The sequence below is a fragment of the Achromobacter aegrifaciens genome (assembly GCF_902859735.1).
In the GTDB taxonomy this organism is placed as follows: Bacteria; Pseudomonadota; Gammaproteobacteria; order Burkholderiales; family Burkholderiaceae_B; genus Achromobacter; species Achromobacter aegrifaciens.
On sequence record NZ_CADIJY010000001.1, the window covers coordinates 55,075 to 170,417 of the forward strand.

94 protein-coding genes (2 of these 94 only partly in view) are annotated in these 115,343 nt (G+C 65.0%); 62 read left to right on the forward strand and 32 right to left on the reverse strand.

Annotation, left to right across the window (positions count from 1 at the left end; all coding sequences use genetic code 11):
* Together HV766_RS00300 and HV766_RS00305 are read right to left on the reverse strand one after the other, a co-directional pair.
* Positions 1-3,634: the 5' portion of a glutamate synthase-related protein gene (locus tag HV766_RS00300; protein WP_054455466.1), read on the reverse strand. It extends 1,106 nt beyond the left edge of the window; 3,634 of the gene's 4,740 nt are visible here — the first part of the coding sequence; the start codon lies at positions 3,632-3,634; its stop codon lies off the left edge, out of view.
* Positions 3,635-4,000: 366 nt separating this feature from the next.
* Complete coding sequence (locus HV766_RS00305; RefSeq protein ID WP_175180351.1) at positions 4,001-4,762, reverse strand: hypothetical protein; 762 nt, start codon at positions 4,760-4,762, stop codon at positions 4,001-4,003.
* A gap of 235 nt (positions 4,763-4,997) precedes the next feature.
* Between HV766_RS00305 and fghA the strand changes: the two genes are divergently transcribed.
* The 3 genes from fghA to rpoH all read left to right on the forward strand — a co-directional run bounded on the left by fghA (position 4,998) and on the right by rpoH (position 7,745).
* Complete coding sequence (gene fghA, locus HV766_RS00310) at positions 4,998-5,864, forward strand: S-formylglutathione hydrolase (RefSeq protein WP_054455461.1); 867 nt, start codon at positions 4,998-5,000, stop codon at positions 5,862-5,864.
* A gap of 93 nt (positions 5,865-5,957) precedes the next feature.
* Positions 5,958-6,647: a hypothetical protein gene (locus tag HV766_RS00315; RefSeq protein WP_175180352.1), complete on the forward strand. Its 690-nt coding sequence runs from the start codon at positions 5,958-5,960 to the stop codon at positions 6,645-6,647.
* Positions 6,648-6,860: 213 nt separating this feature from the next.
* Positions 6,861-7,745 carry an RNA polymerase sigma factor RpoH gene (gene rpoH / locus HV766_RS00320; RefSeq protein ID WP_054455457.1) on the forward strand — a complete coding sequence of 295 codons (885 nt, stop codon included), beginning with the start codon at positions 6,861-6,863 and terminating at the stop codon, positions 7,743-7,745.
* Positions 7,746-8,088: 343 nt separating this feature from the next.
* Here the strand turns inward: rpoH and cpdA are convergent, their stop codons facing one another.
* A complete protein-coding gene (gene cpdA, locus HV766_RS00325; RefSeq protein WP_054455455.1) occupies positions 8,089-8,928 on the reverse strand; it encodes a 3',5'-cyclic-AMP phosphodiesterase in 840 nt (279 codons plus the stop codon).
* Between the two features lie 184 nt (positions 8,929-9,112).
* On the opposite strand from cpdA, the gene HV766_RS00330 reads away from it, so the two are divergent.
* Complete coding sequence (locus tag HV766_RS00330) at positions 9,113-11,827, forward strand: cation:proton antiporter (protein ID WP_054455453.1); 2,715 nt, start codon at positions 9,113-9,115, stop codon at positions 11,825-11,827.
* A gap of 42 nt (positions 11,828-11,869) precedes the next feature.
* Here HV766_RS00330 and HV766_RS00335 read toward each other — a convergent pair whose 3' ends face one another.
* Complete coding sequence (locus tag HV766_RS00335; protein ID WP_054455451.1) at positions 11,870-12,682, reverse strand: NUDIX hydrolase; 813 nt, start codon at positions 12,680-12,682, stop codon at positions 11,870-11,872.
* A gap of 288 nt (positions 12,683-12,970) precedes the next feature.
* Between HV766_RS00335 and coxB the strand changes: the two genes are divergently transcribed.
* The 5 genes from coxB (at position 12,971) to HV766_RS00355 (ending at position 17,145) form a co-directional block, all read left to right on the forward strand.
* Positions 12,971-14,128: a cytochrome c oxidase subunit II gene (gene coxB, locus HV766_RS00340; protein ID WP_054455449.1), complete on the forward strand. Its 1,158-nt coding sequence runs from the start codon at positions 12,971-12,973 to the stop codon at positions 14,126-14,128.
* A 104-nt stretch (positions 14,129-14,232) separates the two neighbouring features.
* On the forward strand, positions 14,233-15,840 hold the full coding sequence (ctaD, locus tag HV766_RS00345) for a cytochrome c oxidase subunit I (RefSeq protein WP_175180353.1): 1,608 nt from the start codon (positions 14,233-14,235) through the stop codon (positions 15,838-15,840).
* A gap of 31 nt (positions 15,841-15,871) precedes the next feature.
* On the forward strand, positions 15,872-15,997 hold the full coding sequence (locus tag HV766_RS30140) for a cytochrome oxidase small assembly protein (RefSeq protein WP_013390977.1): 126 nt from the start codon (positions 15,872-15,874) through the stop codon (positions 15,995-15,997).
* A gap of 9 nt (positions 15,998-16,006) precedes the next feature.
* A complete protein-coding gene (locus tag HV766_RS00350) occupies positions 16,007-16,231 on the forward strand; it encodes a DUF2970 domain-containing protein (protein ID WP_013390978.1) in 225 nt (74 codons plus the stop codon).
* A 38-nt stretch (positions 16,232-16,269) separates the two neighbouring features.
* Positions 16,270-17,145, forward strand: a complete 876-nt coding sequence (locus tag HV766_RS00355; protein ID WP_042795688.1) for a cytochrome c oxidase subunit 3 — start codon at positions 16,270-16,272, stop codon at positions 17,143-17,145.
* Between the two features lie 101 nt (positions 17,146-17,246).
* On the opposite strand, the gene HV766_RS00360 is transcribed toward HV766_RS00355, so the two are convergent.
* Complete coding sequence (locus tag HV766_RS00360) at positions 17,247-17,447, reverse strand: twin transmembrane helix small protein (protein ID WP_006224570.1); 201 nt, start codon at positions 17,445-17,447, stop codon at positions 17,247-17,249.
* A 39-nt stretch (positions 17,448-17,486) separates the two neighbouring features.
* Here HV766_RS00360 and HV766_RS00365 point away from each other — a divergent pair, with 39 nt between their 5' ends.
* The 5 genes from HV766_RS00365 to HV766_RS00385 all read left to right on the forward strand — a co-directional run bounded on the left by HV766_RS00365 (position 17,487) and on the right by HV766_RS00385 (position 21,601).
* Positions 17,487-18,293, forward strand: a complete 807-nt coding sequence (locus tag HV766_RS00365) for an SURF1 family protein (protein ID WP_175180354.1) — start codon at positions 17,487-17,489, stop codon at positions 18,291-18,293.
* 90 nt (positions 18,294-18,383) lie between these two features.
* Positions 18,384-18,965 (forward strand): SCO family protein, encoded by a 582-nt coding sequence (locus tag HV766_RS00370; protein WP_054455444.1) that lies wholly within the window; start codon positions 18,384-18,386, stop codon positions 18,963-18,965.
* Between the two features lie 71 nt (positions 18,966-19,036).
* Complete coding sequence (locus HV766_RS00375; protein ID WP_054455925.1) at positions 19,037-20,071, forward strand: COX15/CtaA family protein; 1,035 nt, start codon at positions 19,037-19,039, stop codon at positions 20,069-20,071.
* A gap of 13 nt (positions 20,072-20,084) precedes the next feature.
* Entirely contained in the window at positions 20,085-20,978 is an 894-nt protein-coding gene (cyoE, locus tag HV766_RS00380; RefSeq protein WP_054455442.1) for a heme o synthase, read from the forward strand.
* Between the two features lie 17 nt (positions 20,979-20,995).
* The gene (locus HV766_RS00385) at positions 20,996-21,601 is read left to right on the forward strand and encodes an SCO family protein (RefSeq protein WP_175161974.1); all 606 of its coding nucleotides are present in this window, start codon (positions 20,996-20,998) and stop codon (positions 21,599-21,601) included.
* An 18-nt stretch (positions 21,602-21,619) separates the two neighbouring features.
* Here the strand turns inward: HV766_RS00385 and HV766_RS00390 are convergent, their stop codons facing one another.
* Positions 21,620-21,838, reverse strand: coding sequence for a DUF3717 domain-containing protein (locus HV766_RS00390; RefSeq protein WP_175180355.1), 219 nt, complete (start codon positions 21,836-21,838; stop codon positions 21,620-21,622).
* A 131-nt stretch (positions 21,839-21,969) separates the two neighbouring features.
* On the opposite strand from HV766_RS00390, the gene HV766_RS00395 reads away from it, so the two are divergent.
* The 6 genes from HV766_RS00395 to HV766_RS00420 all read left to right on the forward strand — a co-directional run bounded on the left by HV766_RS00395 (position 21,970) and on the right by HV766_RS00420 (position 28,786).
* The gene (locus HV766_RS00395; RefSeq protein WP_119449870.1) at positions 21,970-22,647 is read left to right on the forward strand and encodes a glycine zipper 2TM domain-containing protein; all 678 of its coding nucleotides are present in this window, start codon (positions 21,970-21,972) and stop codon (positions 22,645-22,647) included.
* A 40-nt stretch (positions 22,648-22,687) separates the two neighbouring features.
* Positions 22,688-23,449: a PhaM family polyhydroxyalkanoate granule multifunctional regulatory protein gene (locus tag HV766_RS00400; protein WP_175180356.1), complete on the forward strand. Its 762-nt coding sequence runs from the start codon at positions 22,688-22,690 to the stop codon at positions 23,447-23,449.
* Between the two features lie 75 nt (positions 23,450-23,524).
* A complete protein-coding gene (glmU, locus tag HV766_RS00405) occupies positions 23,525-24,898 on the forward strand; it encodes a bifunctional UDP-N-acetylglucosamine diphosphorylase/glucosamine-1-phosphate N-acetyltransferase GlmU (RefSeq protein WP_054455432.1) in 1,374 nt (457 codons plus the stop codon).
* Positions 24,871-26,283, forward strand: coding sequence for an MFS transporter (locus HV766_RS00410; protein WP_175180357.1), 1,413 nt, complete (start codon positions 24,871-24,873; stop codon positions 26,281-26,283). Before glmU ends, HV766_RS00410 begins: the two co-directional genes overlap by 28 nt.
* A 125-nt stretch (positions 26,284-26,408) precedes the next feature.
* Positions 26,409-27,731: a UDP-glucose dehydrogenase family protein gene (locus HV766_RS00415; RefSeq protein ID WP_054455429.1), complete on the forward strand. Its 1,323-nt coding sequence runs from the start codon at positions 26,409-26,411 to the stop codon at positions 27,729-27,731.
* On the forward strand, positions 27,728-28,786 hold the full coding sequence (locus HV766_RS00420; protein WP_175180358.1) for a glycosyltransferase family 4 protein: 1,059 nt from the start codon (positions 27,728-27,730) through the stop codon (positions 28,784-28,786). The genes HV766_RS00415 and HV766_RS00420 overlap by 4 nt, the downstream gene beginning before the upstream one ends.
* A gap of 11 nt (positions 28,787-28,797) precedes the next feature.
* Here HV766_RS00420 and HV766_RS00425 read toward each other — a convergent pair whose 3' ends face one another.
* Entirely contained in the window at positions 28,798-29,286 is a 489-nt protein-coding gene (locus tag HV766_RS00425) for an Lrp/AsnC family transcriptional regulator (protein WP_119449873.1), read from the reverse strand.
* Positions 29,287-29,438: 152 nt separating this feature from the next.
* On the opposite strand from HV766_RS00425, the gene glmS reads away from it, so the two are divergent.
* The 20 genes from glmS (at position 29,439) to HV766_RS00525 (ending at position 61,686) form a co-directional block, all read left to right on the forward strand.
* Positions 29,439-31,271, forward strand: a complete 1,833-nt coding sequence (gene glmS, locus HV766_RS00430; RefSeq protein WP_054455423.1) for a glutamine--fructose-6-phosphate transaminase (isomerizing) — start codon at positions 29,439-29,441, stop codon at positions 31,269-31,271.
* Between the two features lie 167 nt (positions 31,272-31,438).
* The gene (locus HV766_RS00435; RefSeq protein WP_175180359.1) at positions 31,439-32,167 is read left to right on the forward strand and encodes a hypothetical protein; all 729 of its coding nucleotides are present in this window, start codon (positions 31,439-31,441) and stop codon (positions 32,165-32,167) included.
* 206 nt (positions 32,168-32,373) lie between these two features.
* The gene (locus HV766_RS00440; protein ID WP_175180360.1) at positions 32,374-33,399 is read left to right on the forward strand and encodes a helix-turn-helix transcriptional regulator; all 1,026 of its coding nucleotides are present in this window, start codon (positions 32,374-32,376) and stop codon (positions 33,397-33,399) included.
* 100 nt (positions 33,400-33,499) lie between these two features.
* Positions 33,500-33,664, forward strand: a complete 165-nt coding sequence (locus HV766_RS00445) for a hypothetical protein (RefSeq protein WP_175180361.1) — start codon at positions 33,500-33,502, stop codon at positions 33,662-33,664.
* Between the two features lie 524 nt (positions 33,665-34,188).
* Entirely contained in the window at positions 34,189-35,844 is a 1,656-nt protein-coding gene (locus HV766_RS00450; RefSeq protein WP_175180362.1) for an ATP-binding domain-containing protein, read from the forward strand.
* Between the two features lie 69 nt (positions 35,845-35,913).
* A complete protein-coding gene (locus tag HV766_RS00455; protein ID WP_175180363.1) occupies positions 35,914-38,607 on the forward strand; it encodes a PD-(D/E)XK nuclease family protein in 2,694 nt (897 codons plus the stop codon).
* Positions 38,608-38,609: 2 nt separating this feature from the next.
* Entirely contained in the window at positions 38,610-41,807 is a 3,198-nt protein-coding gene (locus HV766_RS00460) for a UvrD-helicase domain-containing protein (RefSeq protein ID WP_175180364.1), read from the forward strand.
* Between the two features lie 173 nt (positions 41,808-41,980).
* The gene (locus HV766_RS00465; protein WP_175180365.1) at positions 41,981-44,179 is read left to right on the forward strand and encodes a GTPase; all 2,199 of its coding nucleotides are present in this window, start codon (positions 41,981-41,983) and stop codon (positions 44,177-44,179) included.
* Positions 44,179-45,882, forward strand: coding sequence for a LeoA/HP0731 family dynamin-like GTPase (locus HV766_RS00470; RefSeq protein ID WP_175180366.1), 1,704 nt, complete (start codon positions 44,179-44,181; stop codon positions 45,880-45,882). Before HV766_RS00465 ends, HV766_RS00470 begins: the two co-directional genes overlap by 1 nt.
* A 617-nt stretch (positions 45,883-46,499) precedes the next feature.
* On the forward strand, positions 46,500-47,759 hold the full coding sequence (locus tag HV766_RS00475; protein WP_119449874.1) for a nucleotide sugar dehydrogenase: 1,260 nt from the start codon (positions 46,500-46,502) through the stop codon (positions 47,757-47,759).
* A gap of 39 nt (positions 47,760-47,798) precedes the next feature.
* Entirely contained in the window at positions 47,799-50,279 is a 2,481-nt protein-coding gene (locus HV766_RS00480; RefSeq protein ID WP_175161982.1) for a hypothetical protein, read from the forward strand.
* Positions 50,276-52,330, forward strand: coding sequence for a glycosyltransferase (locus tag HV766_RS00485; protein WP_119449876.1), 2,055 nt, complete (start codon positions 50,276-50,278; stop codon positions 52,328-52,330). Before HV766_RS00480 ends, HV766_RS00485 begins: the two co-directional genes overlap by 4 nt.
* Positions 52,331-52,371: 41 nt before the next feature.
* The gene (locus tag HV766_RS00490; RefSeq protein ID WP_054455416.1) at positions 52,372-53,526 is read left to right on the forward strand and encodes a polysaccharide biosynthesis/export family protein; all 1,155 of its coding nucleotides are present in this window, start codon (positions 52,372-52,374) and stop codon (positions 53,524-53,526) included.
* 7 nt (positions 53,527-53,533) lie between these two features.
* Positions 53,534-54,874: an ABC transporter permease gene (locus HV766_RS00495; RefSeq protein WP_054455414.1), complete on the forward strand. Its 1,341-nt coding sequence runs from the start codon at positions 53,534-53,536 to the stop codon at positions 54,872-54,874.
* Positions 54,875-54,883: 9 nt separating this feature from the next.
* Complete coding sequence (locus HV766_RS00500) at positions 54,884-55,600, forward strand: P-loop NTPase family protein (protein WP_054455412.1); 717 nt, start codon at positions 54,884-54,886, stop codon at positions 55,598-55,600.
* Entirely contained in the window at positions 55,578-56,753 is a 1,176-nt protein-coding gene (locus HV766_RS00505; RefSeq protein ID WP_119449878.1) for a KpsE/RkpR family capsule polysaccharide export protein, read from the forward strand. Before HV766_RS00500 ends, HV766_RS00505 begins: the two co-directional genes overlap by 23 nt.
* On the forward strand, positions 56,746-58,650 hold the full coding sequence (locus HV766_RS00510; protein WP_175180367.1) for a Vi polysaccharide transport protein VexE: 1,905 nt from the start codon (positions 56,746-56,748) through the stop codon (positions 58,648-58,650). The genes HV766_RS00505 and HV766_RS00510 overlap by 8 nt, the downstream gene beginning before the upstream one ends.
* A gap of 12 nt (positions 58,651-58,662) precedes the next feature.
* A complete protein-coding gene (locus HV766_RS00515) occupies positions 58,663-59,883 on the forward strand; it encodes a pectate lyase family protein (RefSeq protein ID WP_054455409.1) in 1,221 nt (406 codons plus the stop codon).
* A gap of 185 nt (positions 59,884-60,068) precedes the next feature.
* On the forward strand, positions 60,069-60,329 hold the full coding sequence (locus HV766_RS00520) for a helix-turn-helix domain-containing protein (protein WP_054455917.1): 261 nt from the start codon (positions 60,069-60,071) through the stop codon (positions 60,327-60,329).
* A gap of 4 nt (positions 60,330-60,333) precedes the next feature.
* Positions 60,334-61,686, forward strand: a complete 1,353-nt coding sequence (locus HV766_RS00525; RefSeq protein ID WP_175180368.1) for a type II toxin-antitoxin system HipA family toxin — start codon at positions 60,334-60,336, stop codon at positions 61,684-61,686.
* 30 nt (positions 61,687-61,716) lie between these two features.
* Here HV766_RS00525 and HV766_RS00530 read toward each other — a convergent pair whose 3' ends face one another.
* On the reverse strand, positions 61,717-62,484 hold the full coding sequence (locus HV766_RS00530; RefSeq protein ID WP_175180369.1) for an AraC family transcriptional regulator: 768 nt from the start codon (positions 62,482-62,484) through the stop codon (positions 61,717-61,719).
* Positions 62,485-62,576: 92 nt separating this feature from the next.
* Here HV766_RS00530 and HV766_RS00535 point away from each other — a divergent pair, with 92 nt between their 5' ends.
* A complete protein-coding gene (locus HV766_RS00535) occupies positions 62,577-63,716 on the forward strand; it encodes an MFS transporter (protein ID WP_175180370.1) in 1,140 nt (379 codons plus the stop codon).
* Between the two features lie 54 nt (positions 63,717-63,770).
* On the opposite strand, the gene HV766_RS00540 is transcribed toward HV766_RS00535, so the two are convergent.
* Complete coding sequence (locus tag HV766_RS00540) at positions 63,771-64,265, reverse strand: Ohr family peroxiredoxin (protein ID WP_054455400.1); 495 nt, start codon at positions 64,263-64,265, stop codon at positions 63,771-63,773.
* A gap of 129 nt (positions 64,266-64,394) precedes the next feature.
* Positions 64,395-65,144 (reverse strand): Crp/Fnr family transcriptional regulator, encoded by a 750-nt coding sequence (locus HV766_RS00545; protein WP_225588860.1) that lies wholly within the window; start codon positions 65,142-65,144, stop codon positions 64,395-64,397.
* Positions 65,145-65,284: 140 nt separating this feature from the next.
* Here HV766_RS00545 and HV766_RS00550 point away from each other — a divergent pair, with 140 nt between their 5' ends.
* The 3 genes from HV766_RS00550 to HV766_RS00560 are packed head-to-tail and all read left to right on the forward strand — an operon-like array spanning position 65,285 to position 68,217.
* The gene (locus HV766_RS00550) at positions 65,285-66,508 is read left to right on the forward strand and encodes an ABC transporter substrate-binding protein (protein ID WP_370126395.1); all 1,224 of its coding nucleotides are present in this window, start codon (positions 65,285-65,287) and stop codon (positions 66,506-66,508) included.
* A 5-nt stretch (positions 66,509-66,513) separates the two neighbouring features.
* Positions 66,514-67,428 (forward strand): beta-keto acid cleavage family enzyme, encoded by a 915-nt coding sequence (locus HV766_RS00555; protein WP_119449882.1) that lies wholly within the window; start codon positions 66,514-66,516, stop codon positions 67,426-67,428.
* A gap of 12 nt (positions 67,429-67,440) precedes the next feature.
* Positions 67,441-68,217, forward strand: coding sequence for an SDR family oxidoreductase (locus HV766_RS00560; protein WP_175162003.1), 777 nt, complete (start codon positions 67,441-67,443; stop codon positions 68,215-68,217).
* A 47-nt stretch (positions 68,218-68,264) separates the two neighbouring features.
* Here HV766_RS00560 and HV766_RS00565 read toward each other — a convergent pair whose 3' ends face one another.
* A complete protein-coding gene (locus tag HV766_RS00565) occupies positions 68,265-69,713 on the reverse strand; it encodes a DUF1254 domain-containing protein (RefSeq protein WP_175180371.1) in 1,449 nt (482 codons plus the stop codon).
* 67 nt (positions 69,714-69,780) lie between these two features.
* The gene (locus HV766_RS00570; protein WP_175180372.1) at positions 69,781-71,304 is read right to left on the reverse strand and encodes a DUF1254 domain-containing protein; all 1,524 of its coding nucleotides are present in this window, start codon (positions 71,302-71,304) and stop codon (positions 69,781-69,783) included.
* A gap of 351 nt (positions 71,305-71,655) precedes the next feature.
* On the opposite strand from HV766_RS00570, the gene HV766_RS00575 reads away from it, so the two are divergent.
* Both HV766_RS00575 and HV766_RS00580 read left to right on the forward strand, forming a co-directional pair.
* Positions 71,656-72,639 (forward strand): TerC family protein, encoded by a 984-nt coding sequence (locus HV766_RS00575; protein WP_054455394.1) that lies wholly within the window; start codon positions 71,656-71,658, stop codon positions 72,637-72,639.
* Positions 72,640-72,662: 23 nt separating this feature from the next.
* Positions 72,663-73,082, forward strand: a complete 420-nt coding sequence (locus HV766_RS00580) for a universal stress protein (protein ID WP_054455392.1) — start codon at positions 72,663-72,665, stop codon at positions 73,080-73,082.
* Between the two features lie 18 nt (positions 73,083-73,100).
* On the opposite strand, the gene HV766_RS30145 is transcribed toward HV766_RS00580, so the two are convergent.
* Positions 73,101-74,156 carry a DnaJ domain-containing protein gene (locus HV766_RS30145; protein WP_217472138.1) on the reverse strand — a complete coding sequence of 352 codons (1,056 nt, stop codon included), beginning with the start codon at positions 74,154-74,156 and terminating at the stop codon, positions 73,101-73,103.
* Positions 74,157-74,316: 160 nt separating this feature from the next.
* Between HV766_RS30145 and HV766_RS00595 the strand changes: the two genes are divergently transcribed.
* The gene (locus HV766_RS00595) at positions 74,317-75,096 is read left to right on the forward strand and encodes a fused MFS/spermidine synthase (RefSeq protein ID WP_175180373.1); all 780 of its coding nucleotides are present in this window, start codon (positions 74,317-74,319) and stop codon (positions 75,094-75,096) included.
* 15 nt (positions 75,097-75,111) lie between these two features.
* On the opposite strand, the gene HV766_RS00600 is transcribed toward HV766_RS00595, so the two are convergent.
* From HV766_RS00600 to dkgB, 5 genes are all read right to left on the reverse strand, one after another.
* Positions 75,112-76,449, reverse strand: a complete 1,338-nt coding sequence (locus HV766_RS00600) for a hypothetical protein (RefSeq protein ID WP_175180374.1) — start codon at positions 76,447-76,449, stop codon at positions 75,112-75,114.
* 24 nt (positions 76,450-76,473) lie between these two features.
* Positions 76,474-78,102, reverse strand: a complete 1,629-nt coding sequence (locus HV766_RS00605; protein ID WP_175180375.1) for a CHAT domain-containing protein — start codon at positions 78,100-78,102, stop codon at positions 76,474-76,476.
* Between the two features lie 11 nt (positions 78,103-78,113).
* Positions 78,114-80,933 carry a PAS domain-containing protein gene (locus HV766_RS00610; protein WP_175180376.1) on the reverse strand — a complete coding sequence of 940 codons (2,820 nt, stop codon included), beginning with the start codon at positions 80,931-80,933 and terminating at the stop codon, positions 78,114-78,116.
* 51 nt (positions 80,934-80,984) lie between these two features.
* On the reverse strand, positions 80,985-83,009 hold the full coding sequence (locus HV766_RS00615) for a C1 family peptidase (protein ID WP_175180377.1): 2,025 nt from the start codon (positions 83,007-83,009) through the stop codon (positions 80,985-80,987).
* A 178-nt stretch (positions 83,010-83,187) separates the two neighbouring features.
* Positions 83,188-83,991 carry a 2,5-didehydrogluconate reductase DkgB gene (gene dkgB / locus HV766_RS00620; RefSeq protein ID WP_054455383.1) on the reverse strand — a complete coding sequence of 268 codons (804 nt, stop codon included), beginning with the start codon at positions 83,989-83,991 and terminating at the stop codon, positions 83,188-83,190.
* Positions 83,992-84,113: 122 nt separating this feature from the next.
* On the opposite strand from dkgB, the gene HV766_RS00625 reads away from it, so the two are divergent.
* Positions 84,114-85,013, forward strand: a complete 900-nt coding sequence (locus tag HV766_RS00625; RefSeq protein ID WP_125470605.1) for a LysR substrate-binding domain-containing protein — start codon at positions 84,114-84,116, stop codon at positions 85,011-85,013.
* 19 nt (positions 85,014-85,032) lie between these two features.
* Here the strand turns inward: HV766_RS00625 and lhpI are convergent, their stop codons facing one another.
* The 3 genes from lhpI to HV766_RS00640 form a co-directional block, all read right to left on the reverse strand.
* Complete coding sequence (gene lhpI, locus HV766_RS00630; RefSeq protein WP_054455379.1) at positions 85,033-85,977, reverse strand: bifunctional Delta(1)-pyrroline-2-carboxylate/Delta(1)-piperideine-2-carboxylate reductase; 945 nt, start codon at positions 85,975-85,977, stop codon at positions 85,033-85,035.
* 90 nt (positions 85,978-86,067) lie between these two features.
* Entirely contained in the window at positions 86,068-87,000 is a 933-nt protein-coding gene (locus tag HV766_RS00635; protein WP_175180754.1) for an N-carbamoyl-D-amino-acid hydrolase, read from the reverse strand.
* A gap of 254 nt (positions 87,001-87,254) precedes the next feature.
* Complete coding sequence (locus HV766_RS00640) at positions 87,255-87,680, reverse strand: Lrp/AsnC family transcriptional regulator (protein WP_119449891.1); 426 nt, start codon at positions 87,678-87,680, stop codon at positions 87,255-87,257.
* Between the two features lie 124 nt (positions 87,681-87,804).
* On the opposite strand from HV766_RS00640, the gene ocd reads away from it, so the two are divergent.
* Entirely contained in the window at positions 87,805-88,845 is a 1,041-nt protein-coding gene (gene ocd / locus HV766_RS00645; protein ID WP_125470603.1) for an ornithine cyclodeaminase, read from the forward strand.
* Between the two features lie 106 nt (positions 88,846-88,951).
* On the opposite strand, the gene HV766_RS00650 is transcribed toward ocd, so the two are convergent.
* The 3 genes from HV766_RS00650 to panB form a co-directional block, all read right to left on the reverse strand.
* Positions 88,952-89,164: a DUF1059 domain-containing protein gene (locus tag HV766_RS00650; protein WP_054455373.1), complete on the reverse strand. Its 213-nt coding sequence runs from the start codon at positions 89,162-89,164 to the stop codon at positions 88,952-88,954.
* A 195-nt stretch (positions 89,165-89,359) separates the two neighbouring features.
* A complete protein-coding gene (locus HV766_RS00655) occupies positions 89,360-90,469 on the reverse strand; it encodes a YcjF family protein (protein WP_175180378.1) in 1,110 nt (369 codons plus the stop codon).
* 56 nt (positions 90,470-90,525) lie between these two features.
* Positions 90,526-91,371 carry a 3-methyl-2-oxobutanoate hydroxymethyltransferase gene (gene panB, locus HV766_RS00660; RefSeq protein WP_119449894.1) on the reverse strand — a complete coding sequence of 282 codons (846 nt, stop codon included), beginning with the start codon at positions 91,369-91,371 and terminating at the stop codon, positions 90,526-90,528.
* 321 nt (positions 91,372-91,692) lie between these two features.
* Here panB and HV766_RS00665 point away from each other — a divergent pair, with 321 nt between their 5' ends.
* Positions 91,693-92,685, forward strand: coding sequence for a WaaZ-like lipopolysaccharide core biosynthesis protein (locus HV766_RS00665; protein ID WP_054455366.1), 993 nt, complete (start codon positions 91,693-91,695; stop codon positions 92,683-92,685).
* Positions 92,682-93,806 carry a glycosyltransferase family 4 protein gene (locus tag HV766_RS00670; protein WP_175162010.1) on the forward strand — a complete coding sequence of 375 codons (1,125 nt, stop codon included), beginning with the start codon at positions 92,682-92,684 and terminating at the stop codon, positions 93,804-93,806. The genes HV766_RS00665 and HV766_RS00670 overlap by 4 nt, the downstream gene beginning before the upstream one ends.
* A gap of 21 nt (positions 93,807-93,827) precedes the next feature.
* Here HV766_RS00670 and HV766_RS00675 read toward each other — a convergent pair whose 3' ends face one another.
* The 3 genes from HV766_RS00675 to HV766_RS00685 form a co-directional block, all read right to left on the reverse strand.
* A complete protein-coding gene (locus HV766_RS00675) occupies positions 93,828-95,747 on the reverse strand; it encodes a bifunctional metallophosphatase/5'-nucleotidase (protein ID WP_175180379.1) in 1,920 nt (639 codons plus the stop codon).
* Between the two features lie 169 nt (positions 95,748-95,916).
* Positions 95,917-97,026: an S-(hydroxymethyl)glutathione dehydrogenase/class III alcohol dehydrogenase gene (locus HV766_RS00680; RefSeq protein ID WP_054455360.1), complete on the reverse strand. Its 1,110-nt coding sequence runs from the start codon at positions 97,024-97,026 to the stop codon at positions 95,917-95,919.
* Positions 97,027-97,055: 29 nt separating this feature from the next.
* Positions 97,056-97,346 (reverse strand): metal-sensing transcriptional repressor, encoded by a 291-nt coding sequence (locus tag HV766_RS00685; protein ID WP_054455908.1) that lies wholly within the window; start codon positions 97,344-97,346, stop codon positions 97,056-97,058.
* Positions 97,347-97,555: 209 nt separating this feature from the next.
* Here HV766_RS00685 and hutC point away from each other — a divergent pair, with 209 nt between their 5' ends.
* The 7 genes from hutC to HV766_RS00720 all read left to right on the forward strand — a co-directional run bounded on the left by hutC (position 97,556) and on the right by HV766_RS00720 (position 105,960).
* On the forward strand, positions 97,556-98,299 hold the full coding sequence (gene hutC, locus HV766_RS00690) for a histidine utilization transcriptional repressor HutC (RefSeq protein ID WP_054455358.1): 744 nt from the start codon (positions 97,556-97,558) through the stop codon (positions 98,297-98,299).
* Positions 98,296-98,898 carry a HutD/Ves family protein gene (locus HV766_RS00695; protein WP_119449897.1) on the forward strand — a complete coding sequence of 201 codons (603 nt, stop codon included), beginning with the start codon at positions 98,296-98,298 and terminating at the stop codon, positions 98,896-98,898. Before hutC ends, HV766_RS00695 begins: the two co-directional genes overlap by 4 nt.
* Positions 98,899-99,095: 197 nt before the next feature.
* A complete protein-coding gene (gene hutU / locus HV766_RS00700) occupies positions 99,096-100,775 on the forward strand; it encodes a urocanate hydratase (protein ID WP_054455354.1) in 1,680 nt (559 codons plus the stop codon).
* A 66-nt stretch (positions 100,776-100,841) separates the two neighbouring features.
* Complete coding sequence (locus tag HV766_RS00705; RefSeq protein WP_119449898.1) at positions 100,842-102,260, forward strand: purine-cytosine permease family protein; 1,419 nt, start codon at positions 100,842-100,844, stop codon at positions 102,258-102,260.
* Positions 102,261-102,287: 27 nt separating this feature from the next.
* On the forward strand, positions 102,288-103,817 hold the full coding sequence (gene hutH / locus HV766_RS00710) for a histidine ammonia-lyase (RefSeq protein WP_175180380.1): 1,530 nt from the start codon (positions 102,288-102,290) through the stop codon (positions 103,815-103,817).
* A gap of 26 nt (positions 103,818-103,843) precedes the next feature.
* Positions 103,844-105,061 (forward strand): imidazolonepropionase, encoded by a 1,218-nt coding sequence (gene hutI, locus HV766_RS00715; protein ID WP_175180381.1) that lies wholly within the window; start codon positions 103,844-103,846, stop codon positions 105,059-105,061.
* A 146-nt stretch (positions 105,062-105,207) separates the two neighbouring features.
* Positions 105,208-105,960, forward strand: a complete 753-nt coding sequence (locus HV766_RS00720; RefSeq protein WP_254593258.1) for a carbon-nitrogen hydrolase family protein — start codon at positions 105,208-105,210, stop codon at positions 105,958-105,960.
* A gap of 7 nt (positions 105,961-105,967) precedes the next feature.
* Here HV766_RS00720 and HV766_RS00725 read toward each other — a convergent pair whose 3' ends face one another.
* The gene (locus HV766_RS00725) at positions 105,968-107,377 is read right to left on the reverse strand and encodes an MFS transporter (protein WP_175162023.1); all 1,410 of its coding nucleotides are present in this window, start codon (positions 107,375-107,377) and stop codon (positions 105,968-105,970) included.
* Between the two features lie 182 nt (positions 107,378-107,559).
* Here HV766_RS00725 and HV766_RS00730 point away from each other — a divergent pair, with 182 nt between their 5' ends.
* Positions 107,560-108,537: a tripartite tricarboxylate transporter substrate-binding protein gene (locus HV766_RS00730; RefSeq protein ID WP_175180382.1), complete on the forward strand. Its 978-nt coding sequence runs from the start codon at positions 107,560-107,562 to the stop codon at positions 108,535-108,537.
* Between the two features lie 18 nt (positions 108,538-108,555).
* On the opposite strand, the gene HV766_RS00735 is transcribed toward HV766_RS00730, so the two are convergent.
* Positions 108,556-109,506: a LysR family transcriptional regulator gene (locus tag HV766_RS00735; protein ID WP_175180383.1), complete on the reverse strand. Its 951-nt coding sequence runs from the start codon at positions 109,504-109,506 to the stop codon at positions 108,556-108,558.
* A 129-nt stretch (positions 109,507-109,635) separates the two neighbouring features.
* Here HV766_RS00735 and HV766_RS00740 point away from each other — a divergent pair, with 129 nt between their 5' ends.
* Genes HV766_RS00740 through HV766_RS00750 form a run of 3 tightly spaced genes read left to right on the forward strand, consistent with a single transcriptional unit; the run spans position 109,636 to position 112,593 of the window.
* On the forward strand, positions 109,636-110,616 hold the full coding sequence (locus tag HV766_RS00740) for a Bug family tripartite tricarboxylate transporter substrate binding protein (RefSeq protein WP_054455341.1): 981 nt from the start codon (positions 109,636-109,638) through the stop codon (positions 110,614-110,616).
* Between the two features lie 27 nt (positions 110,617-110,643).
* On the forward strand, positions 110,644-111,828 hold the full coding sequence (locus tag HV766_RS00745; RefSeq protein WP_119449905.1) for a M20 aminoacylase family protein: 1,185 nt from the start codon (positions 110,644-110,646) through the stop codon (positions 111,826-111,828).
* Positions 111,829-111,855: 27 nt separating this feature from the next.
* Positions 111,856-112,593 (forward strand): phosphoribosyltransferase, encoded by a 738-nt coding sequence (locus tag HV766_RS00750; RefSeq protein WP_119449906.1) that lies wholly within the window; start codon positions 111,856-111,858, stop codon positions 112,591-112,593.
* 27 nt (positions 112,594-112,620) lie between these two features.
* Here the strand turns inward: HV766_RS00750 and HV766_RS00755 are convergent, their stop codons facing one another.
* From HV766_RS00755 to sorA, 3 genes are all read right to left on the reverse strand, one after another.
* Positions 112,621-114,312, reverse strand: coding sequence for an MFS transporter (locus HV766_RS00755; protein WP_119449907.1), 1,692 nt, complete (start codon positions 114,310-114,312; stop codon positions 112,621-112,623).
* Positions 114,313-114,458: 146 nt separating this feature from the next.
* Entirely contained in the window at positions 114,459-114,803 is a 345-nt protein-coding gene (gene sorB, locus HV766_RS00760; protein ID WP_054455334.1) for a SorB family sulfite dehydrogenase c-type cytochrome subunit, read from the reverse strand.
* Positions 114,804-114,813: 10 nt separating this feature from the next.
* Positions 114,814-115,343, reverse strand: partial view of a SorA family sulfite dehydrogenase catalytic subunit gene (gene sorA / locus HV766_RS00765; RefSeq protein WP_175180384.1) — the final stretch only. The gene runs 706 nt beyond the window's last position; the window shows 530 of its 1,236 coding nt (coding positions 707-1,236); its start codon lies off the right edge, out of view — the gene reads right to left on this strand; it ends in the stop codon at positions 114,814-114,816.

Below are 115,343 nucleotides of genomic sequence, written 5' to 3' on the forward strand. Positions count from 1 at the left end.
CGTGTTCGGGCTTGCCCTGGAATTTCTTGCGCAGGACCGGGTCTTGCGTGGCCACGCCCACCGGGCAGGTGTTCAGGTGGCACTTGCGCATCATGATGCAGCCTTCCACGACCAGCGGCGCGGTCGCGAAGCCGAATTCGTCGGCGCCCAGCAGCGCGCCGATGACGACGTCGCGGCCGGTCTTCATCTGGCCGTCGGCCTGCACGCGGATGCGGCTGCGCAGGCGGTTGAGCACCAGCGTCTGCTGCGTTTCGGCCAGGCCCAGTTCCCAGGGCGTGCCCACGTGCTTGATGGACGACACCGGGGATGCGCCCGTGCCGCCGTCATGGCCGGCGATCACGACGTGATCGGCCTTGGCCTTGGCGACGCCCGCGGCCACCGTGCCCACGCCCACTTCGGACACCAGCTTGACCGACACCGAAGCCTTGGAATTCACGTTCTTCAGGTCGTGGATCAGCTGGGCCAGGTCTTCGATCGAGTAGATGTCGTGGTGCGGCGGGGGCGAGATCAGGCCCACGCCCGGCACCGAGTAGCGCAGCTTGGCGATGTATTCCGACACCTTGTGGCCGGGCAGCTGGCCGCCTTCGCCGGGCTTGGCGCCTTGGGCCATCTTGATCTGGATCTGGTCGGCCGACGACAGGTATTCGGCGGTCACGCCGAAACGGCCCGAGGCCACCTGCTTGATCTTGGAGCGCAGCGAGTCGCCCTTCTTCAGTTCGACGTCCGCTTCGATGCGGTCCGAGCCCAGCACCGAGGCCAGCGTATCGCCGTCCTTGATGGTGCTCTTGCCTTCGCGCATTTCGGCGCGGTAGCGCAGTTCGTCCTCGCCGCCTTCGCCGGTGTTGGACTTGCCGCCGATGCGGTTCATGGCCACGGCCAGCACCGAGTGTGCCTCGGTGGAGATCGAGCCCAGCGACATGGCGCCGGTGGCGAAGCGCTTGACGATTTCCTTGGCGGATTCGACGTCGTCCAGCGGAATCGCGCGCGACGGATCGAAGCGGAACTCGAACAGCCCGCGCAGCGTCATGTGGCGGCGGCTCTGGTCGTTGATGATCTGCGCGTACTCCTTGTACGTGCGGTAGTTGTTGGCGCGCGAAGCGTGCTGCAGCTTGGCGATGGAATCCGGCGTCCACATGTGCTCTTCGCCGCGCACGCGATAGGCGTATTCGCCGCCCGCGTCCAGGTCGTTGGCCAGCACCGGATCGGTGCTGAAGGCGGCGCGGTGCTGGCGCAGCGCTTCCTCGGCCACCTGGAAGATGCCGATGCCTTCGATGTTGGAGGCGGTGCCGGTGAAGTACTTGTTCACCAGCGCGGTCTGCAGGCCCACGGCTTCGAAGATCTGCGCGCCGGTGTAGGACATGTACGTGGAAATGCCCATCTTGGACATGACCTTGTTCAGGCCCTTGCCGATCGCCTTGATGAAGTTCTTGACCGCCTTTTCGGGGTCGTTCATCTTGCCCAGCGATTCCAGCGCCAGGTAGGGGTGGATGGCTTCGGCGCCGTAGCCGCCCAGCAGCGCGAAGTGGTGCACTTCGCGCGCCGAGCCGGTTTCCACGACCAGACCGGTGTTGGTGCGCAGGCCGGCGCGGATCAGGTGCTGGTGGACCGCGGAGGTCGCCAGCAGCGCGGGGATGGCCACGCGCTCGCTGTCGACCAGGCGGTCGGACACGATCAGGATGTTGTAGCCGCTGCGCACCGCGTCCACGGCGCGCGCGCACAGCGCGGCCACGCGGGCTTCGATGCCTTCGGGACCCCAGGCGGCGGGATAGGTGATGTCCAGCTCAAAGCTGCGGAACTTCTTGCCCGTGACCTGCTCGATGTCGCGGATCTGCGCCATGGCGGCGAAATCCAGCACCGGCTGCGACACTTCCAGGCGCAGCGGCGGGTTGACGTTGTTGATGTCCAGCAGGTTCGGCTTGGGGCCGATGAAGGACACCAGCGACATCACCAGCTGTTCGCGGATGGGGTCGATCGGCGGGTTCGTGACCTGCGCGAACAATTGGCGGAAGTAGTTGTAGAACGGCTTGGCGCGGTCGGACAGCACGGCCAGCGGGGCGTCGTTGCCCATCGAGCCGATGACTTCTTCGCCGGTCGTGGCCATGGGTTCCAGGATGAACTTGTAGTCTTCCTGGGTCCAGCCGAAAGCCTGCTGGCGATCCAGCAGCGACACGGACGACTGCGTGGCGACGGCGGCCTGGCGCGGCGCCGGCAGCGATTCCAGCTTGATCTGCAGGCGTTCGATCCACTGGCGGTACGGCCGGCTGTTGGCGAGCTGCAGCTTGATCTCGGCGTCGTCGATGATGCGGCCCTGTTCCAGGTCGATCAGGAACATCTTGCCCGGTTGCAGGCGCCACTTCTTGACGATGCGGTTTTCGGGGATGGACAGCGTGCCGGCCTCCGAAGCCAGGATGACCATATCGTCATCGGTGACCAGGTAGCGGGCCGGGCGCAGGCCGTTGCGGTCCAGCGTGGCGCCGATCTGGCGGCCATCGGTGAACGCGACCGCGGCGGGGCCGTCCCACGGTTCCATCATGGCCGCGTGGTACTCGTAGAAAGCGCGGCGGCTTTCGTCCATTTGCGTGTGCTGTTCCCAGGCCTCCGGGATCATCATCATCATGGCGTGGGCCAGCGAGTAGCCCGAGTTCACCAGCAGTTCCAGGCAGTTGTCGAACGTGGCGGTGTCCGACTGGCCTTCGTAGACGATGGGGTACAGCTTCTTCAGGTCCTCGCCCAGCACGGCCGACTGCATCATGCCTTCGCGGGCGCGCAGCCAGTTGAAGTTGCCCTTGACCGTGTTGATTTCGCCGTTGTGGGCAATCATGCGGTACGGGTGGGCCAGCGGCCAGGCGGGGAACGTGTTGGTCGAGAAGCGTTGGTGCACCAGCGCCAGGGCCGACACCGTGCGCGGATCGGCCAGGTCGCGGTAGTAGCGGCCGACCTGGTCGGCCAGCAGCAGGCCCTTGTAGACCACGGTGCGCACCGAGGCCGAGGGCACGAAGTATTCCTTGCCGTGCGCCAGATGCATGTTCTGGATGGCGTGGCTGGCGGTCTTGCGGATCACGTACAGCTTGCGCTCCAGCGCGTCCGGCACCATCACGTCGGCGCCGCGGCCGATGAACAGCTGGCGGATCACGGGTTCGCAGGCGCGCACGGCAGGCGACATGGGCATGTCGACGTCCACCGGCACGTCGCGCCAGCCCAGGACCACCTGGCCTTCGGCGCGCACGGAACGTTCCAGTTCCTGTTCGCAGGCCAGACGCGAGGCCGTTTCCTTCGGCAGGAACACCATGGCTACGCCGTACTCGCCGGGAGGCGGCAGCGTGATGCCTTGATGGCCGAGCTCGTCGCGGTAGAGCGTGTCGGGGATCTGGATCAGGATGCCGGCGCCGTCGCCCATCAGCTTGTCCGCGCCGACCGCGCCGCGGTGGTCCAGGTTTTCCAGGATCTTCAGACCCTGCTGGATGATGGCGTGGCTTTTCTTGCCCTTGATGTGGGCGACGAAACCGACGCCGCAGGCGTCATGCTCGTTCTTCGGGTTGTACAGGCCCTGGGCAGACGGCAGTCCGATGCGGCTGGCATCGATGGGGGTCGCCTTGGGCGGGGGACAGGAGTCGATCGGGGTGATTTGGGGCATGGCGCGCTCCGCAGTGGGCCTGCGTCGTAATGTTGCAGTGCAGGAGACGGACAATACCCCCGACATGAGTAGGGTGCAATAGGAATAAATAGGGTGTGTCCCTTATTTTTGATGTTACCCGTCATCGGTCTTTAATTCGGTGACGCATCAAGAGTCGCACGAAATGGGCCTCCCCAGGGGGGTATGCACCAGCAGGGTGCGTGCGCGCCCGATAAAACGCGGTTTTTCTTATTATATGTCCCTAATTATTTGGCGATTTTCAGCAGCCTGAGCCTGAGTCGACGTTGCGGAAACGCAAATGCGCAGGCCGGCCCGAACGGCGTGGCCCGCAAAAGTGAAGAACCCGCCGTTCAGGCGGGTTCGTAATCAGGAAGAGGTCGACGTGGGCGTCGTGGTGGGCGGCGCAGAACTGGGTTCGGCATCGGACGACGCTGCGGCTGGCTTCTTGCGCGGACGTCCGCGCTGGCCGGGAGCAACCCGGCGGCTGGCAGTATGGGCCAGACTGGCAATGAAAGCGGGACCGCCCAGCGCCCATTGTCCGGAGACCGCCTGGTCGATGCGCTGGGTTTCCTCGCGCGACAGGCCGTCCTGCAAGCGCTTGCGGTAATTGGCCTGGCGGTCGAACGGGGTATTGCCACAGGCCCAGTAGTCCGCGTGGTCCGACTGCCACTGCGCTGGCGCGGCGGTGGTGTTGCCGGTATGGCTGGAAGCGGAGGACCACGGCCAGGAATCGGGATCCTGCGAGGCGCCGCTGCGCACCGGATAGGTTTCGAGCCAGACCAGCGATGGCAGCACCCAGGCGCCCGGTTCCAGCAAGGCGGATCGGTAGCGACCGGCGAAGACCCGGCCGCCGCGCAAGCGCGCCGCCAGGTTGCGGCCCAGCGTCTGCATCAGGCGCGGCAGGCCTTCCTCGTCGGCGGGCGTGGCCAGCAGCAGGATGCGGTCGTTGGCAAGCAGCCAGCCGTGAACCGAGACTCGGTGGCGTTGGGCGGATTCGCCCAGCCACGTGGCCAGTTGATTCAGTATCTCGGCCGGCGCGGGTTGCGACGGCGCCGCCAGCGGCTGGATGAAGTTGGCCTGCACCAGTTGGGGCAGCCCAGGGGCGTACAGACGGGGCAGACGGGCCATAGTGTCAGGACTTGCGTATTTGGAAGAACGGGTTGTCTTCGCTCACGGTATATAAATAGTGCCACGGTGGGCGCTGGTCAAGTCCCGTGATCATGGTCAGGGCAGGAAATCGCTTTTTTTCTGTCGTTCGTACCCTGTAAAGCCCAGGTTAACATTCGGCGACGGAACGTCGTACCGTGGATATCCCCTAATCCGCGGGACGTTTTTTTCGCATCATTCCGATCGGAGGAAAGCAATGGCAGTCGCCCTGGAACTCATTTCGCAGCATCGCTGCTTCGGCGGCTGGCAGCGCTATTACCGCCACGAGTCCGCGGAGATCGGCCTGCCCATGCGCTTCTCCGTCTACATTCCGCCGCAGGCCGAAGACGGTCCGGTCCCGGTGCTGTTTTATCTGGCCGGCCTGACCTGCACGGAAGAGACCTTCATGATCAAGGCGGGCGCCCAGCGGCTGGCTGCGGAACTCGGTGTCATGCTGGTCGCCCCGGATACCAGCCCGCGCGGCGCCAACGTGGCTGGCGAGGACGAAAGCTGGGACCTGGGCACGGGCGCGGGCTTCTACCTGGACGCCACCACCCCGGCCTGGCGGGACCACTATCGCATGTACAGCTACGTGACGCAGGAACTGCACGGCATCGTCACGGGCGAGGCCCTGCCCGGCGACGCGTCGCGCACCGGCATCTTCGGCCATTCCATGGGCGGCCATGGCGCGCTGGTGCTTGCGCTGCGCAACCCCGGCAAGTTCCGCTCGGTGTCGGCATTTGCGCCCATCGCCGCGCCCAGCCAATGCCCCTGGGGCAAGAAGGCGTTCGGCGCCTATCTGGGCGACAAGACAGAGGACTGGGCCGCTTACGACGCGTCCGCGCTGATGCGCGGCGCCACCAACCCGTTTCCCGCCGGCATCCTGATCGACCAGGGCGAGTCGGACCAATTCCTGGCCGAACAGTTGTATCCCGAGGTATTCGAGGCCGCCTGCGCCGCTGCGGGCCAGCCGCTGGACCTGCGGCGCCACCCGGGCTATGACCACGGCTACTACTTCATCTCGACGTTCATCGAGGATCACATCCGGTTTCACGTCGAGCGGCTTGGAAAACCGGCGCCCTGAGGGCGCGCTTCTATACTGGCGGGCCTGCCGCGGCAGGCTGCTTGCGCGCCCCGGCGCGCCGCCTGCGGTCTGTGCTCAATAGGAACGCCTGATTTGATCAACGGAATCGCTCCCTTCGTCTGGATACTGCTGGGCGCCGTCGTCGTCCTGCTGCCGGGCATCGTCATGCTGCTGGGCCGCGGCGGCCCGCGCGACGAGCGCGGCCGCAGGGTGTTCCAGTTCCGGCCGGTGCGCCGCCTGTTCGGCCTGATGCTGGTGCTGCTGGGATGCGTGTCGGGCCTGCTGGCCCTTTCGCTGGTGCAATTCTTCCGCCTGACGGCCGACGAGCCGGTGGCGCATGTTGAAGTGCGCCAGGTGGCCGACGGCCAGTTCCAGGTCAGCGCCAGCGCGCCTGGCACGGGCACCAGGCAGTATGTCCTCTATGGGGACCAGTGGCAGATCGATGCCCGGGTCGTGCGCTGGCGGTTGCCGGCGCTGATGGCCGGCGTGCCGCCGCTATACCGGCTGGAGCGCCTGTCGGGCCGTTATAGCGATGCCGCGCGCGAGGCCTCCGCCACGCGCTCGGTCCACGCGCTGGATGACTGGCCGGCGCCGGACCTGGCATCGTTGAAGAAGAATTTCCCGAACTGGTTCCCGTTCGTCGATGTCCAATTTGGCAGCGCTGCGTACATGCCGCTGTTCGACGGCGCCCGCTACCAGGTGCTGATGGATCCGCGCGGGGCGCTGTTCGTGCGGCCCGATGGCGAGGCTACTGCCGAAGGCTTGAAGCGCCTGGGTTGGTAGGGCAAGCCGCGGCCGCGCCCGGATTCAGGGGCTGGCCATCTGCCGCCAGCGCTCGGTTGCCCACGGCGGCGCCCCACTCTAAAAAAATAAATGGGGACATAATGCGACGAATGAAACTTTGACGCGCCGCAATAGTCGAATTAGCACTCCCAATACTAGAGTGCTAACATCGAATCCATGTCGTTATCCCTTCGCCATCCGGAGACCCCCGCTATGAAGCAACCCAGTACCTCGTTGGCCGCTTCCGGCAACGCCCTGGCGTTGGCCATTGCCAATCCGGGCGCACTTGGCACGATCGACGCTTATATTTCCTCGGTCAACCGCCTGCCGGTCCTGTCCGCGGAACGTGAAACCGAGCTTGGCCGCCGCCTGCGCGACCAGGAAGACCTGGGCGCCGCGCGCGAACTGATTCTGTCGCACCTGCGCCTGGTGGTGTCGGTGGCGCGCCAGTACCTGGGCTATGGATTGCCGCATGCCGACCTCATCCAGGAAGGCAACGTCGGCCTGATGAAGGCCGTCAAGCGTTTCGATCCCGAGCGCGGCGTGCGCTTGGTGTCATTCGCCGTGCACTGGATCAAGGCTGAAATCCACGAATACATCATCCGCAACTGGCGCCTGGTGAAGGTCGCGACCACCAAGGCCCAGCGCAAGCTGTTCTTCAACCTGCGCAGCATGCGCCCCGACGGCCAGACGCTGGATCCGGAACAGGTCGACCACATCGCGCGCGAACTGAACGTGCGCCGCGAAGACGTGAGCGAAATGGAAGTGCGCCTGTCCGGCCGCGACATGTCGCTTGAAAACCAGGACGATGACGACGACAGCTACGCGCCCATCGCCTACCTGTCCGACGAGGGCCGCCAGGAACCCACCCGGGTGCTGGAACGCGCCGCCCGCGACCAGTTGCAAAGCGCTGGCCTGACCGACGCGCTGCAAGCGCTGGATCCGCGTTCGCGCCGCATCGTCGAAGCCCGCTGGCTGCAGGACGACGGCGGCGCCACGCTGCACGAACTGGCCCAGGAGTTCGGCGTGTCGGCCGAACGCATCCGCCAGATCGAAGCGGCCGCCCTGAAGAAGATGCGCGGCAATCTTGCCTCTTGAGGCGGTTGCCGAACCATGCGAAGGGCCGCGATCAGCGGCCCTTTTGCTTTTCTGGTGGGCCGCGGCCGCACATGAATAAATTGATACAAATTTGGGCTGAAATTTTGCGCGGCGCGAGAAACTTAATGAGGATCGCACCGCCTAACTTCATGTAGACCGCGAACTTCGGTTAGCAGTCTTGTCATCCGTCTCGGCTTCTCCTCTTTCCCCTCCCCTATGAGACGGATGCTTGCGGGGCACCATGCATATCTGGTGCCCCGTTTTTTATGCGCGTCCGGTTCGCGCTTGCAGTCGACTCAAGCGGCAAACGCCGTGCGCTGACGAAGCAAGAGGCGCGGCCTGGCTAGGCCGCCTGGGCGTTGTCCGCGGCGGTCCTGGCGCCATGCCACAGGGCGTCCTGCACGCGCCGCACGCCCGTTGCCATCGAACCGTCCTGGTACAGCTTGATCCAGCGGTAGCCGGGCGCCATGTTGTCCACCACATGCTTGCCGTCGCGGATGCTGAACTGGAAGCAGGTCGAGGGCGTGGCCAGCATGCGCAGATTGTGGCGGCGGCGGTCGAACTCGTGGTGCACATGGCCCCACAGCAGCACGCGGACCTGCGGCCAGCGCGTCAACAGCTTGAACAGGGCCTGGGGGTTGTCGATCATCATCGAATCGTGCCAGTGGCTGTCGATCTGCATGGGGTTGTGATGCATGGCGATCAGCGTGTGGCGGCCCGGAGCTTCGGCCAGCGCGGCCTCCAGCAGATCGAGCTGGCTCGCGGGCAGATGGCCGGCGTTGGAACCGGGCACGGTGGTGTCCAGCGCGACCACGCGCCAGGCGCCCACGTCCGTCACCGGAACCGACCATTGCGGCAGTTCCTGGCGCATCACGGCCGGCAGGTCATGGTTGCCTGGCAGGCAGCGGATGCTGGCCTGCGCCAGGGCGGGCGCCTCGGACAGGACGCGCGCCAGCCGGCGATAGGCCGCGGCCTCGCCGTCCTGGGACATGTCGCCGGTCGCCAGCAGCAGATCGGGGTGCTTGCCGTCCGCCTCGATCTGGCGCAGCACGGCGCGCAGGCTGGCGTCCGTGTTGACGCCCAGCATCGAGGTTTCAGGTTCGCCAAACAGATGGCTGTCGGTCAGCTGGACCAGCATGGCGGGCGCATCGTCGCGCCGGGTCAGGGAATGGATCCGGGCCAAGTGCCGCTCCTGCAAAGTTTGTGCGATTCCACATTACCCAAAAAACATGGCGCGACGCGTATCGCTTGTCCGCATTGGGGTAACGAAACGTGCATTCTCCTCGATTCCTGGCAGTTCCTGCGCCGGTCCCGGAGGAAAAAGCCGCTATTCTTGTGGAACTTCACATAAGCTCCGCCCACAGAACATGGATGTAGGTTTTCTCGTATTCGGCCTGGCAGGTCTGCTGACGCTGGTCTGCTTCATGCCGCCCCTGGCCGGCCGCCTCAAGCTGCCCTATTCGGTGCTGCTGGCCATTGTCGGCTGTCTGCTCGGCATCATCGTGCACGTTCACGGCTGGGCGCCCAGCTGGATCGGCGACTTCCTGGATTCGCTGGAACGCTTCGAGATTTCGTCCGAAACCTTCCTGATGGTGTTCCTGCCGGTGCTCCTGTTCGAGACCGCATTATCCATGAACGTGCGGCGCCTGATGGACGACATCGGCCCTATCCTCATGATGGCGATCGTGGCCGTGGTCGTCTGCACCGTGGTGGTCGGGGTCACGCTGGATGCCATTTCGCCCTACGGGTTGGTGGTCTGCCTGCTGCTGGGCGCCATCGTCGCCACCACCGACCCCGTGGCGGTGGTGGGCATCTTCCGCGAAGTGGGCGCGCCCAAGCGCCTGACCACGCTGGTCGAAGGCGAAAGCCTCTTCAACGACGCGGCCTCCATTGCCTTGTACTCCGTGCTGTTGGCCGTGCTGGGCGGCCATGGCGAACTCACCGCCAGCGGCATCTTCAACGACTTCATCGTGCACTTCATCGGCGGCGGCGTGGCGGGTTTCGCCATGGGCCGGCTGGCTTGCTTCCTGTTCGCCTGGCTGCGCGGCTTTCCCACCGCGGAAATCACGCTGACACTGACGCTGGCCTATCTGTCCTTCTTCATTTCCGAGCACTACCTGAACGTGTCGGGCGTGGTCGCCACCGTGATCGCCGGCCTGGTGGTGGGCTCCACCGGCCGCACGCGCATGTCGCCCACCACGTTCGAATACTTGTCCAGCGCCTGGGAGCAGTTCGGCTTCTGGGCCAACTCGCTGATCTTCCTGTTCGCGGCCATGCTGATTCCCAAGCTGATGGCGGCCGCCGACTGGCAGGAACTGGCGCTGGTGGCGGTGGTGTTCGTTGCCACGCTGGTGGCGCGCGCAATTGTGGTCTTCGGCCTGCTGCCCTTGCTGGGGCTGACCCGGCTGGGGACCAAGGTCAGCAATCCTTATAAGGTCGTCATGCTGTGGGGCGGCCTGCGCGGCGCCGTCTCGCTGGCGCTGGCGCTGGCCGTGACGGAGCAGACCGGGGTGGCCGAAGAGGCGCGCCAGTTCATCGCGGTGGCCACCACCAGCTACGTGCTGCTGACCTTGTTCATCAACGGCATCAGCCTGCGGCCGCTGATCCGCATGCTGGGCCTGAACCAGTTGTCCCCGGTGGAGCGCACCATCCGCAACCAGGCCCTGGCCGTGGCGCTGGAAGATCTGCAGGGCAAGACCGAAGAGGTCGCCAAGACCGAGCATATCGGCACCGAGGTCCGCGACCGCATCCGCGCCGTGTTCGACGCCAGCCTGACCAGCGTGCACGACGGCCAGGTCAGCCAGATGACGGACGACCAGCGTGTGGCGGTGGGACTGGCCATCGTGGCGCAGCGCGAAGAGGAAATGTTCTTCGACATCCTGAAGGCGCAGATCGTGGACTGGCGCATGGCCGAAACCCTGCTGGCGCGGGCCGAACGGCTGGAGGACGCGATCCGGCTGGGGGGCATTCCGGGCTTTGAGCGCGCCATCGTCGCCGACGTGCGCTATTCCACCGGTTTCCGGCTGGCCTTGCGCCTGCATTACCTGTTCGGCTTCCAGGGCTGGCTGGCGCGCGAACTGGGCCAGCGCTTCGCCAACCTGATGAGCAAGCGGTCGGTCGCGCAGCGCCTGATTGCCTTCGCGCGCGAACAGATCACCCCCCTGCTGGGCGAGGAAGCCACGCAGCGCATCGTGTCCCTGCACCAGCGCCGCTTGGACCTGATCGAAAACGCCATGCAGGCTCTGAACCTGCAATATCCGTCCTACGCCCAGTGGCTGCAGGAAAGCTACCTGGGCCGCGTGGCCCGCGAAATGGAGCGCATCCGTTACCGCGACATGCTTGAGCAGTTCCTGATCAGCGGCGAGGTCTACGCCGACCTGATGGCGCAGTTGAAGAGCCGCTGGGCCCACATCGACAAGCACCCGCCGCTGGACATCGAAATGAGCGCGGCCGACCTGATCAAACGCGTGCCGCTGTTCGAAGGCCTGTCCGCCGATTCCTTGCGGGCCATCAGCAAGCTGCTCAAGCCGCGACTGGCGTTGCCGGACCAGCGCGTGCTGACCAAGGGCCGCCATGGCGAAGAGATGTGTTTCGTGGCCTCGGGCGCCGTGGCAGTGCATCTGCCGGACAACACCATGATCGAACTGGGCAGCGGCGAATTCTTCGGCGAACTTGGCCTGCTCGGTGAAGAGCAGCTGATGCCCGAGGTGACGTCGCTGGGCTACAGCAAGCTGCTGATGCTGTCCTCGCGCGATTTCCACGCCCTGCTGGCGCGCGACGAGCATCTGCGCGAACGCATCCAGGTCGTCGCCAAGCAACGCCTGCGCGCGATCGAAGTGTGGAAGCAGTTTTCGCAGGCCAATGCCGCGCCCGCTCCGGTCCCCGCGCCGGCGTCGGCGCCCAGCCCGGCGCAGGCCGCCGAAGCCGCGGAAGCGGCGGGCGCGGCGTCCGGCACTGATACCCAAGCGGCGCGCGAGGCCGCGGGGGCGGATGCGCCGCCTGCAAGCGACCTCCCCGGGAATCTCGCCGGCAACGTCACGGACAACCCGGCGTTGGGCGAGCCGGGCATCGTTCCACGTTGATTCAGGGGTCGGGGCTGCCTGCGCAGCCCCGGACCGCGAGGCTCAGGCCGGGATCTCGCCGGCCGCGCGGCGCTGCATGATGTCTTCGACGATCACCAGCGCTGCTTCAAGCGTGAATTCGCCTTCCGCCACCTGGCGCACGGCCGTGGCCGCGTCGATGGTGGCGATCTCCATCACCTCGCCGTCCCGGTTGGCGGGGCGCACGTCAGCCGCAAGCACGCAGGTGCTGGTCAGGACATCCTCGACCTGATAGCCCTCGGGCAGGCGGCGATGGATGCGCAGAATGGTGCGCAGGGGCGAACGCTGCGTCAGGTCGGGCGCGTCCAGCCCCGCCTCTTCGCCGCATTCGCGCACCAGCGCCAGTTCCAGGTCCTCGCGGCTGCCGGCCAGGCCGCCGACCAAGGTGTCCCACATACCGGGATCGGTGGATTTGCTGAGCGCGCGGCGCGCTACCCACAGGCGGCCGTCCGGCGTCCACGCATTCAGATGCACGGCCTTGGTGAGCAGGCCCAGCGGCCGCACCGCCGCGCGTTCGATCACGCCCAGCGGCTCGTCGCCGTCCAGAACATCCAGCAATTCGTCGCGCCAGCCGCGTAGGCAGTTGGCTTGGCGCAACAGTTGCGCGGCCTGTTCAAGCACGCCGTTCAGGTTTGCGCCGGGCTGCAGGTCCGCGCCGATGCGCAGGCTCGCGCCGTCCGTTGCGATGCCGGGCGCATCGCGCAATGCATCGCACGCCGCATGCGTGGCCCAGCCGCAGCGACGCCCCGCTATATATAAAGCGCGCGCGCCTTCCGGGGCGGGCTCTTGCGCGCGGGCGCGCAGGTCGGCGTACAAGTCGGACAACTGCTTGGGCATCGTGAAACCGTGGTGATGATGTTGCCGACGATTTTATGCCACCCTGTTTACGGCGCGTGGTCAAGGGGCGCGGCCAGATGGGGGCGGGCCGGATGAATTCAAGGGCACTAACTTACATCTGTTTGCGCGTCCGCTATAATCCGCCAGTTTCTTTGTGATTTCGAGTGGGAACGACAGGGGCCGCTCTATCTCCCCGTCACGCCCTACCATCTAATAATTGCGCGTTGCCCGGTTCCGGCGACTTCCGCCACTAGCGAACGGACCTTCGCGCCGTGTTTCGAGGTAAGCATGAAGAAGTGGAGAGGGATACTGGGGGCTTGTGCGATGCTGATTGGCAGCGTGGCAGGTGCTCAGGTGCAAGACATGCCCGGCGGCCCGAAGGTCAATCAGCTCAACCTGCATGAAGGTGTCACGGCAATTTCGCGCGACATCATGTGGTTGCATTGGATGCTGCTCACGATCTGTATCGTGATCTTCATCGGCGTCTTCGGAGTGATGTTCTACTCCATCTGGGCGCACCGCAAATCGCGTGGCCACAAGGCCGCGACCTTCCATGAACATCTGGGCGTGGAAGTCGCCTGGACCGTCATCCCGTTCATCATCGTCATCGCCATGGCGCTGCCGGCCACCAAGACGGTGGTTGCGATGAAAGACACTTCCAGCGCCGACCTCACCGTGAAGGTCACCGGCTACCAATGGAAGTGGGGCTACGAGTACCTCGACGGCTCGGCCACCGGCATCAAGTTCCTCTCCACGCTCTCGACCCCGCGCGCTCAGATCGAGAACCGCGAACCCAAGGGCGAGTTCTACCTGATGGAAGTGGACAATCATCTGGTCGTCCCGGCGAACAAGAAGGTCCGCATCGTGCTGACCGCAGCCGACGTCATCCACTCGTGGATGATTCCGGACTTCGGCGTGAAGCAGGACGCCATCCCCGGCTTCCTGCGCGACACCTGGTTCAACGCCGACAAGCCCGGTATCTACCGCGGCCAGTGCGCGGAACTGTGCGGCAAGGATCACGCGTTCATGCCCATCGTCGTGGAAGTCATGGCGCAGGCCGACTACGACAAGTGGGTTGAAGACCAAAAGAAGAAGATGGCGGCAAACGCCGACGATCCCAATAAAGAGTGGACGGAAGCCGAACTGGTTGCCCGCGGCGAAAAGGTTTTCGCGGCGAATTGCGTTGCCTGTCACCAGGCCAACGGCAAGGGCATCCCGGGCAGTTTCCCCCCGCTCGACGGAGACAAGGTTGTTCTGGGCCCGAAGGCCGAACAGATCAACACCGTGCTGAAGGGCAAGCCCGGCACCGCGATGGCGGCATTCGGCGGGCAGCTCAACGATGTCGAAATCGCAGCGGTCATCAGCTATACGCGCCATGCCTGGAGCAATGCAGGCAAGGGGCAGGACCCGACGGTTCTACCGAAGGACGTGCAGGCTGCGCGCTGATTGCGCGCGCCTCGCCACGCCCTCGCAGAACCGGTTCCGTTTAGTTAGAGATACCCTGCCGGCCCCGTCGATCGGGCCCGGCACTCAGCAGGAAGGAGTCCATCATGAGCAGCGTCACTGTAGACCACGTGTCGCCGGGCCACGGCCACGGTCACGATGACCACCACCACGCCATCCCCACCGGCTGGCGCCGCTGGCTTTTCGCCACGAACCACAAAGACATCGGGACGATGTATCTCATCTTCTCGTTTGTCATGCTGCTGGAAGGCGGCACGCTGGCACTGCTGCTGCGCACCGAGCTCTTCGAGCCGGGCCTGCAGTTCTTCCGCCCCGAACTCTTCAACCAGTTCACCACCATGCACGGCCTCGTCATGGTGTTCGGCGCGGTCATGCCGGCCTTCGTGGGCTTCGCCAACTGGATGATCCCGATGCAGATCGGCGCCTCCGACATGGCGTTCGCCCGCATGAACAACTTCAGCTTCTGGCTGCTGCCGGTGGCCGCGATCATGCTGACCGCGTCGTTCTTCGTGCCCGGCGGCGCCACCGCGGCCGGCTGGACGCTGTACGCGCCGCTGTCGCTGCAGATGGGCCCCGGCATGGACCTGGCGATCTTCGCGCTGCACATCATGGGCGTCTCGTCCATCATGGGCGCGATCAACATCATCGTCACCATCCTGAACATGCGCGCGCCCGGCCTGACGCTGATGAAGATGCCGCTGTTCTGCTGGACCTGGCTGATCACCGCCTTCCTGCTGCTGGCCGTGATGCCGGTGCTGGCCGCTGCCATCACCATGGTGCTGACCGACCGTCATTTCGGCACGGGCTTCTTCAACGCGGCCGCTGGCGGCGACCCGGTGCTGTACCAGCACGTGTTCTGGTTCTTCGGGCACCCCGAGGTCTACATCATGATCTTGCCGGCGTTCGGTATCGTGTCGGCCATCGTGCCCGCGTTCGCCCGCAAGAAGCTGTTCGGCTACGCCTCGATGGTTTACGCGACGGCTTCCATCGCCGTGCTGTCCTTCATCGTGTGGGCGCACCACATGTTCACCACTGGCATGCCGGTCACGGGTCAGCTCTACTTCATGTACGCCACCATGCTCATCTCCATCCCGACCGGGGTGAAGGTGTTCAACTGGGTCGCCACCATGTGGCGCGGCTCCATGACGTTCGAGACCCCCATGCTGTTCTCGATCGGCTTCATCTTCGTGTTCACCATGGGCGGTTTCACCGGCCTGATCCTGTCGGTGGCCCCGATCGACATCCAGGTCCACGACACCTACTACGTGGTCGCGCACTTCCACTACGTGCTGGTGGCGGGCTCGTTGTTTGCTCTCTTCGCCGGCGCCTACTACTGGGTGCCCAAGTGGACGGGCCGCATGTACAGCGAAAAGCTGGGCAAGCTGCACTTCTGGTCGACGCTGATCTCGTTCAACGTCACTTTCTTCCCGATGCACTTCCTGGGCCTGGCAGGCATGCCGCGCCGCTACGCCGACTACGCCGGTCAGTTCACGACGTTCCACCAGATGGCCACCATCGGCGCATTCTGGTTCGGCCTGTCGCAGCTGATCTTCCTGTGGGCGATGGTGCGTTGCTACATGGGCAAGGGCGAACCCGCCGCGGCCAAGCCGTGGGAAGGCGCCGAAGGCCTGGAATGGACCGTGCCGTCGCCGGCGCCGTTCCATACGTTCGAAACTCCGCCCGAAGTGAAGTAAGGCAGCCTTTCATGTTTCAGGTAGCACAGCAATGACACCCGAGCAGCGCCGCCGCAACAAGATCGCAGGTCTGGTCCTGCTGGCATTCGTCATTGCCGTGTTTGCCTGGACCGTGCTGCGCGGCTCGGCCCTGCTGTCGGGCGTCGCTGTCAGTTAGGCGCGGGCCATGAGCGACGACCTGCGCGAAACCTCCCAGCGCAAGCTGAGTTTCCTTCAGACGATGAAGGCGGTGGCGTGGGGGTTCTTCGGCGTGCGCAAGGGGGCGGGCCATCGGGAAGACGTCGCCAAGCTCAACCCGGTCCATGTGATCGTGGCGGGGCTGCTGGCAGCGGCTATCTTCGTTACTGTGCTGGTATTAATTGTGCGTTGGGCCGTTTCCAGCCTGACTTGAATCACTTAATTCTATAAATCTGTACCAGGGAGAAAGCCATGAGTGCAAGCCACTCGGTTCAAGGTAAAGAGGCACCGTATTACTTCGTGCCCGCCGACTCGGGTCATCCCGTGCGTACGGCTGTGGCGCTGCTGTTCATGGGCCTGAGCGCCGCGGCCTGGATCAACGGCGTCAGCTGGGCCAAGTGGACCCTGCTGGCGGGCTTCATCGGTTTGATCGTGGTGTTGTACTACTGGTTTGGCGACGCCATCCACGAATCCGAGATCGGCCTGAACAGCAAGCGCATCGACGGTTCCTACCGTTGGGGCATGAGCTGGTTCATCTTCTCGGAAGTCATGTTCTTCGCGGCGTTCTTCGGCGCCCTCTGGTACACGCGCACCATCACCACGCCGTGGCTGGGCGACATGGACCACCGCCTGATGCTGTGGCCCGACTTCCAGGCCGTGTGGCCGAACTTCGGTCCTGCGGGCGTGGTCGAGCACTTCCAGACCGTCGGTCCGTTCTGGCTGCCCACCATCAACACGGCGCTGCTGCTGAGCTCCGGCGTCACGCTGACCATTGCCCACCATGCGCTGCGCGAAAACCATCGCGGCAAGACCATCTTCTGGCTGCTGGCCACCGTGGTCCTGGGCTTCGTCTTCGTGGCCTGTCAGGCTTACGAATACCACCACGCCTATACCGAGCTGAACCTGAAGTTCAATTCGGGCGCCTACGGGTCGCTGTTCTACATGCTGACGGGCTTCCACGGCTTCCACGTGCTGCTGGGCGCCACCATGCTGACGGTCATTCTGATCCGCCTGATCCGCGGGCATTTCACGGCCGACCATCACTTCGGTTTCGAAGGCGCCGCCTGGTACTGGCACTTCGTGGACGTGGTGTGGCTGGGCCTGTACCTGTTCGTGTACTGGTTCTGATCGTTACGCGGAACCAATGAAGCGCGCCAGTTCTTGTGCGAGAACTGGCGCGTTTTACTCATCTGCGATCGTGCACTTGCGGGAACCCGCGGCCCGTATGCCTATCTAAGGCCTGTGCTTTCGATCCAGCCCATGTGATGGGCGAACAGCACGAACAGGAACAGGGCCACCGATAATCCGATGCGCACCGTCAGCGCGTTGACCGTTCGGCTGGTGGTTCCCTTGTCCCGCATCAGGTAGACCAGGGCCGATGCCAGGCTGGCCAGAATCCCGATAAAGGCCAGGACGACGAAAACGCGCATGGTGGTCTCCGGACGAATCAGAGTAGTTATTGTAGAAATATGGCCCGACCGCATTCAACCCGATACACGGTAGCCGCCTTGCTGTTGCTGGGTGCCGCCGTGGTCATCCTGGCATCGCTGGGGCAATGGCAATTGCGCCGCGGCGATGAGCGACGCGCCATTCTGGCCGCTATCGAAGCGGGCCGCAAGCAAGCGCCGCTGCCCTTGAGCCCGGCTACCGACCCCGCCGATATGACTGCCTGGCGTTCGGCCCAGGCTACCGGGGTCTGGCTGCCGCAATTCAGTGTACTGCTGGACAACCGCAACCATGACGGCAAGCCCGGCTATTGGCTGGCCACGCCGCTGCTGCTGGACGCCGATGCGCGCCGCGCCGTACTGGTGCTGCGCGGCTGGATTCCGCGCGTCATGGGGGTTCAGGGCCAGGGCCCCTCGCAGCCGCCGCTGCCCGTCACGCCCGAAGGGCCGCAGACGGTGGCGGGCGAGCTGTCGCCTCGCGTGCCGCGTCTGTTCGAGATCTGGTCGCTGGGAGGGTCGGAGCAGTCCGCCTTGCCGGCCTCGCTGCCCGTGGCGGGCGGCGTCTTGCCGCAGGTGCAGAACCTGCCGCTGGACGCATACGCCAAATCCACCGGCCTGGCCCTGCTGCCCACGGTGCTGTCGCAGGCCGCGGGCAACGCGGACGATGGCCTGGTGCGCGACTGGCCGCAGCCGTCCGTGGACTTTCAGCAGAACACGTCCTATGCCGTACAGTGGTTTGCTTTTGCCTCGATTGCCGCCGTCGCATGGCTGGTGGTGCTGGGGGGCGCCATCCGGCGCATGCGGCGCGCGCAGAACGCGCCCGGCGCCTGACCGGGACGCCGACTCTTAACCCGCAAGACGACAGGATACAAAGTGGCTCGCGACCTTTCCTCTACCAAGCCCGCACGCAAGCGCTCCCTGATGCCGATGCTGCTGGTGTTCCTGTGCTCGCTCGCACCCATCGTCGCGGCGGTCGTGGTCTACATGAATCCGCAATGGTGGCCCGATGAGTCCAGCAATTACGGCGCGCTCCTGAATCCGCAGCGGCCCATGCCCGCGGCCGCGGAGTTGCGCCTGACCACGCTGGACGGCCAGCCCTTCGACCTGCAGAGCCTGAAGGGCAAATGGTTGCTGGTGGCCGCCGATGGCGGCGCCTGCCCGGAAAGCTGCGCCCGCAAGCTCTTCATCGCGCGCAACAGCCATGCCAGCCAGGGCAAGAACGTCGACCGGCTGGCGCGCGTCTGGTTCATCACCGACGATGCGCCCGTGCCGGACAAGGTGCTGGAAGCCTACAAGGGCACGGTCATGGTGCGCGCCAATCCAGACCAATTGGCGCGGTTCCTGCTGGCGCGCGATACTGCGGCGGGCCAGCCCGGGCTGGAGGCGCCGATCTGGGTGATCGACCCGCTGGGTAACCTGATGATGCAGTACCCTGCCGAGGCCGATGGCGTGAAGGTGCGCAAGGACATCAGCAAGCTGGTCTACAGCTCGAGAATAGGCTGAGCCTCGGGCTGGCATGGTTTCAATGCGTCGCGCGCATCGCGCGCGGCGTTGCAGATTGGATGTTTATGGAAATCGAACGCATCAAAGCGCGTTATCGCAAGCTTGTTTTCTTTACCTGGTTCCTGACGCTGGACCTCATCATGTTCGGCGCTTTCGTGCGGTTGACGGATTCCGGCCTGGGTTGCCCCGATTGGCCCGGCTGCTACGGCAGCGTGACGCCGCTGGGCGCGATGGGCGACATCCACGAGGCATCGCAGGCCATGCCTTTCGGCCCGGTCACCTTGTCCAAGGCCTGGATCGAAATGATCCACCGCTATGTCGGCACCATCCTGGGCATGCTGATCATCGGCATCGTCTACATGGCGTGGCGTTACCGCGGCCAGCTGGGCCGTTCGCCCAAGTTGGCCGTCGTGACGCTGATTGCGGTTTGCGTGCAGGGCGCGTTCGGCGCCTGGACCGTGACCCACAAGCTGATGCCCGTCGTCGTGACCGCGCACCTGGTGTTCGGCCTGTCGGTGCTGGCGCTGATGACCTGGCTGTCGGCGCGCGAGCGTCCGCACCTGGCCGTGGCGGCTGCGGCCGCACGCTGGAAACCCTGGGTGGCCGGGGGGTTTGCGCTGCTGCTGGTGCAGGTGACCCTGGGCGGTTGGGTCAGCACCAATTACGCCGCGCTGGCCTGCATGGATTTCCCCATGTGCCACGGAGCCTGGGTGCCGGAAATGGATTTCCATGGCGGCTATTCGATCATCCGGGCCTTGGGCGAATTGCCATCGGGCGAGATGATTTCCCAGCCGGCGCTGACCGCGATCCACTGGGTCCACCGCAATTTTGCCTTCGTGGTGTTCCTGTACCTGGGCATACTGGCCTGGCGCCTGCGCGCCGAGCCCGGGCTGCGCGGACCGGCCACGCTGATGCTGGCGCTGCTGGGCGCGCAGCTGCTGACCGGCTTGACCACGATCTTTTTCCAGTGGCCGCTGTTGATCGCGGTGCTGCACAATGGAGGCGCCGCCGGCCTGACCCTGGCCGCGGTGGTGTTGATGGTGCGTTTGTCCACAGCTGGACGTGCGCCCGCCGGGGGCTACGGCCCCAATTCGGTGCGCGTTTAAAATAGGGCCCACTATGACCAGTATTGCCGCTCCCCAGCCCGGATTGTTCCGCCAGTATTTCGTCCTCACCAAGCCGCGTGTGACGCAGTTGGCGGTGTTTTGCGCCGTGATCGGCATGTTCCTGGCGGCGCCCGGCATTCCGGACATGCGCCGCGTGCTGTTCGGCACCCTGGGCATCTGGCTGCTGGCCGCGGCCGCGTTCGCCATCAATTGCCTGATCGAACAGGAAATCGACGCCCGCATGCTGCGTACCGCGCGCCGCGGCACGGCGCGCGGCACGATTTCGGCTTTCCAGGTGCTGAGCATGTCCGGCCTGCTGGGCGGCGCCGGCATGTTCGTGCTGTATCACCTGGTCAACCCGCTGACCATGTGGCTGACCTTCGCCACCTTCGTGGGTTACGCCGTCATCTATACCGTCATCCTGAAGCCGCGTACGCCGCAGAACATCGTCATCGGCGGCCTGTCGGGCGCCATGCCGCCCGCGCTCGGTTGGGCGACCGTGGCGGATTCGGTGCCGGCCGAGGCCTGGATCCTGGTGCTGATCATCTTCATCTGGACGCCGCCGCACTTCTGGGCGCTGGCGCTTTACCGCAACCACGATTACGCCAAGGCCGGGCTGCCGATGCTGCCGGTCACGCACGGCAACCAGTTCACGCGCCTGCACATCCTCTTGTACAGCGTTGCGCTGGTCGCCACCACGCTGTTGCCCTATGCCATCCGCATGAGCGGCGAACTCTACCTGGTGTCCGCGCTGGTGCTGGGCGGCATGTTCGTTTCCTATGCATGGCGGCTCTATCGCGCCTACAGCGACGAGCTGGCGCGCAGCATGTTCCGTTTTTCCATACTCTACCTGGCGCTGCTGTTCGGCGCCCTGCTGGTGGACCACTGGGTCGGCCTGCTGCGCTGATCCCCTGGAGGTTGTCGATGTCCGTGTTTTCCACCAGCCGCCGGCTGGTCCTGCGCCTGGGCGCAGCCGCTGCTTTCACCGTCGCCCTGGCCGCCTGCGGCGACAGCGCGCCCGTATTCAAGGGCAGCGACATCAGCGGCACCCAATTGGGTCGCGGCATGGAGCTGGTCGATTACAACGGCAAGACGCGCCAGCTGTCCGATTTCGCCGGCAAGGTGGTGGTCGTGTTCTTTGGCTTCACGCAGTGTCCGGACGTGTGCCCGACCTCGCTGGCCGAGCTGACCGAAGTCATGAAGAAGCTGGGGCCGGACGCCGACCGCGTCCAGGTGCTGCTGATTTCGGTGGATCCCGAGCGCGATACGCCCGAGGTCCTCAAACAGTACGTCACCGCCTTCGATCCGCGCTTCCTGGGGCTGACCGGCACGCCGGACCAGGTAAAGAAGGCCGCCGCATCCTTCAAGGCCTATTACGCCAAGGCGCCGACCAAGGACGGCAGCTACACCATGGACCACACGGCCGCGTTCTACCTGCTGGACGGCAAGGGCGAATCGCGCGTGCTGGCCAACAACAACATCGGGGTGGAAGCCCTGACGCAGGATATCAAGGCCCTGCTCAAGGGCTGATCAGGCGGCCGTGCCGGCTTACTTGCCGGCGGCGGCCCAGCCGGCAAGCGCGGCGCGGGCCGGCTCGCTCAGTTCTGCGGCAGGGACCTCGCGCCGGTGCGCCATGATCATGAGCGCGTAAGGGGTGGCCAGCGCGGCAGCCTCGGGACACAGGCGGGATTCGTCGCCCACCGACGGCGAAATATTGCGCCAGTAGTTGATGGCCTGTTCGAGCTGGGGCAGGGTAATGGGATCCATCCGCCTATTGTCCACGAATGGGAATGGCTGTCCACCGGCCCGCGTCCTGCAAAGAAGCGTCACCATCGCAACACGCCGAAACCGTGCCTGGGTGCTATACCACTGCCGGTTAGTAACGATGGAGCATCGTCATGAATACATCCGCCAAAATTGAATCTGCGCGCCGCGCCATCCATCCCCTGGTCGCTGCCGCGGCGATCGCCGTCATCGTCATGTGTACGGTGGGCGTGGCCGCCGTGATGGGCTGGCTGCCCTCGCCTTCGGCCAACCCGCATGCCGACGAACCCGTGGCCGAGGCCGGTCCCGAAGACGCCAACCTGGCGCCCGCGCCGCAGGCCGCCGTGCCGCCCGCGCCCGCGCAAGGGGCGCAGGCGTCCGCTGCGCCGCGTCCCCAGGCTCAGGCCCAGGCGCCGGCTCCCGCCCAGCGCCCCGCGCCCCAATCGCCAGCGCCGCAAGCCTGCGCCACCTGCGGCGTGGTGGAATCGGTCCGACAAGTGCAGGTACCCGTCAAGGACAATAGCGACCACCTCATCGGCACCATCGGCGGCGGCGTGGTCGGCGGCGTCGTGGGCAACCAGTTCGGCGGCGGCAGCGGCAAGACGGCCCTGACCGTGCTGGGCGCGGTGGGCGGCGCTTTGGCAGGCCGTGAAGTTGAGCGTAATATCAGACAGCAACAAACGGTGACGCACTATGAACTCACGGTGCGCATGAATGACGGCAGCACGCGCCAATTCCGCAGCGCGCAGCCGTTCGCTTTTGCGTCGGGCGATCATGTGCGCGTGGAGAACAATCAGCTGCTGCGCGGATGATCCCGCCTGCCGGCGACATCTGTCTTAGGGGAGACCAGGAATGAGCGACCAACACACGAACCCGTTCGTTCTGCCCGGCATGGGCCAGCATTCCGACCTGTCGGGCAACCCGCTCCTGGCCAGCATGGAAATGATGCGCCAGGCCTGGGCGGGCCTGACCGGACCTGGAGGCCTGGCCAGCAGCCTGCCCATGGCTCCCCCGATGAACCTGGAAGACCTGGACCGCCGCATCGCGGAACTCCGCTCCGTGGAAAACTGGCTGCGCATGAACCTGTCCATGCTGTCCAGCACGATCCAGGGCATGGAAGTCCAGCGCTCCACCATCAGCACGCTGCGCGCCTTCGTGGACAGCGCCGCCAATCTGGACATGGGGGCCTTCCAGGACAGCGGCGCGGCTTCGCCGCTGGAAGTCGTGCTGGGCTTGAAGCCCGGCCCCAAGTCCGCGGCCAAGGTGACGGCCTCCAGCCCTGCCGCCGAAAGCGGCAAGGCCAAGGGCGAAGAGCCCGCAGGGCAGCAGCAATCCGCCGCGCCGGGCATGAGCGAACAAATGGGCGCCGCGGCGCAATCCGCTTCCAAGGCCTGGTGGGACCTGCTGCAGCAGCAGTTCAACCAGATCGCCGCTGCCACTGCGGCTTCCATGCCGGCGGCACCTGCAGCTCCTGGCGCCGATGCCGCGGCCAAACCCAAGCCGGGCGAATCCAAGGCCGCGGCCGCGCCCGCAGCCAAGGCGTCCAAACCGGCGGCCCGCAAGTCCGCCGCGCCCCGCAAGGCCGCCAAGAAAACCGGACCGGACGCCAACTAGCGTCGGTCCTCTCCTTAAATCGTCGGGCGAGACGGCCGCAAGGCCTCTCGACCGCCACTCAACATACTGGAACCTATGCTTAACGTAGTAATTCTTGCCGCCGGACTGGGTAAACGCATGCAGTCCGATCTCCCCAAAGTTCTGCACACGCTGGCTGGCAAGCCGATGCTGGGCCACGTGCTGGACAGCGCGCGCCAACTGAAGCCGGCGCGCATCATCGTTGTGGTCGGCCACGGTGCGGACCGCGTCAAACAGGCCTACGAAGGCCAGGCGGACCTGCACTTCGTGTTGCAGCAGCCGCAGCAAGGCACCGGCCACGCCGTGCAGCAGGCCGTGCCGCTGCTGCTTGAAGGCGATGGCAAGGACGATGTGACCCTGGTGCTGTACGGCGACGTGCCGCTGGTGCAGCCCGAGACCCTGCAGCGCCTGTTGGACGCGCGCGGCACTGGCGCCGCCGTGCTGACCGAGGTGCTGGCGGATTCCACCGGCTACGGCCGCATCGTGCGCGACGCCAGCGGCAACGTGTGCCGCATCGTTGAACACAAGGACGCCTCGGACGCCGAGCGCGAGATCAAGGAAGTGAACACCGGCATCCTCAGCGCGCCGACCGCGAAGCTGAAGGACTGGCTGTCCCGCATCGACAACAACAACGCCCAGGGCGAGTACTACCTGACCGACGTGGTCGGCCTGGCGGTGGTCGACGGCGTGCCGGTGGGCGCGGCCCAGCCCGGTGCGTCCTGGGAAACGCTGGGCGTGAACAGCCGCGTGCAGCAGGCCGAACTGGAGCGCCGCTGGCAGGCCGAGCAGGCTCGCCGCCAGCTGGAAGCCGGCGTCACGCTGGCCGACCCGGCGCGCTTTGACGTGCGCGGCTCGCTCACCTGCGGACGCGACGTGTTCATCGACGTGGGCTGCGTGTTCGAAGGCCAGGTGTCGCTGGCCGACGGCGTGCGCGTGGGCCCGCATTGCGTGCTGCGCGACGTCAGCGTTGGCCCGGGCACGCACATCGAGGCCTATAGCCATCTGCAGCAGGCGCAGGTCGGCCGCGATGCGCGCGTCGGCCCCTACGCCCGTCTGCGTCCGGGCGCCGAACTCGGCGACCGCAGCCACGTCGGCAACTTCGTCGAGATCAAGAAGAGCGTGCTGGGCGAGGACAGCAAGGCCAACCACCTGGCCTACATCGGCGACGCCGACATCGGCGCGCGCGTGAACGTGGGCGCGGGCACCATCACCTGCAACTATGACGGCGTGAACAAGCACCGCACCGTCATCGAGGACGACGCCTTCATCGGCTCGGACACGCAACTGGTGGCGCCGGTGCGCGTCGGCCGCGGCGCCACGCTGGGCGCAGGCACCACCCTGACCCGCGACGCGCCGGCCGAGAAACTGACGGTCTCGCGCGCCAAGCAGGTCACCGTCGACGGATGGCAGCGCCCGGTCAAGAAATCGTGACGGGGCAGAGCGGAGAGGCGCCGGCCAACGGCGCCAAGCCCGCGCCGCCCGACGGCCTGCCGACGCCGCGCCGTTACTGGGCGGCGGCCACCGTGATGACAGGCATCAGCCTGTCGGTTCTGGACACCACCATCGCCAACGTGGCGCTGCCCACGATCGCCGTCGACCTCAACGCGTCGCCGGCCCAGGCGGTCTGGATCGTGAACGCCTACAACCTGGCGGTGGTGATGATGCTGCTGCCCTTGTCGGCGCTGGCCGAGCGCATCGGCTTTCGCCGCATGTTCACCTTCGGCCTGATGCTGTTCACCCTGGCCTCGCTGGGCTGCGCCCTGGCCGGCACGCTGTGGCAGCTGACCGCGGCGCGGGTGTTCCAGGGCATAGGCGCGGCGTCGCTCATGTGCATGTTCGGCGGACTGGTGCGCAACATCTACCCGTTGAAGCTGCTGGGGCGCGGGATCAGCATCAACGCCACCACCGTGGCCATCATGTCGGTGCTGGGACCGACCATCGGTTCGGCCATCCTGTCGGTGGCGCCCTGGCCCTGGATCTTCGCCGTCAACCTGCCGATCTGCGCGCTGACGATGCTGGGCCTGCGGCATCTGCCGGAAGTGCCGCGCAACAACGTGAAGCTGGACTGGATCAGCGCGCTGCTGTGCATGCTGACCCTGGGCGTCTTCATTTCGGGCGTGGACATGATGGGCATGGACCTGCTGCGCGGCATCGGCCTGGTGGCGATCGCCACGGTCATCGGCCTGGTTCTGGTGCGGCGCGTGGGCAAGCAGCCAGCGCCGCTGGTGCCGGTGGATCTGCTGCGCATCCGTCCGCTGGCCTTTGCGGTAGGCGCCTCGGCCTGCACCTTCGCCGCGCAGATGGCGTCCTACGTGTCCCTGCCGTTCTATTTCCAGCAGGTGCTGGGGCGGCCGTATCTGGAGGTGGGCATGCTGATGGGCGCCTGGCCCGTGGGCACCGCCATCATCGCCCCGCTCGCGGGGCGGCTGTCCGACCGCTATTCGGCCGCCACACTCAGCGGCATGGGCGCGGCGGCGATGGTGGTCGGCATGCTGTGGCTGGCGGCGCTGCCGGCTACGGTGTCGAATTGGCCCATTGTTGCGGGAATGTTCGTGGCGGGGATGGGCTTCGGCTTCTTCCAGACGCCCAACAACCGCGCCATGCTGTCGGCCGCGCCCCGTTCGCGCAGCGGCGCGGCGGGCGGCCTGCAGGCCACCACCCGGGTCTTCGGCCAGAGCTTCGGCACGGCGCTGGTCGCGATCGCGTTCAGCATCAGCCTGGCCCATGGCCCTGGCCTGGCGCTGGTGCTGGGGACCATCTGCGCCGGGCTGGCGGTGGTGGTCAATACGGTTCGCTTCAGCAAGTTGCGGCCCTAGGGCGGTCCCGCGAGGCCGCCATTGTGGCGCCGGCGGGCTTGGGCCCCCGGCCGCTTCTATAATGACGGCCGGCGCCGGATTGAGTCATCTGGCGCAACGATTACCTATTTTGAAGGCGTTCAGGCATGAAGATCACGGTCGTGGGTACCGGTTACGTGGGGTTGGTGTCGGGGGCGTGCCTGGCCGACATGGGCAACGACGTCATGTGTCTGGACGTGGACGCGGCGAAGATCGCCCTCTTGCGCCAGGGCGGCATTCCCATCTATGAGCCGGGCCTCGAAGACCTGGTGCGCCGCAACGTGCAGGCGGGCCGCCTGCATTTCACCGACGACGTCGCGCAGAGCGTGGCTTTCGGCGACGTGCAGTTCATCGCCGTCGGCACCCCGCCCGGCGAGGACGGTTCGGCCGACCTGAAATACGTGCTGGCCGCCGCCCAGAACATCGCTCGCCACATGACGTCGCGCAAGCTCATCGTGGACAAGTCCACCGTGCCGGTGGGCACGGCCGACAAGGTGCGCGATGTCGTGGCGCGTGAATTGGCCGCACGCGGCGTGGACATCCCCTTCAGCGTGGCGTCCAACCCCGAGTTCCTGAAGGAAGGCGCCGCCATCAACGACTTCATGAGCCCGGACCGGGTCGTGGTTGGCGCGGACGACGACTACACCATCGGCGTCATGCGTCGCATCTACGAGCCCTTCCAGCGCACCCACGACCGCCTGATGGTGATGGACGTGCGTTCGGCCGAGCTGACCAAGTACGCCGCCAACGCCATGCTGGCCACGCGCATTTCCTTCATGAACGAAATGGCGAACCTGGCTGAAGCCCTGGGCGCGGATATCGAACAAGTGCGCCGTGGCATCGGCGCCGACCCGCGCATCGGCTATCACTTCCTGTATCCCGGCGCGGGCTACGGCGGCTCCTGCTTCCCCAAGGACGTGCAGGCGCTGGTCAACACAGCCGCCGAGAACGCCTTGCCCATGCGCGTCATCGAGGCCGCCGAGGCTGCCAACCACGCGCAGAAATTCCGCCTGTCCGAAAAACTGGTGGCGCGTTTCGGCGAAGACCTCAAGGGCCGCAAGATCGCGCTGTGGGGCCTGTCCTTCAAGCCCAACACCGATGACATGCGCGAAGCGCCCAGCCTGACTGTCATCGCCGAACTGACGCGCCGCGGCGCCGAGGTGCGCGCCTATGACCCCGTCGCCATGCACGAGGCCGCGCGCGCGCTGGCCGGCAAGCCCGGCATCAGCTTCGCCACCGACATGTACGACGCGCTGGACGGCGCCGACGCGCTCCTGATCGCGACCGAATGGAAGGTCTTCCGCGCGCCCGACTTCGATCGCGTCAAAGCCCTGCTCAAGACCCCGCTCATCATCGACGGCCGCAATCTCTACACGCCCGCGGACGTGCGCGGCCTGGGCTTCGAGTACTCGGGCATCGGCCGCGCATGAAGATCCTGCAGCTGAACTTCGAGAAGGGCTGGCGCGGCGGCGAACGGCAGACGCTGTACTGCATGCGCGCATTCCGCAAGGCTGGCCACGACGTCGAAGTGATGTGCCGCGAAGGCGCGCCCTTGGCCGAGCGCGCGCGCCAGGAGGGCTTCGTGGCCCATACCTGCCGCAACGTGCCGGGGCAGCTGGCCTTCCTGGCCGGCGCCGGCCGCTACGACATAGTTCATGCCCAGACCGCCAACACCATCACCTGGGCGGTCCTCACCAAATGGCTGCACCGCCGGCCGGTGGCGTTTTCCCGCCGCACGTCCTTCGTGGTCAAACCCGGCGACGAATGGAAGACCGGCTTCAAGTGGCGCCACGCCGACCTGTTTGTGGCGATCAGCGAGATGGCCGCCGGCGAGCCGCGCCGCCTGGGGATCGAGCCCGTCATCATCCGCAGCGCCGTCGAGCCGCACCAGATCGACACCGAGAATGTCGCCCAGCTGGTGCGGGAATTCGATCTGGCCGGCAAGAAGGTCATGGCCACGTCGGCCGCGCTGATCCGCGACAAGGACCCGGTCACGCTGGTGCGCGCCGTGGCCGAATTGGCCAAGACGCGCCGCGACTTCGTGTTCCTGCACTTCGGCGCCGGCGGCGACCGCGAGCAGCAGGCCAAGGATGAGGCGCGCAAGCTCGGCATCGAGGACGTCTATCGCTTCGCCGGCTTTCGCAAGGGCGTGGAAGATTTCTACAGCATCCTCGACGTGTTCGTCATGAGCTCCGAGGAAGAGGCCCTGGGCAGCAGCGTGCTGGATGCTTTCCTGCAACGCGTGCCGGTGGTGTCCACCGATGCTGGCGGCCTGAAGGAAAGCCTTGCCGACGGACGCGGCGTGCTGTGCGCCGTGGGTGATTTCCAGGCCATGGCGCAGGGCATGGCGCGCTGCCTGGACGACGCGGCCTTCCGCCAGGAAGTCACCGAGCGCGCCTATGCCTACGTGCGAGACGAGCACGACGTGCAGAAGATGGGCAACCGCTACCTGGCGCAGTTCGATCGCGTGATCGCCCGCCGCTGATCCGACCTGCCTCAGGTCCGCAGGTCTATCCGGGTCTCGAACTTGGCGCGATGCACCGAGAAGAACGTGCGCACATTGCGCACGTTGGCCTGCGCGGTGAAAGCGCGGTGCACCAGCGCGTGATAGGCCGGCATGTCCTTCACCTGCGCGATCACCACGAAATCCGGCCCGGGCGAGACCCGGTAGCACTGCAGCACCGCGGACTCGGCCAGCATGCTTTGCTCGAACGCGTCCAGGCTCTCAGCCGCCTGCACGTCCAGCGTGATCTCGACGATGGCGGTCAGCGTGCTGCCCAGCTTTTCCGCCGCCAGGATGGCCACCTGCCTGTCTATCACCCCTTCATCCACCAGCCGCCGCACCCGCCGCAGGCAGGTCGGAGGCGAGGCATGCACGCGTTGCGCCAGCTCTTGGTTGGTCAGCGAGCTGTCTTCTTGTAACTGTTCAAGAATGCGCCGGTCCAGATCATCCAGCTCTGGCAGGGAAATCTGTGCGTTTTGCATGATTAATTTCAAAAAAATGATCTGGAAGAAATATTATTTAATCACAATCATGTAAGGGAATTAACTTCCATTTTTAACTGCATAAAGAAATCAAATTTCTTGCGGGGACGAGCACAATGCGTCGGTACACGAACTTACCGGAGCACTCTCCTATGTGCGGCATTGTTGGCGCCGTCGCCCAGCGCGACATCACCCCGATCCTCGTTGAAGGCCTCAAGCGCCTTGAGTACCGCGGCTACGACTCCTGCGGCGTCGCCGTCTACGCCGACGGGCATCTGCGCCGCACGCGCAGCACGCAACGCGTGGCCGAATTGGCCGAACAGGTTGCGCAGGACAAGGTCAGCGGCTTCACCGGCATCGCCCACACCCGCTGGGCTACCCACGGCGTGCCGGCCACGCACAATGCCCACCCGCACTTCTCGCGCCTGGGCAACGACGAGCCGCGCATCGCGCTGGTCCACAACGGCATCATCGAGAACCACGACGAACTGCGCGCCGAGCTGCAGGCCGTGGGCTATGTCTTCGAAAGCCAGACCGATACCGAAGTGATCGCGCACCTGGTCAACCACCTGTATGCCGGCGACCTGTTCGAAGCCGTGCAGAATGCCGTGCGCCGCCTGCATGGCGCCTACGCCATCGCCGTGTTCTGCCGCGACGAGCCGCACCGCGTGGTCGGCGCGCGCCAAGGCTCGCCGCTGGTCGTGGGCGTGGGCCAGAACGAGAACTTCCTGGCTTCCGACGCGCTGGCCCTGGCCGGCACCACCGACCAGATCATCTACCTGGAAGACGGCGACGTCGTCGACCTGCAGCTCTCGCGCGTCTGGATCGTGGACGCCAACGGCAAGAACGTGGACCGCGAAGTCCACACCGTGCATGTGCATACCGGCGCGGCCGAACTCGGCCCTTACCGCCACTACATGCAGAAGGAAATCTTCGAGCAGCCGCGCGCCGTGGGCGACACGCTGCAGGACATCGAAGCCATCACGCCCGAACTCTTCGGCGACCAGGCCTACAAGATCTTCAAGGACGTCGATTCCCTGCTGATCCTGGCCTGCGGCACCAGCTACTACGCCGGCTTGACCGCCAAGTACTGGATCGAGTCCATCGCCAAGATCCCCGTGGCGGTGGAAATCGCCAGCGAATACCGCTATCGCGACAGCGTGCCCAACCCGCGCTCGTTGGTGGTCACGATCTCGCAGTCCGGCGAAACCGCCGACACCCTGGCCGCGCTCAAGCATGCGCGCTCGCTGGGCATGGAAAACACGCTGACCATCTGCAACGTGTCCACCAGCGCCATGGTGCGCGAGTGCAAGCTGTCGTACATCACGCGTGCCGGCGTCGAGATCGGCGTGGCTTCCACCAAGGCCTTCACCACCCAGCTCACCGCGCTGTTCCTGCTGACCCTGGCATTGGCCCAGGTACGCGGCCACCTGACCGAAGAGCAGGAAGCCGAACACCTGAAGGCGCTGCGCCACCTGCCCGTGGCCATCGGCTCGGTGCTGGCCCTGGAGCCCCAGATCATGGCCTGGGCCGACCGCTTCGCCTCCAAGGAAAACGCCCTGTTCCTGGGCCGCGGCATGCACTACCCGATCGCCCTGGAAGGCGCGCTCAAGCTCAAGGAAATCAGCTACATCCACGCCGAAGCCTACCCGGCCGGCGAACTCAAGCACGGCCCGCTGGCCCTGGTGACCGAGCACATGCCCGTGGTCACCATCGCGCCCAAGGACGAACTGCTGGAAAAGCTGAAGTCCAACATGCAGGAAGTGCGCGCGCGCGGCGGCGAGCTGTATGTCTTCGCCGATGCCGACAGCAAGATCCAGAGCGCCGAAGGCATGCACGTGATCCGCATGCCCGAGCACTACGGCAAGCTTTCGCCCATCCTGCACACCATCCCGCTGCAGCTGCTGTCGTACCACACGGCGTGCGCGCGAGGCACGGACGTGGACAAGCCGCGTAATCTGGCCAAGAGCGTGACGGTGGAGTAAGGCCGGTCGCCTCAAGAAAAATGCCGCTCCAGTAGCGGCATTTTTTTTCACAATATCCCGGACGACTCCTGCGGGCAAGAGAATAAATACAAGCAATGCGGCCTTCGGGACAGCTAATGTCCGGACCGCGATCCAAACTGCGTATTCCCAATTCAAGTGGAGACGCAGTGTCGGACTCGATAGCAATCCGTGGAATTCATACCGCATCCAATCGCCCCGCGGTTTCCCTGCACGGCTGGGGCATGCCTGCGGAGGATATCGTCTTGCTTGTGCGGCAGCTTGCGCAGGAAATGCCGGTCTTTGATTGGCACGCGGATACGGACGCGCCGCAGGGCGCGCTATCGCTGCATCTTGTCGACTTTGCCGCGCTGACAGGAAAAGGGCGTGCCGTATGGAATACCTTTGGCCCGATCGAGGCCATGCGTCAGGCTCGTGAGCAGGGCGTGGCCGCATTGGCTCTGTGCCGCGGCCGGGTCAGCCAGTTGCCCGCCGTTCGCAAGGGCGTCTGGGTCATGGCGGCGGACAAGCCTTGGGCGTCCGCCGTGCAAACGCTGGTGCGGGCGCTGGCGGCTCTGGAATGGAACCGTACGGAAGGCTACAAGGCCCTGCATGCATGGCGCGCCGCGCGCAGGTTCGCCGACGCCAATCTTCTTTCCGTTCTTGGCTTCGATGAAACCGCTGCCGGATTTTCGGAGGTGCTGCGTGAGGCGCTGACCGCATTGCTGATGCAGCCGGCCGCGCTAGCGGTCGCCGGCGTCCCCGAACGGGAGTTGCAGCGCACGATCATCGAAGCGGGTTTGCATGAATTGCAGCCTTTGACCGCCGCGCCCATGACTTTGGATGGTGCGATGCGCGTGGATGCGTTGCTGGGTTTTGAGTGGCCTGTTCTCGAGTAAATCCAGCCGATTATTTTTATCGGGATTTTGCGCCTCCGGTTGTCGTCACGCGTTGCGGATGTAGGAGGGGCGCGCGATGCCCAGCGGTTCCGCTTCATGAGGGATTATTCCCTTGCACTGGCGCCTGATTACGCGGGCTATGTCCGCTCTGGTAAATTCCAGTTAACCATCGTAATAATTCCTTATCGAAGCGAGCGAGTCCCTGCATGCCCCCGCTGGTTGCCAATATATTTCATATTTTGAAGGACGCCGAACAAGGCGGGCACTTCATAAGTACGCCGGAAATACACCGAGCGTTGTGCAGGTCAGATCCCGATCCTCCCGTCGTCAAGACGGTTCTGCGCACATTGCAGAAGCTGCTTGACCAGCAACTGGTGGAATGCGAAAGGCGCGGGACGGCGCTCGTTTGGCGCAGGTGCGCCGGCGCTGGCGGCGTGCCCGCCAGGGCCGCAGGCCTGATGACGCATGAACAGGCGCTGGCGCTTCAGACCTTGAAGCGCTTTTCATCCCGTCAGATTCCGTCGCTGGTTTCCGAATCGCTGTCTTCCCTGTTCGACACCGCCGAGAAACGGCTGGGCGTTTCTCACAGCGACAGCGAACGCCGCTATCGGAAATGGGTGGATAAAGTAGAAGTAGAAAGCGGCGCTTTTGCCTTGCAGCATCCAGCTATAGACTCAAACACCTTTTCCACCGTGTCGCGCGCTCTGTTTTTCGAGCAGAAACTGGAAGTGGTTTATCGCGTTCGCTCCAAAGCGGATCAGGAAACGACGAAGATAATCGACCCGTTGGGATTGGTCGAGGTGGGCGGGGTGATCTATCTCGTTGCGGCCATTGCGGGCTATGCCAAGCCCGCAATGTACCGGCTTGACAGGGTGGTCAGCGCCAGCATGTTGCCGGAGATATTCGCCTATCCACGGGAATTCAGCTTGGCCGAGTATGTGAAGCAGCAGCGGCAGTTCGATTTCATGGTTGAGGGCGCGGTGGAAGTGGAATTGCGCTTTCTCAATGGCGCAGGCAATCATCTGATTGAATCGCCGTTATCCGATGATCAAGTGGTGCAGTACATCGGATCCGAACTGCGGGTCACGGGCACGGTCTTGCTCAGCAAACGTTTGCGCTGGTGGCTGCGGTCGTTCGGCCCCAACGTAGAAGTCTTGGGACCTGAGGCATTGCGCGAGGAAATGGCCGCCGAAGTGCGCGCACTTTCGGCGCTATATGCGACGCACGCATGAATGCGTAGGGGATCGGGACATGTAATGTCCCGATCCCCTCCTATTCTGTCCGGGATGCGGCAGTCATCTTGCCGCCGATCTTGCCTATCCCGGAGTACACATGATCAACAACAACGCCACGCCCCTGGAACACCTGGCCGCATTCGCCATTGTGTTCGTGACAGGTGTATTGAGCACTGCAATCCTGGGCCGATATATCGATGCAGTCAGGCGAGATGGGGTAGAAGACGCCTGCGGAAAAATGACTGAGCCAGGCGCCAACTGATAGCGTTCCCCATATCTCGTTCTGCTTACCCTGGAGTCGCAGCATGCCTGTCCGTCCCCGGCCATTCACTCAAATATGCACCCAATGCAACTGGATACGGACATTTGCGCCCGCCAGTGACGCGCTTGTCGTCGGGCGGGATATTGCGGCGCATTGCCCAAAATGCCAATCAAAGCAACTGCGATGCGTCGCACCCTCGGCGCTCGCGCTAGTTTCGAGCCGGTTGAAACGGCTGCTGAACTTGGAATAAAGCGCTAGGAACTTGCTGTGTTTCCCGGTTCCAGCGCGAGGTCATGGCAGTACCATTTGCCAGATGCCCTAATGGGCGTGCCATTCAAAAATGAAATGGGATGCCCGATAGGGTATGCTCACGCCTTGTATTCAAATGATTTCAAGTAAGTCAAAATGTTGACTTTGACAGATTGGCCCTTTCGGCCTGGCAAGGGTCATTCCCCAGACTGACGACATATTCCTGATGCCCCCGGCATCGCCCGCCAATTTCGCCTGAAAAGGAGCTTTGCAACATGGCGCGTATCGTGCCGGACGGTTGGCAGACCATGGACGCCATCGGTGCCATGCGTCGGGAGTTCGAGACCTTGGAGTCGTTGGCGCAGGGGTTGCCGGACGAGTACACGGTTTATCACGCCGTGCACTGGACCAATATCGAACGCTCTCACGCCATTCATGGCGAAGTCGATTTCGTCATCGTCAACCAGTCCGGGCACATGATGCTCATTGAGCAGAAATGCGGGTCATTGGAAGAGACGCCTGACGGGCTGGCGAAGAACTATGGCGGTGGCAAACTGAAATCGGTGCCCGCGCAAATGGGTCGCACGGTGAATAGCTTGCGAAGCAAGCTGGCGCGGGTTCTGAACGGCGCCTACATCGAGATCGAGCATTTGCTCTACTGCCCGGACTATTTGTGCAAGACGCTGCAAACCGTGGGCGTGATGTCCGAACGTATCGTCGACGCCGGCCGGCGCGACGCATTATGCTCGGTGATTCAGCAGATACTCCCCGCGGGCGTTGCGGGTCCGCTGTACGCGCAGGTGCATCGGTTTCTCTGCGACCTCATTCAACTGGAGGCGGACGCCAGTGCGCTGGTGGGGCGGGCCAAAGCCCTCGTCACCCGCGTGTCCAGCGGCCTGGCCTATTGGGCCCGGCAAATCGACATGACGCCCTTTCGACTGCACGTAAACGGTACGGCCGGCTCTGGAAAGACGCAGTTGGCCCTGGCCGAGTACCGCGCGGCAGTCGACGCTGGCCACAGGCCGCTATATCTCTGCTTCAACCGGCCTCTGGCGGACCACATCGCCACGATCGTGCCCTCCGGCGGCGCGGTCTGCACGTTCCACATGTTGTGCGTACGTATGGTCAGACAGTCGGGATCCGCGCCTGACTTCAATGACGCAATGGCTTTCGAGCAACTGGTCAATGCCTGCCGGGAGTTGGCTGTCCCGCCGGATCTGACCTTCGATACGGTCATCATCGATGAAGGGCAGGACATCAAGGCTGAATGGTTCGACCTGATTCTGCGCCATGCCCGCGACAACGCTCGCATACTCTGGCTGGAAGACCCGATGCAGAAACTGTATCGCCATGCTGCCGTGCAACTGCCGGGTTGGATACGCCTGCGGGCGGACAAGAATTTCCGTAGTCCGCGTTCGGTCGTTCAATTACTGCAGGCATTGGTCCCGGACGGGATGGCCGTCGTGCCTGCATCGCCAGTCATTGGTCACGAAGTGGAATTCCTTACCTACGAGACCGCCGCGCAGTTGCTGGACCAAGTCAAGGAAGGTGTGCGCCTGTGCCAATCTGCCGGGTTCGCGACGACGGACATCGCGCTTCTCAGTTATCGGGGAAGGGATAACTCCCGCATCCTATCCTACGATCAGTTGGGTCCCTATGTGCTGAAGAAATTTCTTGGCACCTACGATGCTGAGGGCCGGCCGGAGTATTCGGAAGGCTCGCTGGTGACGGATACCGTGCACCGCTTCAAGGGGCAGTCCGCGCCGGCAGTCGTGATGGCGGAGATCGATTTCGAAGCGCTGGGCGACGATGAGGTCCGCCGCTTGTTCGTAGGCGCGACTCGCGCCTCGATGAAACTGGTCTTGGTCCTGTCCGACCGGGCGGCGGGGCGATTGCTCGCACGTCTTGAAGGCTGCCCGGCGACTGCGTGATCAGTCCCGTGGCGGCTTCCGGGAACAGCCATTCACCCCTTTGGCACCTCTGACCTGAGAGTGAGCGAAATGCAAGAGCAACAACGCGCCAAGGCGGCGCTGAGAATTACGCTAGGCCTGCACGTCGAGCAGTGGCAAGGACCTCACCCCGGAGCGTTGTTCGAATGCCCGACCGTGGGGCGCCAGGCCTTTCTTGCGATGCTGGAAACCTGGCTCGGCCTGTCGTCGCGGCCGGCCGGCGGAGCTGAACGGACTGCCGCCTTCCTGCTGGCGCTGCGTCAGTCCGATGGACCGAGGAGGTTCTTCCATGACAGCTTGGCTGCCGATGAAATCGGAACCGCGGCTCGGCTTCTGCAGTGGCGCGACGAATGGATACTTGGAGGATGGACAGGCGTTGCGGCAGCGGGATGCCCGTCTCGCCTATTGGACATGGCCGTCGTCGAAACCGCGGCGGCCGGCTTGTTGCCTCCCGGCGAAGGCGATCGCCTCAATGCCGTCCTGCGCCGTCTGGATGAGCGCAGCGTGCCGGTCGGCGAGATCGTCTTGCTGGAGGACAGCAAGCTGTTTCCGTCCTTGTGGCGCAGGCTGCTCGCCCGCTTCCCGTTGGTAGATGGAAGCGCGCTGACCCCTGCGGCTGCTCCCCATACGCAACTGGGACGTTTGCAACGCGCCGTGCTGGACGCGGTGTCCCTTGACCAATCCTTCATTCCCCTGCCAGATATCGACGACAGCGATGGTTCGGTTGTCGTTCTTCGTCCCCATACATGCGAGACCGCGGAACAATGGCTCGCACATCACTATCACGCCCGGCGGACACCGATGCTTCTCGTCAGCGAGCAGCATGGCGCTTCAGTCGACGATACCCTGCGCGTCAACGGCGCACCGGCTTGCGGCTTCGACGAGTCCAGCGCCTTGCGTCCGGCCTTGCTGGCGCTGCCGTTGATCTTCGAGACCTTCTGGGATCCCCTGGAACCCGCGCGCTTGCTCGATTTCCTGATGCATCCGATCGGACCCTTCCGGGCGTCGGCGCGGCGGGCGTTCGGTGCGGTCTTTTCCGAACAACCGGGTATCGGCGGAGCTGAGTGGTCCAAGGTGCGTGCGCGCCTGCTGGACGACGCTCCTGCGGAGTATCGCCCTGAATTGGAGCAGCACATCCGGATCTGGCTCGAATCGCCGCGGCACCCGCGAACCTCCGGCGCGCCGATAGGCTATGCAATCGAGCGGGTCAAGCTGCTGACTCAGGCGCTGCGCGGGCGCCTGCAGCACCTCACGCCTGCCGCCGCAGCGGCGCGAGATCTCGCTGCGGCCCTCGGTCAATGCGCGGGGATGCTCAGCGGCCTGGAATCGCTGCAGCGGGATGGGATCAAGCACGTCAAACCCCGGCTGCTCGAACAGTTATGTGCTCAGGCGACCACATTGTGCGGCAACAGCCTGGCCGTGGCCGAGGCGGGTTGCATGCTCAGCGCCACGACGCCCGAAGCTTGCGCGCTGGGGCCGGTCGCCGAAGTCGTCTGGTGGATGCCTTCCACTCCGAAGCTGCCTGGAGGATACCCATGGAGTCGTCCTGAGATCGAAGCTCTGGCGGCCAGCGGGGTCGAACTTGTCGACCTGGCGTTCGCGATGGAAAGCCTGGCCGCGCTGTGGATGAGGCCGCTGCTTACCGCCACCGATCGTCTGATCCTGGTCTTGCCGCCAGCGCCCGCGGAAGATCATCCGGCTTGGCAGCTTATCGCCCTGCTCGCACCCGGGATGGCCGCAAGGCAGCTGGAAGAGCATCCCATGGTGCGCGACCGGGCAGGACAGGTCATCCCCCTGCCATTGCAACGCGCACAAGGTGTATGGCGCCTGGATACGGATGCACCATGGCGGGACGCCTATCCGCTTCCGACACGCCTGCCTTCGCAGTCCTATACGTCATTGGACCTTCATTTCAACAACCCGGCGGTCGCAGTGTTGAAGTACGCGGCCAGTTTGCGTACAGGCCGGGCCACGGTGGTGGCCAAGGATGGCCGTTTGCTTGGCAACCTCGCGCATCGGTTGGTTGAGAGGCTGTTCGTCAACAATGATGCGCCATCTTGGAGCCATGACCGCCTGGAGGCGTGGTTGGAGCCGGAATTGGCAAGATTGCTTGAACAGGAAGGGATGCCGTTGCTGGCGCCGGGCAACGGCGCTGCGCTCTTCCAGTTCAAGAGCACCGTGCGTCACGGCCTGCGGGTATTGCTGCAACATATGGCCCACGCCGGCGTTGAACGCGTCGAGGCCGAACGGCCGCTTGCCGGCATGCTTGGCGCGTTGCGTCTCAATGGAGCAACCGATCTGCTGTTGCATCTTGCCGATGGCGGGACAGCTGCGCTCGACCTTAAATGGACGGGTGCCAAGCGGTATCGCAAAGCGCTGGCCGATGGCGTGTACCTGCAGTTGGCGCTGTATGGCGAGATGATCCGGCAAGAGCTCAAAGCGCCGCCCGCCGCGGTGGGTTATTTCACGTTCAGGGAGGCTCTGCTATTGACCGCCACGCCAGACCTGTTCGGTCCGCTGGCCCGCGTCGTCAATGCAAAGAACGGCGTCAACGCGGCGGAGCTCGTCATGCAGGCCAGGACCACCTGGGCCTGGCGGGTGCGGCAGTGGCAGGAAGGGCATGTCGACGTGATCGGGGATGGGCTCTACCCGCCGCCGGAGCCATCTCCGGAAGGTTGTTTGCCACTGGGCGAAACCGCGCCGTGGCACGGCGACTACACGGCACTGTTCGGCAGTAGGGAATAACCATGGACCAGAAGAACATGAATGTGGAATTTGTCCGTGCCGGGGCGGGCAGCGGCAAGACCTACTATCTGACACACTTGCTGGCCGACCGCCTGCAACGAGGCGCTGCGCGGCCCGCAGCGATCATGGCTACCACGTTCACGGTCAAGGCGGCTTCGGAGTTGCGCGAGCGCGCCAGGTCGACGCTGTTGAGCCAGCGACGGCTCGATCTGGCCGCGGCGCTGGGGCAGGCGAGCATTGGCACGGTCAATAGCGTCTGCGGACAATTGATCCAGCGCTTCTGCTTTGAACTCGGCATCTCGCCGGATCAGACTGTTCTGACCGAAGACGAAGGCCGCCGCCTGGTGCGCATGGCTGTCGAAAGTGTTCAGGATGCCAATGCGGTCGAGCATCTGGCGCGACTGGCTGTGCGGCTCGACCTGGATGATGATGCGGTGACCGCTACGCTGCACGCAATCATGAACGCCGCGCGCTCCAACAATCTTGGCCCGGACGAACTCGCCGCAATGGGGTCAGACAATGCAGACGCCATGCTGGCGTGTTGGCCGCGCCCGCAGGGCGATCATGATGCCGCTCTCGGCGCGGCGCTCGAACGCACGGAGGGCGAACTCAAGCAGGCGCAGGCCGCCGGCGTGACGACCAAAGTTCTGAACGAGGCGATCGAGAAAGTCACGGCAGCCCGCGGCGCACTCGCTCGGGGACAGCTGGCATGGAACGTCTGGCAGCAACTGTCGAAGCTGAAAGCTGGCGCCAGGCAGGCCGGCATGGTGGAGGAGCTTCAAGACGTCGCGGCACGCCACCCCACCCATGAAAGGTTCCACGAGGATGTGCGGGACTATCTTCGTACGGTGTTCGGCCTGGCGGGGCGCGCTTTGCAAGCTTTTGCGCAGGCCAAGCGGGAACTTGGCGTGGTCGACTTCACCGATCAGGAAGTGTTGCTATTGCGAGCCTTGCAAGGCAGTACCTTGGTGCGTGAAGCGCTCGAGGGAGAGCTCGATCTCGTGCTGGTCGACGAATTTCAGGACACCAATCCGCTTCAGTTGGCCATCTTCGTCGAGTTGGCGAAGCTGGCCAAAAGTTCGATCTGGGTAGGCGACCCCAAGCAGGCCATCTATGGTTTTCGCGGCACGGATTCGACGCTCATCCAGCAGATCCTCGATTCTGTGGAAAGCTGGGGCGGCACAATGGGGACGCCTTTGTCGGATTCGTATCGCTCTACGCCGGCGCTGGTGGGCCTGGCCAACGAAGTGTTCGTGCCGGCCTTCCATCCCGCTCCCGCCTCCGAAACCGCGCTCAGGCCGGTGCGCAGGCCGCTCGTCGGACAGCCGCAACTCCTGAACTGGTCGTTCGTGACGGAAGCCGGGAAGCGTTCGATTTCGCTGAAAGCCCTGGGGCCCGCAGTGTCGGATCTGCTGGGGCGCGGCATCCAGATTGTCGACAAAACCACAGGCCAGGCGCGCTCACTGCAAGCCAGCGACATCGCCGTGCTGTGCCGAAAGAATGATCACATAAAGTCCGCGGTCGACGCGCTGAGCCGCTGGGGCATTGCCGCGGCGGCGGCCCGGCCCGGCCTGATCTCGACACCCGAGGTCCAGTTGGTGCTGGCCTGCCTGCGCCGTTTGCGAGATGCTTCGGATACCGTGGCTACCGCAATGATCGTCGGGCTGACTGGGGCGGTCAGGCCGGAAGACTGGCTGCAAGACCGCTTGCAGTTCCTCGCCGGCATGAGTACGGACGGAGATGGCGAAAGGTCGGCGTCGGAGTCGGCGTGGAAGACAGAGGGGGAAGGCGCTCATCCGCTGATTGCCAGACTGGCAGGCTTGCGGTCGTCCCTGACGTCGCTCACACCCCGTGAGGCCTTGCGTCTGGCAAAGGCCGAATCCGGCGTGGCGCGCCTGGCACACCAGTGGTCGGCAGCGGAGCGCGAGGCGCAAGTGCGCATCGCCAATATTGAAGCGCTGCTGGCGTTGGCACAGCAGTACGAGGACGCTTGTCTGGGCGCACGCCAGCCGGCGACGGTCAACGGAATGCTGCTTTGGTTCCAGGAATTGGAGGCGAACGGGGCGGATGGACGCGCGACTGCTGCCCATGGCGCTGTCGAAGTCATGACTTTCCATGCGGCCAAGGGCCTGGAATGGCCAATGGTGATCGTGATCGGCCTGGATCACGGCTATCGCACCGATCTCTGGAGCGTGCGCTCCCGGACGATAGGCGCTTTTGACGCGACGGCTCCTCTGGCCAATCGCTACATCCACCATTGGGTCAATCCCTTTGGGGCTGGCGTGCAGGTCATCGCCGATGCGGAAGCCTCGGAAACCGGTAAGCTCATGGCCGAGCAGGCGCGCGCGGAGAACACACGCCTGCTGTATGTCGCTCTTACCCGTGCGCGCGACTTGCTCGCTCTCGTGGGCGGCACCAAGGCGGCGGGCGACCCTCCACCTTGCCACTGGCTGGACGAGATCGATGCGGCGGCCAAGCTCTGGGGACCGGCGGGCGCATTCGTGGCGGACGGCCATACCGTCGTGCGCGAAGCGAAGTCCTGGGATTTCGATGAATCGCTCGACGCGCCGCCTGCGCCCGAGGTGTGGGCCATGCGTTACTTCGCCGCGCGCCAGCGCCAGTCCTTTCAGCGGCTCTGGTTCGCGCCCAGCGCTGCCCTGCCCGGGCAGCATCGGGTGATAACGGTGGAAGAGGTAGGCAGGCGGATCGTGGTCCAGTCCGGCACGGACATGGCCGCGCTGGGTTCGGCGCTGCATGGATGCATAGCTTGCTCGATGGCGGACCCGGCGCGTGCCGTCAGCGACGAACAGATCAGGGAGGCCCTGATCCGCTGGGGCGTCCATGGCGCAGTAACGCCGGAAGCGGTGCGCTTTCAGGTGGAAGCCTTCCAGGATTGGTGGCAGGCGAGGTGGCCCGGCGGGGTTGCCCAGGCGGAACTGCCGATTCAGGTGCCACGCGCCGACGGCACCGTCGTTCGCGGGCAGATCGACCTGCTGATCCGCGTCCCGGCCGGCCGCATCCTCATTGATCACAAGGCGGATCCGCGCGGCGTCGACGACGGCGATCGCTTGGCTGTTACGCACGGTGGTCAGCTGGAAGCCTATGCCGGCGCGGTCGAGTCTGCCTCTGGTGAGCCAGTGCTAGAACGTTGGCTGTTCTTGCTGGTGGCGGCGCGGGCTGTACGGATCGGGGCGGCCTGATGGCCGCGCAAGACAACAGCAGGCGGCGGTGCGCCGATCATCCAGCGGAGAGGGTGAGTCGTCGGCGACTCGTCGCTTTTGGCAATGTGAGCAGGGAAGTGAGTATGAATGTGCTGGTTCAAAAGCCCAAACTGGTATGGCCTTCGCTTAATGTCAGGTAACAGAAGAACGAGATGAGAGTACAGAAGAACGCGCCCGAGCAGATTTACCGCATCATGTTGGATGAAGTGTCCGCGATTCATGAAGGAATGCTGGCCCCGATTGATGAGCCTGCGATTGCAGAGGCTCAGGACACGGCGAAGGCAATCTTGGAGAGCAACAGGAAAGATCTGGAGCAAGGCCTCGAAGGCTTGCAACGTAATGCCGAATGGGATGTGTTCACCATTGCCCTGTACGGAGAAACGAACGCGGGTAAATCGACCACCGTGGAGGCACTGCGCATACTCCTCGATGAACCAACCAAACGCGATACCCGGCGCCTATTCAGAGAGGAGCAGGCACGCCTGAACCTTTCCGAGAGCGATATGGAAGCGGCGCGCATCGGCGTGGAGCAGGGCAAAGAGCAATTGGCTGTGGTCGAGAGCGACCTTTCGGACCGGAAACAGCAACAGGCACTGCGCGAGGATATGTTTAGGGCCCGTGTTCAGGAGTCCACTGTTCTTGTCGAGGAGGCTCGTCGGCGGGAAACATTAATTCAGAGAATTGTGCGCCTTTTCCGGTCCGCGCCCCAGGATGTGGCTCTGGCGAAGGCCGAGCAAGATTTGAAGCTGGCGCTTGCCGAGCATGATCGTGCAGACAAGGCAGGTGAGGTAGCGAGAGCGGAGGCTGCGCGGAATTTGGCCGCAGCCGAGGAAAAGCACCAACATCAGCTGGACAACCTCCATCGTCTTGACGTCCACGCGGACGGCAGGATTATTGGCACCGGGCGTTCTGACTACACCACGGACGTGCAGACATTCCAGTTCGTGCTGGAGGGCCAGAAGTTCGCCTTGCTCGATGTGCCCGGTATCGAGGGGAGCGAATCCCACGTCATTGAACAGATTTGGCAAGCGGTCCAGAAGGCCCACGCGGTGTTCTACGTAACCTCCAAAGCTGCGCCGCCGCAGAAGGGGGATGGCGATGGCGAGGGCACTCTTGAAAAGATAGTCAAGCATCTGGGCGCCCAGACCGAGGTCTGGACTCTATTCAACAAGCGCATCACGAATGCCGTACAACTGACCCAGGATCTGATCACAGACGATGAAGCGGCCAGTCTGAAGGTCCTTGATCGACGAATGAAAGGCGTGTTGGGCGAGAATTATCGGAAAACTATTCCGATGAGTGCCCAGGTCGCCTTTCTGAGCGTTGCCGATTGTTTGGTTCCGGGCTCGAGCGATGCGAAGAGCCGGGGAAAATTCCTCGCAAAGTTCGATGCGCAGGCCCTGCTCGATCGTTCAGGTATGGGGAAACTGCAGAAGTTTCTGGCGGAAGAACTGATTCAGGGGTGCGCGGAGAAGATTCATGAATCGAACTTCAACAAGGCGAGAGTTGCCCTTGCCTCCGTAATCGATAGCATCGATGAGATCTCGCGCGTCCGCTTTAAGCCGGTGCAGGCAAATGCAAAAAAGCAGAAGAGTCTGGCGGCGAACCAGCTGAATAGAGCAAAGGCGGCGTTCGCCTCAAGCCTAGGCCAGCAGTGTGCGGCCAAAATTGAGCGGTTCAGCGAAGCCGTCGAGAGCGAGATGTACGACTACATCAAGTGCGATGTTAGCAACGAGGATTTCGAGCAGCGTTTTAAGGATGTGCTTAAACGCCAGCAACAGGCGTTGATTGACAGGCTGTCGGACGCGCTGGTGGAAGAACGGCAGAATTTTGAGGGAAAGGTGGCAAAGATCGTAGATCGCTATCAAGAGCATCTGAAGGAACTCAATCAGGCCTATGCTGAGCTAGGAAGTGGAGGCCCGGATCAGACCTTCAATCTCGACATAAATATCGATAACGGTCTCAAGGTGGCGAGTTTGCTGGGTGTGCTGGCTGGTGGTGCCGCGTTGTTCTGGAACCCCGCGGGGTGGGTGATACTTGCAGCCGGTATCGCAGGCATTGCCCTGGCGCTTTACAAAAGCGTCCGGAGCTATTTCAGCTCTGAGTACAAAATGAACCAGCAGCGAACGGCTGTAAACAAGAACCTCGACGATATTAAAAAGAAACTTGGGGACACCACGCGCGAAAAACTGGATGAATCGCGTCCGCAATTGGATGCGGCCGTCGGCCGTATCGAGGAAATTCTGATGGTTCCGGTCCGGCAGGTCGGCGTCATCAATGAGTCCCTGGACGAAGCTGTCAAGAAACTCACCAAACTGTCCAAGAATCTGGAATTCGTAACGAGTCGATAATGGAAAAAACACTAGACGCATTCAAGAAAGGCCAAACCCGAGCGACAGCGATTCTGCGGGATCTCGTGTCGTTCTTGCATCAAGGGGAGAATGCTGGCGTTCCCATCGCTGCCGACCTCAAGACCAAATTGCAGCGCACGATCGAAGACGTCGATGGCGGCTCGCTCCGGGTAGCTTTGATCGGCGGATTCTCCGAAGGTAAGACTTCGATTGCCGCAGCTTGGCTAGAAAAGTTGGACAAGTCCAGCATGAAGATCAGCCAACAAGAGTCTTCCAACGAAGTCAACATCTACGAGGCCGGCCCCATCGTGCTGATAGATACGCCGGGACTGTTCGGATTCAAAGAGCAAGTGAACGCTGAAACGCGCGAGCTGGAAAAGTACAAGGACATCACGAAAAAGTACGTGAGTGAAGCTCACTTGGTGTTGTATGTGATGGACTCGACCAATCCCATCAAGGCCAGTCACCAGGACGATCTGACATGGCTTTTTCGTACATTGAATCTGCTCCCCAGAACCGTCTTCGTATTGAGCCGGTTCGATATGGTGGCGGACGTGGCGGATGAATCCGAGTTCCAGGAGAACTTCGAGATCAAGCGGGAGAACGTGTCCAAACGCCTGCGGGAATTGATAGACCTGACTCCCGAAGAACAGTCGGAACTCTCTATTGTCGCAGTGGCTGCCAATCCGTTCGATCTTGGCGTCGAGCATTGGCTGTCCAATGCGGAAGAATTTCGCAGCTTGTCTCACATTGGACTTCTGCAGCAAGCGACTGCCGATAAGGTCGAGAGCAATGGCGGCCCGCAAGCGATCGTGAGCGCCACGCGCAGAAGCATCATTCGCGACGTGCTGAACAAGGAATTGCCCGTTGCCATTCAGAACGACGAGAGAATACGCGAGGAAATGGACAAGCTTGAGGGCATCAGCAGGCAGATGCAGGAAGAGCTTCAGGACGCTCGCCGTCAGATGAGCGACGCGAGAATTAGGCTGCGAAGCTTTGTGACCGACTACTTCGCGTCTTTGATTCGGCGCGTATCAGGCGTCGGGATGGAAGGCTTTGGAGAGTTCTTCGAGAAAGAAATCGGCACGGACGGGGTGATCATCGCCGCGCGCTTGCAGAATGAGTTCGAGCGTCAACTGGAGTCGGCGACGATGGAAATCGGACGCATCGCGGTAGGCTTCGAGTCCGAGATCGAGCACTACGAAACGACGATGATGAGCCTTGGCAAGCAAGGAATGGACTTTGTCTTGAAGGGCAAGCTCATCAACAACGGCAATATCCTCCTGGCGAGGGACGGTCTGGTCAATGTGGCCAAGTTCGTCGGTGTGGACTTGGCCAAGATGCTCAAGTTCAAGCCTTGGGGCGCGGTGAACTTGGCGAAGGGACTCAATGGCGTGTTGGCCGCCGCTACCTTAGCCATTGAAGTGTGGGACACCATCAAACAGGCCAACAAGGCCGACGAGTTCAAGAAGATTGTCGAGAGCCTGGTGAGCGACTTCACGCAGCAGCGCGTGGAACTGTTGAAAGTCATCAATGGCGACGACTTCGAGACGCGGTTCTTCCAAAGTTACGTTGACCTCAACAAGGCTGTGGACGTCGTTTTCGGGAGCGTCGCCGAAGGGCGGGAGCGGCAGGTCAAATTCCAGGAATGGCGCCGGCAGGCGGAAGCCATCGATGCTGAATTTCGCATGTTGGAGGGCTGATCTGCCGGTTCGCCGGACGAGGCGAACCTAATTCCCTTTCCTTTAGCATCCGGCAAAAAAGCCCCCTGCGCGGTGGGCTTTTTTGCTTTTGGGAAGGACGCGAGTGCGAACACTCACTTGCCCGGCAGACGGAAGTCAGTCTTTGTTATGTCTGAATAATGACTGTAGCCAGGCTGTCTTGGAATATGACATTTCTCTGGGTGATTAATAAATAACCCCTTGCGATAATTATGTTTTTTCATTTTGGTTAAACCGGACCAAGAAAAACCATTTTATATATTTGCTAACAACCCCAATGACGGGCCATGTTGCGGTTCATGTAATGAATGTAATTGTTTGAGGGATTTCCCTGGGTTTATTGCGACAAATCCGACTTACTTGCACAGCAATAAAAATATTTAGAAAGAATTTTGCTGTTTGGCACCTATACGATTCGTTGGCTCGCAGCTTGGCATGCTCATTCGAGTATCTAGCTGTAAATATTCTTAAGCAATACGCTCGCCCGAACCGGGGCAAACATATTCGATTCCGCATCGATTTCGTGCCCCCGGGTGTCAATTTCTAGTGTCTTCGACACGACGAAAACAGTGAGGTCCCCCGTGGTAAAGAGAATCGCAGTGTGTGGCCTTGGATATGTCGGCCTGCCCGTAGCCGTCGCATTTTCCAAGCGCTTTGATGTCATCGGCTTTGACGTGGACAAGCGGAGAATCGCACGGCTGAAAGAGGGTGATGACTGGACCGGCGAGATCGAACGCGACGTGTTGCTTGCCTCCCCGATGCAGTTCACCGACCAGATCTCGGAACTGGAAGGCTGCGATTTCTTCGTCGTGGCCGTACCGACCCCCGTCGACGAAAAGAACAACCCCGATTTTTCGCTGCTGGTGCGCGCCTGCCGCTCGATCGGCCCCGTGCTGCGCCCCGGCTGCATCGTGGTTTTTGAATCCACCGTCCATCCCGGCGCCACCGAGGAAATCTGCGGACCGGAGCTGGAGAAGGTGTCCGGCCTGCGTTGCGGCGTCGATTTCAAGCTGGGCTACAGCCCCGAGCGGATCAATCCGGGCGACCGCGAGCATCCGCTGGAGAAGATCGTCAAGATCGTGTCCGGCCAGGACGAGGAGTCGCTGGAAGTCATTGCCGGCGTGTACGAGAAGATCATCGATGCCGGCGTGCACCGCGCCTCCTCCATCAAGGTCGCCGAGGCGGCGAAGGTGCTGGAGAACACGCAGCGCGACATCAACATCGCGCTGATGAACGAAATGTCGAAGATCTGCGATCTGGTCGGCATCCGCACCTCGGAAGTGCTGGCAGCCGCCGGCACCAAGTGGAACTTCCTGAAGTTTTCGCCTGGTCTCGTGGGCGGTCACTGCATCGGCGTCGATCCGTACTACCTGACGTCCAAGGCGCAGGAGCTTGGCTATCACCCCGAGGTCATCCTGTCGGGCCGTCGCATCAATGACGGCATGGCCAGCCACGTCGCTTCGCGAGTGGTCCAGACCCTGGCCCGCAACGGCCGCCTCAATGCCACGACCCGCGTCGGCATCCTGGGCATGACGTTCAAGGAAAACGTGCCCGACATCCGCAACTCCAAGGTGGTCGATCTTTACAACGCCCTGGGCGCCTACGGCATCACCCCGGTCGCGTGCGACCCGATGGCCGATCGGGAACAGATGGAGCACGAGTACGGCATCAAGCTCGTCGAGCGCGACCAGTTCCGCGACATGGATGTGCTGATCCTGGCGGTGCCGCACCGTGAAACCATGAATACCTTTTGGGACGACCTGCCGACGCTGGTCAAGAGCGACGGCATGGTGTGCGACCTGAAGTCCGTGCTCGACAGCAAACGGCTTCAGTCCGACCTCCTGTACTGGACTCTTTAAGTTCAGGCTCACTATCGATCACTAGAGGAGAGCCTCCGAATGGCTGCTTTTACCACCGCTCCGATTGGAACCTGCCGCATCCATACGCCGCTGCGCGATGCCGTGGGCCGCTACCCGATCAAGCTGCAACTCGGGCGCAACTACGGTTTCGTGCACACCAGCGCCGAGGCGCTGCAGCAGGCGCGATTCATGTTCGGCCAGGGCGACATCCCTGCCGACGTCCAGCGCGTGATCTTCCGGCCTTCGAATGGCGAGCAGGCGCGCAAAGGCGCCCACAAGCCGGCTGACCTCTATGTGGTCGAACTGTCTTCGCGCAAGCTGCTGACCATAGACGGCTACCCGATACAGTCCAACTACCTGGTGCGCTACTTCAGCGAGTTCTTCGCCGACCGCACGCGCACCCGGATGTTCTGGTCCATGGCCCACGCCGACCGCCTGGCCGAGCGCCGCGCGCTGTTGGACCAGGACCCGGTCTTCAAGGCGCTTACGCCGGACGACCGCAACCTGCTCGCCCGCATCGTCAAGCGTGACCAGACGGATGAGGAGATCGAGCAGGAAATGAACCAGCTGGTCGACCTGCTGGGCCGCGACAAAGTGGTGTTCGTCACGCACGTCAATGCCATGACGCCGGACAACGCGCCCATCGAGCAACGCCAGCAACTGATCGCCGCGGTGCTCGCCAGCGCGCAGCGCATCGGCGTGCCTTGCTACGACCCGACGCCGCTGATGAACAAGATCGGCCAGGCCGAGGCCATGGAAAATGGCGGACTGGACCTGACCCACTACACGCCGGCTTTCGCCGAACGCCTGTGCGCAGAGTGGTTCAAGACCTTCATGCGTCCGCGCCTGGATGCGTCGACGACGCAGCCCTCCGCGCCCAAGCTCTCCGCCGATGAAAGCGCCGACCGCATCGAGAAGCTCTGGGATTCGGGCGAACTGCGCGAAGCCTCGCGCCGCGTGCGCGAGGTGCTGCGCCGCCATCCCGGCTTGCCCGACCACACGCTGTTGTTTGCGCGCATCCAGGAAGAGCTGGGCGACTACGAAGGTTCGCTGGCGCTCCTGGGCAGCGCCGACGGCGCGGTGGCGTCCGGCAGCAAGGCTGAGCAGATCCTGATGCGCAACCAGTTCAAGCTGGGACGCCATGACGTGGCGTATTCGCTGGCTGCAGGCTTGCTGGGCGATGAGATCGAAACCCCCGAAATCGTGCGCATCGCGGCGATTTCCGCGGGCCAATTGGGATATGTGGACGAGACCCTGGGCAACTGGAAGCAGTTGTTCCGCATCTCTTCTCCGGAAGACGCGATCGCGGTGGAAGCCGCCGACACCGTGCTCGCGCTGCTGCAGGCCAGCGGCGACATGGAATCCGCCATACGCTGGGTCCACGAGGTCCGTGCGGCCATGCCCGCGTATGGCCGCGGTTTCGCCATGCTGTGGCGCGACCGGCTGCTGGCCGGCGATCGCGCCGGACTGCGCAACCTGGCGTCCGAGTCGCCCGTGCTCAATGATGTCGACGCGTTGGAGCTGGTCAAGGAAGCCTCGTGGCGCGGCAGCATCATGGCCGCGGCCACGCTGGCGGTCTCGTGCAAGCTGGCAAGCAGCGAGCATGAGGATATCGTCGCCTGGCTGAATTCGCAGTCGCAGGCCTGGGCCGAGGAAGGCAACCGCGCGCTGGAGGAAGGACGCCTGCGCGATGCCGCGGAGCGCATCTGCGCGCACCGCCTGCTGACTCCGGATGCGCTGGCCGGCGTGCGCGCCCAGCGCGCCTTCGAGCGTGCGATGCGCCTGGGCGTGCGGGCCGCGCTGGTGGCGGGCAATCACAAGGAAGTCATCGACCTTACCGACATCGCGCTGGACAGCCAGATCGATTTCCCGGAACTGCATGCCATGCGCGGCCGCGCGGCCGACGCGCTAGGCGACAAGAAGACCGCCATGCGGCACCTCGAGCAAGCTGCCGCCGGCGATTCCGCCTCGTTCAGCACCCAGCTGCATTTTGCGCGGGTAGCCTTCCACGGCGGCTGGTATGGCGAGGCCATCGATGCCTACAAGACCGTGCTCGACCATGCCGGCGCGGACCAGGGCGCCAAGGACGAAGCGCAGCGCCAGCTGGGCAGGCTTGGGCCCCGCGCCATCCGCGGCGCGCGCGAGATCCTTTCCTCCGGCGATCATCAGGCGGCCTGGAACCTGCTGGAGCGTGTTGCGCAGTCCTGGCCCGGCATGTCGGAAGTCGACCATGAAAAGCGGCGCATCATCGCCGTGCTGTACGCCGAAGCGCGTGCGCTGGATTCGGCCAGCACCACGGAACGCCTGGCCCTGGGCGAGCGCATCCTGAAGCTGGTTCCGGAAGACCCCATCGGCCTGCGCCTGGCTGCCGTGGGCGCCATGCGCCTGCATCGCTTCGAACAGGCATTGCCGTACTGGCGCAAGCTGCAGGAACGTTCCGAGAATCCGGCGCAGTTCGATCACTACATCGAACGCTGCCTCGTGTGGATCGAGAAGATCAACCGGAGGAAGGCAGCATGAATCCCCCATTGACTACCGAGCGAGCGGAGGCTGCATCCGATCTGCAAGCGGTGCAAGCCCGGTTGGAAGAGATCGTCACGGCGTCGGTGCGGGTTCAAGTCGCCCAGGAAAACCTGTCCCGCGCCCAGGAACTGGCGCGCGACCACATGGCAGACTCCAAGGTCCGCTTCCTGCTGCTCAGGCTGAAGGAGGCGGCGGGCCTGAACGAAGGCATGGCCGAGCAGTGGGCCACGCTGTTGCAAGAATGCCCGGACGATTTCCTGATCGTCCGCTACTGCGCGACGCGCTTGGTGAAGGAACGCAAGATCGATGAGGCCCTGGCCCTGGTCGACCATCACCTTCCGCCTTCGACGCAGAATCCAAACCGCTTGTTCGCGCGGGCCAAGCTGCTTAGCGACATCCGTGCGCACGAGCAGTCCGACGAACTCTTTCGCCGGCTGATTTCCGAGAACACCGACCGCAACATGCGCGTCGAGTTCGCCAAGCGCCTGCGCAAGCGCGGACTGCTGGCCGACGCGTTCGACGCGATCGCGCCCGTCATGAAGCACCTGACGCCCGGCAGCAAGGCGGCGGAGCTGGCCAACGACCTGGCCAGCGACTACGCCTTCTACCAACGCTTCGAGTCGGAAGAGGGGCTGGTGGGCAAGGATGTCAGGATCGTGTCCATGAAGCATGCGATCCTGCACTTCCGCGACCGCAAGATCGTCGAGCAGTCGGCGGAGAAGCCGGTGTCGGTGGCGCTGGTCACGGGCAGTCTTGGCCCCGGCGGCGCCGAGCGCCAGCTGACGCGGCTTGCGGGCGAACTGACCCGCCTGGCGGAGTCGCCCGAGCGCCGGCCGGCAGACGTGATCATGATGCCGAAGAAAGTCGAAGTTATGGTCAAGCAGCACACCGAGCCGGCGGGTTCCACCAAGAAGCAGGGGCTGGATTTCTTCCTGCCGGTGCTGGTGAAGGCGCAGATTCCGGTCACGGAGATCAACAAGCTGCCGGCCGTGTCGGTGTCCCATCAATCCATGCCCGAGGGCAGCTTGAGCCGTCTGCTGGAGCAGTTGCCGCCTCCGGTGCACTACGGCGTGACCCGGCTTACGCCTGTGCTGCGCGAGAACCCGTTCGACGTGGTGAGCCTGTGGCAGGACGGAACCTGCCTGTTCGGCGCGCTGGCGGCGCTTTTGGCTGGCGCCCCGACCATACACCTGGTCTTCCGCGGACTGCCGCCGAACATCCGCAAGGACCGCTTCCGCGAAGAATATCCCGAGCTGTACCAGGCCCTGGCCCAGGTGCCGGGGGTGGTTTTCGTCAGCAACAGCTGCAAGGCCGCGGAAGCCTACTCGGAATGGCTGGGCATCCCGATCACGCGCTTTCACATCCTTTACAACGGCGTGCCCGATTTGTCGACGGACGCTTCGGCCGTGGATGAGGAAAAGTGGAAGGCCTTTCAGGAAAGCACGAACGACGCCACCGAGACGATAGGCGGCGTGTTCCGCCTGGAACCGGACAAGCGGCCGCAGCTGTGGATCAAGCTGGCGGCGATGTACCTGAAGGACAGGCCGCAGGCGCGCTTCGTCATCGTTGGAGACGGACGGCTGCGCGAGAACATCGAGGCCCTGGCCGAAGAGCTGAGCGTGACAGACAGGCTCTTGCTGGTCGGTCTTTCCAACCACGTGGGCTATTGGTATTCGCAAATGGATGCCAGCGTCCTGCTGTCGCGCTACGAAGGCTTGCCCAACGTGCTGATCGAAGCCCAGTTGGTGGGAGTGCCGGTGATCTCGACTCCGGCTGGCGGCGCTGGCGAGTGCTTTGTGGAGAACGAAACCGGCCATCTGCTCAGTTGCGTGGATCACCCGGATCTGCACGAGGCCTGCGAGAAAGTCGCATCCATGGTCGACCAGGTGCGCAGCAACGAGCAGCTCAGGCAGCACAGCCGTCACCGCGCGCAGAAGCTGTTCTCGCTTGACGCCATGCTGACCAAGTTCATGGGCCTGTGCATGCCCGTGGTGTCCGAGAACGACGAACGCATGGATATCGAACCCATGCGCCTGATGCAAGCCTGATTGGCGTCCAACCGATCAAGCTGCGGAAACGAAAGGATCTTATGCATATGTACGTCCCGGGTTCAGGGCTGCGACGCAAGGCAGCCCTGACCATGGTGGTTCTTGCCACGTTGACTCTCGCGGGGTGCCAGCTGCCCCGTTCCGGCCCGATGCTGAGCGAAATGACGGGCGCGCACGATGACAAGGACGTCATCGTGATGCCCGTCTCTCGCGAACTGGTGCAGGCCAGCCGGGTGCCCGATGTGGCCGATTTTCCCGTGCGCTACCGCGATCTCACGCAGGCCGGATTCGACCGCCTGGTTCCCGGCGACGGCATCAATGTGAAGGTTTGGGAGCGCGGCGGGCTGGGCGTGTTCGCGGCGGACCCCTCCGGCGTGAGCGACCTGGGCAACCAGGAGATCGACCCGGCAGGGAACGTGACGTTTCCCATCCTTGGCAAGTTCCACGCCGCCAACATGACCCTGGCGCAGCTGCATGATGCCGTCGTCGCTCGTCTGGCCAGGCTGGTTGTCGGCGCCGACGTCAGCGTGACGCGCGCCGCGGACGCGCGCGGCCAGATGGTGACGGTGCAGGGCAACCTGACCAAGCCCGGCATGTATCCCATCACCCAGACCTCGCAGCGCCTGAGCAGCGCGCTGGCCCAGGCCGCGCCGGTGCAGACGAACCCCGAACAGCTCGTCATCAGCCTGCGCCGCGACAACCAGGTGGCGTCGGTGCGGCTGTCGGATATCTACCGCAACCAGAACAACGACATCCTGCTGCGCGCGGGCGATGTCATCACCGCCTATGACTCGAAGGAGTACCTGACCGTGCTGGGCGCGGCCGGCACCCAGGGGCGCGTGGCCATCAGCAAGCGCAACTACAGCGTGCTGGATGCGCTGGCGGATTCCCGCGGCCTGGACGACAAGCTGGCGGACCCGCGTTCCGTGTTCCTGTTCACGCCTGCGAAGGCCGGCGCCGAGGGCAAGCCGGATCTGCTGCCGGTGGTCTATCAGTTCGATCTAACGCGTCCGGAGCAAGTGGCGCTGGCGCGCGAATTCACCGTGCAGGAAGGCCAGGCCATCTATATCTCGGATGCGCCGTTCACGCAGGTGCAGAAGGTGTTGTCCGCGTTCCGCGTCACGATGAGCGCCGGCTTCAGCGCCACGCGCGCCATTGACAGCGACTCGGGCGGCTCGTCCGGCATAAGCCAATAGCGTGTCGATGAGTAACGAGGACAGGATCAAGGGCTGGCGTTCGCGCCGTAAGGACAGTAGCTACGCAGTAGGATCCGGCGTCGCGGCCTGGCGCCTGGATCCGGCGGCATTGTTTGAAGCAAAGGCCACGCCGGCCGTCCTGCTCAAGCCCCTGGTCGCGCGCCTGCAGGGCGAGCCGCACGACTCCGTGGCTGCCCGGCGGGCGGTGTACGAGGCGGTGCAGGCGGAGCTGGACGCGGAGATCGCGCGCAGCAACGTCGATGAGACGCTGGCGGATTTTTCGCGCCGGCGCCTGCGCGTCATCGTGCGCCTGCTGGAAATGGATATCCGCGACGGCGTCGAAGTGTTCGCGCCCGGCTACATGCCAGCCAAGCTGGTGGCGGAAGACGAGCGGCTGGCCGCGGCGCATGCGCGCCGCGTGGATCGCCGCAAGCAGGACGAGGCGCGCGAAGCGCGCCGCCACGCCTCGCGCAACGACATTGCGCTGGAAGTCGAAGTGCCGCAGGACGAGGCCGGCGATCTCGCGATACTGCGGGCCCGCTTGCAGGACCTGCATGAAGGACATGATCCGAGCCATTCCGTGAAGGTCCGGCCGGTCGGCCGCACGCTGCTGGCGATGTTCATCTACCAGCTGCGCGTGATGCATGGCGAGAGCCGGATCGCCCTGGTATGGGCGCTGGTGGGTCCGGTCGTGCTGTTGACGCTGATTTCGTCGCTGTACATCCTGATGGGCACGCACTACATCATGGGCATGGACGTGCAGACGTTCTCGCTGCTGGGCGCGACGACCTGGATCATGTTCCGGCAGATCGCCTTCCGGAGCAGTACGGCCTACGTATCTGCCCGCGGTTTGCTGAACTTCCAGGGCGTTACGCCCCTGATGTGCGCGCTGGTGCAGGCGTTCATCTATGTGTCGGTATATCTGGTGGTGTTCCTGGTGCTGATCAGCGCGGGCCATGCGCTGGAACTCGTGACGCTGCCGAAAAGCTGGTCCGGTTTTCTGCTTTTCGTCGTATTGATGGGATGCTTCGGGGCTGCGCTGGGCGTGTTGTTCGGATCGATCGCGACCTACTGGCATTTCTTTCTCAGGCTCGCGCCGATCATCGAACGGTTTCTGCAGATCTTCGCGGCCGTGTTCTTTGTTTCGGAACAGTTGCCAGAGAACCTGCGGCCCTGGATGCTGTGGCTGCCTTTGGCGCACGGCATGCAGCTGCTGCGCTCCGCGTATTTCGAGGCTTACGCCTCGCACGATGCGAGCTTGGGATACTTCCTGACCTCGTTGGTTTTCTTGATGGTGCTTGCGTTGGCGGCCGAGCGGTTGGCCCGTCCCAACGTCCAGCCGATGTGAGGGAAGTGGATGATCCATTTCAATGGCGTCACTGACGAGCCCTATGCATTCGGAAGCAGGCAAGCGCTGCTTTCCAATGTTGATCTCGATATTCCGGTCGGGCGCTATGCGCTGCTGTCGCCCGCGCCGGAATTGCATCGCCAGATCGTCGATGTGCTGTGCGGCCTGCGGCCGCCGCGCCAGGGCTTCGTCAAGCACGATGGCAACGTGTCCTGGGCGATAGGCCGCCAGGGATTCATCCGCGGCAAGGCCAACGGCCTGAGCATGATCGACTTCGTCAGCGAGATGTACGAGATCGACGCGGATGCCACGCACGAACTGGTCGCGGACCTGGTCAGCGATCCCAGGACCCTGGCCAAGCCCATGGAGCATTGGCCGCTCTACGCGCGGCAGGAGTTTTCCTTCGCGCTGGCGCTGGCGCCGGCGTTCGATGTCTACGTGATCGAAGGGGCCATCCCTTTCGAGCCTTGCCGTTTCACCCGCCTGTGGCTGGCTCTGTTCGAAGAGCGCCTGGTCGGCCGGACACTCATTCTTTCCAGTTACCGCCAGAATCAGTTGGCGGACTATTGCTTCAAGGGTTTGATTTATGAACGAAGCGCACTCAGCATCGAAGACGACCTCGACCAGTGCATCCGCAGGTTCCCCCCGCGACGATCAAGGAGCGAATCCGGCACAGGCGACGACGTCCTCGGAGGCGGCTTCGATGAGGGCGGAATCGGCCTCTGAGGGCAGGTCCGAAATCGAACGCCGCCGCCGCGAGCGGCAATCGGCGCTGCGAGAGCGGCGCCGTCACCGCTGGATCAACACGCTCATCGTGCTGGCGCCGGTCGCGTGCGCCCTGGCGTATCTGCTGCTCTTCGCCACGCCCCGCTACGAGGCGGAATCGCGCTTTTTCGTGCAGTCGGCCTCCGGGCAGCAAGGCGGCGGGGGGGCTGCGGCCAGCCTGCTGACCACGGGCAACGCGGGCGGCATGCTCGGCGGCTTCGTGGATGGCTGGGCGGTCGCCGATTTCCTCAAGTCGCGCGATGCCATGCAGCAGCTCGACAAGAAGGTCGGCCTGCGCCAGTACCTGATCCGCGCGGGCATGGATCCTGTGAATCATCTTGCAGAGGACTCAAGCGAGGACGATCTCTATCGCGCCTACCAGGCCTCGGTAAAGGTCTCCTTCAACGCGCTGGAACAGATCGACGTGCTGCGCGTGAGCGCGTTTTCCTCGGAGGATGCCGCGCTGCTGTCCCGGGCATTGATCGAGCTGGCCGAGAGCTTCGTCAGCTCGATGAACGAGAAAGGCGTCGCCGACAAGCTGAAAGTGAGCGAGGAGGCGGTCAAGCTCGCGGAGCAGAAGGCGCTGGCCGCCCGGGAAACGCTGACAGCATGGCGGACCACGCACGGCAACATCGATCCCACGGCCACGGTGACGATGCTGCTGAACCTGTCCAGCCAGCTCGAAGGGGAGCTCAACACCGCGCAGATCAATCTCGACAAGATCCGCGCGTTGGGCAACAAGGACCATTTCATGCTGCGGCCCGCCGAGATGCAGGTGGCTTCCCTGAAGAAGCGGATCGCGGCCGTGCGCCAGCGCCTGAGCGGCGCGGGCAACACGGAAGCGAAGCAGCTCAAGTCCTATGAAGCGCTGCGCAACGCCCAGGCGTTCGCGGATTCGAACCTGACCCTGGCGCAGCAGACCTACCAGCAGGCCATGACGGACACGCTGCGGCTGCAACGCTACCTGTCCATCATCGCGCAGCCAGTGCCCACGGACCGCCCGAGCAGTCCGCGTACCGGAATCCTGCTGCTGCAGGCGCTGGCGCTGGGCTTTGTGCTGATGTTCATCGCTCGGGTGGCGTTGGCGTTGTTGAGGGGATTGCGTCATGGTTGATACGGCAATTGCGGATCGTCCCGCCGGCACTGATGCCACGGCACGCTTGCGTGACGTGATCAAGCAGATTCATTCCGCGGCCGAGCCGCTGAACGACATGCCCATGCTGGAGCCGGCGCTGCGCGAGGCCGCGGACGGTTGGCGCGACGCCCGCCGCTTGCTGGTTTCGCCCCTGGTGCGGGAAGGCAAGCTAGGCGCCGCGATCGCCGCGCTGGAGATCATGGTCGCGGTCTATCCCGCGCGCGCCGACGAGCGCCGCCTGCTCGCCAGCCTGTTCGGACGCACCGAGCAATGGGACCGCGCCATCGCCGAGGCGGATGCCGCCGCCGGCATCGAACCCGGCGCGGCGGCGCTGCATGCGGCGCGCATCCAGTTGCGGGTGCAGGCCGGCCGTGTGGCCGAGGCAGCCGAGGTCGCACGCGCGACCCGGAACCTGGCGGAAAACGAACCCGGCGAAGCCTACCCTTGGCTGATGGCTTTCGTGCGCAACGGCGATACTGCCGAGGCGGCCGGCATGGCTGCCGCCTTGGACCCGCGAGAACTGCCCAACGAGCGCGTGGCGACGATGGCGGTGCGCGCCTTGCTGGATGACGGCAGGGTGGAGGCGGCGATCCGCTTTGGCGGCGCAGCCCTGGACGCGGGCCACGACTGCGCGGTCCTGCGCTCGTCCCTGGGCCTGGCGCATCTGCGGCGCGGCAACGAAGATGACCGCAAGGTGCATGCGCTGGCGCACTTCGAGGCCGGCCTGAGCGCGGCGCCCGCGGATGTCAGGCTGCTGACGTTGCACGGCGAGACCCTGCTGCGCGCCGGACGCTACAAGGAAGCCCTGACGCCGTTGAAGCAGGCCATCGACCTGGCGCCAGACCTGGAACAGACGAGGGCTTTCTACGCACGCGCGCTGCGCTACACGCTGCAGTACGACGCGGCGGCCGACCAGATGATGCATCTGCTGGAGAAGTCGCCCGAAAAGCAGCTCTGGCAGCGCGCGGCCATCAGCGCGCTGTCGCAGGCGGGGCGCAAGCAGGAGGCCGAGGCGCTCTTTGGACAGTACGTGGCGCAACGCGGCCAGCGGCTGCCGGCGACCTTCGACGAGGCCATGGCGCAGCTGGAGGAACGGCTGCACACCGCCCCGATCCCGCAGGCGCGCCTGGACTGGGCCTGGTCGATGCGCGGCGACACCAGTATCGACCGCGCGCAATGGGAGCGCCGAGCGCGCTGGGGCCACCTGGTGGACCATCTGCTGTTCGACTGGCTCGAATGCCGCGAGGAGAGCGTCGAAGAAGCCATGCAGGTGTTGGGAGAGCTGGATACCGGCGAACGCTTCTTTGCGCCGCTGCTGGCGGGGGGCAAGGGCGTGGTGGTCGCCACCGCGCACGTCGGTCCCATGTACGCCGGGTTGATGGCGCTGGAACTGGTGGGCATTCCGTCGCGTTGGCTGGCGACCGCGCCCAGCATCGCGCAGAGCAGCTACTCCGCAGCCCTGATCTCCACTGCCGACCAGACCGAGGCGCAGGTCGCCAAGGCCTGCATGCGCGCGTTGACTTCGGGCTATGTGCTATGCCTGGCGATAGACGGGGCGGCCAATCCCGCGGCGCCACGGACCACCTTCGAAGGACAGGACGTGACGTACTCCGGCTTCGCGGCCCACCTCGCGCATCGCATGGGCGTGCCCTCGGTGTTCTACGCACCGCGCTGGGAGAACGGTCGCGTCGCCTATACGCTGGAGATGTTGCCCGCGCCCAAGCCTGGCGAGGACGCCGAGGCGTATTCCCTGCGTTGGCAGCAGGCCTATTTCGAACGGCTCAGGGAGCATCTTGCCGGTCCTCCGGAAAACCTGCGCCTGAGCGGCGGCATCTGGCGCCACGTCACGGCCGCGGACAAGTCCGCGCAGCAATAGGAGCGAATGCCGATGAAGGCTGCAATCAAGACCGCGCGCTGGCTGCTTGTCCTGGCCATGTCGTACGGCGGGGCTGCGGCCGCCGCCGACGCATGCAAAAGTCCGGACGAGCATTGTCCGTCCGTCGCCGCGCTGCTGCAGCAGCGCGAGGGCTACGGCGCCCAGGCCACGGGCGGCCTGGGCGGAAAGTTCATCGACGTTACGTCCGATCAGGACTCGGGTCCCGGAACGCTGCGCGCCGCGCTCGCGCAGGCAAAGAAGGGACCCACCTGGATACGCTTCGCCTCCGACATGACCATCGTCCTGGATAAGCAGCTGCGCGTGCCGTCCAACACGACCATCGACGGGCGCGGCAAGCGCGTGACCCTGATCGACGACGGATTGGGCGTATATGGCAGCAAGAACGTCATCCTCACGCACCTGACCATAGACGGACGCTTGTCGCGGCTGACGCAAGCCGTGAACGTGGCCAACAACAGCCGCGACGTATGGGTGGACCACATGGATCTGTCGCGGATGTCGGACCGGCTGCTGAACGTGAAGAACGGTTCGACTGATGTGACGATCTCATGGACCAAGTTCCACAATTCCAACAAGGTCATGTTGCTCAACAACATCACCTCGAAGAACCTTTACGCAAACTACGACCGCGATTCGATCGCGCGCGTGACGCTGCACCATAACTACTTCCTCAACACCGTGCAGCGCAATCCGCGCGGGCAATTCGGCACCTTCCATCTCTTCAACAATCTGTTGGAAGACTGGGATTTCTACGGCATGAGTTTCAGCCTGGAGGCCAAGGCGCTGGTCGAAGGCAACATCTTCAAGAACTCCACGCAGCGCAAATGCGTGGAGCCCGAGTTCTTCCCGACGGTGGAAGGCATCAACGTGAACTACTGCCACTACATTCCCATCGCCGCCAAGCGCAGCGCGCTGGAAAACGGCGAATCGGACCGCGGAGCCTATGAAACGCGGAAGGACGAACACGGCTATACGCGGGACTACAAGGCCTTCCTGCGCCTGAAGGACAATCTGTACCTGGGCGATGCGAAGCCGGTGTTGCAGGACTACCGGCCCGAGGCTGCGCCGACGCCGCCCTATTGCTACGGCTACGAAAAGCCTACGACGGAGCTGGCGGAGAAGATCCGCAAGTACGCGGGGAATACGGGCGGCGATACGCCGTTGCCGGTGTCCAGGATCGGGACGGGTTGCGGGGGATCAGCAGGCCGGTAGTCGCCCGGTTCGCAGAAGCGGAGCCGGACCATGCGGGTTGAAGCCTGGCGTTATCCGTGAAATACAGCCTATGATTTGTTTTTAAGAAATACAAATCATAGGCTGTAAAAGAACCACAAATCACATTGTGTATTTCAGGTTTACAGCCTAGACTTTGTATATCTGAAATACAGCTTGAGATTTGTATTATGGATTTCACCGTACGCACCGCGACACAATTGCCGGCCCTGCTCCAGGGGTTCCGCAAAGAGGCCGGCTTGACCCAGGCGGCCACGGCCTTGCGCCTTGGGGTCACACAACAGACCTTGTCCGCCCTGGAGCGCAATGCCGACAAGGTCAGCGCAGACCGGCTGCTGCAGCTGTTGAGCATCCTGGGGGTCGAAATGGTCTTGCGCCAGCAAGGGGCGCAGCCGGGACCCGAAACAACATCCGAACCCAGCTGGTAAAGCCATGGGGCGACGTTCACACACGCAGGTCCTGGGCCTATGGATGAATGGCACCTATGTCGGAGAGTGGAGCAATCGACCCCACGCCGGCGAGGTCCTGCAGTACGACAAGGACTGGGTCGCCTCCGCGCCGGGCAGGCCCTTGTCGCTGTCCCTGCCCTTCACGCCGGGCAATGGCCCGCATCGGGGCGACGTCGTCCGCGCATACTTCGAAAACCTGCTGCCCGACAGCAAGGAAATCCGCGAACGGGTTGCGCGCCGGTTTCGGGCAGGCTCGACCGACGCGTTCGCCTTGCTTGCCGAGATCGGCCGCGATTGCGCGGGCGCCTTGCAGATCCTGCCTGCGGGAACAGCGCCTGCCGACGTGACGTCGGTGCAAGCCTCGCCCTTGAACGATGCCCAGGTTGCGCAGCTGTTGCGCAGCGTTCTGGCGCCGGCGCCTCTCGGCGGCCTGGCCATCGCTGAGGATGATTTCCGCATTTCCATCGCAGGTGCGCAAGAGAAGACCGCCTTGCTGCGGATGGACGGGCAATGGTGCTTGCCCCAAGGCGCCACGCCGACGACTCACATCCTCAAGTTGCCGTTGGGGCTGGTCGGCAATATGAAGTTCGACCTGAGCGAATCGGTGGAAAACGAATGGCTGTGCTCGGAGATCCTGGCTGCCTACGGCATGCCCGTGGCGCGCACGGAAGTACTCAGCTTCGAAGACGTGAAGGTGCTCGCCGTCGAACGTTTCGACCGCCGCTGGCAGGACGCCGAAAACGGAAAGCGTAGTCTCATCCGCCTGCCGCAGGAAGACATGTGCCAGGCCACCGGCACCCCGCCGCACCTGAAGTACGAGGCGGACGGCGGACCCGGCATCGACCGCATCATGAGTCTGCTCGAAACCTCGCGCCACGCAGAGCAAGACCGGCGGACGTTTTTCCAGGCCCAGGTCCTGTTCTGGATGCTGTGCGCAACGGACGGCCACGCGAAGAACTTCAGCCTGTTCCTGCGGCCTGGCGGGGCCTACGAACTTACGCCGCTATACGACGTGCTGTCCGCTTATCCGATCCTGGGCGAAGGGCCAGGCAAACTGTCGCCCGTCCGCGCGAAGATGGCGATGGCGGTGCGTTCGAAGAACCCGCATTGGCGCATGCGCGACATCCAGCGGCGCCACTGGCTGACGGTGGGCGCGCGACATGGCGTCGTGACGCCGGACGGCCAGGGAGTCCAGTTCGTCGTGGACGATCTGATCGCGCGCACGCCCGAGGCGGTGCGCATGGTCCGCGCCAGATTGCCGCCCGGATTTCCGCAGGCGGTGGCAGACGGCATACTCGGCGGCTTGCAGGCGGCGGCGGACAGGCTCGCCGCGTAGCTTTGCCGCGTGCGTAGAGGCTACTGCAATTCATCGCTCGTTGAGTACATACCGCCCCGGCGTTTCCCCCGTCATCTGGCGGAAGTACGCAATGAACGCGCTGTCGCTGGAAAAGCCCAGATCGAACGCCACCGCGGTCACGCTCTGGCCCGCAACCAGCAGATCCACCGCGCGCAGCAGGCGCCAGAGCTGCCGCCAGGCCTGATAGCTCATGCCGGTTTCGCGTTGGAAGATGCGTGTAATGGTGCGCGCGCTTGCACCGACGCGTTGCGACAGGGCTTCCAGTTCGGGCGGCAGTTCCTCCAGGTCCAGACCGGCCAGGCGGCGGTCCGTGGGTACGGGCAGCAGCATGGGTTCCCGTCTTGCCGCGCGCAATTCGTCCATGCAGACGGCCAGCAGGTTGCGCGGCGCGCCCTGGGACCAGTCGGTGTCGAAGGGTTCCAGGCTGATGCGCTCGAAGAGCTCGCGCAATAGCGGCGTCATCGAGAGTATGGCGGCGGCGGCCGCCGGCACCGCGACACGCGCCAGGTCCAGATAGATCGAGCGGTACTCGACTTCGCCGCGGATCAGGACGCGGTGCTCGGTTCCTGGCGGTATCCATGCCACGCGGATGGGAGGCAGCACGGCAATCTGCCCTGGCATCGCGAGGCGGATGGAGCCCGCATGGGCAAACAGCAGCTGGCCCCGGCCGTGGCTATGCGGGCCGGAATCGTGCCGTATCAGGCGCGACGCGATGCCCGTCACCGGCTGGGCCATGGCGTCGGGGTTGAATGCGTCGGTGGGTGCAAGCCTGGCCATTTGTCCGGGTTCCGATGTTTTTTGTCTTCCTGGCTACAACGGCGACGGCAGCGCCCGGCTAAAAAACGGGCTCTACGTTTACCGATACCGCCATGTTCCGCCGTCCGCCTCTTGTGCTCGTTATCCTGCTGCTGAGTTTTCCGCAGATCGTCGAGACGATGTACAGCCCCGCCTTGCCGCTGATCGCCGCCACCTATCAAGCCACGCCCGAGGACGCGGCGCAGACACTGTCGCTGTGGTTCGTGGCCTTTGCCTTTGGCGTGGTGGTCTGGGGGCGTCTGTGCGATTTCCGGGGCCGCCGACCGGCGCTGCTGGCAGGACTGGCGCTATACGCGCTGGGTGCGGGCTGGGCCATGGCGGCGGGTGATTTCACGCAGTTGCTCGCGGCCAGATTGATCTGCGCCTTCGGCGCGGCCGCGGGCTCAATCGTAACGCAGACGGCGCTGCGGGATAGCTATCAGGGTCCGACGTTGGCCCGCGTCTTCTCGATTCTGGGAATGGCGTTGGCCGCGAGCCCTGCCGTCGGCATGTATGCCGGTCAAGAGATCGCGGCGGCCGGCGGGGTCCAGGGCGTTTTCCTCGCGCTTGTCCTGCTCGCGGTGGCGCTGCTGGGGGCCAGCGCGTTGCGCTGGCCGGAAACTCGGCCTCTGCCGCACACGGCGGCGCCCTTCTGGCCGACGCTGCGCGCCATGCTGCAAGACCGGGCGATCTGGCGCAGCGCGACGCTGATCGCCATTTTCAACTTGGCGATCTTCGGCTATTACCAGCTGGGTCCTTTTCTTTTCGCCCGCTCGCAGGAGGCCTGGTTGGGTTTCGGTGAAAGCGGCCTGGCGCTGGCCGCGGCATCGCTGTGCGGCGCAGCCCTCAACACGGCGTTGCTGCGGCGGGGGGTAGCGTCCGAACGCCTCGTCCTGCTGGGTATCGGTCTGATGGCGCTAGGTGCGGCGCTGGTCGCCGCGCTTATCGGGAGTTCCGCGTTTCTCATCGGAATGGCCTTGATCGCGGCGGCCTACGCGATCGCGATTCCCAACATCTTGGCGCATGCACTATGCGCCTATGTGCATGTCGCGGGGACTGCTGGCGCGATCCTGAGCCTGGTCTATTACAACCTGCTTGGAGTTGGGCTGGTCCTTGCCGGACGAGGGCAAAGGCTGGATGTGTTGCTGGGCGGGTGTGCGGCGCTTGCAGCGATCGCGTATGTGACGAAGACGCGGCAAGTCGAAGGTCGGTGACAGGACCGCTGCCATTGATGCATCCGGTCCCGTTCGAGCGAGGGTGCCTGGCTTTCAGCTGAGATGCACCGACGACGCGATCCCCTGGTCCGCCATCTTCGAGTACGGGCAGATCGATTCCGTCTCGTGGACCAACGCCAGGGCGACGTCCTTGGGCAGCCCGGGCAAGGAAATCTCCAGCCTGGCCTTGATGCAGAACAGGCCGTCGAAGGCTTCGCGCGCGAAAGTCGTGGTGCAGTGGATGGCGAAATCCGCCGGCAGCGGGACGCGGTTCTTCGTGGCGACCAGCTTCATGGCGCCATGAAAGCATGCGGCAAAGCCGGCTGCGAATAATTGCTCGGGATTGGTGCCGCCGCCATTGCCGCCCAACTCCTTGGGGAGCCTGAGTTCGAGTTCCAGTTCGCCGTCGTTGGAGACCGCTCTGCCGGACGATCTGCCGTGTCCGGAGGCGCCGCCGGTTACGGAGACGGTGGTCGTGTACAGGGGCAGGTCCTCTGCGCCGGCATAGGGCTCCAGGAGCGAAACAGAGGGCGCGGACGGGGCTTTCATGGGAACTCCTCAAGTGCGGATAAGCGGTTGGTTTTTTTCCGCGGCAACTATAGAGTTGTCCCCAACAGGCGCAAAGACAGAATTTCTGTTCTGACTGGCATCTTTTCTTGTACCGTCGACGCCAGCTTCCTAGGCGCTCTTCTTGACATTGGCAAGCCGGTGCAACTCGTCCACATCAAGGATGGCCAGCCCGCCATAGTAGGTTTCCAGCACGCCCGCGCGGGCGAGTCGCGCAAGCGCTGCATTGCAGCGTTGCCGCGAAATGCCGCACAAGCCGGCGATTTCTTCCTGGGAGACCTTCAGTCGTCCATTGGTGCCGGAATGTCTTTCCGCGTTGAACTGCGCGGCGACTGCGCGCGCCACCGTCGTGTCGACGTCGAGCAGCACGTTGGACGTGAAGCTGCTCATCAGCCAGTCCACGCGCTGCGCGAGATGCATCATCAGCGCCTTGGTGAACTCGATGTTGTTGTTCCAGAGCCGTTCACAGGTCTCGCGCGGCAATATCACGATCTGGCTGGGCCGCAGCGCAACCACCTCGTACTCGAACCGTTCGCGACGGATCATGGTGGCTTCGCCGAACCAGCTGCCGGTGCTGAAGCCGGCCAGGGACAGGGACTTGCCGTCCGCGCCGGGCGAGGACCATTTCACCAGGCCTTGCACCACGCCGTACCATCCTGGCGAACGGCTGCCCGCGCGGAACAGGAACTCGCCCGCGGCCAGGGTCACCACGCGCAACTCGGCGCGGATCAGGTCGCGTTCGAGTTCCGGCAGGCCCTTGTACCAAGGGACGACGTCGAGCATCTTGTCCACCGCGCCTTGCGCGCGCCGCCGCCGTGCGCTCAAGGGTTCGTCGCCGGCGTCGGCAAGCCGTTCGCCCATGTGTGCCTCCTTCGTAGCCGTTGTGGCGCCGCTCAGGTAAACCCTAGGGCGCTTTGTCACCATGATGACTGTCCGCGGTCTGGGGCCGGCACCAGAATAGCCGAGGTGCCAGACGCCAAAACCCACAAGAGGAGACAAGCATGTTGCCCATGCAAGGCATGATGTCCCGCAGCGCCCTGGCCTGCGGCCTGGCCGTGACGCTGCTGCACGCCCCTGCGGTCCAGGCGCAGATTTCAGACGATGTTATTCGAATCGGCTTCATCACCGACATGTCGGGCGTGTACTCGGGGCCGGATGGCCCCGGCGGTGCCGAGGCCATCAAGATGGCGATCCAGGAGATGGGCGGCGAGATCAACGGCAAGAAGATCGAGCTGCTGACGGCCGACCATCAGAACAAGGCGGACATCGCCTCAGCCAAGGCGCGTGAATGGTTTGACCAGGCAGGTCTGGACATGCTGATCGGCGGCACCAATTCCAGTACGGCGCTGGCCATGTCCAAGGTCGCCGCTGACAAGAAGCGGCCCATCATCGTGGTGGGCGCGGGCGCGCCGGCGCTGACCAATGAACAATGCACGCCCTACACGCTGAACTACGCCTACGACACCGTGGCGCAGGCGCGCGGTACGGGCGCGGCCGTGGTCAAGGCAGGCGGCAAGAGCTGGTACTTCCTGACTGCCGATTACGCCTTTGGCCACGCATTGCAGGCGGACACGACCAAGGTGGTCCAGGCCGGCGGCGGCACGGTGGTGGGATCGGTCAAGCATCCGCTGTCGGCCAGCGACTTTTCTTCGTTCCTGCTGCAGGCGCAAAGCAGCAAGGCGGAGATCCTGGCCCTGGCGAACGCCGGCGCGGATGCCACCAACTCGATCAAGGCCGCCAACGAGTTCGGCATCACCAAGACCATGCGCCTGGCCGGCCTGATCATGTTCATCAACGATATCCACGCCATGGGGCTGCCCGCCTCGCAAGGCATGTACCTGACCGACAGCTGGTACTGGAACGCGTCGGACGAGACCCGCGCCTGGGCCCGCGCCTTCTTTGAAAAGCGCAAGGCCATGCCCTCCTCGCTGCAGGCGGCCGACTACTCCGCGGCGCTGCAATACCTGCGCGCGGTCAAGGCCACGGGCACGGATGATGCCGACCGCGTGCTGGCCTATCTGCGCGAAAACAAGCTGAACGACGTTTACATCAAGAACGGCGTGGTGCGGCCGGACGGGCGCGTCGTGCACGACATGTACTTGCTGCAGGTCAAGACGCCGGAACAGTCCAAGGAGCCCTGGGACTACTTCAACGTCGTGCAGACCATCGACGGCAACCAGGCCTTCACCACCAAGGAAGAGAGCCGCTGCGCGCTCTGGAAGTGACCCTCATGAGCAAACGTAAAGTCATCGTGACCATCGCCCCGACCGGGGGCATGGCATTCAAAAGCCAGAATCCGCACCTGCCCACGCAGCCGCTGGAAATCGCGGAGGACGTGTACCGCTGCTATAACGCGGGCGCCAGCGTGGTGGCGCTGCATGCGCGCCGTCCCGACGACCAGGCGACCTGCGACGCTTCGGTGTACCGGGAAATGAACCGGCTCATCCGCGACCGCTGCGACATCGTGCTGAACAACTCCACCGGCGGCGGCGTGCATGGCGACATGGTCAAGGAAACCTCTCCGGGCACGTGGGAGATCCTGTGGGAAGAGCGGCTCAAGGGCATGGACGCCGGCGCCGAGATGTGCACGCTGGACGCCACGACCTTGAACCTTGCGTTCGGCGACCGCGAATACCTGATGAACACGCCGCTCACCAAGGCCCGCGAACTGGCCGCCGGCATGCAGGCGCGCGGCATCAAGCCCGAATGGGAAGTCTTCAGCCCCACGCATATCCTGCAGGACGCCACAACGCTGATCGAAGAGGGACTGGACGAAGGGCCGCACTTCATCAACCTGGTCATGAACGTGCACCGCAACTTCCAGAACGCCATGCCGTTCTCGGTGCGGCATTTGCAGATGATGGTGGATCTGCTACCCAGGAACAGCATCTTCTGCGTCAGCGGCATCGGCCCCGCGCAGCTGGAGGCCAACATGGCCGCCCTGCTGCTGGGCGGCCACGCGCGGGTCGGCCTGGAAGACAACCTGTACTACCGCCACGGCGAACTGGCCACCAACGTCCAATTGACCGAGCGCATCGTGCGCATCATCCGTGAAATGGACATGGAACCCGCCACGCCAGCCGAAGCGCGCGAGATCCTGGGACTGCCGCTCAAGAGCGGAATCCGGCCCGAGTTCGCGCTCTGACCAGGAAAAGCCATGAGCAATTCACTGCAAGGAAAGCGCGTCCTCATCACCGCGGGCGCGCAAGGCATAGGCTTGGCGATCGCACGCAAGTTTCTGGAGGCGGGCGCCGAGGTGCACGTCTGCGACGTGGACGAAGCGGCTTGCAAGGCCGCTGCCGCAGCGCATCCAAGCCTGGGCGTCAGCGTGACGGACGTATCCAGCGAAGCGCAGGTCCAAGCCATGTTCGGCGAACTGGCCCGGAAATGGGGCAAGCTCGATGCCTTGGTCAACAATGCTGGCGTGGCCGGCCCGACCAACCGGCTGGAGGAAACCGCGCTGGACGCGTGGCAGCGCACGCTGGATGTCAACCTGACCGGAACCTTCCTGTGCGCGCGCAGCGCCGTGCCGCTGCTGCGGGCGGCAGGCGGCGGGTCCATCGTCAACATCTCGTCCGTCGCGGGCAGGCTGGGCTTTTCGCTGCGCACGCCCTATAGCGCCAGCAAGTTCGGGTTGGCTGGCCTGACGCAGACCTGGGCCATGGAGCTGGGGCCGTCGAACATCCGCGTCAATTCCGTGCTGCCGGGCGTGGTGTCGGGCGACCGGGTTGAGCGGGTCATCGCGGCCCGCGCCGCGGCCGGCGGCGTGACCAACGACGCCATGCGCGAGCAGCTTGTGGACAAGGTGTCGTTGCGCCGCATGACCAGCCCGCAGGACGTGGCCAATCAGGTGGCGTATCTGTGTTCAGACGAAGGCGCCATCATCAGCGGCCAGAGCATTTCCGTCTGCGGCAACGTGGAGTATCTGGGCTGAGGCGCCGATCGCGCCATGCCTGTTGGCGCGATCGGCGTTCTGTTGCGCTACTTGCCGCTGCGCTGGAAGTCGCCCGGCTTCCAGCTCTTGTCGAAGGCGGCCGCTTCGGGGCCGTAGATGCGGATGTAGGCGAACCAGCCCTGCCCCGGATTGGTCTTGATCCAGCGATTCTCCTGGCCCGCCGGCGCCTTGGGGCCGAAGTAGAGCGTGAGCGGCTTGCTTTGGTCCACGTCCTTGAGTTCGAACAGGGAGCGCAGCGCGGCCTTGTCCTGATCGGTTTGCACTTGCGAGCGGGTTTTGCTGTCGTACAGCGTGATTGACCAGAACAGTTTGCCTGGCACCGGTTGCGGCACGCTAAGTGTGTACTGCTTGCCGCCGTCCAGGTAAGCCCCTTGCGCGTCGCGCGCGCCCAGCCAGTAGAGCGAGCCCGCGCCGGGGTCGCGGCGGAACATGGCGGGCGAGGCCACAATGGCCTGTGCGAACCAGCGGTCGCGGGCGTCCAGGTCCATGCCAGCCGGGGTCTCGAACTGCGCACTGCCCGGTACCAGGTCAGTCCATTCCCAGCGGCGGTCCGGCCAGGCCATGCGATCGGGACGGTCGCTGTCGAAGGCGGCCACCAGCATCTGGTCGCGGCCTTGGCGGGCAGCTTTGGCCAGCGTTTCCTTGAGCTTCGCGTCCGGCTTGAAGGGCTTGCCCTTTTCGATGCCGAGTTCGGCCAGCAAGCCATACATAGGCCGTGCGGCAGCGTTGATGGGTTCTTCCTGCACGATTTTGTTCAGGACTTCCCAGAACCGGATGTTGTCTTCCCATTTCAGCGAAGAGCTGTCCATGGCCATGCGCGTGGTGTCGACTGCGGCCAATGGTTGGCCTGCGACGCCTTGCTCGGACCAGGAGTAGATTTTGACCGAGCGCAAGGCGTCCAGTGCCTTGGGTATGTCCCCGCCCACCGGCATGGAGCGCAGTGCGAGCAGGTTTTTCAGCGTAGGTGAGCGTCCTGCGTGATAGCCTTCGGGGACTTTGCCCTCGTAGCCCGGCGGCAGCACGATGTGCTTGCCGCCCTTGCCTGCGTCGGGTCCCGGCAATCCCAGATCCTGCACCCAGCCCTGGTTGTGGTCATTGACCAGGCCGATGTAGGGGCCGGGCGGCAGCTCGATGACCACGGGGCCCTGGCTCAGGTCGATGACGGCCGAGCCGTAGGGCGTGTCGGAGTTGAGCGTGAAGCCGACCTGTCGGGGGCCGGCTGCGGCGATGCCCCATTGCTTGCCGTCTTCGATACCGACGGCGCGATTGCCGTTCAGTATCCCTTCCATCGAAACCGTGGGATACCAATAGCGATAGGCAATCAAGGCGCGCTGCAGCGTCTGGTCGGCGCGCACTTGCTGCGAGGTCTGCGGCGTGGGATAGCCGCGTTCGAAACGATAGGGCGCGGCATCTTTGGCATGCGCGGCTCCCGCGCAAACCAATGCCAGTGCGACGGTCAGGGTACGGTTCATCATGGTGCTCCGGTCTCCGGACTTCAGGTTGGGGACGAAAGGGACGGTCGTGGTTCGGGGTGAAAATTCTTTAGCGCGCGGACTCGATATCGTTGAGCTTCCAGGTCTTGTCGAACCAGGGCTGCATGGGACCGTAGAGTCGGAAAATCACCATCCAGCTCTTGCCGGGAATGGTCTGGATCCAGTTCTGTTCCTTGCCCGCAGGGGGCTTGGGGCCAAAGTAAAGATCGACCGAACCGTCCGCGTTGGCATGCAGCTGCTTTTCGCTGGACAGGCTGGGGAACGGCTGGTCCGTCTGCAGCATGGAGCGCGTCTGCGTGTCGTAGACCACCACTGACCAGAAATCCTTGGCGGGCACATTCGGCGGGACACGCAGCACGTACTGGCGGCTTCCGTCCAGCGGTTTGCCCTGCGCGTCATAGTTGGCCGCGGCGTATTGCGAGCCGATGCCGGGCATGGCGACGGCCATGGCCGGCGTGTCTATGGTCGCGGCATAGAAGAACATGGTGCGGGCGTCAAAATTGCGCGCGCCGTCGTTCAGCCACTCATAGCTGCCACCCACGAACGGTGTGTTCCAGTGCCGGTCCGGATAGATGCGCGTGGCGGGGTCGCGGTTGGCGAAGTCGATGGCGCGCGCCGTGGCGTTGCCCACGGCCACCGCGTCGGTCAGGATGGCCTTCATCCGCGCGTCCGGCGAGAACGGCTGGCCCTTGCGCATGCCGATCGCTGCATACAGGCCGGTCATGTCGGGGCCATAAGCCCCTGCCGGCTCTTCCTGGATGATCTGATTCACCTCGTCGAAGAAGGCATAGTTGTTGGCGTGGATGGTGTTCATCACCTTGCCGGAAAGGTTGATGAAGCGCGTCGGCGGTGGCGCGCCCGCTTGGCTGTAGGGATAGACGCGCAGGCCGGCCTTGACGCCCTGCACGCCGGGCGCCGGATCGCCGTTCTTCATGAAGGCGCGGCCGAACAGCAGGTTGCCGTAGGTGGGGGAATGCTGCACGAAATAGCCTTGGGTTGGCAGCTGACCCTTGTAGCCCGGCGGCACGAACAGGTACTTGCCGCCGCGGCCCTTGTCGGGTCCGGCGTTGCCCATGTCGGTCACATAGCGGAACCAGAAGTCGTCGACCACGCCCAGGATGCCGGGCGGGGTTTCCACAACCATGGGGCCGTCCTTCAGGTCCATCCAGTTCCAGAAGTACACGGTTTCGGTATTGGCCGTGAGGAACAGGGAATGCGAATCCATCAACGTTTCGAAGATGCCGACGGTGCTGCCGGTGGCGCCTGCCTCGCGCAGGCCGGCGCGGATCGAGACCATGGACGCGCCGGGGATGCCGTTCAGAAACGCCTCGACCCCGCGCAGGAAATCCAGGTTGTCATAGACCTTGCGGGCGGTTTCCGGAGTAGGCACGCCGTCGAAGAAATCCAGGCGGCCGATACGGGTGTCGACCTTGGCCGGCGTCAGTATCTGCGGTGGCGTCGGCGTACTCATCTTGTAGGCGCCGGGGCGCTCCGGCGGTCCGGCGCAGGCGGTCAGCAGGGTTAGGGCGGCCAGGGCCAGGACGGGCGGACATGTGCGGCGGGCAGTACGCATACGGTCTCCACGAACAGGAACGCGGGAAGCCACTGCCGTCCACAACATAGCGGTGCGACCTCGTTCCTTGCGTTTCAGTACAGTTCAAAAGTGACCAGCACGGGCAAAGCGACGAGCGTCGCATGTCGTTTAGTTTCCGATCAAATAGGGACGGCGTCAATATTCTGGATCGGAAGCGCTTGCCACATCGAACCGGAGCAGGAGCCAGGAGCGCGGTTCCGAAAAACCTGAGCGTCAGTTCGATCCAGGCGAATTGTTCGGCGCTTCCCGAAGTTCTAGACTGAATTCGTACATGCATTGTGTACCGCTGGCTGTCGCATAGCGGTTTTGCAGCGACGGCGGGAGGTCCTGATGAATCGGGTCGAGACCTTTGCCACCCTGCCGATGTGGGCGGGGTTCGTAGGCTTTGTGCTGGTCGTGCTGGCGCTGGATCTCTACGTGCTGGGAGGCCGCCATGCGCACCGCGTGCGGCCCCGCGAAGCGTTGTTCTGGGTGGGCGTATGGATGGCGCTGGCCGCGTTGTTCGGCGCCCTGATGTGGTGGTATCTGGATGCCACCCTGGGGCGCGACATTGCGCACCGGAAAACGCTGGAGTTCTATACCGGCTACCTGATCGAACTGTCCCTGTCCGTGGACAACATGTTCGTGTTCTCGCTGATCTTCGGCTATTTCGTGGTGCCGCTGGAATTGCAGCGCCGGGTACTGCTGTACGGCGTGCTGGGCGCCATCGTGATGCGGGTCGGCATGATCCTGGCGGGCGTCTGGCTGCTGTCGAAATTCGACTGGCTGTTCTATGTGTTCGGCGTGCTGCTGGTGGCGACGGGAGCGAAGATGCTGGCCCGGGCGGACCATCAGCCTGACATTGCCCGCAATCCGCTGGTGCGCCTGTTGCGCTCGTCGATGCGCATCACCAAGGATTATCACGGCGAGTCGTTCTTTGTGCGCATCGGCGGCCTGCGGCATGCCACGCCCATGTTCGTCGTGCTGCTGATGATAGAGGCGAGCGACGTGGTGTTCGCGGTCGACAGCATTCCCGCCATCTTTGCCGTCACCACCGACCCGTTCCTGGTCTTTACTTCCAACATCTTCGCCATCATGGGCCTGCGGGCGCTGTACTTCCTGCTGGCCGACATGCGCGAACGTTTCCGCTACCTCAAGCACGGACTTGCCGCGGTGCTCATCATCATCGGCGGCAAGATGCTGGCCGCGCCATGGTTCCATGTGCCGGTGCAGTGGTCGCTAGGGGCGGTAGGCCTTATCCTGCTGGCATCCGTGGGCGCCAGCCTGATCCTGCCCAGACGGGCCGCGGCCAGGGCTGCGCGCCATAAGGGATGAGTCCCATGAACCGGAGATCTGTCATGAACACGATCATTCTTGCCACCGATGGGTCCAGCCACAGCGATGCCGCGGCGCGCTATCTGGTTGACGGCCCTTTGCTGAACCGGGATTTCACGGTGCATGTACTGCATTGCGAGCCCGACGTGACGGGTGACGTCAAAGCCTTCATCGGCCAGGCCGACATCGACGCCTGGCACCACGAAGAGAGCGACAAGGCAATGAAGTCCGTGGTCGAGATCCTGCGCGCGGGCCAGGTCGGCTTCGAGTGCCACGAGCTTACGGGCCACACGCCGGACAAGATCGTGGCGCATGCGGTCAAGGTGGGGGCCACGGCCATCGTGATGGGGTCGCACCATCGGGCGCCGTTCCTGGACGCTCTGCTGGGGTCGGTGTGTTCGCGGGTCATTGCCCACGCGCCTTGTCCGGTGCTGCTGATCTGAACGTCCGCGGCTGATGCGCTAGCAGGTGAGCTTGAGCTGATAGCTGCCATCGGCGTCGCGGGCCAGGCGAACCCGGTCGAAGCGATAGTTGCGCCCCTTGAACGCATAGGTCGCGTCGGTCTCGTCGTCGTCGCGGCCTTGCCAGACTATTTTCCGATCCAGCGATTCGGCGTAGTAGTAGAAGATGGCGTTGGTGGATTCGATCAATCCCAGGTCGCCGCGCAGGCCGGTGGAACTGTTGGCTTCCACGTTCCACCAGCCTTCGGTGCGCCATTCGCCTCCGTCGGGCAGATAGTGCACCGCGAATCTCAAGTCCCGGCCGCAGGCGTTCTCGATCTGGAGGGACGCAGGCTTGGCCGGTGCAGGCTTCTTGCTGTCCGGCTTGGCGGCCTGGAGCTGGTCTTGCCGTTCATTCCAGCCCATGCCGTAATAGGCAAGCAGGCCGCCGATTGCCAATACGGCCGAGACGCCGATGACCACCTGCCGCACGGTCTTTTGCCGCATGTGTTCCGTGTACCGCTGCTCCAGAATCCGGGTCTCGTGCTGTTGCAGCAGTTGATCGCGGTGTTTTTTCCTGGCCGAGGTCGTCACCGCGGATGCCCCGGCCAGCAGCAGCAGCAGGGTGAGGTAGCGGTATTTCATCAGCAGGCTGGCCAGCGATGGAACGAGGTTGGCGGCCAGGCCCAACGCCATGGCGCAACCGATGAAGGCCAGCGGCCATATCCAGAAATTGCGTCCCTTGGCGATTTCGGTGGCGTAATAGTCGCGCAGCGTATCGGTGGATCCGGAGCCCGGCGGCGCTTTCCCGTTCGTCCCGCCACCGTTGCCGCCGGGCGCGCCGGCGGCGCGTTGCTCGGCGATCCACGCGTCATGCTCTTGGCGGCGTTTCGGATCGGAAAGCACCGCGTAGGCCTCGTTCAGGCGCGCCATGACGCGCTTGGCTTCCTCGGGATTGTCAGGATTCTTGTCCGGATGCCATTTCTGCGAGAGATAGCGGTATGCGCCGCGGATGACTTCATCGCTGGCATTTTCCGAAACTTGGAGCGTGTCGTAATGGGTATGTATGCCAGCCATTGCCATGGGTCCGCGTTCCGAAGCCGGGCGCTCAGCTTCCTGCACGGCGAGCTTACGCTGCAATCATGGACGTCGGTATCAGCCAAAGAGACTACATCGCTGGGTGGGTGCGCGGCGCAGTGGTATCTTTTCCCATTTTCCTGCACGCCACTCCGTTTTCATGCCCGACGACGCCCAAACCTCCTCAGATTTCCCGCCTGCAGAGCCGCAAGCGGCCGCTCCCCGGCCCTTTATCCAGAACTCGGGCACCCGCCGCACCCTGCATTTCACGCAGCAGGAAATCCAGAGCAGCATGTCCACCCTCAACCCCGATGCGCTCGAACTGGAGTACACGCGGATGATGATGGGCTTCGTGCTTTTCAATCCGGCTCCCGCCCGCATCCTGATGGTGGGGCTGGGCGGCGGCTCGCTGCCCAAGTTCTGCCATCGCTATCTGGCGGACAGCGCTATCGACGTGGTGGAAATCGATCCGGCAGTCATTGCCCTGCGCGAAGCCTTCATGGTGCCGCGCGACGACGACCGCTTCCGCGTGCTGCAGGCCGACGCGGCCGACCATATGCGCGGCCTGTCGGACCATGCCGACGTGATCCTGCTGGACGGGTTCGGCATCGGCGGGATTCCGGGCCCGCTGTGCTCGGCGGAGTTCTACGCCGATTGTTTCCGCGCTTTGCGCGAGGACGGCATCCTGGTGATCAATTTCCACGTCAATCACCCGGACCATCATGACTACATGGACCGGGTGCGGGCCTCGTTCGGTTCGTCCATGTTCGAGGTGGTGGATGACGACATGACCAACAGCATCGTGTTCGCCTGCAAGGGCGACCTGCTGGACGATCCCGCCGCGGCCGAGCTGCGCCGACCGGCGTCCATGCCCAAGGACGCCTGGCGCCAGTTGATGCCGACGATGAAGGTTATCGGCGCGACGCTGGTGCTGAGATAGCGGCCTGGCTTGCCGCTAAGGTTTTTCTTCCAGGATCGCCGACAGCATTTCCCGGGACGCCCCGGACAGGGCGTCGGGCGCCGTGCCGGCCTTGCCGTCCACGTCGAGCTCTAGCGTAGCGAGCAGGGTGGAGAACGACTGTGCCAGCGATGCGTCGGCTTGCTCGACTGCGGCTTGCGTCGAATCAGAGTCGTGGATCGTGGATGTCGCCAGCAGGACCATGGCTGCTTCCAGCGGTTGCGCGCTGGCGCTGCTTCTGTCGGCTGCGGCCTTTTGCTTGTCCGCAACGGCGGAAGCGATGTTGCTGTCCTCGCTGGCGGATTTCAGGATACTGCTGGCCTTCCACTTTTCTCTTTCACTCGCATAGGCCGCCAGCAGCGCGAAGCGGTCCCGCTCGATCAGCAGCGGCGAACCCGCGATATCGACCGCCAGCGATTTAAATGCGGTGCGGGCGGCTGCGGCGTTTTTGCCCGCCAGCGCCGTAGTGATCTCGGTCCATTTGCGATGGAACGGCAAGGCCGCGGCGGCGCTGAATATGTCCTCTCCCAGCGTGGCGCGTTGCTCGAAGGCCAGCACCAGGTAGTCCACGTCGTTCACGGGTTCCAGGCCGCCGTTCCCATTCTGCCGGTGCAGCACGCCGTCGACCAGTTGCAAGCCCTGCAGCTTGTCTTGCGAGTCTGCGCCCGCCAGTACGCGATAGCCGCTGCGGCGCAGCGCCATGCCGTCAAAGATGCCGAAGCGGATGCTGGCGCCTTCGGTGCCGAAGAGCTTGCTCAGCGGTTTGAGCAGGCCTTCTCCCGCTTTGACGACGGCGCCGCCCACCACGCCGCCAAACATGCTGACCGTGGTGGAGACAAAATCGAGTACGCCGCGGGTGAGGCTGGTGTCGCTGAAGCGGCACAGTGCGGCGAACATTTCCAGGCCGTCGCTGTTGTACGGAATGTTGCGGGCGATGTAGACGTTTCGGAAGACTACCCTGCCTGCGCCCGATTGCGGCGCTGCCTCTCCCATCGCCTGCTGGATCGCCTCGTAGCCGACGACAAAGGGAATTTCGCGTTGCGCGCCCGCTTCGGTGTAGCGCAGGAAGAAGGCGCACAGCGGCAGGAAAGCCGCGATGTAGTTGCTGGCGTCGGTCAGGCGCATCTCGACCATGCGGACGCTGAAATAGCATTGTCCCGGGACGAAGGCTTCACCATTCAATCCACGCTCGCGCAAGGAAGCGCCGCCAGGTGGCGGATCGATCTCCGCGTAGTAGTTGCGGCCTGCGGGCACGGTTGGCATCAAGGCGCCTAAGCCGTCCGACGATGTACCCAGGTCACCGATCTTGCGCAGCATGCCGAATAGGGAAGTCATGGTGTGTACTCCTGATATCAGATTTCAGTCGCGCACTATCGCCAGCGCGGAGGCCCAGGTGGGGGTGCCTCTGGACTCATCGTGAGAGCCGGCGCAGGCTCTCCGGTAGGCTTCCGCGAATCCTTGGGTATTGGAGAGGTCGAAATAAGCGCGGTAGAAGCGCCTGATGAAACGGGCGCAGGTCTGCTCCTCGACCTGCCAACGGAAAGCCAGTACGCCCATGGCGCCCGCCCGCATGACCTCCAGCGCGGTGCGCACTGACGCGCCGCTGCATGAGGACAGCACCAGTAGTTTGCAGTTGCCAGCCTTCATCCAGTTGCCGACCAGGCGTATGGACAACTGTAGGCCCCGGCCGGTCTGGTTACCGGGCAATACCAGCATGGTGCTGTCGCCCACCGAATGGGAGTGGCCCGAGTAGTGCAGGATGTCGTAACCGCCTCCGGTCACCTTTTCTTCCAGGTAGTCCTGCAGCTGATAACCCGTGTACGGGGGCACGTCCTCGACCACGAGGCGGCCGTCCAGTTGCTTGGCCAGGGCTTGCAGGCTTTCGAGTTCCTCGGCGACAGCGGCCAGCGGTCTCAGGGTGACGCTTGGGGTATCCTCTCCGCCATCCTCCGGCTGGAACGAGATGACGCCGCTGAAGTTCGCGCCAATGAAAAGCAGGCGCAGGGGGCCGGCCGGCCGGGGCTCCGTCTGTTCGCGGTCACAGGCGGAGTCCATGCCTTCCATGTACAGGCGTCGGGCCATGGGTACGCGCTGGCACAGGTAGCGGCGCTCGCTGGCCTTAATATTGGGATTGCAGCTAAGTTCGAACGGCAGGCTGAAGAAGGCCGCGCTTTGACGGTCCGACACATTGAAATCGAATCGCAGGTCTGTCCAAGCCAGCTTTTCTCCGGGCAAGGTGCCCTCATGGTCACGGGCGCGCTGGATCAGCGTGGCGATGGGCGGACCTACCGTGTCAGCCACCATCACGTCAAAGGCCTGCCTTCCCATGTCGCTTAGTGATTCCAGCCAGTTGGCGACTCTTCGATTGCCGAGATAGGGAGAGAACTGCTCGATGCGCATTAGCAGCGAATCGATGTCGGATTGCCGCTTATAGGGAATCTCCGGCGACCGGAACTCGTGCGGGCCGGACTGGATCCGGTAGCGGACCGCTTTCTCGGCCACTTCTATGATTAGGCGGCGGGGGTGCGTGGTAGCTGCCAGGCTGTCCAGCGCCATGGCGAGCGCAGCGCTGCCGTCCCGCGTTTTTCCGAGCTCGTTGCTCCACATAAGTCTTTCGGGTCGTTCCAGCACGCAGCGCTGCAAGGCCTCGGAAGGATCCTCCGTTACGACCAGCACGGGCACGGGCGCCAGCTCGGCCAGCCAGTCCAACAGCGCGACGGCCATCGCGCTGCTCTTCTTTCCAGTTTGGGAAGCTCGTTTGGCTTCGATGATGAGCAGACCCGGCAGCGATCCGTGACGTTCGATCTCCTGCCGCGCATTCTCCAGCTTGCAGACGTGCTGGAGCGGTGCGCCGATGAAGGGCTTGATTCGCGGGTGCTTCTGCTCGTGCCGGTGCAATTGCTGGATACGGGAAGCCCAGCATTCCTCGTCGCTATCGCCGCCGCCGGCAAGCAGGATCCAGCTGTCGTTCTGTGCAGATTGATCCATCGTTGTCTCCTTTAGCCCGACCGGGAAGGAAAACGCAGGGTGAACGAGCGCCACGGCGGCAGGACAGATTCATATGCCTGCGAAGGCGGCGCCGCGGATTCGGCCATGGGCGGATCCGTCGTCAGCGTGCCGCCGTGGTCGTGCATGGTGCGTACGATCTGGGCGATGGCCAGGCCGGCGGCATCATGCGCCGCGCGCTCTGCGTTCAGGAGCGCATCGTCGGGCACAGCAGGCGCGCGCAGGTCCGTGTCCCAGGTCTGCTCGGCGCTCAGTCCCAGGTACACCGAGCATCCGTCGGGGTCGTCACTGATGTTGGTTTCCACGCGGGCGTCGTCGGAGCGGCAGCGCAGCAAATAGGCAAGTATGGACCGGAAGGCTGTGGATAACGCCTTGGCATCGGCACGCACCATGGGGCCCCAGGCCGCGCTCATCTGGGTCAATGGCGCGACGCGGCGTTGGTCCCGCTGCGGAAAGGCCGCGATGACCTGCGTTAGCAGTTCGTGCACCGGCACGCGGGCATGCTCGGGCGGAGCCCGTCGGCGCCTTTCGTTGGCGCTGGCCAACCGCTCGAAGGTGATGTCCACCTTAGAAATTTCAGCCAGGATGCTTTGGCTAAGGGCATGTGTATCGGCGAGGGTGGCCGCGGACTGCTTTTCGGGCGCGCCGTTCTCGTGCAATAGGGCGATTTGCGTGGCGTGGTTGCGGGCCAGCTCCAACGAGGACTGGGTTTGCTCGGCGATTTCGGCCACGGTTTCGCGCAGAAAGCGCATGTCGCGTGCCCATTTCATGTTGGCGATATCGGTGAAGAACCAGATCGACATGTCTAGGCTGGGATCCAGGTGCCTACGCGTGGCCAGCACCGACCAGGGCTGGCCGCCCACGCCGCATAGCTCGATGCGTTCGCGTTCTATTGGGGCATCCGAGTTCAGCAGTTCCAGCGCAGCCGCGTCATCCGGCAACGCGAATGCCGTGATCGAAAGCGGGTTCTCGCCGTCGAGGCAGCGGCCAGGCTCTATGCCCAGCATGTCGGCCGCGACTCGATTTGTTTCGATGATGGAGCCTTCTCGGCCCACGAAAATGACGGCCTGTTCGGTTTCCGCCATCAGGCTCTGCTTGGTCTGCCTGAGCAGATGCTGATCCAGTCCCTCCTCCAGCGACGCGATGATCTCAAGCAGATCGTCGATGTCCGGCCCCTTGAACGCGTGCGAGACAGAGGACTCCACGTCCAGCAGCCAGCGGATCCTGCCGTTGAGGCGGATCGGCACCGTCATGGCCGAGCGCAGTGGACGCGGCGGGCCGGTATAGTCGTTCCTGGGATCTTCGGGGGCGCCCACGTCGTCCAGGGACAGCAACTTGCGCTGCCGCAACGTCTGACCCAGCATGCCTCGATCGATGGGCTGCAGGTAGTCGGCAGGCAGTGCGTACTCGGGTGACAGGCTGTGCTGGGTCACGATCTCGTACCGGCTCTCCTTGCGATTCACGCGGAACAGCGCCACGTAGTCCCATGAAAAGAACTCCGCCAGCCGCGGGACGATGTCCTCTGCGGCCTCGCGCAAAGAGGCGGCTGCCATGATCTTCTGCCGCAACGATTCGGCGAAGGCGGCACGCTCCTCGTCACGCTCCTTTTCGAAGCGCATCAGCACCGGTTCAAGGTCCAGGGCGCGCAGAATATCCAGGTGGCGTTGCCCATATTGCGCCCGCTGACGTGAGCACAGGCTCAACGCGGAACTGTAGCCCCCTTGGCGCATGACGGGCAGCGTGACGCTGGCCTGCATCCCCATGTCGCGGTAGCAACGTACCACTTCGTCGCCAGGCTGGAATTTCCGTTTGTGCACGAAGCTATCCATTTCCTCGATCCAGGTCTCGTTGGAACTTAGAAAGGACTTGATCGAGGACGGCAGTTCCATCCAGCGCGCTGGCCACAATTTCAGGCCTTCTGGGCGTACCGCGATTGCGCGGAACAGCGACACTTTTTTGTCGTAAATCCCGAACACCGCATGCTCGAAAGGTACCAGCGGACGGATCTGTTCCAGGATGGCGTCGAGCTTGAGACGCCATCCGTTGATGGAGGGATCCAGCGCGATGCGCCGGATCTCATCGCTAGCGGATTCCAGCGCGCGCGACTGGATGATGGCGATCACGCCCAACAGCTCGCCATTGGGCGCGGGATCAGGCGTCATCACTAGTTGGAACGGCTTTTCCTCGCCGCCGGGGCCGTTCATTGCGACGATCACGGCCACCATGGAATCGCCCTCCTGGTTGCGGGCGCAGCGTCGGATGGCCTCGACGATGTGAGGCGCGTCGCTCTTGCGGAAATGGCGGGACAGCGGCTCGCCGCAAACCTCGTCGAGCTTCTCGCCCAGCGTGCGCGCCGCTTCGCGGTTGGCAAAGCGCACTATGCCATCCAGATCCAAACGGAATACAGCATATGGCGTGCGCTCGAAGCGGCGTGATTCCGCTTTTCTGAAGGGCGTGCCGTCGTTGACCAGCACGACGAGCTCGCCGTTTCCCAACTGGGACAGCGGAACTAGCTGCGCGGGCACCGGAGCGCCGTCGCTGGCCTGATAGATGCCGCAGACAGCGCCGCCCATTGCCAGCGGTTGATCCAGGCCATAGGCCTCTGCGGCGCTGCGGCCGCAGAACTCCTGGGCGTAGGGAGCCAGAGCGTCGCTGACGCCCAGGATTACGCCGCCGCGGTCCAGCAGGATGCAAGGCACGCCTGCGCGCGACATCACTTGCAGCATGTCGCGGGGGGCGTCCGGAATCGAGTCCGGCGCGTGCACTTGCTTATCCTGGTCCAGGTTGATTTGTGGCTGAGAAGTTTCAAACATATTCAAATCCTCCCTGCCAGACCGTCGCCGCTATTTGGCGCGCCGGCCGGCTCAACGCTTGATGAACGCAATGATCTGCTGCTGAGTGCCCTTGTCATTGTCAAAGCCCCCGTGCGTGCTGGCCGCCACGGGCGGATTGGCCGAGCCGGGCGCGGGGCTGCCCGCGGGTGATATATGCACGGCGTCGCAAGGAATGCCGGCATTGCGGAAATAGCGCTCCATGCCCAGCAGCGGCGTGGTGGTGCCGCCTTCGAAGGATTCGCTCACCAGATAGAGCAGCGAACGGCGGTACGGGCCGCAGGTGGGGTCGTCTTCCTCGGCACGGTCGGAAAGATGGAACTGCTGATAGCGCTTTACCCGCGTCTTCAGGTGTGGCACGACCAGTTTCTGGAAGGTGTCCAGCGTCACCGCCGGGGCCATCAGGTTGAGCGACTCCAGTTTGCCGCCGTCCGCCGTCAAGCGGTGCACGAAGTGGCTGGCGACGATGGCGCCGGCCGAATGGCCGACGATGTGCAGGCGCACACGGCCCTCGCTGACATGCGATTTGAAGTGCTTGTACAGCATGATCATCGCGGCTTCTTCCTGCGCCATGCTCTTGGGCGCCGGTTCGCTCATGGCCTGGGCATTCTGCTTCATCTCGCCCCAGATCACGGTGCCAGGCCGGGCCAGCCAGCGTTCCAGGCGCTGGTTCCACCAGCGCTCCAGCCGCTCGCCCAGGCCGCCCGTGGTGCGCGGCACGCTGTGGGCGGCGTCCTGGATGATGTTCTTCACGGTGGTGATGAAGTCCGTTTCCCACATCAGGAAGACTGGAAAAATCTGCTTCTCGTAAAGCAGCGGTATCCATTCGGCGGCGGCTTCCGCCGCATCTTCTTCACCCACCAGGCCGCCATGCGCATAGACGCAGACGTCCATGGGCCTGTCCTTCAAGCCCCACTTCTCGCGCGCGGCGTTCATATGGACGTCGACAATGGCGCGCAGATCGTCGGGTGTGGTGCGGAACGTGCCGCTGTTGCTGAGCTTGCCGTTGTTGCCCACGTTGACGATGAAGGGCGAGATCTCGCGGTTGCGCAACACGGTTCCCGCCGCCAGCGTGACCTTCTTGCCGTCGGTGCGCAGCGTGATGCTGTTCGATATCTTGGTGTGCTCGTGCGTGACCACGCCCAGTTGCACCACCCAGCAATCCATGGCGTTGCGCATCCAGTCGTCGTAGGTCAGCACCGCCATGCCATGGGTTCCCCATTCCTCGCCCCAGGAGTTCTGGATCAGGAAGCCGTCCTGGGTATAGCCAACAATGACGAAGGCATGGCCGTCGGTGGCGGCGTCCTGCTTGTCGGGCGGGATGATCCAGAACGGCTGGGCTCCCGGCGTGGACGGCGCCTTCTGCGGGGTGACGCCATGGCCATCGTCCCAGCCGGCGTGGCAGCCCGCGCTGGCGTACAGGATGCCGACCTCGTTGAGCGCCGCGTGCATTTCGACGATGTTGCGCGTGTCAATGCGGTAGTAGGCGCCCAGCGGGCGCTTGACGGCGTCCAGCCACCAGTCGTCGGCGGTCTCGTTGGCCGCCGCTGGCATGGCCAGGGCCGGAAACAATTCCTGGGAACACGCGCCGTGCTTGAACCAGCCCTTGAGTGCGCCGCGCAGGCTCGATCCCGTGTCGTCGACCGACCCCGGGAACTCGTCATAGCGCCTGGCCATGGAGTACAGCATGAATGGCGAAATGGCCGGGCGCGGTTCGCGCTCCGACTTGCGCAGCAGGTATTCGACCACGGTGGACAAGGCGAAGCCGGTGCAGGCCGAGGTGTCTTCCTGGTGCTTCACCGTCAACCCCATTGCGGGAATCATCTCGGTCTTGGGCGTGACCGAGATGTTGGGGCGGAACGGCAGGTCGCGGACGTCGAAGGCGTCGGGCTTGGCGGTGCGGCGAAACGGCAGCGCTGGCGGCGGCTTGCGGCTTTTGCGCTTCGGTGCGGGCCGGGGCGTCTTGGCCGCCGCCGTGCTGACTGTGGCGGCCTGCCGTTTTTTGTCCGCCGTCTTGCGTGCCGGGGCGGCGCGCCCCGCTTGCTTCTTTGCAGCCATGGCGTACTCCAGTGGAGACAGGCTTTCAGCGCGAGGGCGGCGTTTTGAGGCAAGACGACATGACGACAGTGAAGATTGCGCCCGTAGGTGCGATATATAGGCGCGCCTAAGCCGGTGCGCTAGTATCTGAAAGTATTAGTCCCTGGATTTGCAATGGTTCATTTGCACTAGCTGCGGCTTAATCCCACTGCGCCGCCAGGCCCTCGGGACTGACTTCGCGCCCATTGCGCTCCAGCGCCGCGATCTGCGCCATGTCCTCGTCCGTCAGCCGCAGGTCCTGGGCGAGCAGGTTGCTGGCCAGGTTCTCGCGCTTGGTCGACGAAGGAATGACGGCATAGCCCAGTTGCAGCGCCCAGGCCAGCGCGACCTGCGCGGTCGTCGCGTCGTGGCGCTGGGCGATCTGGCCGATGACCGGATCCTTCAGCACCTTGCCATAGGCCAGCGTCATGTAAGACGTGACCGGGATGCCTTGTTCCTGCAGGAAGGCGGCGAGCTTGCGGTTTTGCAGGTAGGGGCTGAGTTCGATCTGGTTGGTGGCAATCTGCTCGCGGCCCACGGCGGCGATGGCGGCGCGGGTTTCGGCGATGGGGAAGTTGGAGATGCCGATCTGGCGGGTCAGCCCTTGCGTCTTGGCCTCGGCCAGCGCGCTCATGAATTCCTCGATGGACACGCCGTTGCCAGGCGCGGGCCAATGGATCAGGGTCAGGTCCGCGTAGTCGCTGCGCAGCTTGGCCAGGCTGTCCTTCAGGCTGGGGATGAGCTTGTCGCGGGCGTAGTTGGGCACCCAGATCTTGGTCGTGACGAATAGTGCCTCGCGCGGCACGCCGGATTCGGCGATGGCCTGGCCGACCTCGGCTTCGTTTTCGTAGATTTGCGCGGTGTCGATGGCGCGGTAGCCGAGATCCAGCGCGTTGCGCACGGAATCGATGACGGCTTGACCTTGCAAGCGGAAGGTGCCGACGCCGAAGGCGGGAATGTTCATGGGTAACTCCTGATGGGTTCGCGGATCCGGGCGCAGATACCCGGGAATGTCTGCAGTGTGCCCGTCGGATACTTGCGGAAAAAGTCCGGTATGCACGAAAGACTTTTGATATAAATGCAAGAATGAAGACGACCCTCGATGAAATGCAGGTCTTTATCGCCATCGTGGACAGCGGCTCCATCACCGCTGCCGCAGACGTGCTGGGACAGACCGTTTCCGCCGCCAGCCGGACCATGAGCCGGCTGGAAGAGAAGTTGCAGACCACGCTGATGCGCCGGACCACGCGGCGGCTGGAATTGACCGAGGAAGGCCGCGCCTATCTGGAGCAGGCGCGCAAGATCGTGGCCGCGGTGGAAGAAAGCGAGGAACTGATGAGCCTGCGCCGCAACCAGCCGGCCGGGCGCTTGCGGGTGGACGCAGCCTCGCCTTTCATGCTGCATGTGATCGCGCCGCTGGTTCCGGGCTATCGCAAGCGCTATCCGCAGGTGGAGCTGGAACTGAACAGCAACGAAGGCAACATCGACCTGCTGGAGCGCCGCACCGACCTGGCCATCCGCATCGGACGCCTGAAGGATTCATCGCTGCATGCGGTGCCGCTGGGCCACAGCCGCGTGCGCGTGCTGGCCAGTCCCGGTTATCTGGACGCGCATGGCACGCCGCGGCGCGTGGCCGATCTGGCTGCGCACATTTTGCTGGGCTTCAGCCAGCTGGAAGCGCTGAACGAATGGCCTCTGCTGGAGGCCGACGGCCAGGCCCTGCACATCAAGCCGCACGTGCGCGCGTTCAGCGGCGAAACCCTGCGGCAACTGGCCTTGAACGACGGCGGCGTCGTCTGCCTGTCGGATTTCATGACGCGCGGAGACCGCGCCAGCGGCGCCTTGCAGCAGCTGCTGGTGAAGCAGACGCAGGACGTGCGCCAGCCGATCAACGCGGTGTACTACCGCAACACCGCGATCTCTTCGCGCATCAAATCCTTCATCGACTACATGGTCCAGGCGCTGGGCCCGCGCGGCTTCGAATAGGGGCGCGGACGCTGCGCGTTCAGGCGCGTTCGCCGCTGACCGATTCGTACACCAGTGTCGCCAGCGTCAGGTCTTCCAGCGCGCTGCCCACGGCCTTGAACACGGTGATTTCCTGGTCGTCGCGGCGGCCTGGCAGCTCACCGGCAGCCAGTTGGTGCAGGTCGCCGCGGATGTCCTCGCGCTTGAGCGCGCCGGCCTCGAAGGCGGCCAGCAGGTCGCCGGACTTGGTGGGCGCTTCGCCGGTGTCCACGTAGACCGAGGTGCCGTCGAAGCAGGCCGCGTCCGTCTCGCGCATTTCGGGCTTGAAGCTGCCGATCAGGTCCAGGTGCACGCCGGGACGCAGCCAGGCGCCGTGGATCAGCGGTACGGTGGACAGCGTGGCGCAGCTGATGATGTCGGCCTGGCGTGCGGCGCTTTCCAGGTCGGAGGCGGCCGCGGCATCGAAGCCCTGCGCGCGCAGCTCGCCCGCCAGCTTCTCGGCGCCGGCCGCACGCACGTTCCACACCAACACGCGCTGGATCGGGCGCACGGTGCGCATGGCCTGCGCCACCAGGCCGGCGATGCGGCCGGAGCCCACGATGAGCAACGTGCTGGCGTCGGCGCGCGCCAGGTAATCCGCGCCCAACGCGGCCGCGCCCGCCGTGCGGTACACGGTGACGATGTCGCCGTCGACCTGGGCTATTGGCACGCCGGTGGTGGCGCTGTACAGGTTGTAGGTGGCGTGCAGGCCGGGCAGGCCCTGGTGGGTGTTCTCGGGGAAGATGTTGATGATCTTCACGCCGAAATAGCCGCGGTCGCTCCAGGCAGGCATGATCAGCGAAGTGCCGTGCGCATTGCCCGACTGGATGGCGTGGACATGCCGCGGCGGCACGGTGGCGCTGCCGCGGAAGGCCTCCCGCAAGGCGGGAATGACGGCGTCGAAGGACAGGGCGTTGCGGGTTTGTTCGGTGTCGATGAAGCGCATGGTTGTTGCCTGCTGCGGGTCGGTCTGTGGGCCAGCAGGCAGTCTAGCAGCGCGGAGGGCGCCCGCCCGCGCCGCGGGCAGGCGTCGCCTTCAGTCGATGGCCGCCGGGGGCAGCGGATCGCCCGCGCCGGTGCGCTCGACGATCAGCTTGTAATGCTGCGGATTGCGGTGCTTGGCGAAGTTGAACACATGGTCGCGGAAGGCCTGGCCCATGGCCAGGTCGATGCGGGCGGTGATCACCTCGTCTTCTTCGCCGCTGGAACGCGCCACGATCTCGCCGGAAGGCGCAACGATCATGGAGCTGCCTATCATGTGGTGGCCGTCTTCATGGCCGCATTTGGCGGCCGCGCCGACCCACACCGCGTTCTGGTAGGCGCTGGCCTGCAGCACGATCTCATGCGTGGTGGTGCGCAGGTGCGCGGGCTCGTTCCAGTGGATGTTGAGGGACGGCGTGTTGTAGCCCAGCACGATCAGCTCGGCGCTTTGCAGCGACATGACGCGATAAGTCTCGGGCCAGCGGCGGTCGTTGCACAGGCACATGCCGATCTTCACGTCGTTGGTTTCCCAAACGCCAAAGCCCAGGTCGCCGACTTCGAAGAATTTCTTCTCCAGGTGCTGGAACGGCGCGCCGATCTTGTGGTCGGAGTGGCCCGGCAGGTGGATCTTGCGGTACTTGCCGATGATTCTGGCGCTGCGGTCCACCAGGATGGCGGTGTTGAACTGGCGGCCTTCGGGCGTCAGTTCGGCGTAGCCCAGGTAGAAGCCTATGCCCAGCTCGCGCGCGGTGTCGAACAGCGGCTGCACGTCGGCGTTGGGCATGCTTTTTTCAAAGTAGCGCTCGACGGCCTCGGCGTCTTCCATCCAGTAGCGCGGAAAGAACGTGGTCAGCGCCAGCTCGGGAAAAACGACAAACTCCGCGCGGCGGGCGGCGGCCTCGCGCATCATTTCGACCAGGCGGCGGACCACGGCCGCGCGGGAATCGGCAAGGTTCACAGCGCCCATCTGGGCGACCGCCAGGCCCATCTTGCGGGCGGGGTATGCATTACTCACGATGTGGATCTCCAGGCTGAAGGCGCAAGCATGCATGCACGGGCGGAAATCCGGAACCGCTGTGGCGACTGGCGGCGAGCCAGGGAAATTGCGCCGGACGCTACGCTAAGACGATGATCTGGCGGGGAATTCGGTCGGGCGGACACAAGCCGCCGCGACCTTATGCATAACGCGGCGTCATGGGGCCCATGCAAAGTTTTATATCGGGTTTCCCCGTATGCCGGCGCTCAAAGCGCCTTGAAGGTCTTGAGGTGGATGCTGGTTTCGGTGGCGGCGATGCCCTTGAGCGTGCGCAGGCGGTCCAGCACTTCGGACAGCTGGTCGATGGTGGGTACGCGCAGCTCGGCCAGCAGATCCCAGCGGCCGTTGGTGTCGTGCAGGCCCGCCACGGCGGGTTCGCCCATCAGCAGACTCACGATCTTGCGGGTTTCGTGGCCTTCGACGGCAATGCTCATCCAGGCGACGATATCTTCGGTTTCCACCTCTGGCCGCAGGCGCACGGTGTAGCCGCGGATGATGCCGCGCTCTTCCAGTTTGCGGATGCGGTTGTCGATGGTGCCGCGCGAGACGTCCAGCTTCTTCGCGAGCGTGGCGACCGACATGCGGGCATCGGCGCGCAACAGGCCGAGCAGGTTCTGATCTAGCGTGTCCATTGTGAAAAGTGCTAATTATTGCTGTCAGAGTGGCAGAATCTTAGCGTTTTGTGTTGATTGTTGTCACTATTAATTGGTTTGCCCATCCCCCAGAATTTCTGTTCCATAACTCGGGGAGAACAAATTGACGACGCTGCTTTCAACTTCCGACGTGGCCAAAATCGTGGCCCTGCAAGGCCCGCAACAGGTCTTTTCCGGTCTGCTGGACTACCTGCTGTCGGACTTTCTTCGATGGCAGGAATTCGACAAGAGCGCGCGGGTGGCCAGCCATTCGGCAACCGGCGTGATCGAACTGATGCCCACCGCCGACAGCGAGTACTACACCTTCAAATACGTGAACGGCCACCCGGGCAATCCGCAGGCCGGCCTGTCCACCGTGATGGCATTCGGCGCGCTGGCGCAGGTCAGCACGGGCGAGCCGCTGCTGATCAGCGAGCTGACCTTGACCACCGCGCTGCGCACGGCCGTGACCTCCGCCTTGGCGGCGCGCGCGCTGGCCCGGCCGGACTCGCGCAGGATGGCGCTGATCGGCAACGGCGCGCAGAGCGAGTTCCAGGCATTGGCCTTCCACTACATCCTCGGCGTCGACACGCTGCACGTCTATGACGTGGACGCAGGCGCCACACGCAAGCTTGAAAGCAATCTGGCTTCAGTGCCCGGCTTGCGCGTGGTGCGCTTCGATAGTGCGGCAGAGGCGGTCAAGGGCACGGACATCGTCACCACGGTGACAGCGGACAAGGCCTACGCCACCATCCTGACCGCGGACATGGTCGAGCCTGGCATGCACATCAACGCTGTCGGCGGCGACTGCCCGGGCAAGACGGAACTGCATGCGGACGTGCTGCGCGCGGGCCCGGTGTTCGTGGAATACGAGCCGCAGACACGCATCGAGGGCGACCTGCAGCAGATGCCTGCCGACTTCGCGGTGACGGAATTGTGGCGGGTGCTGACGGGCCAATCCGCCGGACGCAAGAACGCAGCCGACGTGACCATCTTCGATTCGGTGGGCTTTGCACTGGAAGACTTCTCGGCCTTGCGCTGGCTGCGCGACGCCGCCGTGCGCCATGGCGTGGGCGCCCGCATCGAGGTTGCGCCGCAACTGCCCGATCCGAAGAATCTGTTCGAAGCGGTACGGGCCGCTCAACCTGTTGCGGCCCGGGCCTGATGCCGGCGCGCGCGGAGCCGTCCGCGCAAACCGGGACGCTTCCGTGACGCTTTGATGGGCGCAAGCGCCGGCGTGGCGAACCACGCCGGCGCCAATGGCGGCCGCCTCATGTGCGGCTGGGTATTTCAACCGGCGGTGTGCCGTCGTGGAACAGCGACTTCAGCTGCGTACGCAACTCGGGGGTGTCGGCATGCTTGTGCACCGTGGTTGCATGCTGCACGGCGGCTTCCAGCAATTCGCCTTCGGAATCCGCCGCCAGCGCCACCGTGCAGTTCATTGCGCTGGGGTATTCGCGGCAATCGATGTATTTGCGAGTCATGAACGTCTCCCTGCGCGCAGGCTGCCTGGGCCTGCGCAAGAGCATCCGGCGCGCGGCGCGGGACGTCCGGGCCGCTGGCGCGTCGCAGCGGCGGGGGCGGTCTGAAAAGTATAGATCTGGCGCTACAGCTGCGGCGCAATTCGCCAGGTGCCGCTTGACACTAGTGCACGGATACCAGTGCGGCCGCAGCGGGCTTCAGAAGCTGACGCGCTGCTTCAAGGCCTGGGCGATTATCGCGATGTCGATGTCCTTGCCCGGATGCTTCAGGCAGAAGTCGTATAGCACGGCCACGTAGGCATTGCCCAGCAGCTTGGTGATGGCGCCGGCGGTGGTGGCGGCAATGGTGCCGCCCACTGCGCTGCCCGCGCCGGGGATGAATTTCAGCAGCCCGGAGACCACCGAGCGCCCGATCAGGGTGGCCGCGGACGCGCCCAGCGTGGAGGTGACCAGCGTGGTGATGGCGGCGGTATTCAGTTCCATGCCGAAAGTGATGCCGATCTTGGCGATCATGCCGACCTGGATGGGCACCAGCGCAACGGCGTCCGAGAACGGGATGGGCGCGGCGGCGGCCGACGCGGCCAGCCCCGCGGCCACGTTGACCTCTATCTCAGCCCGCTTTTTTTTTACTTCCAGGGCCTTCTTGTTGCGGGTGGACAGCGCGTTGGCATAGGCCCGCTGCTGCGCCTCGGGGATGTGCAGGGCGGTGGCCTCGATCAGGTTGTCCAGGCCCATGGGCGGCAGTTCCGCGTCCAGCTCCTCGATCCATTCCGGCAGCGCGCGCACCGCCACCACCTGCTTGGCGCGCGGCAGCAGCTTGCGCGCTTCGTCGACGAAGGGGCTGTTCTTGCGCGCCTTGGTCAGCACCGCCACGACGGGGATGCCGGCATCGGACAGCATGTTGCACAGTTCGATTTCCGCGTCTTCGACGCGGTGGCTGCTGTCCTGGATGCAGAGCCAGGCCACGTGCAGGTGCCGGTCCTGATCGTCGGCGGCGGAGCGTTCCTGGATCAGGTCCGCCAGCTGCTGGCGCGAGCGCTCGTAGTCGCCGACCTCCAGGCCGCGCGTGTCGATGATGGTGAGCGGATGGCCGGCCCGGGTGAATTCCTGGGTCGACTGGGTGACGGGCTTGCCCGCGCCGGTCTTGGCCAGGTCGCCGCGGAATACGGCATTGATCAGCGTGCTCTTGCCCACGCCGGTCTTGCCCGCGACCAGGATGTTCACGCGCCCGGCGCCGCGCGTGGCGGTGCTGATGGCGTCCGCGATGGCGTCCTGCAGCTGGGGCGTGTCCATGCGGGGCGTGCTCATGAGGTGTGTGCGTAGAAAGGCATGGGAAAGATTCTAGCGAGAAACGCGGGCCGCCATCAGGCGCCGCCCGCTGCGCCGTAGAGATGGGCCGATTCGGGGAAGGTCCGCGCGCGGACTTCGGTGGCATAGGTCTGCGCCGCCTGCTGAATGCGGCCGGCCAGGTCGTCGTAGCGCTTCACGAAGCGCGCGGTGCGCTCGAACATGCCCAGCATGTCGTCCACCACCAGCACCTGGCCGTCGCAGCGCGCGGATGCGCCTATGCCTATGGTCGGGCAGGCGACGGCCTCGGTGATCGACGCCGCCAGCGGCTCGACCACGCCTTCGATCACCAGCGAGAAGGCGCCGGCGTCCGCGACGGCGGCGGCGTCGGCGGCGATGCGGGCGTATTCGGCTTCGCCGCGGCCGCGCGCGCCGTAGCCGCCCAGGATATTCACGGCTTGCGGCGTCAGGCCGACATGGCCCATGACCGGGATGCCGCGCGCGGACAGATAGGCGACGGTCGGCGCCATGCTCTGGCCGCCTTCGAGCTTGACCGCGCCCGCGCCGGTTTCCTTCATGATGCGCGCGGCGGAGCGGAAGGCCTGCTCGGGGCTTTCCTCATAACTGCCGAAAGGCATGTCGACGACGATCAGCGCCCGGCGCGAGCCGCGCACCACGGCGGCGCCGTGCGCAATCATCATGTCCAGCGTGACGGGCACGGTGGAAGGCAGTCCGTAGATCGTCTGGGCCAGGCTGTCGCCCACCAGCAGGGCGTCGCAATGCGGGTCCAGCAGTTCGGCCATGCGCGCCGTGTAGGCCGTCAGCATCACCAGCGGCTCCTGGCGCTTGCGCGCGCGGAACGCGGGCACGCTCAGGCGGGGTGCGTGGGCGGCAGCCGTGTTCAGGGTGGCGGTCGTAGACATCGAAATTCTTCCTATCCAGGGTTGATTGCTTGAATCGGGACATTGCGATACCCGCATCGTAGCGGAAGGCCGCAGGCGCGGCCCCGCAGCTAGCGCATGGCTGTGCCCAGCAGGCTAATCTTTGCGGCAAAACGTAATCGAAAGTTTTGGGGCGCCGCGATGCCGTGCTCTGTGGAAAGCGTCGGCAACAAATTTAGGGACGTTTTGGAGTTTCCATAAAAGCGTTACATCTTCAAGGGTTCACTCGCTTTTTCGACAGGTCTGCCTGCGTAGAATTCGCCGCTTACAAGGTTATTTCGCGGCTTCCGCGCAACATTGCTCATGCCTAGTCCCGGGCTCATTCCACGTTTGCTGTGTTCGCGTCCGCTGACCAAGGGCCTGCGTTACTTCTATCGCCACACCCGGCCCGCCGCATACCGGCACAACGAAACCTTGTGGCCCTTTGTGACGGTTCAGCGCGGTGGGCAGGAGCGGCTGACAGGATGTGAACTGCGCGGCGTGCAAGGCCCTGCCACCACCCCGCTGGATCAACTGCCGCGCGACATCGCAGCCGACGCCCATCTGATATTGAGCGGCCCCTCGGTGGCTCAGATCGACTACGCGCGTTGCCGGCTGGATGTGACGATGGGCGTCAACGGCTCGATCGCGCTGCGGCGTCAGCACCCTACCCTGCGCTTTGACTACTACGCCATGCTCGATGCCGGTTTCGTCAACCGCAGGCGCGATCTGGTGGCGCAAGTGCTGGCGCAGGATCTGATGTTGTTCGTCACGCCCGAGGTCTACCGTTGGATAGGCTTCCTGTTCGACCGCAAGGACGTGCGCTGCCGCATCGCGCTGTTCGAAGAAGTGCACCAGCGCGCGCTGCAGCCGCGCGCGCGCCCCGAGCAGCTGGAAGCGCGCTTGGCCGACGACCCCGGACTGGTGCTGTTCGACGCGCGCAACCCGGTGCATGCGCACGGCTTCAGCCTGGACCCGCCGCGCGGCCTGTTCGGCGGCGGCACCGTGGCCTATACGGGCTTGCAGCTGCTGGCGTGGTTGGGCGCGAAAACCATATACCTGCACGGCCTGGACCTGACGGCTGCGGCGGGACCCCGATTCTATGAAAGCGCGGCAACGCAGCTGTCCACCGCGCTGGACCGGCAATTCTCCGGACACATCGAACCCGCCTTCCGGCAAGCCAGCCGGCTGCTCGGCGAACGCGGCATCAAGGTCTACAACCTGTCGCCCGCCAGCCGGCTGGGGGATGACGTGTTCGAGAAGCGCGACTGGAGCTGCCTGCTGCCCGAGCAGCCGTTTTCGAGTATGACCCCATGAAGATTCTGTACACCAATTTCCACCAAGGCGATGGCGGCGGCCACACCACCTACGTGATGTCGCTGGCGCGCATCCTGTGCGAGAAGTCGCAGGTGACCGTGGCCGCGCCCGCCAGCAGCCGCCTGCTGGCCGAGGCCGCGGCCCTGCCCGGCGTGCGCACGCTGGCCCTGGAATTCAAGGGCCGTCCGCTGCAGCAGCTGCGCGCGCTGCGCCGTCTGCGCGCCCTGCTGCGCGACGAACAGTTCGACGTGGTCCACGTCAACGGCTCGGCCGACCACCGCCTGTGCATGCTGGCGACCGTGGGCATGGGGGCGCGGCGTCCCTTCATGGTCTACACGCAGCACACCGACCGCAGCGCCAACAGCCTGGGTGCGCGGGTGCGCGCCAAATGGGGCACCAACCGCGTCATCTGCGTGTGCACCCATACGTTTCGCCGCATGAAGCAGTCGGTCTTCCGCAACGAGGACCTGCGGGTGGTGCACAACGGGGTGGATACGGAAAAGTGCAGTCCGGCCTCGCGCCGGGAGGCGGCGCAGGCGCGCGGCAGCCTGTTGCCCGACGACATGCAGGGTCGGCTGGTCATAGGCAGCAATGCCGGCACCGCGGTCTACAAGAACTGGCTGGACATGGTGACCGCCGTGTCCATGCTGCCCGACAACAAGCGGCGGCAGGTGGTGGTGCTGATTGCGGGCAAGCTGCCCGATGCGGAGCAGATGCGCCGCGTGGCCGAACTGGGCATGTCGGAGCAGGTGGTGTTTACGGGCTTGATGGAGGACGTCAGCCCCTTCCTGTCGGCGCTGGACGTGGGCTTTGTGCTGTCGTCCAAGCTGGAGACGATTTCCTTTGCCTGCCGCGAGATGATGGCCGCAGGCAAGCCCGTGATCGTCAGCGCCGTGGGCGGGCTGCCCGAGAACGTCACCGATGGCCGCGATGGCTGGGTGGTGCCGCCGGCCTCGGTGGACAGCATCGTCGAAGCGCTGTCGAAGATCCTGGAAAACCGCGAGGTCCTAGGCGTGATGGGCGCCGAGGCCCGCAGCACCGCGCTGCGGGAGTTCTCGTTGACGACGTTCGTCGGCAATACCGAGCGCGTCTACCGCGAAAGCCGGGCGCAGCCGGCCTGATGGCCGCGCCCGGGTCTGCCGCTACTCGCTGTACGTCTTGGTGCTGTACAGGCTCACGGGCAGCAGATTCAGCACCGGCAGGCCGCTGACCGGGTCCTTGGCCTGCTTGTCGATGTAGGCCTGCAGCACGTCGGCATCCAGCACGCCGATGTCCTGCCGGCGCGAGGCCGGCACGTTGGCCAGGGTCTTGTAGCCGTCGCCGCCGGTGGCGTTGAAGCTCAGCACGAACAGCTTGTAGCTGCGGCCCGCGTCCAGCGGCAGCCAGTTGCCGCTGGCCTGATCCCGGACTTCGATGTTGGACACGCGGCTGCCCTGGGCCTGGGCCGCATTCACGTCCCAGCGCAGGCCGCCGGCATAAGGATAGGGGCCGGTGGAGCCGCCCGCGCCGTAGACTGCCTGCATGCCGTCTTCCAGCATGCTCTTGACCTCGGCGCCGGTCACATCCAGGCGCCAGAGCATATTGCCGAAAGGCACCACTTCGATCACGTTGGCCGCCGTTACGTTGCCCAGTAGCGGCACGCGCACGCCGCCGCCGCTTTGCAGCGAGATGTCGGCGCCGCCATAACTGGCGTTGGCCACGTCCAGGTAGGCTTGGGCCACCAGCTGCTGGATGTCGCCGCCGCGCAGGCTGACGCTGCCCAGCGTGTTGCAGGCGGCGCTGGAGCGGCTGTAGTCGCGCGAACCGGGGCCGCCCGGCACGCGCCGCGAGCATAGTTCCTGCGGCACCGAAGCGACGAGGCTGCGGCTGAACTGGTCGACCTTGGCCTTGAACGGCTGCAGCACGCCCGCGGCCTGCGCGTCCGGCGTCTGCATGCGCAGGAAGCCACTGGCCTGGATGTCGGCCTGGATCGCCGCCTCGTCGGCTGCCGAGGGTGCGGCGCCGGCGACCTTCAGCGGACCGTCCATCAGCACATGCGGCGTGCCGGCGCAGGCGGTGACGTCGCCGTTGGCGTCGAAGCTCACCTTCAGCTCGCCGACCACCTGCGAGTATTCCCACGCTTGCACCAGGCAGACGCGCTTGCCGTCCTTGTCCTGGAGCACGGTGGGATAGGCGCCCGCGGGCGAGCCCACGCCATAGTCCGCCATGGAGGCGGGACCCAGCAACGTGTGCGAGTCGCCGCCCACCACCACGTCCACGCCGCTCAGCTGCGCGATCACCTGCTTGTCATAGCTGTAGCCGATGTGGCTCATCACCACGATCTTGTTGACGCCCTGCGCGCGCAGCGCGTCGATCTGCTGCTGCGCGGCGATGGTCTCGTCCGAGAACACGGTGCCGGCGTCCGGGCTGGAGGACTGCTGGGTCTTGGCGGCGATGGTCAGGCCCACCAGGCCGATATCCTGGCCGTCGCGCTTGAGGACCACGGTGGGCTTGACCATGCCGGGGGCACGCGAGGGATTCAGCGCCGAGCCGGCGGCGAACGTGACGTTGGCGCTCAGCACGGGCGTCTGGCAGGCGCCCGCGTGCAGCAGTTCGATGAAGCGCTTCAGGCCGCTGTCGCCCTTGTCGAACTCATGGTTGCCCAGGGTCATGGCGTCGAAGCAGACGGTGTTCATCATGGCCGCGTCGGCCTCGCCCGGTTCGCCCGCGCGGTTGAAGTACAGCGTGCCGGTGGTGGCGTCGCCCGCGTGCAGCTTGAGCACGTTGGCGGATTGCGCAGCCAGCGCGTTGATCGCGCCCGTCACTCGCGGAAAGCCGCCCGTATCGGCGTTCACGGCGACGCGCGCGCCGGCAGCGTTCTTGAGCTTGAGGTCCTTCTTCTTGCTATCCAGGTTGGAATGATGATCGTTGATGTGCAGGATCGTCAGTTCCATCGGCCGGCCGGGAGCCGGCTGCTCGGGTTGTTCGACGGGCTTGTCGTCATCGTCATCGCCGCCGCAGCCGGCCAGCAGCGCCAGTGCGCTCAGCATGGCCGCGCCTGCGTTCCTCTTCCACGTGTTCATTCGCGTGTACCCCTCTGTCATCGGAGGGCGAATGGTCGCGGGTCAAGATGACGCCGAAATGAATGACAGTGCTGTCATGTTGCGCGACGACATGTCGCAAGCCTGTCATGCAAAAGCAACGGGCCCGGCGCATTTCGCGCCGGGCCCGTCGTTGCCGCAAGACGCGGGTTTAGTAGTGGATCACCGTGCGGATCGACTTGCCTTCATGCATCAGGTCGAAGGCTTCGTTGATGCGTTCCAGCGGCAGCGTGTGGGTCACGAACGGGTCCAGGTCGATCTTGCCGCTCATGGCGTCTTCCACCATGCCCGGCAGCTGTGTGCGGCCCTTGACGCCGCCGAAGGCCGAACCGCGCCAGACGCGGCCCGTGACCAGCTGGAACGGGCGCGTGCTGATTTCCTGGCCGGCGCCAGCCACGCCGATGATGATGCTCTCGCCCCAGCCCTTGTGGCAGCATTCCAGCGCGGCGCGCATGACGTGCACGTTGCCGATGCACTCGAACGAGAAGTCCACGCCGCCGTCGGTCATTTCGACGATCACGTCCTGGATCGGCTTGTCGTGGTCCTTGGGGTTGACGCAGTCGGTGGCGCCCATGGCGCTGGCCAGCACGAACTTGTTGGGGTTGGTGTCCACGGCGATGATGCGGCCGGCCTTGGCCTGCACCGCGCCCTGGATCACGGCCAGGCCGATGCCGCCCAGGCCGAACACGGCGACGGTGTCGCCTTCCTTGACCTTGGCGGTGTTGTGCACGGCGCCCAGGCCGGTGGTGACGCCGCAACCCAGCAGGCAGACCTTTTCATGCGGAGCGGCGGGATTGATCTTGGCCAGCGAGATCTCGTTGACCACGGTGTATTCGCTGAAGGTCGAGCAGCCCATGTAGTGGTAGAGCGGCTTGCCTTCATAGCTGAAGCGCGAGGTGCCGTCGGGCATGACGCCCTTGCCCTGCGTGGCGCGCACTTTCTGGCACAGGTTGGTCTTGCCGGACAGGCAGAACTTGCATTCGCGGCATTCGGCCGTGTAGAGCGGGATGACGTGGTCGCCGGGCTTCAGCGAAGTCACGCCTTCGCCGACTTCGACCACCACGCCCGCGCCTTCGTGGCCCAGCACGGCGGGGAACAGGCCTTCCGGATCGTCGCCGCTGAGGGTGAAGGCGTCGGTGTGGCAGACGCCGGTGTGGGTGATCTTCACCAGCACTTCGCCGTGCTGCGGCGGGGCGACGTCGATTTCAACGATTTCCAGCGGCTTGCCGGGTCCGAATGCGACTGCTGCGCGTGATTTCATAGTTAGGGCTCCACGTATGTCAGATGGCGTTATTTCAGATAGGAACGGACCAGGCGCATCAAGAGATCGATCTCGGCTTCGGGTTCGATCGTGGCGTCCTGGCGGCCGCCCTGGGCGGTTTGGAGGAAGGTTTCGCGCAGATGGCTTTCCAGCACCTCGGCCATCAGGCCGGTGGCGGCGCCGCGCAAGGCGGCCAGCTGCTGCAGCAGCGCGCCGCATTCCGTGCCTTCGTTCACGGCCCGCTCCAGCGCCAGCGCCTGGCCCTGGATGCGGCGCAAGCGGGTGACGACGCGTTTTTTCTCTTCCGGGGAGTGCGGCACGGCAGGCTCCGATGAATACAGGGGGGGAGTATAGAAAATCTGGCTGCCCACGTCCACTACGGTACTTCCGCGCCGGGGACCATGCCTAGGCGCGGCGCGGGCGACAAGCCGGGGCCGCGCGGGGTCTGCGGATCCGCGAGCCGTCTGTACCTGTCTATACTATGCGCTGACCGCCATCCGTCGCCTGGCGCCGCATTACAGGATCTCCCATGGCTTCCAATCCCCCCAAGTTGCCCATCCAGGCCAATGCGCCGCCTGCGCCCCTCTATGCGCAGGTCAAGCAAATGATCGCTCAGCAGATCCGCAGCGGCGCGTGGCCGGAACACTACCGGGTGCCGTCGGAAAGCGAACTGGTCGATGAGCTCGGGTTCAGCCGCATGACCATCAATCGCGCCTTGCGCGAGTTGACGGCCGAGGGACTGCTGGTGCGCATGCAGGGCGTGGGCACCTTCGTGGCCCAGCCCAAGGCGCGCTCGGCGCTGTTCGCCGTCAATAACATCGCCGACGAGATCGCGGCGCGCAATCATCGCCACCACAGCCGCGTGGTGCGTCTGGCCGAAGAGCCTGCAGGCGCCGAACAGGCGCTGGCGCTGGATATCCGCGCCGGGCAGCCGGTGTACCACTCGATCATCGTGCACTACGAAGACGACCTGCCGATCCAGCTGGAGGACCGCTACGTCAATGTGGGCCTGGCGCCGGACTACCTGAAGCAGGACTTCACGCATAGCACGCCGTACGAATACCTGACGCGCGTCGCGCCGCTGAGCGAAGGCGAGCACGTGGTCGAGGCCATCCTCGCCAAGCCGCGCGAATGCCAGCTGTTGCAGATCGAGCGCGACGAGCCCTGTCTGCTGATCAGCCGCCGCACCTGGTCGGGCGATCGCGCCGTCACCCTGGCCCGTTTGATTCACCCTGGTTCCCGGCACCGCCTGGAAGGCAAGTTCACCTCATGAAGCAACCCGAAGTCCATCTGTATCGCGCCGCCGACTATCCGCGCATGCCCTGGCGCAACGGCGGCGGCACCACGCAGGAAGTCGTCTGCAATCCCGGCGGCAGCGCGGCCGGGTTCGACTGGCGCCTGTCCATCGCCGATGTGGCGCAGGACGGCGGCTTTTCCGCGTTCACGGGCTATCAGCGCATCATCACGGTACTGGAGGGCTCGGGCATCCAGCTGACGGTGGACGGCAGCCTGCAGACGCCGCTCACGCCGCGCCAGGCCTATGCCTTCGCAGGCGAGGCCCAAGTGCAGTGCCGTCTGCTGGATGGGCCGATACGCGACTTCAACCTGATCTACGCGCCGGCGCGCTGGCATGCCCGGCTGCAGTGGGTGGCGGGCGCAGGGCCATGGACATTCCACAGCGCCGCGCGCGATGTGCTGGTGCTGACGGCGGGCGGCGCGCTTACGGTGCGCATCGACGGCAAGCCGCAAGTGCTGCCGTCGCGTTACGACTGCCTGCATGCCGAGTCCATGGACTGCCTGGCCGAGTACCGGCTGGAGGCCGAAGCGCCGCTGGACGCCTGCGTGATCGAACTGTTGCCGCGTAGCGTCTGATTGCGCGGCCGCCTGGAGCGGCCGTATTCCGTTGTTGCCGATGAAAGCCGGGGTGCTGTCGCCTCGGCTTTTTTATTCGGGTAATCCCTGAGAAAAATCGACTCATATTGACTTGTATATACAAGCATAGGCATCCTATGATCCAGACAAGCGCAGCGCCACGCAGGCGCGCAACCGAACCGATCAAGGAGAGCCTCTTGGACAACTCGAACCGATACCGCGACGTGGTCATCCGCGCACCGCGCGGCAAGCAACTGAACGCCAAGAGCTGGCTGACCGAAGCCCCCTTGCGCATGCTGATGAACAACCTGGATCCCGACGTGGCCGAGAACCCGAAGGAACTGGTGGTTTACGGCGGCATCGGCCGCGCCGCCCGGGACTGGGATTGCTATGACAAGATCGTCGAATCGCTCAAGAACCTGAACGAAGACGAAACCCTGCTGGTGCAATCCGGCAAGCCGGTAGGCGTTTTCAAGACCCATGCCAACGCGCCGCGCGTGCTGATCGCCAACTCCAACCTGGTGCCGCACTGGGCCACCTGGGAACACTTCAACGAACTGGATGCCAAGGGCCTGGCCATGTACGGCCAGATGACGGCGGGCAGCTGGATCTACATCGGCAGCCAGGGCATCGTGCAGGGTACGTACGAGACCTTCGTCGAGGCGGGCCGCCAGCACTATGGCGGCAACCTCAAAGGGCGCTGGGTGCTGACCGCCGGCCTGGGCGGCATGGGCGGCGCGCAACCGCTGGCGGCCACGCTGGCTGGCGCCTGCTCGCTGAACATCGAATGCCAGCAGACCAGCATCGATTTCCGCCTGCGCACCCGCTATGTGGACGAACAGGCGCGCGACCTGGACGACGCGTTGGCGCGCATCGCCAAGTATACGCAGGAAGGCCGCGCCGTTTCCATCGCCCTGTGCGGCAACGCCGCCGAGATCCTGCCGGAACTGGTGCGCCGCGGCGTGCGCCCGGACATGGTGACGGACCAGACCAGCGCGCACGATCCGCTGAACGGCTATCTGCCGGCCGGCTGGACCTGGCAGGACTATCGCGCGCGCGCCAAGCGCGAACCGGCCGCGGTCATCAAGGCGGCCAAGCAGTCCATGGCGGTGCACGTGCAGGCCATGCTGGCCTTCCAGCGCCAGGGCGTTCCGACCTTCGATTATGGCAACAACATCCGCCAGATGGCCAAGGAAGAAGGCGTGGCGGACGCGTTCGATTTTCCGGGTTTCGTGCCCGCCTACATCCGGCCATTGTTCTGCCGCGGCGTGGGCCCGTTCCGCTGGGCCGCGCTGTCGGGCGATCCGCAGGACATCTACAAGACCGACGCCAAGGTCAAGGAACTGATCCCGGACGACGCACACCTGCACCGCTGGCTGGACATGGCGCGCGAACGCATCAGCTTCCAGGGCCTGCCGGCGCGCATCTGCTGGGTGGGCCTGGGCCAGCGCGCCAAGCTGGGCCTGGCGTTCAATGAAATGGTTCGCACGGGCGAGCTGTCGGCGCCCATCGTCATCGGCCGCGACCATCTGGATTCCGGCTCTGTCGCCAGCCCCAACCGTGAAACGGAATCGATGCGCGACGGTTCGGATGCGGTATCCGACTGGCCGCTGCTGAACGCACTGCTGAACACGGCCAGCGGCGCGACCTGGGTGTCGCTGCACCATGGCGGCGGCGTGGGCATGGGTTTTTCGCAGCATGCCGGCATGGTCATCGTCTGCGACGGCACGGACGAGGCGGCCGAGCGCATCGCCCGCGTGCTGACCAACGATCCGGGCACGGGCGTCATGCGGCATGCCGACGCGGGCTACGCAGCCGCCATTGAATGCGCGCAGGAGCAGGGCCTGAATCTGCCCATGCTTGCGGGCAAGCGCTGATACCGCGCCGCCCATACCTGCGGGCCGCGACCGCGCCCGTCCATACGCCATGACCGAGACTACGCAATGACTCAGGACAGCCAGGCAGCAAGAGGGCCGCTCATCGAGCGGCGCTCGATCGATTTCATTCCCGAAACGGAGCGCCACGGCAAGCTCTACAGCCAGTTCACGCTGTGGATGGGCGCCAATCTGCAGATCACCGCCATCATCACCGGAGCCTTGGCGGTGGTGCTGGGCGGAGACGTTTTCTGGTCGCTGATCGGGCTGTTCGTCGGCCAGGTTTTTGGCGGCGCGGTGATGGCGCTGCATGCGGCCCAGGGACCCAAGCTGGGATTGCCCCAAATGATCTCCAGCCGGGTGCAGTTCGGCGTCTATGGCGCGGCGATCCCCATCGTGCTGGTGTGCCTGATGTACCTGGGATTCACGGCCACGGGCACGGTGCTGTCGGGGCAGGCCCTGGGCCAGTTGTTCGGCGTGAGCGATACGGCCGGCATCCTGATATTCGCCGCCGTGATCGCCGGGGTGACGTTGTTCGGCTACCGCATGATCCACATCATCGGGCGGATCGCGACGGTGCTGGGCATCATTGCCTTCTTCTACCTGTTCAGCCGCGTGATCGCGCTGGGCGACGTGGGCCAGTTGCTGCAGATCCGCCACTTCACGTGGAGTTCCTTCCTGCTGTCGGTTTCACTGGCGGCATCGTGGCAGATCGCCTATGGGCCTTACGTCGCGGACTACTCGCGCTATCTGCCGAGCCGGACCTCGTCGTTCAAGACCTTCCTGGCGGTAGGGCTGGGTTCGGTGCTGGGCGCGCAGATTGCAATGGTGCTGGGCGTGCTGGCCGCGGCCATGGCGGCCGGCCAGTTTGCCGGGCGCGAGGTCGCCTACATCGTCGGGCTGGGCGGCACGGGAGCCATGGCCGCGCTGCTGTACTTCACCATCGCGTTCGGCAAGGTCACGATTTCGACGCTGAACTCCTACGGCAGCTTCATGTGCATCGCGACCATCGCCAGCGGCTTTCGCGGACATGTGGAGATTTCCCGCCGGCAGCGCGCGCTGCTGGTGCTGGTGATCGTCGCGGCGGCCACGGCGGTGGCGCTGATCGGGCAGCATTCCTTCCTGAACGCGTTCAAGTCCTTCATCCTGTTCCTGCTGGCGTTTTTCGTGCCGTGGAGCGCGGTTAATCTGGTCGACTACTACTTCGTGAGCCGCGAGCAATACGACGTGGAAGCGCTGTCGGATCCGAATGGGCGCTATGGCCGTTGGAACTGGCCAGGGATCCTGATATATCTGTTCGGGGTGCTGGTGCAGATGCCCTTCATTTCGACCAAGCTCTACACGGGTCCGATGGTCGAGCGCCTGGGCGGGGTGGATATCTCGTGGATCATCGGCCTGGTCGTGCCCAGCATCCTGTATTACCTGTTCGCGCGCCGGGATGCCGTACCGCAACCTCGCGGCGCCGCCCGCGCCACCCATACGCTTTGACGCCGGCACACGCCTAGGAGAACAACAATGGAATTGCATCTGACACCCGGCCACATGACCTTGGCGGACTTGCGGCGCGTCTATCAGCAGCCGGCGCGCGTGACGCTGGACCCGGCTGCCGCCGGGCCGATCGAGGCCAGCGTGGCCTGCGTCGAACGCATCATCGATGAAGGCCGCACGGCCTACGGCATCAACACCGGATTCGGGCTGCTCGCCACGACGCGGATCGCGCGCGAGGACCTGGAAGCCCTGCAGAGTTCGCTGGTGCTGTCGCACGCGGCCGGAGTGGGCGAGGCGCTGGACGACGCGATGGTGCGGCTGATCATGGTGTTGAAGATCAACAGCCTGGCGCGGGGTTATTCGGGCATCCGCCGCAAGGTCATCGACGCGTTGATCGCGCTGGTGAACGCCGAGGTCTATCCGCATATTCCGCTGAAGGGATCGGTGGGCGCGTCGGGCGACCTTGCGCCGCTGGCGCACATGTCCCTGCTGCTGCTGGGCGAGAGCAAGGCGCGCCATCGCGGCGCCTGGCTGCCCGCGCGCGAAGCGCTGGCCCAGGCGGGGCTGGAACCCCTGACGCTGGCCGCCAAGGAAGGCCTGGCGCTCTTGAACGGTACGCAGGTTTCGACGGCCTATGCGCTGCGCGGCCTGTTCGAGGCCGAGGATCTGCTGGCTGCCGCGCTGGTCTGCGGCAGCCTCAGCGTGGAAGCCATGCTGGCATCGCGCGCACCGTTCGATCCCCGCATCCACGCCGCGCGTGGTCAGCCTGGCCAGATCGACGTGGCGGCCGTGTACCGCGATCTGCTGACCGAGGACAGCGAGGTCGGGCATTCACACGCAAACTGCGACAAGGTGCAAGACCCCTATTCGCTGCGCTGCCAGCCGCAGGTCATGGGCGCCTGCCTGACGCAGATACGCCATGCGGCCCAGGTGCTGGAGATCGAGTCCAACGCGGTCTCGGACAATCCGCTGGTGTTTGTCGAGCAGGGCGACGTGGTGTCGGGCGGCAACTTCCATGCCGAGCCCGTGGCCATGGCGGCGGACAACCTGGCGTTGGCGCTGGCCGAGATCGGCGCGCTGTCCGAACGCCGTATTTCGCTGATGATGGACAAGCACATGTCGCAGCTGCCGCCGTTCCTGGTGAGCAACGGCGGCGTGAACTCCGGCTTCATGATTGCCCAGGTGACCGCGGCGGCGCTGGCCAGCGACAACAAGGCGCTGGCGCACCCGGCCAGCGTGGACAGCCTGCCGACTTCGGCCAACCAGGAGGACCACGTGTCCATGGCGCCGAATGCGGGCAAGCGGCTCTGGCCCATGGCCGAGAACGTGCGCGACATCCTCGCGATCGAATGGCTGGGCGCCTGCCAGGGCCTGGATTTCCGCCAGGGCCTGAAGACCGCGCCCAAGCTGGAGCGTGCGCGCGGCCTGTTGCGCGAGAAAGTGGCGCATTATGAGCGGGACCGCTTCTTCGCACCCGACATCGAGGCGGCGAGTCTGCTCATCGCGGGCCAGGGTCTGACGGCGCTGGTGCCGGCGGGCCTGTTGCCCAGTCTTTAACGCCGGCGCGCAACAGGAGCCTACGCATGAGACAGGTCTGGCGCAATTGCCACGCAGCCACGATGGCGCAAGGCAAATACTCCGTGATCGAACGGGCCGCCATCGTCACGCGCGAGAACCGTATCGAATGGATCGGTCCCGAGGCAACGCTGCCGCCAGCGGACGTTGCGGGCGAGCATGACCTGGGCGGCGCATGGGTCACGCCCGGATTGATCGATTGCCACACCCATCTGGTGTTTGGCGGCGATCGCAGCCTGGAGTTCGAGCAGCGCCTGCAAGGCGTGGACTACGCCACCATTGCCGCGCAAGGCGGCGGCATCGCCAGCACCGTGCGCGCCACCCGCGCCGCCAGCGAGGACGAACTCTACGCCAGCGCGCGCAGGCGCGCCCTGCATCTGATGCGCGACGGCGTGACCACGCTGGAAGTGAAATCGGGCTATGGGCTGGACCTGCCCAACGAGCGCAAGATGCTCAGGGTGGCGCGGCGCCTGGGCCAGACTTTGCCGCTGACCGTCAGCGCGACCTGCCTGGCCGCGCACGCGCTGCCGCCCGAGTATGCCGGGCGGGCCGACGACTACGTCGATGAAGTTGCGCGCCGCATGTTGCCGGTACTGGCGGCCGAGGGCCTGATCGACGCGGTGGATGCCTTCTGCGAGCATCTGGCATTCACGCCGGCGCAGGTCGAACGGGTGTTCCAGGCCGCGGGTGAACTGGGGCTGCCCGTGAAGCTGCATGCGGAGCAACTGTCTTCGTTGCACGGCGCGACGCTGGCCGCACGTTATGGCGCCTGGTCGGCGGACCATCTGGAATACCTGACCGAAAGCGATGTGCTGGCAATGGCGCAGGCCGGCACGGTGGCGGTGCTGCTGCCTGGGGCGTTCTACGCCCTGCGCGAGACCAAGCTGCCTCCCATCGACCTGTTGCGCCGCCATGGCGTACCCATCGCCATCTCCAGCGACCTGAATCCCGGCACCTCGCCCGCTCTGTCGCTGCGGCTGATGTTGAGCATGGCCTGCACGCTGTTCCGCCTGACGCCCGAAGAATCGTTGGCGGGGGCGACGGCGCATGCGGCCAAAGCGCTGGGCCTGCAGGCCACGCATGGCACGCTGGAAGCCGGCAAGTATGCGGACTTCGTCGCCTGGGAGGTGCAGCATCCCGCCGAACTGGCCTACTGGATAGGCGGCGATCTGCCCAGGCGGGTGGTCCGGCATGGCGCGCTGGTCGACGCCGCAACGCTTGCCTGAAACGGGCAGATCCGGACAGGATCGCGCCCGCAACGGACGGCTTGGACCCGCGCGCGTCCGCAGTCGCCGCAGGCGGTCTACCATCCGTGGATGACGCGCCCATCCCGGAGCGCGCGATCAGATTGGATGTGGGTATGCGGATATGCATGATGGAAGGGCCGGCCGATCTGGAGCCCAAGGGCGCGACCTGGGAAGGCATCGCCGAACGCATCGGCGAGCTGGCCCCGGATCTGTTGGTGACCAGTGAAATGCCGTTCGGCCCCTGGGTGGCCGCGGACCCGCAATACGACGCGGATCGCGCGGCAGCGTCGGTGCGCATCCACGAGGCGGGCCTGGATGCGCTGGCGGCGCTGGGAGTGCCGGCCGTCGTGTCGTCGCGGCCGGTGCATGCGGGTGGACGGCTGGCCAACGAGGCGTTCGCCTTGCAGGACGGCCGCTACACACGGCTGCACCACAAGCAGTACTTCCCGGAGGAACCGGGCTATTTCGAAGCGACCTGGTTCCATGCCGCCATGGACGGCTTCGAGGTATTCGAGGTGGGCGGCATACGCCTGGGCGTGCAGCTATGCACCGAATTGATGTTCAACGAGCGCTCGCGCGCCTACGGACGCGCGGGCGCCGAGCTGATCGTGGCGCCGCGAGCCAGTAGCGCGTCGACGCGCCGCTGGCTGACGGCGGGCGCCATGGCGGCGCTGGTGTCGGGCTGTTATGTGGTCAGCTCGAACCGAGCGGGGCGCACGGCGGCGGGGCAGGTATTCGGGGGGACGGCATTCGCGTTCCAGCCGGATGGCGAACCCCTGGCGCAAACCAGCGATACCGAATCCATCGTGGTGATCGAGGTGGATCCGGCGCGTGCGCGCGCGCAGCAGTCGCAGTACCCGTGCTACGTGCGGGAATAGCGCGGCGCTAGCGCGTCGAGCCGGCCTGCGCCGGCTCGCTTGCGTCAAAGCGCAGCCGCGAAAAGCTGGCGACGCAGGCCAGCGCGGCGCACACGCAACCCAGCCACAGCGCGGCAATGGCGCCGTGCGTGCTGGAAATGTTGAAGCAGGCGGCCACCAGGGCCGCGCCCGAGGCCTGGCCCAGCAGCCGCACCGTGCCTATCATGCCGCTGGCGCCGCCGGCGCGCGAGGCCGGCGCCGACATCATGATGGCGCGCAGGTTGGGCGACTGGAAGAAGCCGAAGCCGGCGCCGCACAGCGCCATGCGCCAGCAGAGGTCCCAGACTGATGGCGAGGCCGGCATCAGCGCCATTGAGGCCAGGCCCAGCGCCAGCAGGGCTAAACCCACGCCGCCCAGGGCGCCGGCCGCATAGCGGTCCGACAGCCGTCCCGCTATCGGCGCCATGATCGCCACCACTACCGGCCAGGGCGTGATGAGAAAGCCGGTCTGCACCTGGCTGTAGCCGAGCGTGGCTTGCAGCAGGAACGGCAGCGACACGAAGGCCAGCGCCTGCGCCGCGAACGCGCACACGGCAGTGGCTGCGGACAGCGCGAACAAGGGCCGGCGCAACAGGTCCACCGCCAGGATGGGCGCGGGGTGGCCGGCCTGCCGGCGCATCAGCAGCCACAGGCTGGCTGCGGCGATGCCCCATTCCAGCGCCACGCGCGGCAAGGGGGCGGCGTGCGCCAATTCGTTGGACCCCAGCACGAACAGGCCCAGCGTCAGGGCGCACAGCACTGCGGCCAGTCCATCGAAGCGATGCGGCGCGCGCGCGGTCCCGGGCAGCTTGCGCAGGCCCAGCGCGAAAGCCAGCAGGCCGATGGGCACGTTGATCAGAAACAGCCAGTGCCAGGATCCCAGCAGCAGGATGGCCGAAGCCACGGTCGGCCCCGCCGCGAAGGAGATGCCCACCACCATGGCGTTCAGGCCCAGGCCGCGGCCCAACAGGTGCGAGGGGTAGATGAAGCGCAGCAGCGCGCCATTGACGCTCATGACGCCGGCCGCGCCCAGGCCTTGCAGCACGCGCGCGATCACCAGCGTGGGCAAGGACGGCGCCAAGCCGCTGGCCAGCGAAGACAGGATGAAGATGGCCAGCCCCACGATATAGACCCGCCGGTGGCCCAGGATTTCGCCCAGCGCCGCGGCCGGCAGCAGGCCCGCCACCATGGCCAGCTGATAGCCGCTGACGATCCAGATGGACCCGGCATCGCTGGCCTGCAGGTCGCGCGCAATGGTGGGTAGCGCCGTGTTGGCGATGGCGGTGTCCAGGCTGGCCATGCACAGGGCCAGCATGACGGCCAGGAGCGCGCCCGGGCGTTCGGCTGCCGGCAGGCCGACGCCGGCCGGATAGACGGTATTGCGGGAGAACGAGAGCATGTACGGGACCACGGGGGGCAACGCGTCCGGACAGAGGGCCGGAAGCTGCGATCACTGATTCTAGAACGTGTTAAGGGATCCGGCCCGCGGACCGGGTGGGGAGCTGGCTTTCCTTGCAGGGCGTTTCTCCTTATCCTGCCGCCTGCGCGGCACCCGGCCGCGTTTCCAAGGAGTGGTCGACCATGCAATTTGGCGTATCCCAGCGCCGTCGCCGGCTCTTGCCGGCGCTCGCGCTGGGCGTTCTGGGCGCTGCGGCGGCAGGGCGTCTTGGGGCCGTGCCTCTGACTCGCATCCTGGTCGGCTTTCCTCCGGGGGGCGGGGTGGATGTGATCGCCCGTTTGTTGGCGCGGCAGTTGGAGGCCGGCCTGGGCGAGGTGGTGCTGGTCGAAAATCGGCCAGGCGCGGGGGGCTTGCTGGCGGCGCAGGAGCTGCTGGCTGCGCGCCCGGATGGGCATACCCTGCTGTTCACCAACGAGCACACCTTGGCCATCTTGCCGCATATCGTGGCGCAGGCCGGCTTTGCGTCGCCGGATGATTTCGCGGCGGTGGCACAGACGACCGACCAGAGCGCCATTGCGCTGGCGGTCAGGGCGGATTCGCCTTGGTTGAAGCTGCAGGATCTGCGCGGACACGAGGGGCCGCTGCCGGTGGGCGTGCCGGCGCCCGGCAGCGTGCCGGAGCTGGCCGTGGAGCTGCTGGCCGAGCGTTTCGGCGTGGCGGCCACGGCAGTGTGCTATCGCGGCGGCGCGCCATTGGTGACCGATCTGCAGGCCGGCTATCTGGCGCTGGGCCTGACATCCCTGGCCGAATTGCGGGAGCCGGCAAGCGCCGGGCGGCTGCGCCTGCTGGCGATTTCGGGTCCAGGCCGCCATGCCGATCTGGCCGATGTTCCCACCTTTGCCGAGCAGGGCTTCGCGGGACTGGAGCGCGGCGGTGTGGCCGGCTTGTTCGCGCCGCGCGGCGTGGCGCCGGCCCGCGTCGAGCAACTGCAGCAGCAGGTGGCGGGGGCGCTCGAATCGGAGGAAGTCCGCATGCAGCTGCACTTGCAGGGGTCGCGTGTGAATTTCGGCGATGCCGCCACGCTGGCGCGCAACATGAACGCGATCCATCAGGCCTGGGCCGAACGCGCCGTGGCCTGGCGTGCGCGGACGGGCGGCTGAGCGCCCGCGTCCGGCTTTCTAGGGTGTCCGGATGGCCGCGCGTTCGCGCAGCAATTGGGCCAGTTCGGCGTGGCAAAGCCGCACCGCGGCGCGGGCCTGCTGTTCGGGCGCGCGCATCATCAGGCAGATGCGCCGCGTGAGCCGCGGACGCTGCAATGGCACGATGGCCAGGCCGTCCTGCCGCTGCCCCTGCGTGTACAGGCGCGAGATCAGGCCCACGCGCAATCCCGCGCGCACCAGGCTGTAAAGCGTGTCGGTGTAATTCAGGGTGTCGGTCGCGGCCAGGTCCGAGCCCAGCTGGCGCAGCGTGGCCACGATCATTTCGTAGGTGCTGCCGCGCGACAGCACGGCCAATGGCTCCGCCTTCAAATCCTGCCAGGTCACCGCCTGGCGCCGCGCCAGCCGGTGCGTATCGGCCAGCACCGCGACCAGGTCGTCCTCGGCCACGAAAGCCGCGGCCACGCCGGGCGTGAGGCCGAAGTCCAGGCCCAGGCCAATATCCAGTTCGCCATTGCCCAGCGCGGCCATGAGTTCGTCGTTGAGGTGGTCGCTGAGGATCAGCACGATTTCGGGATGGCGCAGGCGCCATTGCGCCACCACCGGCGCCAGCAGGTGCATGGTGGACGGAATGCAGCCGATGCGCACCGTGGCGGCCTGCGTGTCCAGCAGGCGCTGCAGGTCTTCGGCGCCCTGCGTATAGCTGTTAAGCAGCCATTCGATCTGCGCGCGCGCCGCTTGTCCGGCGGGCGTCAGGCGCACATGGTGGGTGCTGCGCTCGAACAGGGCCACGCCCATCAGCGTTTCCAGCTCGCGGATGGCGGCGGACAGGGCCGGCTGGCTCAGCGCCAGGGCCTCGGCGGCGCGGCTGAAACTGGCGTGGCGGGCCACTTCCTTGAAGCCGCGCAACTGGCGTAGCGTGGGCTGGCGGGCGGGGGCAGCGTGGCCATCGGAAGCAGGGCGCTTGGTCATAGATTTGCCTGATGAATCTATAAAAATATAGCATTTCAGTTATCACCAGGATCTGGTTAGGATGGCGCCGTCGCCCTCCTCCGCGCTGCCGGTTCCACGCGCGTTCCTCGCTCCGACCCCGCTCCTTCCATGTTCAAACGCCTGTTCCTGTCCGTGTCCGCGCTGGCCGCCGCGCTGTGCCTTGCCCCCGCGGCCGGCGCCGACACCTGGCCCGACGCCCGGCCCCTGACCCTGATCGTGCCGTTCAGTCCGGGCGGCAACGTCGACACCACGGCGCGCCTGGTGGCGCAAAAGCTGTCGGACCGCCTCAAGCAGTCCGTCATCGTCGACAACGTGGCGGGCGCGGGCGGCGTGCTGGGCGTGGCCAAGGCCGTGCATGCCAAGCCGGACGGCTACACGCTGGTGATGGGCTTTGACGGCCCGATCAGCGTGGCCCGGCTGATCAACTCGGCCGTGAAGTACGACGCCGAAACCGATCTCGCGCCGGTGGCGCTGGTGACCACCGCGCCCGTGGTGCTGTTGGCGCGTCCGGGCCTGCCGGTGCAGAACATGGACGAGCTGATCGCGCTGGCGCGCGAGAAACCCGACACGCTGACCTACGCTTCGTCGGGCGTGGGCACCGTGCTACATCTGGCGATGGAGGTGATGCAGGACCAGGCAAAGGTCAAACTGGTGCATGTGCCCTACCGCGGCGGCGCGCAGATCACCAACGACGTCATGGGCGGCCAGGTGGACCTGGGCCTGCTGGTGACCACGAGCGCCACGCCGCTGGTGCAGCAGAAGAAGCTGCACGCGCTGGGCGTGACGTCCGCCGCGCGCGTGGACACGTTGCCGCAGGTGCAGGCGTTTGGCGAGACGCCGGCGCTCAAGGGCTTTGAACTCAACACCTGGACCGGCGTGTTCGTGCCGGTTGGCACCGACCCCGCCGTGGTCGAGCGGCTGAACCAGGAGCTGAATGCGGTGCTGCGCTTGGACGAGGTGCAAAAGCGCCTGGCCGAAGGCGGCGCCATGCCCGGACAGGGCACGCCGCAGGATTTCGCCGCTTTCCTGAAGAAGGAAAAAGCCTTGTACGCGCACATCGTGAAGAGCGCCAACATCCAGCAGGAATAGGCCTGCCCCTTTGCAGGAAGCCATGCCATGAATACCCCCCCCGTGCTGCCCGAGATCCAGGCCATCCAGGAAGAGATGGTGGCGTTGCGCCATCGCATCCACGCCAATCCCGAACTGGCCTATCAGGAGGTCGCCACGGCCGAACTGGTGGCCGAAAGGCTGGCGGCCTGGGGCTACGAAGTGCATCGCGGCCTGGGCGTGACCGGCGTGGTGGGCACCTTGCGCCGGGGCAGCGGCGCGCGCCGGCTGGGCCTGCGCGCCGATATGGACGCCCTGCCCATCCATGAGACCACCGGCCTGCCCTACGCCAGCCAGAATCCCGGCAAGATGCACGCCTGCGGCCACGACGGCCACACGGCCACGTTGCTGGCCGCGGCCCGCGCGCTGGCCGAACGCAGCCGTTTCGACGGCACCGTGCACCTGATCTTCCAGCCCGCCGAGGAAGGTCATGGCGGCGCGCAGAAGATGATTGCCGACGGCCTGTTCGAACGCTTTCCTTGCGACGCCGTCTACAGCTTCCACAACGAGCCGGGCTATCCGGCCGGCCATTTCGGTTTCCGCTCCGGCGTGATGTACAGCTCGTCCGACACGGTGATCCTGACCGTCAGCGGCGTGGGCGGCCATGGGGCCATGCCGCACGTGGCGGTGGACCCCATCGTGGCGGCGGCCAGCATCGTGCTGGCCTTGCAGACCATCGTCTCGCGCGAGATCGATCCCAACGACATGGCGGTGGTGACCATAGGCGCCATCCACGGCGGTGACGCGCCCAACGTGATTCCCAAGTCGGTGGAGCTGCGCCTGACGGTGCGCGCACGCCGCCCTGAAACGCGCGCGCTGTTGCGCGAGCGCATCACGGCGATCGCTACGGCGCAGGCCGCGGTGCACCGCGCCAGCGTCGACGTGGACTACCGCTGGCGCTATCCGCCGGTGGTCAATGACCGCGCCGCCACGCAGTTCGCGGCCGAGGTCGCGCGCGGCTGGCTGGGCGAACACCTGCTGATCCCCGACCTGGAGCCGTTGCAGGCCAGCGATGATTTCGCCTTCATGCTGGAGCAGGTGCCCGGCAGCTATTTCATCGTCGGCAATGGCGAGGGCGAAGGCGGCTGCATGGTGCACAACCCCGATTACGATTTCAACGACGACATCCTGCCGGTCACGGCCAGCTACTGGGTGACGCTGGCGGAAGCCTATCTGGCCGCCGGCGCGCGCTGACCGGCAGCCGCTACTTTTCCGCGACGCATGACTGCCTCACACGACCCGATTGCCGCCGGCGCGCCGGCCTTCGACGCCACCACCGACTACTGGCAGGAGATCGTCAGCGCCGATGCGCTGGCGCTGCCGGTGGGTCCGCCCTATTCCCGCGGCTATCCAGCACGGCTGCCTGACGGCCGCTACCTGGTGCTGCCGCTGCGCGGCGTGCCCGGCGACCCTGATCGCTGCGTGGCCTCGCTGATTGCCAACCATGCCAGCCTGGAGGTGGTCGATGCCCTGGCCGGCTTCATGGCCGAGCGCGCGCGCGCCTTCAAGGCCGAGGTGGTCGTGGGCCTGCCGACGCTGGGCCTCGCTTTCGCGCCCATGGTGGCGCGCGGCCTGGGGTTCACGCGCTACGTGCCCTTCGGTTATTCGCGCAAGTATTGGTACGACGAACGCCTGGCCGTGCCGGTACAGTCGCTGACCACGCCGGATGCCGGAAAGCTGCTGTACGTGGATCCGAATCTGGCGGGCAGCCTGGCGGGGCGCCGCGTGCTGGTGGTGGACGACGCCGTCAGCACGGGGCAGACGATGCTGTCCGCGCTGGAACTGCTGGCGCGCTGCGGCGCGGAAGTGGCGGGCATCGTCGTGGCCATGTGCCAGGGCGAGCGCTGGCGCGAGCGGCTGGTGGACGCGGATGGCGCGCCGATTCCGGTGGCCTGTGCGTTCGAGTCGCCGCGCATGCGCCGCACGGCCGCGGGCTGGGCGCCCGAAACGGCCGCCTGAAGCCCGGCAGGCCCGCCGGCGCGGCGCCTACAGAGACTCCGGATCGCGGCGCAGCGAGAAGCCCTGCGCCTCGTTCATGGCCAGATAGCTGACGTTGCGCGACACCACCGGCGGCTTGTCGCCGGCGTGCAGCGCGCGCACCTTGTCCAGCACCATCTTGTCCTCCAGCGTCATGCGGTCGATCATGCGCAGGTACTGCATCCAGCTTTCCACCAGGAAGACTTCGCGCCAGACGCCCTCGCGCTCCAGGTCGCGGAACAGCTGCCATTGCTGCGCGCCGTTGCGCAGCCGCATGAGGCGCAGCGGATGCGCCGCGCCGATCAGCGCGGACAGCTTTTCCTTTTCGATCAGGTACTCCACGGCGACCAGCACCGCGCCGTGCTGCGTGTTGAAGCCGACCGCGGCCATCGCCGGCTCGGTGGCGTCCGCGCGCGCCAGCGACGTGGTGTCCAGATGTTCGGGCAGCCGCGAGCGGTACATCAGCGCGACGGTGATGCCCAGCATGATGCCGGCGGTGGCCAGGGCGCCGGAAACGCCCATGGTGCCGGCGAAATGGCCCCACATGAAGGAGCCAGCCGCCAGGCCGCCGAAGATGGCCGTCTGGTACAGCGCCAGCGCGCGCGCCTTGACCCAGTCCGGCACCAGCATCTGGACGGTGGTGTTGTAGGTGGCCAGCACGCCGATCCAGCAGCTGCCGGACAGCAGCAGCGCGGGAAAAGCCACCCACAGGGTGCCGGCCAGGCCCAGCGCCAGCAGGCACGCGGCCAGGAGGGCCGCCGCCACGCTGATCAGGCCGCTCGCGCCCAAGGTCGCCTGGACCCGCCGCACCACGGCGCTGCCGAGGATCGCGCCCAGGCCCAGCGCGCCCAGCATGTAGCCGTACAGCAGGGCGCTGCCGCCTTCGTGTTCGTGCGCCAGCAGCGGCAGCAAGGCCCATAGCGCGCTGGCCGACAGGCCAAAGGCGAACGAGCGCAGCATCACGACGCGGGTGACGGTTGAATGCTGGGTGTAGCGCAGCGCGGCGACCACGCCTTCCAGGATGCCTTCGGGCGGCAGGCGGCGCACGGGCAGGTCGCGTTTCCAGCGCCAGATCGCCCAGATCAGGCCGCCGTAGCAAAAGCAGTTCAGCAGGAACACCCAGGGCGCGCCCATGGCGCCCAGCAGCAGGCCGCCGATGGCCGGGCCTACCGCGCGCGCCACGTTGAAGTTGACGCTGTTCAGCAGTACCGCGCTGCCGACATGCGCGCGCGGCACCTGTTCGCCCACGGCGGCCTGCCAGGCCGGCGTGACGATGGCGCTGCCGATGGCGATGCAGAACACCGACGCGATCAGCGTGATGGGATGCAGCAGGCCGGCAAAGGCCAGGATGGTGATGAAGACGCCGCCCGTCAGCTCCAGCAGCATGCCGGTCAGCATGACCTTGCGGCGGTCGTAGTTGTCCGCCAGCACGCCGGTCAGGATGGACAGCGCCACCAGCGGGAAGGCGGCGGCCACCTGGATCATGGCGACCATCAGCGGGCTGCTTTGCTCGGTGGTGATGATCCATGCGGCAGCGACGGATTGCGCCCAGGTGCCCAGGTTGGCGAACAGGTTGGCAATCCAGATGATGCGGAACGCCGGAAACGCGAAGGGGGATAGCGTGCTGACCTGCAGCACGGGGGCGGGGGCGGCTGGCGCGTCCGCGGGCAGATCGGTGTTGGCCGAAACGGGTTGCAGCATGGGGTTCTTCCGGGGCGCCGGGCGGGCGCTCCTTTCGGACGTGGTCTGGGTCGGGTAATGGTACGCCTAAGCCAGCGATCGAAGGGAGCGCGCGCGGCGCTGCGGGGCGGTCGCGCGCCGCCCCGGGGCTGCTGCTGGGAGGCCGCCTATTGCTTGGCGGCCGGGGCCGGCGCAGGGGCCGGCGGATAGGCCTGGTTCAGGTATTCCACGATCAACGGCACCTGGTCGGCGGGTATGGGGGCGCCGTAGGTGCCCACCATCTTCTTGACCTCGGCGTCCCAGAAGCCCAGGGGCATGGGCGGCTGCGACGATACGTAGTCCACCGAATGGCACATCAGGCACAGGGCCGCATGCTGGGCCCCCGCGCCGGTGCCGGAATGCAGTGTGGCGGTTTCCTGGGGCAGCTTGATTTCCAGGGCCTGGGCGGCCGGGGAGAGACAGGCGCAGGCCAGCGCGAGCGCCGGCAGGCAGCGACGGATAAGGCGGTTCATGGCGCTCTCCTCAGGCGGCGGTGACGCGGACGGCTTCGACCACGTTGCGCATGTAGCCGGCCGGGTTCCACAGCGGGTCCAGCGGCTGGGTTTCGCCGGCCGTGTTGGTGGCGCGGACCTTCAGCGTGTAGTCGCCGGCGGCCTTGGGCGTGAAATCGGCGTGCCATTCGCGGAAGGAATAGCGGCCCAGGTCGCGGCCGAGCTTGGCGGCCTGCCAGGTCTTGCCGTCGTCCGACGAGAACTGGACCTCGCGTATGCCCTTGCCGCCATCGAAGGCGATGCCGCGCACCTGTACCGGCTTGCCGCGGGCGACGCGGGCGCCTTCGGCAAGGCTGGTGATGAAGCTGCGCACGTTGTAGCGGCCGATGGGGCGCGTCTTCTCCGGCGCCTTGCCCGGCGGCGTGCAGGCGCAATCATTGTCGGGAATGCGGTAGGCCTTCTGCATCCAGAAGCCGTCGAACTCCTTGTCCAGCACCTTGATGTCGGCCAGGTGCTTGACCCAGTAGGTGCCGTAGTACCCCGGCACCACCAGGCGCACGG

Coding starts and splice junctions, on each gene's coding strand:
- HV766_RS00750 (WP_119449906.1), top strand. CDS start 111,856: ATGACTGCCTCACACGACCCGATTGCCGCCGGCGCGCCGGCCTTCGAC.
- HV766_RS00595 (WP_175180373.1), top strand. CDS start 74,317: ATGCCCGACGACGCCCAAACCTCCTCAGATTTCCCGCCTGCAGAGCCG.
- HV766_RS00725 (WP_175162023.1), bottom strand. CDS start 107,377: ATGCTCTCGTTCTCCCGCAATACCGTCTATCCGGCCGGCGTCGGCCTG.
- HV766_RS00705 (WP_119449898.1), top strand. CDS start 100,842: ATGACTCAGGACAGCCAGGCAGCAAGAGGGCCGCTCATCGAGCGGCGC.
- glmU (WP_054455432.1), top strand. CDS start 23,525: ATGCTTAACGTAGTAATTCTTGCCGCCGGACTGGGTAAACGCATGCAG.
- HV766_RS00555 (WP_119449882.1), top strand. CDS start 66,514: ATGAGCAAACGTAAAGTCATCGTGACCATCGCCCCGACCGGGGGCATG.
- HV766_RS00465 (WP_175180365.1), top strand. CDS start 41,981: ATGAGAGTACAGAAGAACGCGCCCGAGCAGATTTACCGCATCATGTTG.
- HV766_RS00695 (WP_119449897.1), top strand. CDS start 98,296: ATGAAGCAACCCGAAGTCCATCTGTATCGCGCCGCCGACTATCCGCGC.
- HV766_RS00485 (WP_119449876.1), top strand. CDS start 50,276: ATGAATCCCCCATTGACTACCGAGCGAGCGGAGGCTGCATCCGATCTG.
- HV766_RS00365 (WP_175180354.1), top strand. CDS start 17,487: ATGGCCCGACCGCATTCAACCCGATACACGGTAGCCGCCTTGCTGTTG.
- HV766_RS00480 (WP_175161982.1), top strand. CDS start 47,799: ATGGCTGCTTTTACCACCGCTCCGATTGGAACCTGCCGCATCCATACG.
- HV766_RS00550 (WP_370126395.1), top strand. CDS start 65,285: ATGTTGCCCATGCAAGGCATGATGTCCCGCAGCGCCCTGGCCTGCGGC.
- HV766_RS00740 (WP_054455341.1), top strand. CDS start 109,636: ATGTTCAAACGCCTGTTCCTGTCCGTGTCCGCGCTGGCCGCCGCGCTG.
- HV766_RS00530 (WP_175180369.1), bottom strand. CDS start 62,484: ATGGCCAGGCTTGCACCCACCGACGCATTCAACCCCGACGCCATGGCC.
- HV766_RS00395 (WP_119449870.1), top strand. CDS start 21,970: ATGAATACATCCGCCAAAATTGAATCTGCGCGCCGCGCCATCCATCCC.
- hutC (WP_054455358.1), top strand. CDS start 97,556: ATGGCTTCCAATCCCCCCAAGTTGCCCATCCAGGCCAATGCGCCGCCT.
- HV766_RS00495 (WP_054455414.1), top strand. CDS start 53,534: ATGAGTAACGAGGACAGGATCAAGGGCTGGCGTTCGCGCCGTAAGGAC.
- HV766_RS00610 (WP_175180376.1), bottom strand. CDS start 80,933: ATGTTTGAAACTTCTCAGCCACAAATCAACCTGGACCAGGATAAGCAA.
- HV766_RS00680 (WP_054455360.1), bottom strand. CDS start 97,026: ATGAAATCACGCGCAGCAGTCGCATTCGGACCCGGCAAGCCGCTGGAA.
- cyoE (WP_054455442.1), top strand. CDS start 20,085: ATGACCAGTATTGCCGCTCCCCAGCCCGGATTGTTCCGCCAGTATTTC.
- HV766_RS00580 (WP_054455392.1), top strand. CDS start 72,663: ATGAACACGATCATTCTTGCCACCGATGGGTCCAGCCACAGCGATGCC.
- hutI (WP_175180381.1), top strand. CDS start 103,844: ATGAGACAGGTCTGGCGCAATTGCCACGCAGCCACGATGGCGCAAGGC.
- panB (WP_119449894.1), bottom strand. CDS start 91,371: ATGTCTACGACCGCCACCCTGAACACGGCTGCCGCCCACGCACCCCGC.
- HV766_RS00330 (WP_054455453.1), top strand. CDS start 9,113: ATGGATGTAGGTTTTCTCGTATTCGGCCTGGCAGGTCTGCTGACGCTG.
- HV766_RS00525 (WP_175180368.1), top strand. CDS start 60,334: ATGGGGCGACGTTCACACACGCAGGTCCTGGGCCTATGGATGAATGGC.
- sorB (WP_054455334.1), bottom strand. CDS start 114,803: ATGAACCGCCTTATCCGTCGCTGCCTGCCGGCGCTCGCGCTGGCCTGC.
- HV766_RS00420 (WP_175180358.1), top strand. CDS start 27,728: ATGAAGATCCTGCAGCTGAACTTCGAGAAGGGCTGGCGCGGCGGCGAA.
- HV766_RS00615 (WP_175180377.1), bottom strand. CDS start 83,009: ATGGCTGCAAAGAAGCAAGCGGGGCGCGCCGCCCCGGCACGCAAGACG.
- HV766_RS00600 (WP_175180374.1), bottom strand. CDS start 76,449: ATGACTTCCCTATTCGGCATGCTGCGCAAGATCGGTGACCTGGGTACA.
- HV766_RS00540 (WP_054455400.1), bottom strand. CDS start 64,265: ATGAAAGCCCCGTCCGCGCCCTCTGTTTCGCTCCTGGAGCCCTATGCC.
- dkgB (WP_054455383.1), bottom strand. CDS start 83,991: ATGAACATTCCCGCCTTCGGCGTCGGCACCTTCCGCTTGCAAGGTCAA.
- HV766_RS00385 (WP_175161974.1), top strand. CDS start 20,996: ATGTCCGTGTTTTCCACCAGCCGCCGGCTGGTCCTGCGCCTGGGCGCA.
- coxB (WP_054455449.1), top strand. CDS start 12,971: ATGAAGAAGTGGAGAGGGATACTGGGGGCTTGTGCGATGCTGATTGGC.
- ctaD (WP_175180353.1), top strand. CDS start 14,233: ATGAGCAGCGTCACTGTAGACCACGTGTCGCCGGGCCACGGCCACGGT.
- HV766_RS00650 (WP_054455373.1), bottom strand. CDS start 89,164: ATGACTCGCAAATACATCGATTGCCGCGAATACCCCAGCGCAATGAAC.
- HV766_RS00535 (WP_175180370.1), top strand. CDS start 62,577: ATGTTCCGCCGTCCGCCTCTTGTGCTCGTTATCCTGCTGCTGAGTTTT.
- glmS (WP_054455423.1), top strand. CDS start 29,439: ATGTGCGGCATTGTTGGCGCCGTCGCCCAGCGCGACATCACCCCGATC.
- HV766_RS30140 (WP_013390977.1), top strand. CDS start 15,872: ATGACACCCGAGCAGCGCCGCCGCAACAAGATCGCAGGTCTGGTCCTG.
- HV766_RS00355 (WP_042795688.1), top strand. CDS start 16,270: ATGAGTGCAAGCCACTCGGTTCAAGGTAAAGAGGCACCGTATTACTTC.
- HV766_RS00510 (WP_175180367.1), top strand. CDS start 56,746: ATGGTTGATACGGCAATTGCGGATCGTCCCGCCGGCACTGATGCCACG.
- HV766_RS00370 (WP_054455444.1), top strand. CDS start 18,384: ATGCCGATGCTGCTGGTGTTCCTGTGCTCGCTCGCACCCATCGTCGCG.
- HV766_RS00575 (WP_054455394.1), top strand. CDS start 71,656: ATGAATCGGGTCGAGACCTTTGCCACCCTGCCGATGTGGGCGGGGTTC.
- HV766_RS00505 (WP_119449878.1), top strand. CDS start 55,578: ATGAGGGCGGAATCGGCCTCTGAGGGCAGGTCCGAAATCGAACGCCGC.
- HV766_RS00755 (WP_119449907.1), bottom strand. CDS start 114,312: ATGCTGCAACCCGTTTCGGCCAACACCGATCTGCCCGCGGACGCGCCA.
- HV766_RS00670 (WP_175162010.1), top strand. CDS start 92,682: ATGAAGATTCTGTACACCAATTTCCACCAAGGCGATGGCGGCGGCCAC.
- HV766_RS00570 (WP_175180372.1), bottom strand. CDS start 71,304: ATGCGTACTGCCCGCCGCACATGTCCGCCCGTCCTGGCCCTGGCCGCC.
- HV766_RS00470 (WP_175180366.1), top strand. CDS start 44,179: ATGGAAAAAACACTAGACGCATTCAAGAAAGGCCAAACCCGAGCGACA.
- HV766_RS00545 (WP_225588860.1), bottom strand. CDS start 65,144: ATGGGCGAACGGCTTGCCGACGCCGGCGACGAACCCTTGAGCGCACGG.
- HV766_RS00450 (WP_175180362.1), top strand. CDS start 34,189: ATGGCGCGTATCGTGCCGGACGGTTGGCAGACCATGGACGCCATCGGT.
- HV766_RS30145 (WP_217472138.1), bottom strand. CDS start 74,156: ATGGCTGGCATACATACCCATTACGACACGCTCCAAGTTTCGGAAAAT.
- HV766_RS00730 (WP_175180382.1), top strand. CDS start 107,560: ATGCAATTTGGCGTATCCCAGCGCCGTCGCCGGCTCTTGCCGGCGCTC.
- rpoH (WP_054455457.1), top strand. CDS start 6,861: ATGAAGCAACCCAGTACCTCGTTGGCCGCTTCCGGCAACGCCCTGGCG.
- HV766_RS00500 (WP_054455412.1), top strand. CDS start 54,884: ATGATCCATTTCAATGGCGTCACTGACGAGCCCTATGCATTCGGAAGC.
- lhpI (WP_054455379.1), bottom strand. CDS start 85,977: ATGCGCTTCATCGACACCGAACAAACCCGCAACGCCCTGTCCTTCGAC.
- HV766_RS00425 (WP_119449873.1), bottom strand. CDS start 29,286: ATGCAAAACGCACAGATTTCCCTGCCAGAGCTGGATGATCTGGACCGG.
- HV766_RS00665 (WP_054455366.1), top strand. CDS start 91,693: ATGCCTAGTCCCGGGCTCATTCCACGTTTGCTGTGTTCGCGTCCGCTG.
- HV766_RS00625 (WP_125470605.1), top strand. CDS start 84,114: ATGAAGACGACCCTCGATGAAATGCAGGTCTTTATCGCCATCGTGGAC.
- HV766_RS00390 (WP_175180355.1), bottom strand. CDS start 21,838: ATGGATCCCATTACCCTGCCCCAGCTCGAACAGGCCATCAACTACTGG.
- HV766_RS00335 (WP_054455451.1), bottom strand. CDS start 12,682: ATGCCCAAGCAGTTGTCCGACTTGTACGCCGACCTGCGCGCCCGCGCG.
- HV766_RS00565 (WP_175180371.1), bottom strand. CDS start 69,713: ATGATGAACCGTACCCTGACCGTCGCACTGGCATTGGTTTGCGCGGGA.
- HV766_RS00305 (WP_175180351.1), bottom strand. CDS start 4,762: ATGGCCCGTCTGCCCCGTCTGTACGCCCCTGGGCTGCCCCAACTGGTG.
- HV766_RS00745 (WP_119449905.1), top strand. CDS start 110,644: ATGAATACCCCCCCCGTGCTGCCCGAGATCCAGGCCATCCAGGAAGAG.
- HV766_RS00455 (WP_175180363.1), top strand. CDS start 35,914: ATGCAAGAGCAACAACGCGCCAAGGCGGCGCTGAGAATTACGCTAGGC.
- HV766_RS00445 (WP_175180361.1), top strand. CDS start 33,500: ATGATCAACAACAACGCCACGCCCCTGGAACACCTGGCCGCATTCGCC.
- HV766_RS00720 (WP_254593258.1), top strand. CDS start 105,208: ATGATGGAAGGGCCGGCCGATCTGGAGCCCAAGGGCGCGACCTGGGAA.
- HV766_RS00605 (WP_175180375.1), bottom strand. CDS start 78,102: ATGGATCAATCTGCACAGAACGACAGCTGGATCCTGCTTGCCGGCGGC.
- HV766_RS00675 (WP_175180379.1), bottom strand. CDS start 95,747: ATGAACACGTGGAAGAGGAACGCAGGCGCGGCCATGCTGAGCGCACTG.
- fghA (WP_054455461.1), top strand. CDS start 4,998: ATGGCAGTCGCCCTGGAACTCATTTCGCAGCATCGCTGCTTCGGCGGC.
- HV766_RS00515 (WP_054455409.1), top strand. CDS start 58,663: ATGAAGGCTGCAATCAAGACCGCGCGCTGGCTGCTTGTCCTGGCCATG.
- HV766_RS00415 (WP_054455429.1), top strand. CDS start 26,409: ATGAAGATCACGGTCGTGGGTACCGGTTACGTGGGGTTGGTGTCGGGG.
- hutH (WP_175180380.1), top strand. CDS start 102,288: ATGGAATTGCATCTGACACCCGGCCACATGACCTTGGCGGACTTGCGG.
- HV766_RS00735 (WP_175180383.1), bottom strand. CDS start 109,506: ATGACCAAGCGCCCTGCTTCCGATGGCCACGCTGCCCCCGCCCGCCAG.
- HV766_RS00635 (WP_175180754.1), bottom strand. CDS start 87,000: ATGGGCCTGGCGGTCGCCCAGATGGGCGCTGTGAACCTTGCCGATTCC.
- HV766_RS00640 (WP_119449891.1), bottom strand. CDS start 87,680: ATGGACACGCTAGATCAGAACCTGCTCGGCCTGTTGCGCGCCGATGCC.
- HV766_RS00440 (WP_175180360.1), top strand. CDS start 32,374: ATGCCCCCGCTGGTTGCCAATATATTTCATATTTTGAAGGACGCCGAA.
- HV766_RS00350 (WP_013390978.1), top strand. CDS start 16,007: ATGAGCGACGACCTGCGCGAAACCTCCCAGCGCAAGCTGAGTTTCCTT.
- HV766_RS00360 (WP_006224570.1), bottom strand. CDS start 17,447: ATGCGCGTTTTCGTCGTCCTGGCCTTTATCGGGATTCTGGCCAGCCTG.
- HV766_RS00490 (WP_054455416.1), top strand. CDS start 52,372: ATGCATATGTACGTCCCGGGTTCAGGGCTGCGACGCAAGGCAGCCCTG.
- HV766_RS00410 (WP_175180357.1), top strand. CDS start 24,871: ATGGCAGCGCCCGGTCAAGAAATCGTGACGGGGCAGAGCGGAGAGGCG.
- HV766_RS00655 (WP_175180378.1), bottom strand. CDS start 90,469: ATGAGCACGCCCCGCATGGACACGCCCCAGCTGCAGGACGCCATCGCG.
- HV766_RS00560 (WP_175162003.1), top strand. CDS start 67,441: ATGAGCAATTCACTGCAAGGAAAGCGCGTCCTCATCACCGCGGGCGCG.
- HV766_RS00400 (WP_175180356.1), top strand. CDS start 22,688: ATGAGCGACCAACACACGAACCCGTTCGTTCTGCCCGGCATGGGCCAG.
- HV766_RS00460 (WP_175180364.1), top strand. CDS start 38,610: ATGGACCAGAAGAACATGAATGTGGAATTTGTCCGTGCCGGGGCGGGC.